This is a genomic window from Streptomyces sp. NPDC002004, assembly GCF_053593975.1.
In genome coordinates, this window is the sequence record NZ_JBSFDP010000009.1 from 113,130 (window position 1) to 227,388 (window position 114,259).

99 protein-coding genes, 1 tRNA gene and 1 pseudogene (2 of these 101 only partly in view) are annotated in these 114,259 nt (G+C 72.4%); 46 read left to right on the forward strand and 55 right to left on the reverse strand.

All coding sequences use genetic code 11. The features are described 5' to 3' along the window. The 3 genes from ACWCP6_RS16655 to ACWCP6_RS16665 all read left to right on the forward strand — a co-directional run. Positions 1-184, forward strand: the 3' portion of a protein-coding gene (locus tag ACWCP6_RS16655) for a GlsB/YeaQ/YmgE family stress response membrane protein (protein WP_450933162.1). 98 nt of this gene lie to the left of the window's left edge; only the last 184 of its 282 coding nucleotides appear in the window; its start codon lies beyond the left edge, outside the window; the stop codon is at positions 182-184. 152 nt (positions 185-336) lie between these two features. Beyond that, positions 337-1,242: a pseudouridine-5'-phosphate glycosidase gene (locus ACWCP6_RS16660; RefSeq protein WP_450933163.1), complete on the forward strand. Its 906-nt coding sequence runs from the start codon at positions 337-339 to the stop codon at positions 1,240-1,242. Beyond that, on the forward strand, positions 1,239-2,162 hold the full coding sequence (locus tag ACWCP6_RS16665; protein ID WP_450933164.1) for a carbohydrate kinase family protein: 924 nt from the start codon (positions 1,239-1,241) through the stop codon (positions 2,160-2,162). The genes ACWCP6_RS16660 and ACWCP6_RS16665 overlap by 4 nt, the downstream gene beginning before the upstream one ends. 58 nt (positions 2,163-2,220) lie before the next feature. Here the strand turns inward: ACWCP6_RS16665 and ACWCP6_RS16670 are convergent, their stop codons facing one another. Beyond that, entirely contained in the window at positions 2,221-3,015 is a 795-nt protein-coding gene (locus ACWCP6_RS16670) for a methyltransferase domain-containing protein (RefSeq protein WP_450933165.1), read from the reverse strand. A 179-nt stretch (positions 3,016-3,194) separates the two neighbouring features. On the opposite strand from ACWCP6_RS16670, the gene ACWCP6_RS16675 reads away from it, so the two are divergent. Then, on the forward strand, positions 3,195-4,322 hold the full coding sequence (locus tag ACWCP6_RS16675; protein WP_450933166.1) for a magnesium and cobalt transport protein CorA: 1,128 nt from the start codon (positions 3,195-3,197) through the stop codon (positions 4,320-4,322). A gap of 73 nt (positions 4,323-4,395) precedes the next feature. On the opposite strand, the gene ACWCP6_RS16680 is transcribed toward ACWCP6_RS16675, so the two are convergent. Together ACWCP6_RS16680 and ACWCP6_RS16685 are read right to left on the reverse strand one after the other, a co-directional pair. Beyond that, a complete protein-coding gene (locus ACWCP6_RS16680) occupies positions 4,396-4,815 on the reverse strand; it encodes a CBS domain-containing protein (protein WP_450933167.1) in 420 nt (139 codons plus the stop codon). 225 nt (positions 4,816-5,040) lie between these two features. Next, positions 5,041-5,682: a uridine kinase gene (locus ACWCP6_RS16685; RefSeq protein WP_450933168.1), complete on the reverse strand. Its 642-nt coding sequence runs from the start codon at positions 5,680-5,682 to the stop codon at positions 5,041-5,043. Positions 5,683-5,728: 46 nt separating this feature from the next. On the opposite strand from ACWCP6_RS16685, the gene ACWCP6_RS16690 reads away from it, so the two are divergent. The 3 genes from ACWCP6_RS16690 (at position 5,729) to ACWCP6_RS16700 (ending at position 8,981) form a co-directional block, all read left to right on the forward strand. Next, positions 5,729-6,424 carry a DUF2293 domain-containing protein gene (locus ACWCP6_RS16690; protein ID WP_450933169.1) on the forward strand — a complete coding sequence of 232 codons (696 nt, stop codon included), beginning with the start codon at positions 5,729-5,731 and terminating at the stop codon, positions 6,422-6,424. Between the two features lie 492 nt (positions 6,425-6,916). Further along, the gene (locus ACWCP6_RS16695; RefSeq protein ID WP_450933170.1) at positions 6,917-7,399 is read left to right on the forward strand and encodes an anthrone oxygenase family protein; all 483 of its coding nucleotides are present in this window, start codon (positions 6,917-6,919) and stop codon (positions 7,397-7,399) included. A gap of 94 nt (positions 7,400-7,493) precedes the next feature. Further along, the gene (locus tag ACWCP6_RS16700) at positions 7,494-8,981 is read left to right on the forward strand and encodes a glutamate synthase subunit beta (protein WP_450933171.1); all 1,488 of its coding nucleotides are present in this window, start codon (positions 7,494-7,496) and stop codon (positions 8,979-8,981) included. A gap of 348 nt (positions 8,982-9,329) precedes the next feature. Here the strand turns inward: ACWCP6_RS16700 and ACWCP6_RS16705 are convergent, their stop codons facing one another. After that, complete coding sequence (locus ACWCP6_RS16705; protein WP_450933172.1) at positions 9,330-9,878, reverse strand: carboxymuconolactone decarboxylase family protein; 549 nt, start codon at positions 9,876-9,878, stop codon at positions 9,330-9,332. Between the two features lie 41 nt (positions 9,879-9,919). Between ACWCP6_RS16705 and pdxR the strand changes: the two genes are divergently transcribed. Continuing rightward, positions 9,920-11,335, forward strand: coding sequence for a MocR-like pyridoxine biosynthesis transcription factor PdxR (gene pdxR, locus ACWCP6_RS16710; RefSeq protein ID WP_450933173.1), 1,416 nt, complete (start codon positions 9,920-9,922; stop codon positions 11,333-11,335). Between the two features lie 68 nt (positions 11,336-11,403). On the opposite strand, the gene ACWCP6_RS16715 is transcribed toward pdxR, so the two are convergent. Together ACWCP6_RS16715 and ACWCP6_RS16720 are read right to left on the reverse strand one after the other, a co-directional pair. Further along, positions 11,404-11,670: a DUF397 domain-containing protein gene (locus ACWCP6_RS16715; RefSeq protein WP_450933174.1), complete on the reverse strand. Its 267-nt coding sequence runs from the start codon at positions 11,668-11,670 to the stop codon at positions 11,404-11,406. Beyond that, positions 11,671-12,531 (reverse strand): helix-turn-helix domain-containing protein, encoded by an 861-nt coding sequence (locus tag ACWCP6_RS16720; protein ID WP_450933175.1) that lies wholly within the window; start codon positions 12,529-12,531, stop codon positions 11,671-11,673. 182 nt (positions 12,532-12,713) lie between these two features. Here ACWCP6_RS16720 and ACWCP6_RS16725 point away from each other — a divergent pair, with 182 nt between their 5' ends. After that, positions 12,714-13,298 (forward strand): ATP-binding protein, encoded by a 585-nt coding sequence (locus ACWCP6_RS16725; RefSeq protein ID WP_450933176.1) that lies wholly within the window; start codon positions 12,714-12,716, stop codon positions 13,296-13,298. Beyond that, positions 13,286-13,726 carry a hypothetical protein gene (locus ACWCP6_RS16730; protein ID WP_450933285.1) on the forward strand — a complete coding sequence of 147 codons (441 nt, stop codon included), beginning with the start codon at positions 13,286-13,288 and terminating at the stop codon, positions 13,724-13,726. Before ACWCP6_RS16725 ends, ACWCP6_RS16730 begins: the two co-directional genes overlap by 13 nt. 36 nt (positions 13,727-13,762) lie before the next feature. Here the strand turns inward: ACWCP6_RS16730 and ACWCP6_RS16735 are convergent, their stop codons facing one another. Beyond that, positions 13,763-14,527: a DUF899 domain-containing protein gene (locus tag ACWCP6_RS16735; protein ID WP_450933177.1), complete on the reverse strand. Its 765-nt coding sequence runs from the start codon at positions 14,525-14,527 to the stop codon at positions 13,763-13,765. A 413-nt stretch (positions 14,528-14,940) separates the two neighbouring features. Between ACWCP6_RS16735 and ACWCP6_RS16740 the strand changes: the two genes are divergently transcribed. After that, positions 14,941-15,840, forward strand: a complete 900-nt coding sequence (locus ACWCP6_RS16740; protein ID WP_450933178.1) for a S1 family peptidase — start codon at positions 14,941-14,943, stop codon at positions 15,838-15,840. A 266-nt stretch (positions 15,841-16,106) separates the two neighbouring features. On the opposite strand, the gene ACWCP6_RS16745 is transcribed toward ACWCP6_RS16740, so the two are convergent. Both ACWCP6_RS16745 and ACWCP6_RS16750 read right to left on the reverse strand, forming a co-directional pair. Next, on the reverse strand, positions 16,107-16,895 hold the full coding sequence (locus tag ACWCP6_RS16745; protein ID WP_450933179.1) for a nucleotidyltransferase domain-containing protein: 789 nt from the start codon (positions 16,893-16,895) through the stop codon (positions 16,107-16,109). A 235-nt stretch (positions 16,896-17,130) separates the two neighbouring features. Further along, the gene (locus tag ACWCP6_RS16750; protein ID WP_450933180.1) at positions 17,131-17,592 is read right to left on the reverse strand and encodes a hypothetical protein; all 462 of its coding nucleotides are present in this window, start codon (positions 17,590-17,592) and stop codon (positions 17,131-17,133) included. Positions 17,593-17,779: 187 nt separating this feature from the next. Between ACWCP6_RS16750 and ACWCP6_RS16755 the strand changes: the two genes are divergently transcribed. Continuing rightward, positions 17,780-18,253: a RidA family protein gene (locus ACWCP6_RS16755; RefSeq protein ID WP_450933181.1), complete on the forward strand. Its 474-nt coding sequence runs from the start codon at positions 17,780-17,782 to the stop codon at positions 18,251-18,253. A 110-nt stretch (positions 18,254-18,363) separates the two neighbouring features. Beyond that, the gene (locus ACWCP6_RS16760) at positions 18,364-18,822 is read left to right on the forward strand and encodes a GNAT family N-acetyltransferase (RefSeq protein WP_450933286.1); all 459 of its coding nucleotides are present in this window, start codon (positions 18,364-18,366) and stop codon (positions 18,820-18,822) included. Between the two features lie 36 nt (positions 18,823-18,858). On the opposite strand, the gene ACWCP6_RS16765 is transcribed toward ACWCP6_RS16760, so the two are convergent. The 4 genes from ACWCP6_RS16765 to ACWCP6_RS16780 form a co-directional block, all read right to left on the reverse strand. Next, on the reverse strand, positions 18,859-19,506 hold the full coding sequence (locus ACWCP6_RS16765) for a DinB family protein (protein ID WP_450933182.1): 648 nt from the start codon (positions 19,504-19,506) through the stop codon (positions 18,859-18,861). A gap of 31 nt (positions 19,507-19,537) precedes the next feature. Beyond that, on the reverse strand, positions 19,538-20,533 hold the full coding sequence (pip, locus tag ACWCP6_RS16770; RefSeq protein WP_450933183.1) for a prolyl aminopeptidase: 996 nt from the start codon (positions 20,531-20,533) through the stop codon (positions 19,538-19,540). 9 nt (positions 20,534-20,542) lie between these two features. Beyond that, positions 20,543-21,274, reverse strand: coding sequence for a uracil-DNA glycosylase (locus ACWCP6_RS16775; RefSeq protein ID WP_450933184.1), 732 nt, complete (start codon positions 21,272-21,274; stop codon positions 20,543-20,545). Positions 21,275-21,386: 112 nt separating this feature from the next. Next, positions 21,387-22,736 carry a M20/M25/M40 family metallo-hydrolase gene (locus ACWCP6_RS16780; protein WP_450933185.1) on the reverse strand — a complete coding sequence of 450 codons (1,350 nt, stop codon included), beginning with the start codon at positions 22,734-22,736 and terminating at the stop codon, positions 21,387-21,389. 385 nt (positions 22,737-23,121) lie between these two features. On the opposite strand from ACWCP6_RS16780, the gene ACWCP6_RS16785 reads away from it, so the two are divergent. Continuing rightward, positions 23,122-23,769, forward strand: coding sequence for an RNA-binding S4 domain-containing protein (locus ACWCP6_RS16785; protein WP_450933186.1), 648 nt, complete (start codon positions 23,122-23,124; stop codon positions 23,767-23,769). Positions 23,770-23,796: 27 nt separating this feature from the next. Here the strand turns inward: ACWCP6_RS16785 and ACWCP6_RS16790 are convergent, their stop codons facing one another. Continuing rightward, on the reverse strand, positions 23,797-24,489 hold the full coding sequence (locus ACWCP6_RS16790; protein WP_450933187.1) for a class I SAM-dependent methyltransferase: 693 nt from the start codon (positions 24,487-24,489) through the stop codon (positions 23,797-23,799). Between the two features lie 160 nt (positions 24,490-24,649). Between ACWCP6_RS16790 and ACWCP6_RS16795 the strand changes: the two genes are divergently transcribed. Next, a complete protein-coding gene (locus tag ACWCP6_RS16795) occupies positions 24,650-24,910 on the forward strand; it encodes a DUF6343 family protein (RefSeq protein ID WP_450933188.1) in 261 nt (86 codons plus the stop codon). 103 nt (positions 24,911-25,013) lie between these two features. Here the strand turns inward: ACWCP6_RS16795 and ACWCP6_RS16800 are convergent, their stop codons facing one another. The 4 genes from ACWCP6_RS16800 to rpsA form a co-directional block, all read right to left on the reverse strand. Continuing rightward, a complete protein-coding gene (locus ACWCP6_RS16800; protein WP_450933189.1) occupies positions 25,014-25,394 on the reverse strand; it encodes a tetratricopeptide repeat protein in 381 nt (126 codons plus the stop codon). A gap of 209 nt (positions 25,395-25,603) precedes the next feature. Next, positions 25,604-26,212 carry a dephospho-CoA kinase gene (gene coaE, locus ACWCP6_RS16805; RefSeq protein ID WP_450933190.1) on the reverse strand — a complete coding sequence of 203 codons (609 nt, stop codon included), beginning with the start codon at positions 26,210-26,212 and terminating at the stop codon, positions 25,604-25,606. A gap of 133 nt (positions 26,213-26,345) precedes the next feature. Then, entirely contained in the window at positions 26,346-27,287 is a 942-nt protein-coding gene (locus tag ACWCP6_RS16810; protein WP_450933191.1) for a PAC2 family protein, read from the reverse strand. A 793-nt stretch (positions 27,288-28,080) separates the two neighbouring features. Continuing rightward, positions 28,081-29,571: a 30S ribosomal protein S1 gene (gene rpsA, locus ACWCP6_RS16815; protein ID WP_450933192.1), complete on the reverse strand. Its 1,491-nt coding sequence runs from the start codon at positions 29,569-29,571 to the stop codon at positions 28,081-28,083. Between the two features lie 402 nt (positions 29,572-29,973). Between rpsA and ACWCP6_RS16820 the strand changes: the two genes are divergently transcribed. Next, positions 29,974-30,801: a class I SAM-dependent methyltransferase gene (locus ACWCP6_RS16820; protein ID WP_450933193.1), complete on the forward strand. Its 828-nt coding sequence runs from the start codon at positions 29,974-29,976 to the stop codon at positions 30,799-30,801. A gap of 101 nt (positions 30,802-30,902) precedes the next feature. Continuing rightward, positions 30,903-33,446 (forward strand): ATP-dependent helicase HrpB, encoded by a 2,544-nt coding sequence (hrpB, locus tag ACWCP6_RS16825; RefSeq protein ID WP_450933194.1) that lies wholly within the window; start codon positions 30,903-30,905, stop codon positions 33,444-33,446. Here the strand turns inward: hrpB and ACWCP6_RS16830 are convergent. From ACWCP6_RS16830 to polA, 5 genes are all read right to left on the reverse strand, one after another. Further along, a complete protein-coding gene (locus ACWCP6_RS16830) occupies positions 33,436-34,434 on the reverse strand; it encodes a DUF3068 domain-containing protein (protein WP_450933195.1) in 999 nt (332 codons plus the stop codon). The genes hrpB and ACWCP6_RS16830 overlap by 11 nt on opposite strands. A 23-nt stretch (positions 34,435-34,457) precedes the next feature. Next, positions 34,458-34,592, reverse strand: a complete 135-nt coding sequence (locus ACWCP6_RS16835; RefSeq protein ID WP_450933196.1) for an SPW_0924 family protein — start codon at positions 34,590-34,592, stop codon at positions 34,458-34,460. 203 nt (positions 34,593-34,795) lie between these two features. Beyond that, positions 34,796-36,568: a lytic transglycosylase domain-containing protein gene (locus ACWCP6_RS16840; RefSeq protein ID WP_450933197.1), complete on the reverse strand. Its 1,773-nt coding sequence runs from the start codon at positions 36,566-36,568 to the stop codon at positions 34,796-34,798. A 1,354-nt stretch (positions 36,569-37,922) separates the two neighbouring features. Further along, positions 37,923-38,306 (reverse strand): hypothetical protein, encoded by a 384-nt coding sequence (locus ACWCP6_RS16845; RefSeq protein WP_450933198.1) that lies wholly within the window; start codon positions 38,304-38,306, stop codon positions 37,923-37,925. A 317-nt stretch (positions 38,307-38,623) separates the two neighbouring features. Next, positions 38,624-41,356 (reverse strand): DNA polymerase I, encoded by a 2,733-nt coding sequence (polA, locus tag ACWCP6_RS16850; protein WP_450933199.1) that lies wholly within the window; start codon positions 41,354-41,356, stop codon positions 38,624-38,626. Positions 41,357-41,499: 143 nt separating this feature from the next. Here polA and ACWCP6_RS16855 point away from each other — a divergent pair, with 143 nt between their 5' ends. The 7 genes from ACWCP6_RS16855 (at position 41,500) to ACWCP6_RS16885 (ending at position 51,036) form a co-directional block, all read left to right on the forward strand. Continuing rightward, positions 41,500-43,779 (forward strand): FdhF/YdeP family oxidoreductase, encoded by a 2,280-nt coding sequence (locus ACWCP6_RS16855; protein WP_450933200.1) that lies wholly within the window; start codon positions 41,500-41,502, stop codon positions 43,777-43,779. Between the two features lie 85 nt (positions 43,780-43,864). Continuing rightward, positions 43,865-44,341 (forward strand): PaaI family thioesterase, encoded by a 477-nt coding sequence (locus tag ACWCP6_RS16860; RefSeq protein ID WP_450933201.1) that lies wholly within the window; start codon positions 43,865-43,867, stop codon positions 44,339-44,341. Between the two features lie 854 nt (positions 44,342-45,195). After that, on the forward strand, positions 45,196-46,407 hold the full coding sequence (locus tag ACWCP6_RS16865; protein WP_450933287.1) for a branched-chain amino acid ABC transporter substrate-binding protein: 1,212 nt from the start codon (positions 45,196-45,198) through the stop codon (positions 46,405-46,407). Positions 46,408-46,512: 105 nt separating this feature from the next. Further along, positions 46,513-47,442, forward strand: a complete 930-nt coding sequence (locus tag ACWCP6_RS16870; protein ID WP_450933202.1) for a branched-chain amino acid ABC transporter permease — start codon at positions 46,513-46,515, stop codon at positions 47,440-47,442. Positions 47,443-47,447: 5 nt separating this feature from the next. After that, positions 47,448-49,247, forward strand: coding sequence for a branched-chain amino acid ABC transporter permease (locus tag ACWCP6_RS16875; RefSeq protein WP_450933288.1), 1,800 nt, complete (start codon positions 47,448-47,450; stop codon positions 49,245-49,247). 5 nt (positions 49,248-49,252) lie between these two features. Next, a complete protein-coding gene (locus tag ACWCP6_RS16880; RefSeq protein ID WP_450933203.1) occupies positions 49,253-50,323 on the forward strand; it encodes an ABC transporter ATP-binding protein in 1,071 nt (356 codons plus the stop codon). Next, positions 50,320-51,036 carry an ABC transporter ATP-binding protein gene (locus ACWCP6_RS16885; protein ID WP_450933204.1) on the forward strand — a complete coding sequence of 239 codons (717 nt, stop codon included), beginning with the start codon at positions 50,320-50,322 and terminating at the stop codon, positions 51,034-51,036. The genes ACWCP6_RS16880 and ACWCP6_RS16885 overlap by 4 nt, the downstream gene beginning before the upstream one ends. A gap of 96 nt (positions 51,037-51,132) precedes the next feature. Here ACWCP6_RS16885 and ACWCP6_RS16890 read toward each other — a convergent pair whose 3' ends face one another. Continuing rightward, positions 51,133-51,789, reverse strand: a complete 657-nt coding sequence (locus ACWCP6_RS16890; protein ID WP_450933205.1) for an ANTAR domain-containing response regulator — start codon at positions 51,787-51,789, stop codon at positions 51,133-51,135. A gap of 101 nt (positions 51,790-51,890) precedes the next feature. Here ACWCP6_RS16890 and ACWCP6_RS16895 point away from each other — a divergent pair. Beyond that, positions 51,891-51,965 (forward strand) — tRNA-Leu (locus ACWCP6_RS16895). 106 nt (positions 51,966-52,071) lie between these two features. Then, complete coding sequence (locus ACWCP6_RS16900) at positions 52,072-52,854, forward strand: helix-turn-helix domain-containing protein (RefSeq protein ID WP_450933206.1); 783 nt, start codon at positions 52,072-52,074, stop codon at positions 52,852-52,854. A gap of 7 nt (positions 52,855-52,861) precedes the next feature. Here ACWCP6_RS16900 and pyk read toward each other — a convergent pair whose 3' ends face one another. The 7 genes from pyk to ACWCP6_RS16935 form a co-directional block, all read right to left on the reverse strand. Then, on the reverse strand, positions 52,862-54,301 hold the full coding sequence (pyk, locus tag ACWCP6_RS16905; protein ID WP_450933207.1) for a pyruvate kinase: 1,440 nt from the start codon (positions 54,299-54,301) through the stop codon (positions 52,862-52,864). 157 nt (positions 54,302-54,458) lie between these two features. Then, positions 54,459-55,238, reverse strand: a complete 780-nt coding sequence (locus ACWCP6_RS16910) for an SIMPL domain-containing protein (RefSeq protein ID WP_450933208.1) — start codon at positions 55,236-55,238, stop codon at positions 54,459-54,461. Positions 55,239-55,266: 28 nt separating this feature from the next. Continuing rightward, on the reverse strand, positions 55,267-56,679 hold the full coding sequence (locus tag ACWCP6_RS16915; protein ID WP_450933209.1) for a lysine N(6)-hydroxylase/L-ornithine N(5)-oxygenase family protein: 1,413 nt from the start codon (positions 56,677-56,679) through the stop codon (positions 55,267-55,269). After that, a complete protein-coding gene (locus ACWCP6_RS16920) occupies positions 56,676-58,082 on the reverse strand; it encodes a pyridoxal phosphate-dependent decarboxylase family protein (protein WP_450933210.1) in 1,407 nt (468 codons plus the stop codon). Before ACWCP6_RS16920 ends, ACWCP6_RS16915 begins: the two co-directional genes overlap by 4 nt. A 184-nt stretch (positions 58,083-58,266) precedes the next feature. After that, positions 58,267-60,771 (reverse strand): aminopeptidase N, encoded by a 2,505-nt coding sequence (gene pepN / locus ACWCP6_RS16925; RefSeq protein WP_450933211.1) that lies wholly within the window; start codon positions 60,769-60,771, stop codon positions 58,267-58,269. 78 nt (positions 60,772-60,849) lie between these two features. After that, positions 60,850-61,152 carry a chorismate mutase gene (locus ACWCP6_RS16930; RefSeq protein WP_450933212.1) on the reverse strand — a complete coding sequence of 101 codons (303 nt, stop codon included), beginning with the start codon at positions 61,150-61,152 and terminating at the stop codon, positions 60,850-60,852. An 11-nt stretch (positions 61,153-61,163) separates the two neighbouring features. Further along, positions 61,164-62,051 (reverse strand): helix-turn-helix domain-containing protein, encoded by an 888-nt coding sequence (locus ACWCP6_RS16935; protein ID WP_450933213.1) that lies wholly within the window; start codon positions 62,049-62,051, stop codon positions 61,164-61,166. 220 nt (positions 62,052-62,271) lie between these two features. On the opposite strand from ACWCP6_RS16935, the gene ACWCP6_RS16940 reads away from it, so the two are divergent. Next, entirely contained in the window at positions 62,272-64,020 is a 1,749-nt protein-coding gene (locus ACWCP6_RS16940) for a glycoside hydrolase family 35 protein (RefSeq protein ID WP_450933214.1), read from the forward strand. Between the two features lie 109 nt (positions 64,021-64,129). Here ACWCP6_RS16940 and ACWCP6_RS16945 read toward each other — a convergent pair whose 3' ends face one another. Beyond that, positions 64,130-65,287 (reverse strand): sensor histidine kinase, encoded by a 1,158-nt coding sequence (locus tag ACWCP6_RS16945; protein ID WP_450933215.1) that lies wholly within the window; start codon positions 65,285-65,287, stop codon positions 64,130-64,132. Then, positions 65,284-65,940 (reverse strand): response regulator, encoded by a 657-nt coding sequence (locus ACWCP6_RS16950; protein ID WP_450933216.1) that lies wholly within the window; start codon positions 65,938-65,940, stop codon positions 65,284-65,286. Before ACWCP6_RS16950 ends, ACWCP6_RS16945 begins: the two co-directional genes overlap by 4 nt. A gap of 143 nt (positions 65,941-66,083) precedes the next feature. Here ACWCP6_RS16950 and ACWCP6_RS16955 point away from each other — a divergent pair, with 143 nt between their 5' ends. Further along, entirely contained in the window at positions 66,084-67,001 is a 918-nt protein-coding gene (locus ACWCP6_RS16955; protein WP_450933217.1) for a hypothetical protein, read from the forward strand. A gap of 199 nt (positions 67,002-67,200) precedes the next feature. Here ACWCP6_RS16955 and ACWCP6_RS16960 read toward each other — a convergent pair whose 3' ends face one another. Next, the gene (locus ACWCP6_RS16960) at positions 67,201-68,643 is read right to left on the reverse strand and encodes an MFS transporter (protein WP_450933218.1); all 1,443 of its coding nucleotides are present in this window, start codon (positions 68,641-68,643) and stop codon (positions 67,201-67,203) included. Positions 68,644-68,763: 120 nt separating this feature from the next. Between ACWCP6_RS16960 and ACWCP6_RS16965 the strand changes: the two genes are divergently transcribed. Further along, positions 68,764-69,237, forward strand: a complete 474-nt coding sequence (locus ACWCP6_RS16965) for a MarR family winged helix-turn-helix transcriptional regulator (protein WP_450933219.1) — start codon at positions 68,764-68,766, stop codon at positions 69,235-69,237. A gap of 271 nt (positions 69,238-69,508) precedes the next feature. Here ACWCP6_RS16965 and ACWCP6_RS16970 read toward each other — a convergent pair whose 3' ends face one another. Together ACWCP6_RS16970 and ACWCP6_RS16975 are read right to left on the reverse strand one after the other, a co-directional pair. Then, on the reverse strand, positions 69,509-70,444 hold the full coding sequence (locus ACWCP6_RS16970) for an SDR family oxidoreductase (RefSeq protein WP_450933220.1): 936 nt from the start codon (positions 70,442-70,444) through the stop codon (positions 69,509-69,511). Position 70,445: 1 nt separating this feature from the next. Next, positions 70,446-71,237 (reverse strand): SDR family oxidoreductase, encoded by a 792-nt coding sequence (locus ACWCP6_RS16975; RefSeq protein ID WP_450933221.1) that lies wholly within the window; start codon positions 71,235-71,237, stop codon positions 70,446-70,448. A gap of 55 nt (positions 71,238-71,292) precedes the next feature. On the opposite strand from ACWCP6_RS16975, the gene ACWCP6_RS16980 reads away from it, so the two are divergent. From ACWCP6_RS16980 to ACWCP6_RS16995, 4 genes are read left to right on the forward strand one after another with little or no spacing between them, the layout of a single operon-like run. Next, positions 71,293-72,051 (forward strand): enoyl-CoA hydratase family protein, encoded by a 759-nt coding sequence (locus ACWCP6_RS16980; protein WP_450933222.1) that lies wholly within the window; start codon positions 71,293-71,295, stop codon positions 72,049-72,051. After that, positions 72,048-72,908 carry a CoA transferase subunit A gene (locus ACWCP6_RS16985; protein WP_450933223.1) on the forward strand — a complete coding sequence of 287 codons (861 nt, stop codon included), beginning with the start codon at positions 72,048-72,050 and terminating at the stop codon, positions 72,906-72,908. The genes ACWCP6_RS16980 and ACWCP6_RS16985 overlap by 4 nt, the downstream gene beginning before the upstream one ends. Further along, positions 72,905-73,672: a CoA-transferase subunit beta gene (locus ACWCP6_RS16990; protein ID WP_450933224.1), complete on the forward strand. Its 768-nt coding sequence runs from the start codon at positions 72,905-72,907 to the stop codon at positions 73,670-73,672. Before ACWCP6_RS16985 ends, ACWCP6_RS16990 begins: the two co-directional genes overlap by 4 nt. Beyond that, positions 73,672-74,718, forward strand: coding sequence for an NAD(P)H-dependent flavin oxidoreductase (locus tag ACWCP6_RS16995; protein WP_450933225.1), 1,047 nt, complete (start codon positions 73,672-73,674; stop codon positions 74,716-74,718). The genes ACWCP6_RS16990 and ACWCP6_RS16995 overlap by 1 nt, the downstream gene beginning before the upstream one ends. A gap of 129 nt (positions 74,719-74,847) precedes the next feature. Here ACWCP6_RS16995 and ACWCP6_RS17000 read toward each other — a convergent pair whose 3' ends face one another. The 5 genes from ACWCP6_RS17000 to ACWCP6_RS17020 form a co-directional block, all read right to left on the reverse strand. Next, on the reverse strand, positions 74,848-76,344 hold the full coding sequence (locus ACWCP6_RS17000) for a DEAD/DEAH box helicase (RefSeq protein WP_450933226.1): 1,497 nt from the start codon (positions 76,342-76,344) through the stop codon (positions 74,848-74,850). A gap of 244 nt (positions 76,345-76,588) precedes the next feature. Continuing rightward, positions 76,589-76,792, reverse strand: coding sequence for a cold-shock protein (locus tag ACWCP6_RS17005; RefSeq protein WP_450933227.1), 204 nt, complete (start codon positions 76,790-76,792; stop codon positions 76,589-76,591). Positions 76,793-76,986: 194 nt separating this feature from the next. Further along, the gene (locus ACWCP6_RS17010) at positions 76,987-78,144 is read right to left on the reverse strand and encodes an acetyl-CoA C-acetyltransferase (RefSeq protein WP_450933228.1); all 1,158 of its coding nucleotides are present in this window, start codon (positions 78,142-78,144) and stop codon (positions 76,987-76,989) included. After that, a complete protein-coding gene (locus tag ACWCP6_RS17015) occupies positions 78,126-78,782 on the reverse strand; it encodes a TetR/AcrR family transcriptional regulator (RefSeq protein ID WP_450933229.1) in 657 nt (218 codons plus the stop codon). Before ACWCP6_RS17015 ends, ACWCP6_RS17010 begins: the two co-directional genes overlap by 19 nt. Before the next feature lie 51 nt (positions 78,783-78,833). Further along, the gene (locus ACWCP6_RS17020) at positions 78,834-79,616 is read right to left on the reverse strand and encodes an SDR family oxidoreductase (protein WP_450933230.1); all 783 of its coding nucleotides are present in this window, start codon (positions 79,614-79,616) and stop codon (positions 78,834-78,836) included. A 162-nt stretch (positions 79,617-79,778) separates the two neighbouring features. Between ACWCP6_RS17020 and ACWCP6_RS17025 the strand changes: the two genes are divergently transcribed. Then, entirely contained in the window at positions 79,779-80,924 is a 1,146-nt protein-coding gene (locus tag ACWCP6_RS17025) for an acyl-CoA dehydrogenase family protein (protein ID WP_450933231.1), read from the forward strand. Then, entirely contained in the window at positions 80,924-81,874 is a 951-nt protein-coding gene (locus ACWCP6_RS17030; RefSeq protein WP_450933232.1) for an acyl-CoA dehydrogenase family protein, read from the forward strand. Before ACWCP6_RS17025 ends, ACWCP6_RS17030 begins: the two co-directional genes overlap by 1 nt. Positions 81,875-81,882: 8 nt before the next feature. Here ACWCP6_RS17030 and ACWCP6_RS17035 read toward each other — a convergent pair whose 3' ends face one another. Together ACWCP6_RS17035 and ACWCP6_RS17040 are read right to left on the reverse strand one after the other, a co-directional pair. Beyond that, on the reverse strand, positions 81,883-83,220 hold the full coding sequence (locus ACWCP6_RS17035; RefSeq protein ID WP_450933233.1) for a cytochrome P450: 1,338 nt from the start codon (positions 83,218-83,220) through the stop codon (positions 81,883-81,885). Between the two features lie 75 nt (positions 83,221-83,295). Beyond that, entirely contained in the window at positions 83,296-84,042 is a 747-nt protein-coding gene (locus ACWCP6_RS17040; RefSeq protein WP_450933234.1) for a vWA domain-containing protein, read from the reverse strand. 161 nt (positions 84,043-84,203) lie between these two features. Between ACWCP6_RS17040 and ACWCP6_RS17045 the strand changes: the two are divergent. The 3 genes and pseudogenes from ACWCP6_RS17045 (at position 84,204) to ACWCP6_RS17055 (ending at position 89,669) form a co-directional block, all read left to right on the forward strand. Continuing rightward, positions 84,204-84,928 (forward strand): annotated as a pseudogene (locus tag ACWCP6_RS17045) (SDR family NAD(P)-dependent oxidoreductase). Positions 84,929-85,169: 241 nt separating this feature from the next. Beyond that, positions 85,170-86,081 carry a rhomboid family intramembrane serine protease gene (locus tag ACWCP6_RS17050; RefSeq protein WP_450933235.1) on the forward strand — a complete coding sequence of 304 codons (912 nt, stop codon included), beginning with the start codon at positions 85,170-85,172 and terminating at the stop codon, positions 86,079-86,081. Positions 86,082-86,216: 135 nt separating this feature from the next. Then, a complete protein-coding gene (locus tag ACWCP6_RS17055) occupies positions 86,217-89,669 on the forward strand; it encodes an NACHT domain-containing protein (RefSeq protein WP_450933236.1) in 3,453 nt (1,150 codons plus the stop codon). Positions 89,670-89,802: 133 nt separating this feature from the next. Here the strand turns inward: ACWCP6_RS17055 and ACWCP6_RS17060 are convergent, their stop codons facing one another. The 3 genes from ACWCP6_RS17060 to ACWCP6_RS17070 all read right to left on the reverse strand — a co-directional run bounded on the left by ACWCP6_RS17060 (position 89,803) and on the right by ACWCP6_RS17070 (position 97,020). Further along, on the reverse strand, positions 89,803-91,266 hold the full coding sequence (locus ACWCP6_RS17060; protein ID WP_450933237.1) for a glutamate synthase subunit beta: 1,464 nt from the start codon (positions 91,264-91,266) through the stop codon (positions 89,803-89,805). Then, complete coding sequence (gene gltB / locus ACWCP6_RS17065; protein ID WP_450933238.1) at positions 91,259-95,851, reverse strand: glutamate synthase large subunit; 4,593 nt, start codon at positions 95,849-95,851, stop codon at positions 91,259-91,261. Before gltB ends, ACWCP6_RS17060 begins: the two co-directional genes overlap by 8 nt. 437 nt (positions 95,852-96,288) lie before the next feature. After that, positions 96,289-97,020, reverse strand: coding sequence for a VIT1/CCC1 transporter family protein (locus ACWCP6_RS17070; RefSeq protein WP_450933239.1), 732 nt, complete (start codon positions 97,018-97,020; stop codon positions 96,289-96,291). Between the two features lie 329 nt (positions 97,021-97,349). Between ACWCP6_RS17070 and ACWCP6_RS17075 the strand changes: the two genes are divergently transcribed. The 7 genes from ACWCP6_RS17075 (at position 97,350) to ACWCP6_RS17105 (ending at position 106,162) form a co-directional block, all read left to right on the forward strand. Continuing rightward, entirely contained in the window at positions 97,350-98,585 is a 1,236-nt protein-coding gene (locus ACWCP6_RS17075; RefSeq protein ID WP_450933240.1) for an ADP-ribosylglycohydrolase family protein, read from the forward strand. Positions 98,586-98,782: 197 nt separating this feature from the next. Next, entirely contained in the window at positions 98,783-100,006 is a 1,224-nt protein-coding gene (locus ACWCP6_RS17080) for an ADP-ribosylglycohydrolase family protein (RefSeq protein ID WP_450933289.1), read from the forward strand. Positions 100,007-100,052: 46 nt separating this feature from the next. Continuing rightward, positions 100,053-101,333: an ADP-ribosylglycohydrolase family protein gene (locus tag ACWCP6_RS17085; RefSeq protein WP_450933241.1), complete on the forward strand. Its 1,281-nt coding sequence runs from the start codon at positions 100,053-100,055 to the stop codon at positions 101,331-101,333. Positions 101,334-101,554: 221 nt separating this feature from the next. Beyond that, positions 101,555-103,042 carry an ADP-ribosylglycohydrolase family protein gene (locus ACWCP6_RS17090; RefSeq protein ID WP_450933290.1) on the forward strand — a complete coding sequence of 496 codons (1,488 nt, stop codon included), beginning with the start codon at positions 101,555-101,557 and terminating at the stop codon, positions 103,040-103,042. Then, entirely contained in the window at positions 103,039-103,977 is a 939-nt protein-coding gene (locus ACWCP6_RS17095; protein ID WP_450933242.1) for a ribokinase, read from the forward strand. The genes ACWCP6_RS17090 and ACWCP6_RS17095 overlap by 4 nt, the downstream gene beginning before the upstream one ends. Continuing rightward, the gene (locus ACWCP6_RS17100) at positions 103,974-105,272 is read left to right on the forward strand and encodes a CaiB/BaiF CoA transferase family protein (protein WP_450933243.1); all 1,299 of its coding nucleotides are present in this window, start codon (positions 103,974-103,976) and stop codon (positions 105,270-105,272) included. Before ACWCP6_RS17095 ends, ACWCP6_RS17100 begins: the two co-directional genes overlap by 4 nt. Beyond that, complete coding sequence (locus ACWCP6_RS17105) at positions 105,269-106,162, forward strand: HpcH/HpaI aldolase/citrate lyase family protein (RefSeq protein WP_450933244.1); 894 nt, start codon at positions 105,269-105,271, stop codon at positions 106,160-106,162. Before ACWCP6_RS17100 ends, ACWCP6_RS17105 begins: the two co-directional genes overlap by 4 nt. 157 nt (positions 106,163-106,319) lie before the next feature. Here ACWCP6_RS17105 and lgt read toward each other — a convergent pair whose 3' ends face one another. The 9 genes from lgt to ACWCP6_RS17150 all read right to left on the reverse strand — a co-directional run bounded on the left by lgt (position 106,320) and on the right by ACWCP6_RS17150 (position 113,556). Then, positions 106,320-107,324: a prolipoprotein diacylglyceryl transferase gene (gene lgt, locus ACWCP6_RS17110; protein WP_450933245.1), complete on the reverse strand. Its 1,005-nt coding sequence runs from the start codon at positions 107,322-107,324 to the stop codon at positions 106,320-106,322. 74 nt (positions 107,325-107,398) lie between these two features. Then, entirely contained in the window at positions 107,399-108,163 is a 765-nt protein-coding gene (locus tag ACWCP6_RS17115) for a DsbA family protein (RefSeq protein WP_450933246.1), read from the reverse strand. A gap of 63 nt (positions 108,164-108,226) precedes the next feature. Continuing rightward, a complete protein-coding gene (gene trpA / locus ACWCP6_RS17120; RefSeq protein WP_450933247.1) occupies positions 108,227-109,042 on the reverse strand; it encodes a tryptophan synthase subunit alpha in 816 nt (271 codons plus the stop codon). Then, positions 109,039-110,325 (reverse strand): tryptophan synthase subunit beta, encoded by a 1,287-nt coding sequence (trpB, locus tag ACWCP6_RS17125; RefSeq protein ID WP_450933248.1) that lies wholly within the window; start codon positions 110,323-110,325, stop codon positions 109,039-109,041. Before trpB ends, trpA begins: the two co-directional genes overlap by 4 nt. 433 nt (positions 110,326-110,758) lie before the next feature. Then, the gene (gene trpM, locus ACWCP6_RS17130; RefSeq protein ID WP_450933249.1) at positions 110,759-110,902 is read right to left on the reverse strand and encodes a tryptophan biosynthesis modulator TrpM; all 144 of its coding nucleotides are present in this window, start codon (positions 110,900-110,902) and stop codon (positions 110,759-110,761) included. An 8-nt stretch (positions 110,903-110,910) separates the two neighbouring features. After that, positions 110,911-111,720, reverse strand: coding sequence for an indole-3-glycerol phosphate synthase TrpC (trpC, locus tag ACWCP6_RS17135; protein ID WP_450933250.1), 810 nt, complete (start codon positions 111,718-111,720; stop codon positions 110,911-110,913). Positions 111,721-111,875: 155 nt separating this feature from the next. Further along, on the reverse strand, positions 111,876-112,334 hold the full coding sequence (locus ACWCP6_RS17140; protein ID WP_450933251.1) for a DUF2752 domain-containing protein: 459 nt from the start codon (positions 112,332-112,334) through the stop codon (positions 111,876-111,878). A gap of 169 nt (positions 112,335-112,503) precedes the next feature. Continuing rightward, a complete protein-coding gene (locus ACWCP6_RS17145) occupies positions 112,504-112,749 on the reverse strand; it encodes an HGxxPAAW family protein (protein ID WP_450933252.1) in 246 nt (81 codons plus the stop codon). 132 nt (positions 112,750-112,881) lie between these two features. Further along, positions 112,882-113,556 (reverse strand): TIGR02234 family membrane protein, encoded by a 675-nt coding sequence (locus tag ACWCP6_RS17150; protein WP_450933291.1) that lies wholly within the window; start codon positions 113,554-113,556, stop codon positions 112,882-112,884. Between the two features lie 311 nt (positions 113,557-113,867). On the opposite strand from ACWCP6_RS17150, the gene ACWCP6_RS17155 reads away from it, so the two are divergent. After that, positions 113,868-114,259 carry the 5' portion of a S53 family peptidase gene (locus ACWCP6_RS17155; RefSeq protein WP_450933292.1) on the forward strand. 793 nt of this gene lie beyond the right edge of the window, so the window shows 392 of its 1,185 coding nt (coding positions 1-392); it begins with the start codon at positions 113,868-113,870; its stop codon lies beyond the right edge, outside the window.

Genomic DNA, 114,259 nt, shown 5'->3' on the forward strand with positions numbered 1-114,259 from the left:
GACGACGATCCTCGTCGGCATCGTGGCCGCCCTGCTGGGCTCCGCCGTCGCCGCGGGCCTCGGGGTCGCCGACACCAAGGGCGTCGACTGGATCGAATGGCTCATCCAGATCGGTCTGGCGGCCCTCGGAATCGCCTTGCTGGACCGCGGGGCGCAGGGACGGAGGTGGGGCGTCCGCCGCTGAGCGGGACGCCGTCTCACGTGCCCGTGGGGTGCGTGTCGGGCGGGTTGGGGGCGGCGGAAGCCTCGCGACGACGGATTCCACCGCCTTCCGGGGTTTGACCGGCAACCCCGCTCGCCAGGGATGAGGAGAGGATCATCGGGCGGGAGGCATCTGTGTTGATCGTGTCGGACGAGGTGCAGGAGGCGCTCGCAGCGCGACGGCCGGTCGTGGCGCTGGAGTCCACGATCATCGCGCACGGGCTGCCGCGCCCGCGCAACCTCCAGGTGGCGACGGAGCTGGAGGACGCGGTGCGCGCGGAGGGCGCGGTCCCGGCGACGATCGCCGTACTGGACGGGCGTCCCCGCGTGGGCCTGGACAAGGAGCAGCTGGAGCGGATCGCGAACGAGGACGGCATCCGCAAGCTCGGCCACCGTGACCTGCCCCTCGCCGTCGCCTCGGGGGCGAGCGGGGCGACGACGGTGTCCGCGACGGCCTTCCTGGCCGCCCGCGCGGGGGTACGCGTGTTCGCCACCGGAGGCCTCGGCGGCGTCCACCGGCAGTGGGCCGAGACGCAGGACGAGTCGGCCGACCTGGGACTGCTGGCGCGCACCCGGATCACCGTGGTGTGCGCGGGCGTGAAGTCGATCCTGGACGTTCCGGCCACGCTGCAGCGGCTGGAGACGCTGGGCGTCCCGGTCGCGGGCTACCGCACGGCGCGCTTCCCCGGCTTCTATCTGGCGGACTCCGGCCACCCCGTGGACTGGACGCTGGACGGCCCCGAGGAGGTCGCCGAAGTGATGCGGGCTCAGGACGCCATCGGCGGGCCCGAGTCGGCACTGATCCTGGCCAACCCTGTTCCGGTGGCCGAGCAGCTCGATCCCGCGCTGCATGCGCGCGTACTGGCCGACGCGCTCCGGGAGTGCGCCGAGCAGCAGGTCACGGGACAGGCCGTCACCCCCTTCCTGCTGGACTATCTGGTGCGGCACACCGACGGGGCGTCGCTCAGCGCCAATCTGGCGGCGGTGCGCGGCAATGTACGGCTGGCCGCCCGCGTCGCCGGCGCGTGGGCCCGCGTGTGACCGGGGGCGCGGACGCCCCGGCGGGACTGCTGGTGGCCGGCGATGTCGTCACGGACATCGTCGTGCGGCACCGGGGCCCGGTCGCACGCGGCACCGACACGGCGGCCGCGATCCGGGCCGTGCCGGGTGGCGCGGGAGCCAATGTGGCCTGCTGGGCGGCGCATTGGGGCTGGCCGGACGTACGCGTGCTGGGCCGGGTCGGTGGTGAGTCCGCGGCATGGCACGAGCGCGCCCTGGCGGACGCGGGCGTACGCCCCCTGCTCGTCGTCGATCCGGAGGCGGCCACGGGCAGCGTGGTGTGCCTGGTGGACACGGGCGACGGGGGCGAGCGGACGTTCCTGACGGACAGCGGCGCCTCGCTGCGGCTCTCTCCCGGCGACTGGTCGCCCTCACTGCTGGACGGCGTGAGCCGGCTGCATCTGTCCGGCTACCTGTTCTTCTCCGCGCCGGGCCGGGAGTTCGTGGGCGCGGCGGTATCGGCGGCCCGGGTGCGTGGGGTGCCGGTGAGCGTCGATCCGGCGTCGGCCGGATTCCTCGAGGAGCTCGGCGCGGACCGCTTCCTGGCACTCGCGGAGGGCGCGGAGGTACTGCTGCCCAGCCTGGACGAGGCGCGTCTGCTGACCGGGCTGGCGGATCCGGCGGACGCGGCGGCCCTGTTGAGCCGCGCCTTCTCCCTGGTGGTGGTGAAGCGGGGCGCGGAGGGCGCGCTCGTCGCACGGGCCGGTGAGGTGGTGGCCCGTGTCCCGGCCGTGCCCGCCCGCGCGCGGGACGCGACAGGCGCGGGCGACGCCTTCACCGGCGCGTTCCTCGCGTCGCTGCTCAAGGGCCGCGAGGCCGTGGACGCGGCGGCGGAGGGCTGCCGTGCGGGCGCTCGGGCGGTCGAACGCCTCGGCGGGCGGCCGGAGAGCGAGCGCCGGTAGGCGGGGCGGGCCCCGTGGGTCCGGTGGCCCTCCGCCACCGCGTGCGACGGCCGCGCCGTTACTCCTTCCGCCCCCAGGCGGAGATCAGCGGTGCGGTCGCGAGGTCCATGTCTCCGCGCGCGACGTTCTCCAGGTGCCGGTCGATCTCGTCGTCCGTCGCGACGCCCGCGGTGACGAGCTGTCCCCGGATGTGGCGTACGGTCGCCGTCTCCAGCTCGGCACAGGCCTGCGAGGTGAGGGGGAAGTACGCGTCGGCCTCGACGCGGCGCAGACCGGCGGTGCGCAGCAGGCGGGGCAGTGTGCGGCCGTATGCGAGGTCGGCGCCGCGTCCGGCGAGGAGTGTACGGAAGCCCTGGCGCAGATGGTTGGCGAGCTGCTCCGCCGGCCCGTGCTCGTCCGGGCAGGTCAGCGGCTGGAGCGCGGGGTCCGCGTCCTCGACGAGCAGCCTCCCGCCGGGTCGCAGCGCCTTCACCAAGGACGCGAGCGCCTTCTCGCGGTCGGGTACGTGAACGAGTACCAGCCGGGCGTGCACGAGGTCGAACCCCTCGGCGGGCGGCGCGTCCGTGGCCACGTCGTGCCGGCACACCTCGACGGGGGCCCGGGCGACCGAGGACAGCCAGGACGTGTCGATGTCGGTGGCGAGCACGCGCCCCGTGGGGCCGACCCGTTTGGCGAGCCAGGACACGACGGACGTGCCGCCTGCGCCGACCTCCCAGCAACGCCAGCCGGGCCCGATGCCGAGCTGCTCCATGTGCCGGAAGGTCGTGGGGTCGAAGAGGGTGGCGAAGGCGTCGAAGCGCTGTCCGGCCTCGGCCCGCCGGTTGTCGAGGAGGTACCCATCGGATTGATTCATACCGAGATCATCCCAGTCGTCGGAGTTGTCCGGGATCGACGACGCTCACATCGCGGGCCGCCACACGGGCGTTGGCGCTCACCACCGGAGCGGAACACTCCGTTCCCACAGGCTTTCACTCCCGAATCCGATCACTGGCAGACTGGCGCGGCAGGCAGCAGTCCAGCGAGGAGGCCCTCATGTCGATGGCAGGCAATCTGCGGAAGGTCGGCAGTCTCCGGAAGGTCGGGACCCTCCGGAGCGTTGCACGCCTGACGCGTAGGCACGCCCGCGTCGATCTGAGCCACCCGGCCCGTTCACCCCTGGGGTCGGCGGTGGTGAAGTGCGTGACGTACCGGAACGGCGTACGGCAGACGGGCGGGCACGACCTGGTCGAAGCGGTCGAGCGCGTCCGCAAGACGGGCGACGGCTTCGTGTGGCTGGGGCTGCATGAACCGACGGAGCTCGAATTCGCCGGTGTGGCCGAGCTCTTCGACCTGCATCCGCTGGCGGTGGAGGACGCGATCGACGCCCATCAGCGCCCGAAGGTGGAGCGGTACGGAGAGACGCTGTTCGCCGTGCTGAAGACCGTGTGCTACGTCGAGCACGCCGAGCTGACCGCGACCAGCGAAGTGGTCGACACGGGCGAGATCATGGTCTTCGTCGGCAAGGACTTCGTCATCACGGTCAGGCACGGCCGGCACGGTTCGCTGGGTCCGGTCCGTGAGGCCCTGGAGGCGGAGCCCGAGCAGCTGGCCAAGGGGCCGGCGGCGGTGCTGCACGCGATCGCGGACCATGTCGTCGACGACTACCTGATCGTCACGGACGCCGTGCAGAGCGACATCGACCTGGTCGAGACGGCGGTGTTCGCCGAGGGCGGCGCACGCACCGACCCCGGCCGCGTCTACCAGCTGAAGCGGGAACTGCTGGAACTGAAGCGGGCCGTGGTCCCGCTCGGCCGGCCGGTGGAGGTGCTCGCGACCCAGTCGATCCGGGTGATCGCCCCGGAGATACAGGCGTACTTCCGCGATGTCGCCGACCATCTGCTGCGGGTCATCGACCAGATAGCCGCCTTCGACGACCTGCTGAACTCCATTCTGCAGGCGCATCTGGCGCAGGTGACGGTCGCTCAGAACGAGGACATGCGGAAGATCACCGCCTGGGCCGCCGTCATCGCGGTGCCCACGATGGTGTGCGGCGTCTACGGCATGAACTTCGACTACATGCCGGAGTTGCACTCACCGTACGGCTATCCGGCGGTGATCACGCTGATAGCCGTGGCGTGCCTGGCACTGCACCGGGGGTTCCGGCGCAACGGCTGGTTGTGAGCGGGGCGGCCGCTCACGGTCGGTCGTCACCGCCGCCTCGGGGGCACCACGGCGGCGCCCCCGTGCGCAAGGGTCAGCGCGTGGCGTAGACGGACTCGACGAAGGACGCGATCTGATCGTCGTTCAGGTGCGCGGCGAGGTCGGCCTCACTGATCATGCCGACGAGGCGCTTGTTCTCGATCACCGGCAGTCGGCGGATCTGGTGGGACTGCATCTCCTGGAGCACTTCGCTGACGTCGGCGTTCGCGTCGATCCAGCGAGGAGTGCCCTTGGCGAGTTCACCTGCGGTGACCCGGGAGGGGTCGTGGCCCATGGCGACGCAGCCGATCACGATGTCGCGGTCGGTGAGAATGCCGCACAGGCGCTCGTTCTCGTCGCTGATGGGCAGCGCGCCCACATGGAGTTCACGCATGAGCTGCGCGGCGCGGTCCAGGGTCTCGTGGGCGGGGATCCACTGGGCGCCCGGGTGCATGATGTCTCCGGCGGTGGTCATGGAGTACCTCCCCGTGACGGGCGGCCGGCGCGGCGCGGGCGCACCGCGGGTCCCGGCGCACTTCATTGTCTCCACCCCCGGGGAGGCTCGCCAACTCGGGCCGGGAGGCCGACGGTCTTCCCGGACACGGCGCCGGCGGTCACCCCGGCGTCGCCATTCGCCCGGGCGGGCACGCCGCGACGCCGAGGCGCACCCGCAGTCGCCCTGGGCACCGCCTGCCGTGGGTCAGCCGTTCCATGCGGGGTGGCGGGGGTCATCGGCCCGTACCAGGACGTCGGCCGCCGTCGCGGGGTCGGTCTCGTTCTCATAGCGCTCGAAGGCGGGCAGTGTCCAGTGCTCCTCGTCGGGCGTGCGCCGGCGCAGGGCACCCGGTGAGAGACGCACGTGGACGGCGAGGTCGAAGGGGAACCAATGGTTGAGGAGGAGCGGACCATGCATCAAGAGCACCGCACCGGGGGGTAGTTGGACTCGGGGACTGCGGGTGGCGCGGTCGGCCGCCGGGTCCCAGAGGTCGGGCAGCACCCGGCCGTCGCCGCCCGGTTCCAGAGGCCCGAACACCTCGCGCCACAGCGCCCCGGTGTCGTACCAGCCCGCGTAGTACGCGTCCGGGTCGTGGCGGCCGTACTCGAAGCGGAGCGACGCGGGACGCAGGAAGCCCTCCGTACCGACGACGAGCGAGGCGCGACCCCGCACCCGCAGAGCGTCGGCGACGAGCCGGGCCAGGTCGCCGGGGTGTGCGGCCGGTGCCCCGTCGAAGGCGACCCGTGGCCAGGGGCTGCCGTCGTCCGGTTCCAGGTCGAGCAGACGGTCGGCGAGGGTGTCGCCGAGCCGTTCCCAGGTGATCGCTTCAAGTCGCACACGGCCCATGATGCCTCCCGGCGACACAGGGCTCCGGAGGGGGAAGGAAAGGCGTATGACGGTCGGTACAACTCCCCCGGTGCGCCCGGGGATTCTGGTGATCCAGCCAATCGGCCGGCGGCACTGCGCGAGGTGCCGGACCGGTCCGCTGCGGATGCTGGTGATGGAGGACGGTGCGCCCCGCTGTCTGCGCTGCGCGGATCTGGGGCACCTGGTGTATCTGCCGCGCGGGGACACGGCGCTGACCCGGCGGGCCCGGGAGGAGAGCGGGCTGTCGGCGGTGGTCGTGCGGTTCCACCGGCGGCGGGGACGCTACGAGCGGCAGGGCGTTCTCGTGGAGGAGGCGGGCCTCGCCCGGGCGGAGGCGAGGTGCCTGGCGGACGCGGAGGCACGGGCCCGACGCCGGGCGCGGGACGCACGCAGGCGGGCCGCCGAGGACGTGCGGTTCACGGCGGCTTTCGCGGCGGAGATACGGCGTCTGTTCCCCGGGTGCCCGGCGGAGCGGGCCCAGGCCATCGCGGCGCACGCCTCGGTGCGCGGCAGCGGTCGCGTCGGGCGCAGCGCCGCGGGTCGCGCCCTCACCGGGACCGCGGTGTCGGCCGCCGTCCGGGCGGCGGTGCGGCACACGGAGACGCCGTACGACGAGCTGCTGATGAGCGGCGTCCCCCGTCTCGAGGCACGCCGCCGCATCGCCCCCGCCGCGGAGGCGGTGCTGCGGGCGTGGCGCGGGGAGGAGCAAGCAGTGGGCTGAGAGGCGGGTGGGGTGGGGCGGAGTGTGGAGGGAGGGGGCGGGGGCGGGGGCGGGGAACTGCGATGCGCAAGGCGCCGCACGCGACGCCGTTCCCGGGACCGGGGCCCAGCCGCGGGCACCGCCGACCGCAGGACCACGGACGGATCCGGACGCGAGGCCGTGAGCGGAGCCGGAGGCGGAGGCGAGGCAGTCGACGCCGCCGGGCCCGGAACCGGTGAGCGGAGCCGACCCCAAGCCTTCGGCCGGTCCGGACTCCAAGCCTTCGGCCGGTCCGGACTCCAAGCCTTCGGCCGGTCCGGACCCCCCGGCCCGGACCCGGGGCCATGTACCGCGCCGGAGCGTGAGAATGCGCGAAAAACGGGGCACTGGTCACGGGCGTATGCGCAACGAGCGCAGACTGTCGTACCGGCACCACCTGAACGCACCAGGAGCACCACCGCACGCCCCAGGCACGTCCGTCACACCAACCACAGTGGACCCGTGGGAGTTGTCATGATCGAGGGACCGTACTTCGTGCTCATCCTGGCGGGTGCGCTGGCCTGCGGGGTTGCGGCGGGGGTGTTCTGCGCGTTCTCGACGTTCGTGATGCGGGGGCTCTCCGCCCTGCCGCCCGCCCAGGGCATCGCGGCGATGCAGGCGATCAACGTAGCGGCGGTGAACCCGGCCTTCATGGTCGTGTTCCTGGGAACGGCGGTGCTGTGCGCCGTGCTCGCCGTGGTGACGTTCGTGCTGTGGCCCGAGCAGGAGACGCTGGAGCTGCTCCTCGGCTGCGCGGTGTATCTGATCGGTTCATTCGGGGTCACCGTCACCGCGAACATACCCCGCAACGACGCCCTGTCCAGGCTGGACCCCGACGCTCCCGAGAGCGCCGAGCACTGGCGGGTCTACGTGGGCGAGTGGACGATGTGGAACCACGTCAGGGGGGTCTCCGCGGCCGTCGCCTCCGCGTCGTTCGTGCTGGCGCTGACCGGCTGAGCAGGGCGCTCCGTACCGTCGTATGGTGGCGGAAAGACGCCGGTCCGGGCCGTACGGCCAGGGGTCGCACGGGCCGTACGCGAGGGAGACGGCCATGGCCGACCCCAAGGGTTTTCTCACCACGCCCCGCCAGGAGTGGCCGCGCCGCCCCGTCGAGGAGCGGGTCCGCGACTGGGACGAGGTGTACGTCCCCGGGGCCCTGCTGCCGATCATCCAGCCGCAGGCCGACCGTTGCATGGACTGTGGGATTCCGTTCTGCCACGACGCCTGCCCGCTCGGCAATCTGATTCCGGAGTGGAACGATCTGGTCGCCCGTGACGACTGGCGGGCGGCGAGCGACCGGCTGCACGCCACGAACAACTTCCCCGAGTTCACCGGCCTGCTCTGCCCCGCCCCGTGCGAGGCGGGCTGTGTGCTGGCGATCAACCAGCCCGCCGTCACGATCAAGAACGTCGAGGCGGCCATCGCCGAGCGGGCCTGGGAGGCGGGGTACACGCCGCCACGGCCGCCGGACCGGCTGACCGGCCGTACCGTCGCGGTTGTCGGGTCGGGTCCCACGGGGCTGGCCGCGGCCCAGCAGCTGACGCGGGCCGGGCACACGGTCGCGGTGTTCGAACGGGACGACCGGTTGGGAGGGCTGCTGAGATACGGCATCCCCTCGTTCAAGATGGAGAAGCACCACCTGGAACGGCGGCTGGAGCAGATGCAGGCCGAGGGGACCAAGTTCCGCGAGTCGACGGCCGTCGGGCGGGACATCGGCGGTCAGGAGCTGCGGACGCGCTACGACGCGGTGGTGCTCGCCGTAGGTGCCACGGCCTGGCGTGAACTTCCGGTCCCGGGCAGGGAGTTGGAGGGCATCCACCAGGCGATGGTGTATCTGCCGCTGGCCAATCGGGTGTGCGAGGGCGATCTGGAGGTCTCGCCGCTGTCGGCGGAGGGCAGGCATGTCGTGATCGTCGGCGGCGGGGACACCGGGGCGGACTGTCTGGGGACGGCGGTGCGGGAGAGGGCTGCGTCGGTGACGCAGCTGGACATCTATCCGCTGGCGGAGGCGGAGCGGGACGAGGACGTCGATCCGTGGCCCACCTATCCGAAGGTGTACCGGATGTCGCCGGCGCACGAGGAGGCCCGGGATCTGCGCACCGCTCCGACCGCGGACGCCGACGCGCGGCTCTTCGCCGCGTCCACGCTCCGTTTCGACGGCGATGCGAGCGGACACGTCCGGTCGCTGCACCTCGTCGAGGTGGACGCCGAGCGCCGGCCCCTGCCCGGGACCGAGCGCACGCTGCCCGTGGACATGGTGCTCATCGCGCTCGGCTTCTCCGGTCCGGATCTGGGCGACGGGATCGCGGACCAGCTGGGGATCGCCCTCGACGAGCGCGGGACGTACGCGCGGGACGCCGGGTTCGCGACCAACGTCCCCGGTGTCTTCGCGGCCGGGGACGCCGCGCGCGGGCAGTCGCTGGTCGTCTGGGCGATCGCCGAGGGGCGGGCCGTGGCGGCGGCGGTGGACCGGTACCTCACGGGCAGGACCACGATGCCGGCCCCGATAGGGCCCTACGACCGGCCGATGCGGGCGTAGGGCCTCGGCCACTGCGGGCGGACCGGCCGTTGCCCGCGTCGGGACCCGCCATTGCGGACGCAGGGGCCGGTCGTTGCAGGCATAGGGCGCCCGATGGCCGAGGACCTCGCGCACACCGGGCTCGGCGGGCCGAGGCGGACGCGGCCGGAAATGAAGTGGAGCCGGCCGTCCCCATGACATCGGGAGGGAGCCATGGGGCCGCGGCATCCGGACGGACCCGACCGGCCCCGTGGCATCCGGACGGATCCATGAGGCCCCAAGGCGTCCGGATGGAGCGTGGGGCCTCATGGCATCCGTGCGGAGCGGGGAGGCCTCCTCGCACCGGGTGACGGAGACGGCGGGACGCGTTCAGCGCTCGTCCGTCCCGGCCACCTTCCCGGTCGACAGGGCGATGCGGTTCCAGGTGTTGATCGTGAAGATCAGAGCCAGTACCTGGGCCAGCTCCTCGTCGTCGAACTGGGCGGACGCCTCCGCATAGACCTCGTCGGGGACGCCGGCGTCGGCGATGAGGGTGACGGCGTCGGTGAGGGCGAGGGCGGCCTGCTCCTTCGGCGTGAAGAAGTGCCGGGCCTCGCGCCAGACGGAGACCATGTGGAGCCGGTCCTCGCTCTCGCCCGCCCTGCGGGCGTCGTTGGTGTGCATGTGCAGGCAGTACGCGCAGTGGTTGAGGACCGAGGACCGGATCTGGATCAGTTCGACGAGGGCAGGGTCGAGGTTCTCGCGGGCGGCGGCGTCGAACCCGATCAGCGCGCGGAAGGCCTTGGGCGCCGCCTTCGCGAAGGCGAGGCGGGGGGCGGGGGCAGAGGTGGAGGTGGAGGCGGCTGAACGGCCGTTCTGCGGAGCGGTGTTCGCGGTCGTGTTCGCCGTCGTGTGCGTCGTCGTGTTCGTCATGACCATGAATCTATGGCAGTGAAAGACCGGCTGTAGGGTGCATTTCCGTGGCAGAAACATGGGTCAATTCAGCAGAGCGCATCGGGTCCGATCTGCATCTGGAGATGTCCGGGGCGGGCAGCCGCCGCGCCGCCCTCATCTCCGCGTTGCGGGACTCCGTCCGCTCCGGGCGGCTCGCCCCGGGTACCCGGCTGCCCCCGTACCGTTCGCTCGCCGCCGACCTCGGCGTGGCTCGCAACACGGTGGCCGACGCCTACGCCGAGCTGGTCGCGGAGGGCTGGCTGACCGCGCGTCAGGGCTCCGGGACCAGGGTCGCCGAGCGCACCGAACCACTCGGCGGCCCCATCCGCGTACCCAGGAAGGCGCCGCCGCCCGCCCGGGGCCCGCGCCACGATCTGCGTCAGGGCACCCCGGACGCGTCGTCCTTTCCGCGCGGGGCGTGGCTCGCGTCGTACCGGAGGGCGATGAACGCCGCGCCCAACGAGGTGTTCGGGCCGGGCGATCCGCGGGGCCGCATCGAGCTGCGGACCGCGCTGACCACGTATCTGGCACGGGCCCGGGGGGTCCGTACGGAGCCGGGGCGCATCGTGATCTGCTCGGGCTTCGCGCATGCGCTGCGCCTGCTCTTCGAGGGCGGTGTGCTGCGCGGCCCCCTCGGGGTCGAGTCCTACGGGCTCGGTTTCCACCGCGCGCTGCTGGCCGCCGCCTCGGTGCGTACGGTGCCGCTGCCGCTGGACGAGCACGGCGCCCGGGTCGAGCGGCTGGGCAGGGAGCGGGCGGTGCTGCTGACGCCCGCTCACCAGTTCCCGACCGGCGGGCCGCTGCATCCGGAGCGACGCGCGGCCGTCGTCGACTGGGCCCGGGCACGGGGCGCGGTGGTGCTGGAGGACGACTACGACGGAGAGTTCCGCTACGACCGCAGGCCCGTCGGTGCGCTCCAGGGGCTGGATCCGGAGCGGGTGGTGCACATCGGTTCGGTCAGCAAGAGTCTGTCGCCGGCGCTGCGGCTGGGCTGGATGGTGCTGCCGGAGCCGCTGGTCGGCGGGGTGCTCGCGGTCAAGGGCGAGCGTGAGGGGTGGGCGAGCGTGCTGGACCAGTTGGCGCTCGCCGACTTCATCGAGTCGGGGGCGTACGACCGTCATGTGCGGCGGATGCGGCAGCGTTACCGGAGGCGGCGCGATCAGTTGGTGGCGGCGCTGGCGGAGCGGGCGCCGCAGGTGGAGGTCACCGGGATCGCGGCGGGGTTGCACGCGGTGCTGCGGTTGCCGGGCGGGACGGAGGCGACGGTGGTCAAGGCCGCGGCGTGGGAGGGCGTCGCCCTGAACGGGCTCTCCGAGTTCCGGCACCCCGAGGCTCCGGCTGCGGGCGCGCCGGACGGGGTGGTCGTCGGGTATGCGACGCCTGCGGAACACGCCTACGGCGCGGCGCTCGATGCGCTGTGCACGGTGCTGCCGCCCGGGTGAGCCGGCCGTTGCGCCGGGTCACCGCGGTTCCAGAACTGGAGTTCGGGCAAAAAGGTGACGGCGGTGCGTCATGACAGCAGGAAGTCGGCTTCGCCGGCCTTGGCTCCCTGGATGAACGCGGTGATCTCACCGGGCGTGTAGATCAGCGCGGGGCCGTCCGGGTCGGCGGACTGCCGGACGGCGACCCTTCCGTCGGCCAGTTTCATGGCCTCGACGCAGTTGCCGCCGTTGCCGCCGCTCCAGGGCTTGTGCCATCCCTCGGTGCCGAGGTCGCGGGCGGGCATGCCGTTGTAGATCCGGATGCCGTCGCGTATGCGGTCCTTGCTCCGGTCCATTCACCACTCCTTGCGGAGACTCTTGAGGATCTCCCGTGTGCGATATGCCGTCGCGGCCTGGGCCGCCATGCGGTCCATGACCTCCAGATGGGTGGCCACTTCGGCACGCGCATCGAGGTAGACGGCCCCGGTCAGGTACTCGCTGTAGACCATGTCCGGCAGTTCCGGCACAGCGAAGCGGAACAGCACGAACGGGCCGAAGGTGCCCGGGTGCGGCCCGGTCGCGAACTCGGCGATCTGGAGCGTCACATGCGGCAGCTTCATGACCTGCAGCAGCTTGTCGATCTGGGCGCGCATCACCTCCGGACCGCCGACGGGGCGGCGCAGCGCGGTCTCGTCCATCACCATCCACAGCCGCGGGGCGTCCTCGCGGGTGAGCAGCGCCTGCCGCTGCATGCGCAGCGCGACGTGCCGCTCGGTGTCCTCGGGGCTGGTCTGGCCGATCGCGCCGGAGCGCATGACCGCGCGGGCGTATTCCTCGGTCTGCAGCAGCCCGGGCACGAAGTGCGGTTCGTACGAACGGATGAGGCTCGCCGCACCCTCCAGGCTGACGTACATCGAGAACCAGCCGGGCAGGATGTCGTGGAACCGCTGCCACCAGCCCGGCTTGTTCGCTTCCTCCGCCAGGGTGATGAACGCGTCTGCCTCGTCGTCCGGGACGCCGTACGACTTCAGCAGCAGATGGAGGTACGGAATCTTGAGCGCGACCTCGGCCATCTCCATGCGGCGGACCGTGGCCGGGGCCACGCGCAGCACGCGCGCGGCCTCCTCGCGCTTGAGGCCGGCGCGTTCGCGCAGGTCCTGGAGGCGACGACCGAGGACGACCTGCCCGACCGTCGGCGCGGACCGCGGTTCGCTCACGCCCGAAACCTCCCACTGGTCCGATGGCCCGAAAAAAGCCCCGGTGCGATGCGTCAAGGCTTCACCCAACTGGGGCGGTGTGGCGAGCCGTTGCGAGCAGTGTGCCACGGGCATCGACGAAGGAACACTGCACTCTGCACATTTCAGAGTGCCACTTGCCAAGTGTTCACGGCGGGGAGATAGTGGCAAGCGTGACTCCGTCCGCGCCGTTAGGAACAGACGCCATCGAAGCCGCACCCGGGTCCATCGAAGGGGCGCGCACCGGCGATTCCGCCGAGCGCCGCTTCCGCTTCGAGCTGGCCGCGCACCCCAGCTCCGCGGCACAGGCCCGGCGCGTGACACGCGCCCGGCTGAGCGGCTGGGAGGTCTGCGAGGACACCTGCGCAGCGGCCGATCTGGTCGTGACCGAGCTGGTCACCAACGCGATCGTGCACACGGCGTCACGGCAGATCGTCTGCGAGCTGCACGACGAGGACGAGCTGGTGCGGATAGCGGTACGTGACGAAGGGTGCGCTCCTGGTGAGCCGCACCCTTCGCCGCAGCGGCCGGAGGAGGAGCACGGGAGGGGGTTGCTCCTCGTCGCGGCCGTCTCCAGCGCGTGGGGCGCTCACGAGACCGGCCCTGGGCTGCTGGTCTGGGCGGAGCTCCCACGCGACGGAGGCAATGGGCACGGGGGAATGCCGGGGGGCGCTGCAGGCGCGCCCCGCGGCGCGGCGGGGGCCGAGGCGGACGGAATCCATGGGACAGGGGCTGACTGGGCGTGCTGACACCGCACGCCCTGAGCCTCGGCACGCTGGCGGGCCTCGCCGCCCACCGGCGCCGCACCCACGGTGTCCCGTGCGCCCGGCTCCCGCTGCCGCCCGGCATGAGTGACCCGCTCGGCCGTGACGCGGTCGCGGTGCCCGCGGCATACGGGCCGGCCCTGCTGGCACGGCTGCCGCACGCGGGGTGCGTGTACTCCGACGGGGTGCACTGGTGGTGGATCGTGCCGGCCGACTCGGACGTGGCGCTCCCATGGCCTGCGCCCGCGCACTATGCGACGGGGGCGGTCGTCGCCGACGGGGACCGGCAGCCCCGTCTGATCCATCGGCCGGGCGGCGGCACCATGCCGTACACACCGCCGATTCCGCTGTACCTGGCGCTGTGCCGTATGACGGGGACGACGCCGGCCTGGTCGCGGCCGGTCAGCGCGTGACGCGTCGCGCCGCGTGGTGTCCGCGCGGGTGAACGGTCAGTCCTCGTACTCGTCGTGGTACCGCACCCGCGGGCTGCCCGCCGGGGCGCCCGGACCGCTCGCGCGGCCCTCCGGTTCCTCCCATTCCTCCTGCCGGCCGAGCGCGGTGAGGTCGAGGAGGGTGGTGGTGGAGCCGATCCCCTCGAGGCCGCGCCCGAAGGCCGAGTACGTGTGGAAGACGCGCTCGCCGTCGCGCAGGAAGCAGCTGAGGCCCGGCAGTTCGAACGGCTGGTCGCCGTCGATGCAGTAGCCCGTGCCGGCCAGCCGGTGTTCCTCCTTGGTCCGGTAGTTGTACTCGACGGGCGCGACGGACTCGTCGAAGGAGACGTGGAAGTCGTAGTTGAAGTCGCTGCCGTACGAGGAGTACCAGGGCACCGTCCAGCCCATGCGCGCCTTGAACGGCAGGATCCTGGTGAACGGCGCACGGGAGACCGCGGCGAACGCGGTGCCCCGGGCGCGCAGATGGGCCAGGTGTCCGATCTGGTCCAGGAACGCCGAGCAGCTGCGGCAGCCGGCGTCCCACGACGGGTCGAACATGAAGTGGTGGACGATCAGTTGGGCCCGCCCCTCGAAGAGGTCCGGAAGTGCCACCTTGCCGTCGGGGCCCTCGAAGATGTACGGCCGGTCGATCTCGACCATGGGAAGCCTGCGCCGCTCGGCGTTCAGCGCGTCCCGCGCGCGGGTCGCGGCCTTCTCCTTGGCGAGCAGCTCCTTGCGGGCGGCGAGCCATTCGCCGCGGCCGACGATCTCCGGGAGCGACATGGTTCCTCCTGCGGACGGTACGGGTTCCTCTCCTGGTGGACCTCCCGGAGATACGGAACTCATCGGCCGCCGGCTCAGAAGCTGCCGTGGGAGCGAGTGTTTCGCGCCGCTCTGGGCCGGCGACACGGAGGATTTCCCGCCCCGCGGGGTCGGCGTCGAAGTGGTCCGCCGGCCCCGCGGGGCGGGAAGTCCCACGGCCGTTCCGTGGCGTGAACCGCCCTGCCGCTCCGTGCCGTGAATCCACCGGCCGGCCCGGCCGCCGGGCCGGCCCGGGCCCGGCCCCTCGTCCGAAAACTCCCGAACTCGGCTGCGCGGCGCCCCTGTTCGACATGCGATCGCTCTTGTCCGCTGACGCCGTCGCCATCACAATGCGCATGACAATGACACCTCCTGTTCGGGAGAGGACCCCCCACATGAAGAGATCCCTCGTCGGTGCGCTGTTAGCGTTCGCGCTCGCCGGAACCGGTCTGGCCGGGGCCGGCGCCGCGCCGGCATTCGCGGCGGACCACGACTCCGCCGGCGTCACGGCCGCGGGCGTCAAGGCCGCCACGAGCCACAGCGCCCCGACCGTCAAGGCCGTCACCTTTGCGGGAACCGTCGCGCTCAGCAACTGCTCCGGGTCGGTCGTGCGGATGCCCGCATCGCAGCCCACGGACCCGGCCATCGTGATGACGAACGGCCACTGCCTGGAGACCGGATTCCCGGAGCCGGGCGAGGTCATCGTGGACCAGCCGTCCAGCCGTTCGTTCAGCCTGCTGGGCGCATCCGGCAACAAGGTGGGCACGCTGCGCGCCAGCAAGGTCGCGTACTCCACGATGACGGACACCGACGTCACGCTGTACCAACTCACGCGTACCTACCAGCAGATCGAGAGCACCTACGGCATCAAGGCCCTGGAGCTCACGGACCAGCACCCGGTGCAGGGCACGTCGATCAAGGTGGTGTCCGGCTACTGGAAGCGGACGTACAGCTGCTCGGTCGACGGGTTCGTCTACCGGCTGAAGGAGGGCGACTGGACCTGGAAGGACTCGGTCCGCTACACCTCCGCCTGCAACACGATCGGCGGCACATCGGGCTCGCCCGTGATCGACACGGCCAGCGGCAAGGTGGTCGCGGTCAACAACACGGGTAACGAGGACGGCGAGCGCTGCACCGTCAACAACCCGTGCGAGGTCGACCAGAACGGTGCCGTCACCGTCCGGCAGGGCATCAACTACGCCGAGGAGACCTACGGCATTCCCGCCTGCTTCGGCGTCGGCAACAAGCTCGACCTGAACGCCCCCGGCTGCGCACTGCCCAAGGCAGCCGGTTAGCGCGAGCGGTGCGGCGGACTGCCCGGGCGGCGCGGCGTGGCGGCCGCCCGGGCGGTCCACGCGTCGCGTCGGACGGTCACACTCCGCCCTGCGGACCCCGCTCGCTCCGGCACCGTCCCGGGACGAGCGGGGTCCGTCCCGGGGCCCGTGAGATCCGTCCCGGGACGAGCGGGGTCCGTCCCGGGGCGCGTCCCCTGCCCGGCGGGCGAGGCTGCCCGCGGTCCTCCGGGCGAGCGGGGTTCCTGCGCGGACCCCGGGCCCTCGGGCTACGCGGGGGCCGCCGCCGAAGCGAACAGCGCCTCGGTCGCCGCGACCGCCCCCACCAGGACCTCGGGTTCCGGCGTCAGCGACGCGAGGATGTCGTCGACGCCCCGCAGCCCGGCGCGGCCCAGCAGCCGCTTCTCGTTGGTGACCCACTCGCCCCGCTCGGCCAGGATCGCATGGGCGGTCTCCATCGCCGCCGTGGCGACGCAGCCCGCGACCTCGGTGAGGCGGCCGCGCGGCGCGTGATGGGCCTTTGCGTAGGCGAGAGTGGCCGTGGCCGTGCCGCGCCACTGGCCGGGGGCCGTGCGGCGCAACGGCTCGGGATAGTCCGGGCGCGGAAGCTCGCCGCGCAGCACACGGTTGACGGCCAGTTCGGCGACGATCAGATAGCTGGGGATGCCGGCGAGATGGAACATCAGCGGCTCCCGGTGGAAGCGTCCTTCCCGTGCCTCGGCCAGCTCGTGCTCGACGACGTCGAGGTCCCGGTAGTGCACGTCGACGCGACGCCCTTCGACCGTCAGCCAGGCGCCGCCGTTGAAGACGCCGCCTCCCCAGCCGCCGATCTCGGAGACCTCCCCCTCCCAGCCGAGGGAGCGCAGGGCACGCAGGTCGGCGGGATCGAAGTCGCCCCGGTAGTAGACGCCGACGTCCCAGTCGCTGTCCGGACGCTGGACGCCCTGGGCCCGTGACCCGCCGAGCGTCACGGCCCGTACGGTGGGGAGCGCGGCGAGGCTGTCGGCGACCCGGTCCAGGAATCCCTCGTCGGGCGGAACTGACGTGCGGTGGTCCACAGCGGTGCCTCTCCTCGATCCACGGGGCGACGGCCGGCCCGCCCCGGCCCCGCGGCGGCGCGGGCCACGTCCGCCGCCCCGCTCCCCCGGCTCCCGGTCGGCCGACTCCGGCCGCCGGCTCCTGGCGCCGGCTCGTGTCGTCTCCGGGTCCGGAGCCGCTCAGCCCGGACCTGTCGACTCGGAAACCGCAGCGTAGGCCTCCTCGGCTCAGGAACCGCAGCGTAGGACCCGCGGCTCAGGAACCGCCACGGGATTCCCCGAAGTTGAGGTCACGCATGGTGTGGGCCTGCACCACGGCGTGCTGCACACCTCCGCTGATCACATTGCTCACGGCACCGCCGTCCCTGCCCCGGTCCGGTTGGTCGCCCGCCAGCTCGTCCAGCAGCGCACGCAGTTCCTCGGCGGCGGCAGGGTCGGCCCGCAGAGCCCGCCGCAGCCGGCTGCGCCACTCCCTCTCGAGGTCCTCGGCGGTCGCCGCGTCGTCGGCGTCACGAGCGGCGACCAGTTCGTCCCGCGCAACGTCCAGCTCGCCGCGCGCGGTCTCCAGTTCGCCCTGCGCGGCCTCCTCGTCACCCCCACGGCGACGCACGAAGAACGCGGCCACGCGGTCGCGCACCGCCGTCCATCCGTCCCCCACCATCCGCTCCACGAGCGCCGTCGCCCCGGCCGTCGCCAGTGCCGTCAACTCCGCGTCCACCGAACCCCCTTGGTCAGCATGTGCCGGACGCTCCACCGTAGCCCGCCGCCGCGCACCGGTGTCCCGGTCGGCCGGAATCGAGGGCCGGGCGCGGCACGGCCCCGGTCCGATAATCGGGTGCGCGCCCGCCTCGTCCCGGTGCAGGCTCGGCAGATCGGTCGTCGATCGGTCGTTCCCAGGAGGCCCCGTGATCCGCCGCACCACCGTGCCCACGCTGTTCCCGCCGCCCACCTATGCGCATGTGTCGGTCGTGGAGGCCGGGACACGGCTCGCCTTCCTCGCCGGGGCCGTGCCGCTGGACGCGGAGGGGAACCTGGTCGGGCCGGGCGATCCCGTGCGCCAGGCCGAGCAGGTCGTCGCCAATCTCGAGGAACAGCTGCGCGCCGTCGGCAGCGACCTGGCACGCGTGCTGTCCACCGAGGTGTACGTGGTGGCGAGCGAACCGAGCGTGCTGTCGGCGGTATGGGACGTCGTGGAGCGTTCGGGGCTGAGCGCGGGGCCGCACTCCTCGACGTTGCTCGGAGTCGCCTGCCTCGGGTACACGGGGCAACTCGTCGAGATCACGGCGGTCGCGGTCGCCGGCGGAGACAGCGACGGCGAGCCTCCTGCGTGCGGCCCCGCCGATCCCGGCGAGGACTCCTCCGGCGACAGCGGCCGCTGAGTCCGCCGGGGTCCGCGGGTACCGCGGGCGACTGCCTCCCCGGGGGGCGTGCCCCGAAATCCGTGTGCGCCGTGGCCCGTTCCTCTGAGAACGTCCGTCCCGTGGACACGATCGAATTCCCTGTCGAACTCCGTCCGGCGACTGTGGCCGATGCCGCCGCCGTCGCCGACGTCTGGCTGCGCTCCTTCGCCGCCGCCCTGCCGACCGTCCGGCGGGCTCATTCCGACGACGCGGTACGCGCGTACTTCCGGGAGGTGGTCGTCCCTGCGGGCGGGACCTGGGTGGCGGACGCCGCCGGCGATGTCGTCGGCATGATGGTGCTGGAGGAGGACGAGCTGGCGCAGCTCTACATGGATCCGGCGTGGCGGGGCCGGGGCGTCGGCGACCGCTTCGTCGCCCTGGCCAAGGAGCGCAGCCCCGGACGGCTCGCGCTGTGGACCTTCCAGGTCAACACGCCCGCCCACCGTTTCTACGAGCGCCACGGTTTCGTCGCGGTGGAGCGCACGGACGGCAGCGGCAACGAGGAGCAGGAGCCGGACGTGCGGTACGAGTGGCGTCCGCGCGCCTGAGCGGGGCCGGCCGGGCCCGGTCGGCCGCCCGGCTCCCTAGGGAGCGTCGTGCCGGTCACGCGGTGCCCCGTACCAGCGCCATGAGGTGCGCCGGGCGTGGCCGGGCAGTTCGCCGCGCCCGGTGGCCCACAGCAGCGTGGGCCAGGGGGCGGTGTCGGCGGGAGCGTCCGGGAAGAGACGGTGGAGCACCCGCGCGCAGAGCCCGGCGGGCGGCGACCAGGACAGTCGGAGGCCTTCGGCCAGGTCATGGGTGTGCACCAGCGTCTCCACGACGCCCATCGCGGCGAAGCCCTCCGGGTCCGACGCCCCGGAGCCATGGTGGGCGCGGACCTCCTCCGGTGTCGTGCGCACCATCGCGACCAGCAGCGCGCCGCTCGCCTCCAGCACCTGCAGCAGTCCCGCGGGCCCGGCGTCTCGGTTCGCGTGAATGGCGTTCGCGGGTCCGCCGGGCCTGCGGCTCTCCCATACGAAGGGCACCTCGCGCTCCAGCGGCGGTGTGCGCAGGCCCAGTTGGGCGGCGTAGGCGAACAGGTCGTCGCTCAGGTGCTCGACGGTTTCCCAGCAGTTCCACTCCAGGCCCCCCGCCTTGCCGTCCCAGGCGTCCGGGGGTGCGGCGCGGAGGGCGGCCACGGCGAGCCGGACGGCCTGGTCGAGGTCGTCGGCGGTGACAGGGTCAGTGATCATGGCGGGACGCTACCGCACGTGCCGCGAGCCGTCAGTGGCTCGAGCGGCGGGACGGTTCGCGGGGCCGACGGGGCCCGGCGCCCGCGTACTTGTCCGTCGCCGCCACCAGCGCCTCCGCCACGCCGGGTGCGCCCGCGTCGTGACCCACGTCGTCCACGGTGATCAACTCGCTGTCCGGCCACGCGTGATGGAGCCGCCACACGATGCCGAGCAGATTGCCGACGTCGAGGCTGCCCTGCACCAGCGTTCCCGGGATACCCTTCAGGAGCGGCGCCTCGCGCAGGATCACTCCGTCCTCCCCGAGGAAGTGGTCGCCCGCGAAGTAGTGCGTGACGATCCGCGCGAACGCCGCCCGGAACTCGGGGTCCTCGTAGCGCGGCACGGAACGGGGCGGCGCGGGCACGATGGCCGTCTCCCAGTCGGTCCAGGCCCTCGCCGCGGCGGCCCGCACCGCGGCGTCCGGCGACTCCAGGAGCCGGTTGTAGGCGGCCGCCTGCCCGCCGGTCCGCTCACCCTGCGGCACATGCCCGTGGAAGCGTGCCCACGCCTCCGGGAAGAACCGCCCCAGTCCGCGTGTCAGCAGCTCCACTTCGGCCCGGGTGCCGGTGGCGACACCGGTGAGGACCAGTTCCGAGACGCTGCCGGGATGTGTCTGGGCGTAGCGCAGCCCCAGCACGGAACCCCATGAGCCGCCCCAGACCAGCCAGCGCTCGATACCGAGCCGACGGCGCAGCAGCTCCAGGTCGGCGATCAGCCGCGGGGTCGTGTTGACGCTCATGTCCGTGTCGTATGCACTGGCGTGCGGCCGCGACCGCCCGCAGCCGCGCTGGTCGAGCAGGATCACGCGGTACGCGTCCGGGTCGAAGTAGCGGCGGAAGCCGGGGGTGCAGCCGGAGCCCGGTCCGCCGTGCAGGACCACGGCGGGCTTGCCGCGGGGATTGCCGCACGCCTCCCAGTACACGTGGTTGCCGTCGCCGACGTCGAGCATGCCCCGCTCGTACGGTTCGATGTCCGGGTAAAGGGCCATCGCGGCAGCCTATCCGGGCTCGGGATCCGGGAGCAGGCCTGCGGTCCGGGCGGCGACGGCGAGCGCGGTGCGCAGCATGTCGGGGGTGAGCCGCCCGGTGAAGGTGTTGCGCTGGCTCACGTGGAAGCAGCCGAACAGGTCGAGGGGGGAGCCGCCGGGTTCGGCCGGTGCGAGCGTCACGTGCGCGCCGTGCGCGAACACCGGCCGGGGGCGCGGTACCCGCCAGCCCGCCTCGGCGAATGCGGGCAGCGCCGCCTGCCAGCCGAAGGCTCCGAGCGCCACGACCGCGCGGAGACCGGGGCGCAGCAGGCCGAGTTCGTCGACCAGCCAGTGCCGGCAGGTGTCGCGTTCCTGCGGGGTCGGCCGGTTCGCCGGCGGCGCGCAGTGCACGGGCGATGTGACGCGGACGCCGCTCAGGGTGAGGCCGTCGTCGGCGGACACCGAGGTCCTGCGCGACGCCAGACCCAGGTCGTACAGGGCGGCGAAGAGCGCGTCGCCCGAGCGGTCCCCGGTGAACATACGGCCGGTGCGGTTGCCGCCGTGCGCGGCTGGGGCCAGGCCGACGATCAGCAGGCGCGCGTCCTGCGGGCCGAAGCCGGGGACCGGCCGGCCCCAGTAGGTCTCGTCGGCGTGGGCGGGGCGTCTGGTGCGCGCGACCTCCTCCCGCCAGGCGACCAGACGGGGGCAGGCCCGGCATTCGGTGATCCGTGCGTCCAGCCGGGACAGCGGGGTGGTGCCCATGCCGTCCACCGTACGGGGCCGCGAGCGCGGGTCGTGGGCGTACGGGTACGGGGCCGCGTCCGCGGACGGCGGTCATGGTCACGCGGGCCCGTGGGGGGGCCGTCCCGGGCCCTCAGCTCCGTCCGTCGTCAGGGCCGGACGCGTAGTCGCGGACGAAGGCCGCCAGCGCGACGACGGTGTTGCGCAGCTCCGAGACGAGGACGCGTTCGTTCGGGGCGTGCAGATTGCACAGGTTGTCCTGGGCGCCGAACAGCAGCACCTCGGCGTCGGGGGCCGCCTGCGCCAGACCGTTGACCAGCGGAATCGAGCCACCGGTGGCCACGTACGAGACGTCCTCGCCCCAGGCCTCGCGCAGGGCGGAACGGGCGGAACGGTAGGCGGGGCCGTCCGTGGCCGCCTCGTAGCCGGGGCCGGTGTCGCCGGGGCTGACGACGAGGGGAACGCCGAAGGGGCGCAGTGACAGCAGATGACGCACGAGCGCGGACTGCGCCTCGGCCGGGTCCTGTTTCGGGTGGACCCGGAGATTGAGTTTGGCCCGCGCATAGGGGACGACGGCGGACGCGGCGCCCGCGACGCTCGGTGCGTCGAGGCCGATGACCGTGAGCGCCGGCCCGCTCCACAGCCGCTCGCCGAGGCTTCCGGTCCCCATGAGCGGCAGACCCTCCAGAACGCCGGCGAGGTCCCGGAACTCGTCCTCGGTGTAGCCGCTGCCCGTCCACTCCGTACGGCGCAGCCCGGGGACGGCGACGTCTCCGTGCACGTCGTGCAGGGTCGACAGGGCCTTGACCAGGACGAGGAGGGCGTCGGGGGCGGCACCGCCGAACTCCCCGCTGTGCCGGGGCTCGTGGAGGGTACGGGCTTCCACGATCACGTCGCAGGTACCGCGCAGCGCGGTGGTGAGCGTGGGTGTTCCCGGGCGCAGATTGCCGAGGTCGGCGATGACCATGGCGTCGCACGCGAACCGCTCGGGATCACTCGGCGGATAGGCGTCGAACGAGCTCCCGTACTCCTCCTGCCCCTCGATCACGATCTTGACGCCGACGGGCGGTCGGCCGTCGTAGACGCGGAGCATGCCGAGGTGCGCGACGACGTTCGCCTTGTCGTCGGCGATGCCCCGGGCGCGCAGACCGCCCTCGACGGGCGTGGGCGCGAACGGCGGCGAGTGCCACAGCCCCTCGTCGCCCGGCGGCTGTACGTCGTAGTGCGCGTACAGGAGGACAGTCGGTGCGTCGGGGGTCGGCGGTGGGATCTCGCCGTAGATCACGGGGGCGGTGTCGGGGAGGTCCAGGGTCTCGACGCGGGGCACTCCGGCGTCGCGCAGAAGCTCCACCACGAGGTCGTGCGCCTGCCGTACCGGTTCCTGCGGAAAGCCCGGGAAGGCCACCGAGGGAATGACGGCGAGCCGCTCCAAATCGTCCAGGAGGCCGTCCATCAGCGTGTCGACCTTGGCCTCGACCTGCATGTTCGCTGTGCCTCCCGTGTCCGGATGCATCCCAGCTTGGCGGGGCGGGCGGTCCCCCGCATCCGGGGAGCTCCGGGTGGACGCGGTCCGCGGGCTCCGGGGGCGGGGGCGGGCGCGGGAAGGGAAGCCGTGCGGGGCACCCGACCGGGAGCCGGACCCCGCGGCATCAGGGGGCGGCAACCGGACGACGGCGGCATCGCCACCCACCGGGCACGACCGGCGGGCCGGACAGCACTCGGGGCGCGGGTCACGGGGCCCGGGCGGCATGGGGCACCGGGAGGGCCGCATGGAGCAGAGGAGAGACGGCGTGGGGCACCGGAGAGACGGCCACGGGGCACCGGAAAATGGGTCCGGGCCCGGGCCGTGCGAGGACTAAGGTCGAGGCATGGCTTCTGGGACGACGGACGGCGGGACGGACACCGCGAAGGGCGGGGCCGGCAGCGGCAACGGCGGTACGGACACCGCGAACGGCGGCACCGTGCGCGTCGACAGCTGGATCTGGTCGGTGCGCCTGGTCAAGACCCGTTCCACGGGTGCGGCGGCCTGTCGCGGCGGACATGTGCGGGTCAACGGCGAGCGTGTGAAGCCCGCGCACGGCGTCCGCGTCGGTGACGAGGTCCGGCTGCGGCACGCGGGCCGCGAGCGGATCGTCGTCGTGAAGCGTGTGATCCGCAAGCGGGTGGGTGCCCCCGTCGCGGTCGAGTGCTACGTCGACAACAGTCCGCCGCCCCCGCCCCGCGAGGCCGTGGCCCCTGCGGGCGTGCGCGACCGCGGCGCGGGCCGTCCCACGAAGCGGGACCGCCGCGAACTCGAACGCCTGCGGGATCTGGGCGGGCTGGGCTTCGGCCCCGGCGTGGGGGCGCCCGGGTTCGGGACGCCACCCGCCGCCGGCCCGCGCAGCGGGCGCGCCAAAGGCTCCGGCTCAGGCTCAGGCTCCGGCTCCGGCTCCGGCTCCGGCTCCGGCTCCGGCTCCGGCTCCGGCTCCGGCTCCGGCTCCGGCTCCGGCTCCGGCTCCGGCTCCGGCTCAGAGTGAGGCTCGGCCGCGCGGCTCAGTCTCTCGTCACGCCACCGGCAGGGCCCGGACCCATGTCCGGTCGTCGGTGAGGTAGCGGTCGACCTTCAGCCCGGCGTCACCCAGCGCCGCCTCGAAGGCCTCCTGGGTGAGGGGCCGGGCCAGGAACGTCTGCGTCCAGACGGCGTCGGGGAAGACGTACTCGGCACGCACCGAGTTCACCCCGTCGCCCACCGGCTCCGACGACACGATCCGTACCGTGAAGCCGCTGGGGTCGATCCTCTCCCGCGGTACGTTCGTGTGGTAGCCCTCGCCCTCCCGCTGGATCAACACGCAGCCGTCGTGGGCAACATGGCGCCGACAGGTGTCCAACAGACCCTGACGCACCCTCACATCACCGGCGTGCACAAGGAACGACGCGAGCATCACCACGTCGAACGTCTCGCCGAGGTCGAGCTTCTCGATCGGGCCGCATATCGTGCGCGCACCCCGGACCCGGTCCAGCATCTCCTGGGACTCGTCCACGGCCGTGACCGCGAATCCGCGCTCCAGCAGGGGGTGCGTCATCCGGCCCACTCCGCTGCCCAGTTCGAGGATGTGCGCCCCCGGCGGGACCGCCGCCGCGATGACGTCCGCCTCTCCCCCGGCGGGCAGGCGGGAGTACAGGTCCACCGCGCATCCGTCCGGCGTGATGGCGCCGGGTCCCGTCCCCGCGTATCCCTTGCGCATCTCCGGGCTCATACCAGGTCTCCCCTCGTCGCATCCGGCTTCGCTCCCGTCCGGTGAACGCACCGCGGGCGCCCTGAGTGCCCGCCCGTCTCACTCCGTGCGGGGTTTTCGTTTCGCAGGGTGCTCGCAGGACACTGGAAGGAGCACTCCTCCCGGGAGGAGAGGGATCACGATGCGTACGGGCAGTGAACCGGTGACCGCGCGCAGTCCGCTGCGCATGCGCTTCTGGCTGAGTGTCTGGGGGTTCATCTGGACGGCGGCCGGCACGAGCGCATTCGCGCTGGTCGGACGGCCGGGCTGGGCGGCGGCATGCGGCGTGCTGTGGCTGATCATCACGATCGACATGGCGATGGTGGTCCGGCACATCCGGCAGGGCCCGCACTTCCAGCCGGGCCGGGACGTTCCGCCGTATCAGCCGCCGTCGAGCCGTTGAGAGCCGGTCCGGCGGGGGCCGTCGGGGCACGGCGGCCGTAGACGGGCCGGTCGGGGCGCAGGGGGGTGCGGGCGTGGGACGGTGGGTCCTGGTCCGCGGGGCCTCAGGTCTCGAAGCGGGCTGCCGCCACGTAATCCGGCTGGGGGTCGAGTGCCGCGGCGAGGCGGAAGTGCCGCAGGGCCCGGTCCGGCTGGTTGGCGCGTTCGTAGGTGCGCGCCAGGGCGAAGTGGGCGTAGGCGTTGTCCGGCTCGTGCTCGACGATGTGCTGGAACTCCCGCTCGGCCGACCTCAGCTGGGCCGACGCGAAGTACGCGCGGGCCCGCAGCAGCCGGGCGGCGCGGCTCTCGGGGTGGGCCTCGATCAAGGGATCGAGCAGCTTGATGGCACCGCGCGGGTCGCGCGCGTCCAGCAGCTTCTCGGCGGCGCGGAAGGCGATCACATGCGTCTCCGGAGTAGGTCCGGTGGGTCCGCTGCTCTCGGGCACGATTCAGTCCTTCCCTCGCTGCACTGAATCAACGCCCGGCTCCGGGAGCGTATTCCGGTCCCCGCGCCCGACGGATGCTCCGTTCACCCCGCCGCGGCCGTACGAGGACCGCCTCACGGACATCCGGGGCGGCACCACCCGGCGGTCACGCGCCGGACGCCCCCTCCCCCGGCCCCGGGTGCGCTCTCGGCCGGCGGTTCCCGGGCTTCTCAGCCGACGGGCTCCCGGGCCCGGCGCTCCAGGTCGGTCCATACGGCCCGGACCCGTCGTCCGAGTTCGTCCAGCGGCACATCGTTGTCGATCACGACATCGGCGATCTCCAGGCGCTTGTCCCGGGTCGCCTGTGCGGCCATCCGGGCCCGTGCGTCCTCCTCGGTCATGCCGCGCAGCCGCACGAGCCGGTCCAGCTGGGTCTGCGGGCTCGCGTCGACGACGATCACGACGTCGTACAGCGGCGCAAGGCCGTTCTCCGCGAGCAGCGGCACGTCGTGGACGACCACCGCGTCGTCGGCGGCCGCCTCCTGCAGCTCGGCGGAACGCGCACCCACCAGCGGGTGCACGATGCCGTTCAGCGTGGCCAGCTTCCCGGGGTCGGAGAAGACGATGCTGCCCAGCCTGGCGCGGTCAAGGGACCCGTCCGGCGCGAGCACCTCGTCGCCGAAGGCCTCAACGACGGCGGCAAGTCCGGGGGTTCCGGGCTCCACGACCTCGCGGGCGATCCTGTCGGCGTCGATGAGCACCGCGCCGCACTCGACGAGCCGTCGCGACACCTCGCTCTTGCCGGCACCGATGCCGCCGGTCAGCCCCACGGACAGCACGCCTGCGCCTCCACCAGATACGCCCCGTCTGCGCGGGGACACGTTCCGACTCCCGTTACCGCGGTCGGACCCGCCTGGTCCGTCCCGCGACGGCGGGCAGGGGCGGGGCGCGGTCACCGCGCAGCCTAGCGGATCATCCTCCGTCGCCCTCGCGCTCGGCGAGGAACCGCTCGAACTCCTGCCCGATCTCGTCCGCGGACGGGATGTCGACGGGTTCGGCGAGCATGTTGCCGCGGCTCTCGGCGCCGGCCGCCGCGTCGTACTGGTGCTCGAGGCCCTGGATGAGCGCCACGAGTTCCTCGTCGCCCTCCTGGATCTGCCGGTCGATCTCGGTCTGGGTGCGGTGGGCCTCGGTGCGCAGCGCGTGCGCGACGCCGGGCACGACCAGTCCGGTGGCGGCGGTGATGGCTTCCAGGACGGTGAGCGCCGCGTCCGGATAGGCGGAGCGGGCGATGTAGTGCGGCACGTGCGCGGCGACGCCGAGCACGTCGTGGCCGGCCTCCAGGAGCCGGTATTCGACGAGCGATGCGGCGCTGCCGGGAACCTGCGCCTCGTCGAACGGGGAGCGGTGGCCCGGGACCAGGTCGGACCGGTTGCCGTGCGGAGTGAGACCGACGGGGCGGGTGTGCGGTACCCCCATGGGGATGCCGTGGAAGTTCACGGACAGGCGCACACCGAGCCGCTCGATGATCTGCTGCACGGCGGCCGCGAAACGCTCCCACTCGACGTCGGGCTCGGGCCCGGACAGCAGGAGGAAGGGAGCGCCGGTCGCGTCCTGGACGAGCCGTACGTCGAGCGTGGGCTCCTCGTAGGAGGTCCAGCGGTCGCGGCGGAAGGTCAGCATCGGCCGGCGGGCGCGGTAGTCCACGAGCCGGTCGTGGTCGAAGCGCGCCACGACCTGGTGGGGCAGTGAGTCGAGGAGCCGGTCGACTATCTGGTCGCCGGTCTCACCCGCGTCGATGTAGCCGTCGAAGTGGTAGAGCATGACCAGCCCGGCCGACTCCTGGGCGAGCGCCATGTCGACGACTGCCAGGCCTTTCGGCTCCCATGCGTACAAACCCTGCGGATCAAGCACAGTGACCGCTCCTCCTCGTGTTCGTACAGCAGAACGCGCCCCGGGGCGCGGGCATTCCCGCCCGCGCTCCTTCACAGCCGATTCCCCGGACTTCGCCGTGGATACCCGGAGACCCCTTCGGCGGCCGCTGCGGGCGCACGGATGCCCGCCCGCGCCGCACCGTGGCCACGAGGAGGCACGCCTGCGGGCAGGACGACGGTCCGGAGGGCGGTGGCGCGCCGGCTCCCGGCCTCGCCGGTCAACTGCGCGTCGGGAGCGCCTTGTCGAGGGACCTGACGGGCCATGCGATGGGCACGGCGTCGACCGGTCCGCGCCTCTGGACGTCCCGCTTCCTCGGGCAAGTTCGTCTCTCGGCACGGAGGTTGTCCGGGCCGCACGACTCTTCCCGTCGCACAGGGGCTCGTTCCGGTCCGGACCTCGACACGGGTATGGCCCCTCTTGCGGTCACGGGGCAACAGGCGTTCATGAACACGCCCAGCATTCATCCACGTAGAGGCCCTTCGCAAACGGGGAGGTCCCCGCCCCTCTCGCCCGGACGCGGCTTGTCCCCCCGCACTCCCCACCGTCGCGGCGCTCACCGATACGGGAGCTCCGACGGCACTCGCGTGCCCCGCACGGCGCGAGGCCGCCGAGAGTGGCAGGCGGTACGGGCGGCGCGGCACCGGCCCACTCGGCGCCGGCTCCGCGCCGGCGCGGCACCGAGCACCCGTACCCGAGCGGCAAACGCACCGGGACCCGCACCCCTGAGGGTGCGGGTCCCGGTGTTCAGCGGCTAGCGCCTAGTGGCAGGCGTTCAGCTCTGGCCGCCGGCCAGCTTCTCGCGGAGCGCGGCCAGGGCCTCGTCCGAGGCGAGCGCGCCGGAGTTGTCGGCCGACTCCGAGGAGTACGAACCGCCGGACGCGGCCGGAGCAGCGGCCTCGCCACCCTCGGCAGCGGCCTGGGCGTCCGCCTCGCGGGACTTGATGACCTGCGCCTGGTGCTGCTCGAAGCGAGCCTGCGCCTCGGCGTACTGGCGCTCCCACTCCTCGCGCTGCTTCTCGTAGCCCGGCAGCCAGTCGTTGGTCTCCGGGTCGAAGCCCTCGGGGTAGATGTAGTTGCCCTGGTCGTCGTACGACGCGGCCATGCCGTACAGGGTCGGGTCGAACTCGACCGCCGACGGGTCGGCACCGAAGGACTCGTTGGCCTGCTTCAGCGAGAGGCTGATGCGACGACGCTCGAGGTCGATGTCGATGACCTTGACGAAGATCTCGTCGTTGACCTGGACGACCTGCTCCGGGATCTCGACGTGGCGCTCGGCCAGCTCGGAGATGTGGACCAGACCCTCGATGCCCTCGTCCACGCGGACGAACGCACCGAACGGCACCAGCTTGGTGACCTTACCCGGGACGACCTGACCGATCTGGTGGGTCCGGGCGAACTGCTGCCACGGGTCCTCCTGCGTCGCCTTCAGCGACAGGGAGACACGCTCGCGGTCCATGTCGACGTCGAGAACCTCGACGGTGACCTCCTGGCCGACCTCGACAACCTCGGACGGGTGGTCGATGTGCTTCCAGGACAGCTCGGAGACGTGAACCAGACCGTCGACGCCACCCAGGTCCACGAAGGCACCGAAGTTGACGATCGAGGAGACCACACCGGAACGGACCTGACCCTTCTGCAGGGTCGTGAGGAACGTCTGGCGGACCTCGGACTGGGTCTGCTCCAGCCAGGCACGGCGGGACAGGACCACGTTGTTGCGGTTCTTGTCCAGCTCGATGATCTTCGCCTCGAGCTCCTTGCCCACGTAGGGCTGGAGGTCGCGGACACGGCGCATCTCGACCAGGGAGGCCGGGAGGAAGCCGCGGAGGCCGATGTCGAGGATGAGACCACCCTTGACGACCTCGATGACGGTACCGGTGACGATGCCGTCCTCTTCCTTGATCTTCTCGATGGTGCCCCAGGCACGCTCGTACTGGGCGCGCTTCTTCGAGAGGATCAGGCGGCCTTCCTTGTCCTCCTTCTGAAGGACAAGGGCCTCGATCTCGTCGCCGACGGCGACGACCTCGTTCGGGTCGACGTCGTGCTTGATCGAGAGCTCGCGGCTCGGGATGACACCTTCGGTCTTGTAACCGATGTCGAGCAGGACCTCGTCCCGGTCGACCTTCACGATGACGCCGTCGACGATGTCGCCGTCGTTGAAGTACTTGATCGTCTCGTCGATCGCGGCGAGGAAGGCTTCCTCGTTACCGATGTCGTTGACCGCAACCTGCGGGGTGGTGGCGGTGGTCTCGGTGCTGCTCGTCATGTGGGAAAGGGCTCCGGTACGGACATGAAGTCGTAGGTACTGCTACGCCGGGAGCCCGTTTCGCTCTGCAGAAGCCGGACAGCCTAGGAGGCGCGTCGTCCGAGTTCCTCCGGAAACCCGGAGAACACGGGGAGCACCTCGACAACCGAGGGGACATACATACAGATGCGAGCGCAGCCTGCTCTGTCTGAGGCGCGCAGGCCCGCAGCGCAACTTGTAGCATACGGGCGCGGCCGGGCATGGTCAATGCGCGAAGCCGCCCACCCGGGACGGATCGCCCCATACCCGGCACACATCATGTCGTGCCAGGCCACACGCGCCGCATCGCACCGATACCTCCGGCGCGTCGCGCGCCGGAGCCGACCGGTCCGCCGCGCACCCGGTCGACGGGAGAATACGACGATGGAGCCGATCATCCAAGAGTCCGAACTGCCCGAGCCCGAAGCGACCCGCCGGGCCGCCGGCGCCGCGGAGAGCAGCCACGCCAATCGCGGCTGGTGGGACCGCAACGCCGACGAGTACCAGCGCGACCACGGTTCCTTCCTGGGCGACGACCGCTTCGTCTGGGGGCCGGAGGGGCTGGACGAGGCCGACGCCGGGCTGCTCGGGCCGGCCGCCGAGCTGAAGGGCAGGGACGTCCTGGAGATCGGGGCCGGCGCGGCGCAGTGCTCGCGGTGGCTCGCCGCACAGGGAGCCCGTGCGGTGGCCCTGGACCTTTCGCACCGCCAGCTCCAGCACGCGCTGCGTCTCGGCGGCGACGGCGTGTCGCTGGTCGAGGCCGACGCGGGTGCGCTGCCCTTCGCGGACGGTTCCTTCGACCTGGCCTGCTCGGCGTACGGCGCGCTGCCCTTCGTGGCCGATCCCGTGGCGGTGCTGCGCGAGGTACGCCGGGTGCTGCGCCCGGGAGGCCGCTTCGTCTTCTCCGTCACCCACCCCCTCCGCTGGGCGTTCCCGGACGAGCCCGGCCCCGAGGGCCTGTCCGTCTCCGCCTCCTACTTCGACCGCACGCCCTACGTCGAGCAGGACGAGGACGGCAGCGCCGTATATGTGGAGCACCACCGCACCATCGGCGACCGGGTCCGTGACGTCGTGGCCGGCGGCTTCCACCTGGTGGACCTCGTCGAGCCGGAGTGGCCCGCCTGGAACACCCAGGAGTGGGGCGGCTGGTCGCCCCTGCGCGGGCATCTGATCCCGGGCACGGCGATCTTCGTCTGCGTCCGCGCGGACTGAGACGCGCGACGGTCGGCCCGGGCATGGTGGCCCGGGATGGGGGTGATCTCGGGGTCGGACCCCGAGGACGTTCCGCGGGCCGGTCCGGGAGACTTGTGGGCGTGATCCGCACCGATGCCATCGAACGGCTTCCCGTCGCGTCCGCCGTGCCCGCGCTGCGCGGCGCCCTGGACGAGCGGGGCGCCGCCGTGCTGTGCGCGCCGCCGGGCACCGGCAAGACGACGCTCGTACCGCTGGCGCTGGCGGGACTGCTCGGTGACGGGCCCGTCCGGCGGGTCGTCGTCGCCGAACCCCGGCGCATCGCGGCGCGTGCGGCGGCACGGCGGATGGCGTGGCTGCTGGGTGAGCGGGTCGGCGACAGCGTCGGGTACACGGTGCGCGGCGAGCGGGTCGTGGGGCGGCAGTCGCGCGTGGAGGTGGTCACGACCGGTGTGCTCCTCCAGAGGCTCCAGCGGGACCAGGAGCTGACCGGCGTCGATGTGGTGATCCTCGACGAGTGCCACGAGCGGCATCTCGACGCGGACACGGTCGCGGCATTCGTCCTGGACGTGCGCGAGGCGCTGCGGCCGGAGCTTCAGCTCGTCGCCGCGTCGGCCACGACCGACGCCGAGGGCTGGGCACGGCTGCTGGGCGGTGCGCCCGTCGTCGAGGCCGAGGGCACGTCCTATCCCGTGGACGTGGTGTGGGCGCCGCCCGCCCGTCCGGTGCGTCCGCCGCACGGGATGCGGGTGGATCCGGCGCTGCTCGGCCATGTCGCCTCGGTCGTACGGCGCGCGCTGGCCGAGCACGACGGTGACGTGCTCTGCTTTCTGCCGGGCGTCGGCGAGATCGCCCGTGTCGCCGGCCGGCTCGGGGACCTGCCGGACGTCGAGGTGCTGCAGGTACATGGGCGGGCCCCGGCGGCGGTGCAGGACGCGGTGCTCGCCGGCGGCCCCGGGCGCCGGGTCGTGCTCGCCACGGCCGTGGCGGAGTCGAGCCTGACCGTGCCGGGGGTGCGGGTCGTGGTCGACGCGGGGCTTGCGCGGGAGCCGCGGGTGGACCATGCGCGGGGCCTCAGCGCGCTGACCACGGTGCGGGCCTCCCAGGCCGCGGGCCGGCAGCGGGCCGGGCGTGCGGGCCGTGAGGCGCCGGGGGCCGTGTACCGGTGCTGGGCCGAGGCGGAGCACGGGCGGCTGCCGCGGTATCCGTCGCCGGAGATCAAGGTCGCCGACCTGACCGCGTTCGCTCTTCAGGTGGCCTGCTGGGGCGACCCGGACGCCTCGGGGCTCGCGCTGCTGGACGCACCGCCCGCGGGCGCCATGGCGGCGGCCCGGGAGGTCCTCACGGCGATCGGTGCGGTGGACGCCGCCGGGCGGGGTGACAGGGTGCCCGGGGCCGCGGGCTCGGGCAGGGTCACCGAGCGCGGCGTCCGGATGGCCCGGCTGGGCGTGCACCCCCGGCTGGCGCGTGCCCTCGTCGACGGGGCGGCCGAGATCGGCGCGCGCCGGGCCGCGGAGGTCGTGGCGCTGCTGTCGGAGGAACCGCCCCGGGAGTACGGGGACGACCTGGCGGCGGCCCTGCGCAGTGCGCGGCGCGGAGGCGACGCCTACGGCTCACGGTGGCGGGCCGAGGTCGAGCGACTGTCGTCGGCGGTGGCGGTTCCGGAGCCCGGGGCCCCGGGGCTGTCGGACGAGCAGGTTGCCGGACTGGTCGCCGCGCTCGCGTTCCCCGAGCGGGTCGCCCGGATACGCGGGGAGGGCGCGTATCTGATGGTGTCCGGTACCGGGGCCGAGCTGGCTACCGGGTCGGCGCTGTGGGGGGCGCCGTGGCTGGCCGTCGCCGTCGCGGACCGGCCGGTGGGGGCCGGCCATGCACGGGTGCGCCTGGGAGCGGTCGTCGACGAGGAGGTCGCGCTGCGGGCCGCCGGGGCGCTGCGGGCCGAGGGCGACGAGGTCGCCTGGGCCGACGGGGACCTGGTGGCGCGGCGGGTCGCCCGGCTCGGCGCGGTCGAGCTGGTGGCGCGGCCGCTCCACCGGGACGCCGATCCCCGGCTCGTACGGGAGGCACTGCTGGAGGGGCTGCGGCGGGACGGCCTCGGGCTGCTGCGCTGGACCCGGGAGACACAGGGGCTCCGGCAGCGGCTGGCCTTTCTGCACCGGCACCTGGGCGAGCCCTGGCCCGAGGTGTCGGACGAGGCGCTGCTGGGGCGCGCCGGGGAGTGGCTGGAGCCGGAGCTGGGCCGTGCGCGGCGCCGCGCCGATCTGGAGCGCATCGACGCCGGACAGGCGCTGACGCGGCTGCTGCCGTGGGCGACCGGTGAGGCGGCACGGCTCGACGAACTGGCGCCGGAGCGCATCGAGGTGCCCAGCGGCTCGCGCATACGCCTCGACTACACGGAGGCCGAGCGGCCCGTGCTCGCCGTGAAGCTTCAGGAGATGTTCGGGCTTGCGGCGACACCCGTGGTGGCGGGGGTGCCGGTGCTGGTGCATCTGCTGTCGCCCGCCGGGCGCCCGGCGGCGGTGACCGCGGACCTGGCGTCGTTCTGGCAGGACGGCTACCGGTCGGTGCGGGCGGAGCTGCGGGGCCGGTATCCGAAGCATCCGTGGCCGGAGGACCCGGCGAAGGCGGAGCCGACCCGGCACACGAACGCGCGGCTCAGGCGCTGACGGGTTCGGGGTCCGGTGACGGGCGCCCCTCGGGCGCCGGGTCGCCGGGGCGTCTGCTGCGGGCCTCCAGCACCAGGGACAGGGTGAGGAGCGCTGTGCCGAGGCCGAGGAGGCCCCACGGCAGATAGGAGGTCATCAACAGGACCAGCACCCGCTGGGACTTCACCAGATGCACCGTGTAGGCGATGTAGTCGTCGCGCATCTTCACGTGCCCGGAGAAGGCGGTGACCTTGTCGCGGCCGCCGAGGAGGGTGCCGCCGCGCAGTTCCTCCTTGTGGATCTCCTCGCCGTAGACGGGCGCGCCGGTGACCGGCTCCACCCAGAACCTGCGGACGGTCGTGTACCAGCGCGTGGTGCCGGTCCTGGCGACCGATTCGGGCGTGATGCCCTTGACCGGCATCGTCCTGGGCATGGGGACCTTGGTCCAGGGGACGGTCTGCTCGAAGTAGTAGACCTTGACGCCGCGGAAGTCCCGGGTGCCCTTGTAGTGGATGGGGGCGGTGATGCGGGCCTGGGCGTCGAAGTACTCGTAGTCCCGTTTCTCGGTGAGGAAGGGCCATTTGAACTCGATGCCCTCGCGCTTCACCGGGTCGCCGTCGACCATCTCGCCGGTGGCGTGGACGGGTTCCTGGCTGTGTGCGTCGAAGATGTACCGCTCGGGGATCTCGGAGACCATCTTGCCGTCCGGCCCCTGGACGTAGGAGAGGGAGTCCCAGACGACGACGTCACGTCCGGCGCTCGCGCCGATCTTGCCGGCCTCCTCCACATTGCCCTTGAGGGTCTGCACGACGGTGACCTTGTCGACCTTCTTGGCCTGCATGGTGCCGTAGTCGAGGAGGATGGCGGGCTTCGCCTCCAGGACCATGTCCTGGTACTGGCCGGGCGGGATCTTCGCCAGCCGGGGGAAGGCGTACCAGCGCAGTAGGGGCGACAGCGCCGTGCAGAACACGGCGAGGGCGAGCAGGATCAGGCTGGCCTTGCGGCGCATCGACGGCACTCCCTCCGGGTCGCTTACGGGTGCTTGGGGACGGTGGTGAGCAGCGGCTTCGGCGAGGTCGTGCCGGGCGGCGCGCCGACGGCCGTGACGGTGAGGACCAGGGCGAGGGCGGCGGCGAGGCCGATCGCGGCGGCGATGAGGGCACGCATCCGGGCCTCCCGTTGCGATGCATCTGATGCAGCGTCAGGACGTTGGGGCTGGGGCACCGTAGCAATGGCGGGGCGAGATGAGAACACGTTGCACAACGGCGACGGCGCCGCCCTCCCCCGGGTGGGGCGGGCGGCGCCGTCGCGCCGTGCGGGTGGCCGTGCCGGCCGGGGCGAGCCGCCGTGGCCGTCGAGCGAAGGCCGGGTCACTGGGCGGGGGGCGCGGCCTCCACCTTCAGCTCGACGGTGAGGGTGGCGCCGCCGGTGGTGTCGATGCGGAGCAGGAAGGTGCCGGTGGCGTCGTCGGCGTACAGCTTGGGGAGCTTCAGGAGGCCGTTCTCGTCCGTCTCGAGGTCCTTGAGCGTGCGGATCGGCTTGCCGTCGCCGTCCTTGAAGTAGGGACCCTTGTCGTTCTCTACCGGGTCATTCCTGCTCGGGTCGTCGCCCTTGCTCGCGTCGTTCGCGCTCGGGTCGTCCTCGGTCTTGATGAGGGTGGCGGTGGCCGCGACACCCTTGGCGACGGCTCCCTTGTAGGTGGCCTTGACCTCCACGGCGTCGGCGAACTCGCCGCCCGGCGTGCAGGTCAGCTCCTTGTCGCTGGTCCGGGCGAGGGCGTCGGCCTGCCGGGCTGTGACCTTCGCGATGTGGTCCAGGCCGGGCAGGGAGCGGCCGACGACGGTGGCGCGGACGGTGAAGTCACCTGTCTTCTCACCCGCTTGGAGCGTGGGTGCGGTGGCGGTACCGGCGCTGTCGGTGACGGTCGTGGCGACGTCCTCGCCGCCGGTGAAGGTGGCGTCGGTGTCCCCGACGATGGTGAAGCGGACCCTCACCTTCGCCACGGGCCTGCTCTTGGCCGTCTCGGTGCGGACCTTCACGTGCCGGGCGAACGCGTCGCCCGCGGTGGCGCCGAGATCGCCCGTACCGGCGTCCGCGAGACGCGCGACGGTGTCGGTGGGCGTCTGCGGCGGAGTGGGCTTGGGGGTGTCGTGGCCGCCGGGCTTGGGGTCGGGGTCGGGGCTCGGCGTCGGGTGGGAGCCGCCCGGCTTCGACGGCTTGTGGTGCTTCCCGGGCCTGGGTGTTTTCGGCTCGCTGGGCGAGTGGCCGGGCTTGGACCTGTGGCCGCGACCGTGGTCGCTGCGCTCGCCGGGCAGGCTGCCGGTGCCGTCCGGGACCTCGTGGGTACCCCTGCGGTAGAACTCGAACCAGGACAGGACCGTGTTGAGGTACTCCTGGGAGTGGTTGTAGCCGAGGATCGCCCGGTGCAGATGGGCGTCGACCGACAGGTCTCGTCCGCCGGCGCAGAGGTAGCGGCCGGCGGCAAGAGCGGCGTCGTACACATTGTTGGGATCCTTCAGCCCGTCGCCGTTGCCGTCGGCGCCCCAGCCCTGGTGGCCGGGGCCGCCCTGGGACCACGTCGAGGGGATGAACTGCATGGGGCCGACGGCGCGGTCGTGCGTGGTGTCGCCGTCGTAGCGGCCGCCGTCGGTGTCCTTGATGCTGGCGAAGCCGTTGCCGTCGAGGACGGGGCCCAGGATCGGGCTGAGCGTGGTGCCGTTCGCGTCGACGCGGCCGCCACGGGCCTGGCCGGACTCGACCTTGCCGATCGCCGCGAGGAGTTGCCAGGGCAGGCGGCACCCGGGGTTGCTCTCGGCGAGTGCGGCTTCGGCCTTCTTGTACGCGTCGAGCACGGTGGCGGGTATGCCGGCCTGCGCCTCACCGGCGCCGACGGGCGTGTCACCGGTGACGGGCGGGGTCGCGGTGGGACTGTGCAGCGGCGGAAGATCCGTGAAGTAGGGGGAGTTGCCGGTGACGGGGGTTTCGCCGCCGGGCGGCTCGGTCGCTTCGGCGGCGGACTGGCCCGTGTGGGCGTCGTTGGTGACGCCGGGCGCCTGCGACGCGGACAGCGCCGCGACCGCGGCGGCGGCCACGGCGGTGGTCGCTGCCCCCTTTGCGATCCTCCTGCCGAAATGCGCCGCCATCCCGTGTACCCCTCCCACTGACGACCAGTCCGATCCGCCGACATTCCCACATCGGCAGCCCATGTGACCCTACGACAACTTCCGCCGCCCACACACCTGTTCGCGCCCGTTTTTCACCGATTGGCCATGTGGTGGCCATCCATCCCGGCACCGATACACGGGCACGAACCAGGCCCGCGTGCCTGGAGAGTGCGGAGGCGCACCACGAGTCGGTCCGAGCGGGCCGGGAGGGCCTGCCTCGATGCGGGCCGGGGTGCGGATGGGTGCGGGGCAGGTACGGACGGGTGCGGGCCGGCGCCTGGCCGGGTGCGGGCCGGCGCCTGGCCGAAGCCCTGGGGGCGACAAGGTCCAGCGGGGGTGCGGGGCAGCTGACTGCGGGGGCAGCCCAGGGCTGGTGCGGCTGGGCGGGGCCGGGGCCTGGACGGGGCGGGCCCGGGGCAGGGCAGGCCCTGCCCTACGGGTGGGCCCCGAGTCCGGGTGGCGGTGCGAGATTGCGCTCGGGTGGCCGGGGCCGGACCTGGAACGGATGGGAGCCCACGGAGGGAAGCGTCCGGCCGGTGCGTGGAGACACTGGTTCCCCGGCTCGCCGGGCATGGCCGGGCCGGGCGGGCGTCCTGGTGCCGACGCAGGCGGGGCGGTTCCCTGGGTCGCGGTGCTGCGACGGGGCACGGCCGGGGCCAGTGGCCAGGTCCGGGCAGGACCGGTGACCGCACGGGGCCGCGCACAAGGTCGGGACGGTCGGACCATGTGGAACGACACCGAGGCGGGTGACCAGTACGGCAGAGCAGACCCCGTGGCCGAGTCCGCTGGTCAGCACCGAGGTGAATGGCCGGATCCGCCAGAAGGACCGAGGCCTGTGATCAGGCTCGCTGTGCGCCGCCGGTGGCCACGCGGGACGGGGGCGGGCCGGGTCGCGGGTCAGTCGGGCAGGGCCGGGTGCGGCAGGTGGCGTCGGGGCGCGGCGTGTCAGTTTGAAGGCAGATGCGGGCGGCGACGAGGCGCAGCGTGTCAGGCGAGAGCCCAGTCGCAGCGCCGGTCACTCGTCGGGACCGGGGCGGCAGAGGCGGGCACGGCGAGCTGGGGCGGCGACCGGCGACAGAGGCGAGCGGGGGCGGCGACCGGCGGCAGAGGCGGACGGCGACGGCGACGGCGACGGCGACGCAGCACGTCAGGCGAGAGCCCAGTCGCAGCGCCGGTCACTCGTCGGGACCGAGGCGGGTGAAGCGGGCACGGCGAGCTGGGGCGGCGACCGGCGACAGAGGCGAGCTGGGGCGGCGACCGGCGGCAGAGGCGAGCGGAAGCGGCGACCGGCGGCGGGGCCAAGCGGGCGGCGACCAGCGGTGGCGGTGCGGTGTCAGCGGTCCTCGTCCGGATCCTGGGCGTTCCATGTCCAGTACCAGCCCCAGGGGTCCCGGTGGGGCAGATCCGGTGCGGTACCCGCCGGCGGCGCATCCTCGGGGGGCTCGTCCAGCTCGCCCTGCTGGGTGCGGGTGCGGCCCGGCGGGGCGCAGGTCCGGGCCGGGTCGCCGTCGTAGACGGTGATCGACACATTGATGCGCCGGAACGACAGCACCGCCCGGACGGCGTGCAGCACCCGGGCGGCGCGGTGGAGGTCTCGACGGGGTGCGGGGCGCCTTACGGAGCTGGCGTCCACCGCGATGGCCCGTATCGGTCGCCGCAGCGCCGACACGAGCGCCGCGGCGACCGCGGTCCGGCGTCGGCGCAGGTTGAGGCCCATGCCACGCATCCTTGCGGGGCGCGGGGCGGGCGTCACGGAGGCGGGGTCCAAGCGGGTGAGCCCCCGAAAGGGCTCCCCGTCCATGGCCGGCCCCGCTCCGGCACGCAGCAGCACGCGACACCAGGCACCCCGCTCGCGGCTCGCGGCTCGCGGCTCGCGGCTCGCGGCTCGCGACACCCGACACCCGACACCCGACACCCCGCTCGCGACACCCGGCGCACCGGGAAGGTCCCCGCTCTGCCCCCTCGGCAGCACCGCGGCCCCTGCGGGAGCCATCCGCGCAGGGGCCGTGGTGCGGCCGAGGGCCGAGGCGGGCGTCAGTGGGCCGCGGACTCCCAGTCCGGTCCCGAGCCCACCGAGACGTCGAGGGGGGCGCGGAGCTGCACCGCGCCCGCCATCTCGCGGCGGACCAGCTCCTCGGTCGCGGCGCGCTCGCCGGGGGCGATCTCCAGGACGATTTCGTCGTGGACCTGGAGAAGCATGCGGGACTTCAGACCGGCCTCCGCCAGGGCGCGGTCGACGTTCAGCATGGCGATCTTGACGATGTCCGCTGCGGTGCCCTGGATCGGTGCGTTCAGTGCCATGCGCTCGGCCATCTCACGGCGCTGGCGGTTGTCGCTGTTGAGGTCGGGGAGGTAGCGGCGGCGGCCGAACAGCGTCTCCGTGTAGCCGGTGGCGCGGGCCTCGTCGACGACGCGGCGCAGATAGTCGCGGACGCCGCCGAAGCGCTCGAAGTAGGTGTCCATCAGCGCCCGGGCCTCGGCGGCCTCGATGTTCAGCTGCTGCGAGAGGCCGAAGGCCGACAGTCCGTACGCAAGGCCGTACGACATCGCCTTGATCTTCCGGCGCATCTCCGCGTCGACTCCGGAGCGGTCCACACCGAAGACCTGCGAGGCGACCGTCGTATGGAGGTCCTCACCGGAGGTGAACGCCTCGATCAGGCCCTCGTCCTCCGACAGGTGCGCCATCACGCGCAGCTCGATCTGGCTGTAGTCCGCCGTCATCAGGGATTCGAAGCCCTCGCCGACGACGAAGCCCCGGCGGATCGCGCGGCCCTCGTCGGTGCGGACCGGGATGTTCTGGAGATTCGGGTCGGTGGAGGACAGACGGCCCGTCGCCGCCACCGTCTGGTTGAAGGTGGTGTGGATGCGGCCGTCGGCGGCGACGGTCTTGATCAGGCCCTCGACGGTGACCCTCAGCTTCGCCTGCTCACGGTGGCGGAGCATGATCACCGGCAGCTCGTGGTCGGTCTGGGCGGCCAGCCAGGCCAGCGCGTCCGCGTCGGTCGTGTACCCGGTCTTCGTCTTCTTCGTCCTGGGCAGCGCCAGCTCGCCGAAGAGGACCTCCTGGAGCTGCTTGGGCGAGCCCAGGTTGAACTCGTGGCCCACGGACGCGTGGGCCTCCTTCACGGCCTGCTGCACCGCACCCGCGAACGTCTGCTCCATCGCCTCGAGGTGGGCGCGGTCCGCGGCGATGCCGTGCCGCTCCATGCGCGCCAGCAGCACGGACGTCGGAAGTTCCACGTCCCGCAGCAGATCGGCGGCGCCGACCTCCTGCAGCCGGTCACCGAAGGCCGCCCCGAGATCGAGGACCGCCCGGGCCTGCACCATCAGCGCATCCGCCTCGGCCTGCTCGTCCGTGCCGAACGCGAGCTGGCCGTCGGCCGCCCCGGCGGGCGCCAGCTCCCGGCCCAGGTACTCCAGGGACAGCGCGTCCAGCGCGAAGGAGCGGCGGCCGGGCTTGACCAGGTAGGCGGCGAGCGCCGTGTCCATGGTGACGCCCTCGACGCTCCAGCCGTGCTCGGCGAAGACCCGCATCACCGCCTTGGCGTTGTGCAGCACCTTGGGCTTGGCGGGGTCGGCGAGCCAGCTCGCGAACGCCTTCTCGTCGGCCTCGTCCACCTGCGTGGGGTCGAACCAGGCTGCGGCCCCGCCTGCGGCGGCCAGGGCCACCTCGGCGACCGCGCCGGCACCGAGCTGCCACGAGTCGACCGTGGCCATGCCGAGGACCGCCTTGCCGTGCTCGGCCAGCCACGGCGCCAGCTCGCCGGCACCGAGCACCGCGCCGTCCAGCTCGACGCCGGGGGCCGGAGCCGTCCGCTCCTCCGTCTCGGCGCCGGGGTCGACCGCGAAGAGCCGCTCCCGCAGGGACGGGTTACGGATCTCCAGGGTGTCCAGGACGAGGGTGACCGTCTTGCGGTCGTACGCGGCGCGCTCCAGCTCCTCGACCGTCCTCGGCAGCTCCACGTCGCGCACCAGCTCGGTCAGCCGGCGGTTCAGCCGCACCGACTCCAGGTGGTCGCGGAGATTCTGCCCGGCCTTGCCCTTGACCTCGTCGGCCCGCTCGCACAGCTCCGCGAACGACCCGAACTGGTTGATCCACTTCGTGGCGGTCTTCTCGCCGACACCGGGGATGCCCGGGAGGTTGTCGGACGGGTCGCCGCGCAGCGCCGCGAAGTCGGGGTACTGCGCCGGCGTCAGACCGTACTTCTCCTGGACCTTCTCCGGGGTGAAGCGGGTCAGCTCGGAGACGCCCTTCGTGGGGTACAGCACAGTGGTGTGCTCGCTCACCAGCTGGAACGAGTCACGGTCACCTGTGACGATCAGCACCTCGAAGCCAGCGGCCTCGGCCTGCGTGGCGAGCGTGGCGATCACGTCGTCCGCCTCGAAGCCCTCGACCGCGAACCGCGGCGCGTGCATCGCGTCCAGCAGCTCGCCGATCAGCTCGACCTGGCCCTTGAACTCGTCCGGGGTTTTCGATCGGTTCGCCTTGTACTCCGTGAACTCCTGCGACCGCCAGGTCTTGCGGGACACGTCGAAGGCGACCGCGAAGTGCGTGGGCGCCTCGTCGCGGAGCGTGTTCGCCAGCATCGACGCGAAGCCGTAGATCGCGTTCGTCGGCTGGCCCGTCGCGGTCGTGAAGTTCTCCGCGGGCAGCGCGAAGAACGCGCGGTACGCCAGTGAATGCCCGTCCATGAGCATCAGGCGCGGCCGCGCCCCCGCGGTCGTCTCCGCCGGACTGTCGGTCTTCTTCGATGCTGTCTCTGCCACGCCCCCGATCCTGCCACGCCCCACCGACAATCCCGTCCGCCCGTCACCCGGCGACCGGCGGGGCTCACCGTCGGCACTCCGTGGCAGGATCCCCGGAGTCAGCTTTCATGTGCCGTCAGCACTGCCGCTCGAGGGGACGCACCATGGCCACCAAGCCTCCCGCAGGTGATCCGATACAGGACGCGCCGCAGGTCGCGGCCCCGAAACACGCCGCAGCGGGCCTCACCGCCATCGGCCACTCGCTGAAGATCGCGCAGCAGCAGATGGGCGTGCGCCGCACCGCCCTCACCCTGCTCCGCGTCAACCAGAAGAACGGCTTCGACTGTCCGGGCTGCGCCTGGCCCGAGCCGGAGCACCGACACCGGGCGGAGTTCTGCGAGAACGGCGCGAAGGCGGTCGCCGAGGAGGCGACGCTGCGCCGTGTCACCCCCGACTTCTTCGCCTCCCACTCCGTCGCCGACCTGGCCACCCGCAGCGGGTACTGGCTGGGCCAGCAGGGCCGGCTCACCCACCCCATGTACCTGGCGGAGGGCGCGGACCACTACGAGCCGGTGTCCTGGGAGCGGGCCTTCGACATCGTCGCCGAGGAGCTGACCGCCCTCGGCTCCCCCGACGAGGCCCTCTTCTACACCTCGGGGCGCACCAGCAACGAGGCCGCGTTCCTGTACCAGCTGTTCGCCCGCGAGTTCGGCACGAACAACCTGCCCGACTGCTCCAACATGTGCCACGAGTCGTCCGGCTCCGCGCTGACGGAGACCCTGGGCGTCGGCAAGGGCAGCGTCCTCCTGGACGACCTCTACAAGGCGGACCTGATCATCGTCGCCGGGCAGAACCCGGGTACGAACCACCCCCGGATGCTCTCGGCCCTCGAGAAGGCGAAGGCCGGCGGCGCGAGGATCATCACCGTGAACCCGCTGCCCGAGGCGGGCATGGAACGCTTCAAGAACCCGCAGACCCCCAAGGGCCTCACCACGGGTGCCGCGCTCACCGACCTCTTCCTCCAGATCCGCATCGGCGGCGACCAGGCCCTCTTCCGCCTCCTCAACAAGCTCGTCCTCGAGACCGACGGCGCGGTCGACCGGGAGTTCATCGACACGCACACCCACGGATTCGAGGAGTTCGCGGCGGCAGCGCGCGCCGCCGACTGGGACGAGACGCTCACCGCGACCGGCCTGAGCCGGGACGAGATCGACGAGGCGCTGCGCATGGTCCTCGCCTCGCAGCGCACCATCGTGTGCTGGGCGATGGGTCTGACCCAGCACAAGCACGCCGTTCCCACGATCCGGGAGGTCGTCAACTTCCTGCTGCTGCGCGGCAACGTGGGCCGTCCGGGTGCCGGTGTCTGCCCGGTGCGCGGTCACTCGAACGTGCAGGGCGACCGCACCATGGGCATCTTCGAACGGCCCGCCCCCGCGTTCCTGGACGCTCTGGAGAAGGAGTTCGGCTTCGCGCCGCCCAGGGAACACGGCTACGACGTCGTACGGGCCATCCGCGCCCTGCGCGACGGCGACGCGAAGGTCTTCTTCGCCATGGGCGGCAACTTCGTCGCGGCGTCCCCGGACACGGAGGTGACGGAGGCGGCGATGCGCCGCGCCCGGCTCACCGTGCACGTGTCGACGAAGCTGAACCGCAGCCATGTCGTCACCGGCGCCCGCGCCCTGATCCTGCCCACCCTGGGCCGGACGGAGCGCGATGTGCAGGACGGCGGCGAGCAGTTCGTGACCGTCGAGGACTCCATGGGCATGGTGCACGCCTCCCGCGGACGGCTGGAGCCCGCGAGCGCCGAGCTGCTCTCCGAGCCGGCGATCGTGTGCCGGATGGCGCGCCGCGTCCTCGGCTCCGAAAGCCGCACGCCGTGGGAGGAGTTCGAGAAGGACTACGCGACGGTCCGCGACCGCATCGCCCGTGTCGTGCCGGGCTTCCAGGACTTCAACGCCCGCGTGGCGCACCCGGGAGGGTTCGCGCTGCCGCACGCCCCGCGCGACGAGCGCCGCTTCCCCACCGCCACCGGCAAGGCCAACTTCACGGCCGCGCCCGTCACGTACCCCGAGCTCCCCGAGGGCCGGCTGCTGCTGCAGACGCTGCGCTCGCACGACCAGTACAACACCACGATCTACGGCCTGGACGACCGCTACCGCGGCATCAGCAACGGCCGCCGGGTCGTCCTGGTGCACCCCGACGACGCCCGCGAGCTCGGCCTCGCGGACGGGGCGTACGCCGATCTGGTCAGCGAGTGGAAGGACGGCGTGGAACGGCGAGCGCCGGGCTTCCGCGTGGTGCACTACCCGACCGCGCGCGGCTGCGCCGCCGCGTACTACCCGGAGACCAATGTGCTGGTCCCGCTGGACGCGACCGCCGACACCAGTAACACCCCCGCCAGCAAGTCCGTCGTCGTGCGCCTGGAACAATCGGCCTCGGCCTAAGCGTTTGCTCAGGCAGCCATCAGGCGACAAGATCCGACCAGTACCGCAGATCCAGCCGCCGAAGACGACGAACGGAGCCGGGCCCATGGGCGAAGAGCAGAACACCGTGAAGTTCCCGCAGGAGGTCATCGACGAGTACGCCGCACTCGGCGTCGACCTGCCTGCGCTGTTCTCCGCCGGCACCCTGGGCACCCGCATGGGCGTCGTGATCAAGGAGGCCTCCGCCGAGCGTGTGGTCGGCACGATGCCCGTCGAGGGCAACCAGCAGCCCTACGGCCTGCTGCACGGCGGCGCGTCCGCCGTGCTCGCCGAGACCCTCGGCTCGGTCGGCTCGATGCTGCACGGCGGCGCCCACAAGATCGCCGTCGGCGTCGACCTCAACTGCACGCACCACCGCGGCGTCCGCTCCGGGCTCGTCACGGGCGTCGCCACGCCCGTGCACCGCGGCCGGTCCACGGCGACGTACGAGATCGTGATCAGCGACGAGCAGGGCCGGCGTGTGTGCAGCGCACGCCTGACCTGCCTGCTGCGCGAGGGAAACGCGCTCGGCACGTCCGGCTGAGACCCACGGCAACGCAGACGAGGGGCGCCCCCGGCGGGGGCGCCCCTCTCGCTTTCCCTCCCGCCGAGGCGTGCGCTCCCCACGGGAAGCGCCCGCCCCCCATCACTCCGAAGCGCCCGCTCCCCCACCCCGAAGCGCCCGGCGCCCCCTCTCCGAAGCGCCCGCCCCCTCGCCGTGAAGCGTCCGCCGCCTCCCTCGGAAGCCTCCGCCGCCCCGCTCCGAGGCACCCCCGACGCCCCTCAAGTGCCGTCCGGAGCAAGGCCGTCGGGTGTCCATCGAACTCCCATCGGATCACCACGGAACGTCCCCGTGACCAGCACACCGCCGCCCTCGCGCCATCGCCGAACACCCCTGTTTCCGCAGCGGATTCCCGTCATGCCGGTGCCGGACTACAGCCGATATTCCGGGACTTGACCTCGCGACAGCAGCAAAATGCATTTCACGCCTGAATAGAGATCTTGCCTTTCCCTATGTAACGCAGCGTTACGCGCGCGCAATACAGGAACAGCCCGTCCAAGTCCATCCCGATGATCTTTCCGACCCCGCTGCACCCACGCCGAACGCGCTCCGCAACGCCTTGGCCCACCCCTAAGGGGAAGTGCGGATTCTCAGAATGCGGACGCTGCGGAAATTCCGCCAAACCGGCCGAGAGTCACCTTTGCGGAAGGTGGGGTTCCGGCCCGTCATAACAAGAAAGTCACAGCATTGCCTGGCCACTGCCAGCCAGAACTCCGCAGGCCTAGAGTCACGGCCAGTCACCGCCTCCATCGGGAGTTCGGTACCGGCGCGGCGCGGGTCCCTCAACAGAAGGACACCTCAGCCAGCGGAAAGGACTGATTGTGCGACAGCGTTCTTTGGTGATCCTTACCTCCGTGCTCACCACCGGAGCTCTGACCCTCACCGCTTGCGGCTCCCGAGACAACAGCAACAAGGACAGCGGCAAGGGCGGCACCGTCATCACGATCGGTGTCGACGCCCCGCTCACCGGCCAGAACTCGGCCACCGGTCTCGGTATCCAGTACGGCGCGCAGATCGCCGTGGACGACGCCAACAAGAACAAGACGGTTCCCGGCGTCACCTTCAAGATCAAGGCCCTGGACGACAAGGCCCTGCCGGCCACCGGCCAGCAGAACGCCACCCAGCTCGTCGCCGACAAGACCGTCGTCGGCGTCGTCGGCCCCCTGAACTCCGGCGTGGCCACGCAGATGCAGCAGGTCTTCGACACCGCCAACCTCGTCGAGATCTCGCCCTCCAACACCGCCCCCGAGCTCACCCAGGGCAAGAACTGGCAGACCAAGAAGGAACGTCCCTACAAGACGTACTTCCGCACCGCCACCACCGACGCCCTCCAGGGCGGCTTCGCGGCCGACTACGCCCACAACAACCTCAAGAAGAAGAAGGTCTTCGTCGTCGACGACAAGCAGACCTACGGCGCCGGCCTCGCCAAGCTCTTCGCCAAGGGCTTCAAGGGCGCGGGCGGCAAGGTCGTCGGCACCGACCACGTCAACGTCGGCGACCGTGACTTCGCCACCCTCGTCACCAAGATCAAGAACTCCGGCGCCGACCTGCTCTACTACGGCGGCCAGTACGACGAGGCGCAGATCCTCACCAAGCAGCTCAAGGACGCCGGCGCCAAGATCCCGCTCTTCGGCGGCGACGGCATGTTCACCCCCACCTACATCAAGACCGCCGGCAAGGCCGCCGAAGGCGACCTCGTCACCTCCATCGGCGTCCCCGTCGACACCCTGCCCGCCGCCAAGGACTTCGTCGCCACCTACAAGGCCAAGAAGTACCCCGGTGACTACGGCACCTACGGCAGCTACTCCTACGACGCCGCCACCGCCATCATCAAGGCCGTCGGCCAGGTCGTGAAGGACGGCAAGCTGCCCGCCGACGGCCGCGCCCAGATCACCGCCGCCGTCCAGAAGACGTCCTTCGACGGCATCTCCGGAAAGATCTCCTTCGACCAGTACGGCGACACCACCAACAAGCAGCTGACCGTGTACCAGGTCACCAAGGGTGAGTGGAAGTCCGTCAAGAGCGGCACCTTCGAGCCCAAGAAGTAACCGCACCACACCGCACAACACAGGGCCGCGCGGCACAGACCACCGTCACCGCGCGGCCCGCCTTCTACCCACCCCTGCACACTCCCACCACATGGAGGCCATGCGGTGAACACCCTGCCGCAGCAGCTGGCCAACGGGCTGTTCCTCGGCTCGATGTACGGCCTGATCGCCATCGGCTACACGATGGTGTACGGGATCGTCCAGCTCATCAACTTCGCCCATGGCGAGATCTTCATGACCGGAGGCTTCGGCGCCCTCACGGTCTACCTCGCCCTGCCGAGCGGCATATCCATGTGGATAGCCCTTCCGGCGATGCTCATCGGCGGCGCACTCGTCGCCGTCCTCATCGCCGTCGGCGCCGAACGCTTCGCCTACCGACCCCTGCGCGGAGCACCACGCCTGGCGCCACTCATCACCGCCATCGGCCTCTCCCTCGCACTCCAGCAGGCCGTCTTCAACTGGTACCCCGACGCCAAGTCCGCCCGCGTCTTCCCCCAACTCCCCTTCGGGCCCTTCCACCTCGGCTCCGTCAACATCCAGAGCGGCGACGTCTTCCTCATCATCGCCGCCCCCGTGTGCATGGCAGCCCTCGCGTTCTTCGTCCGCCTCTCCCGCACCGGCCGCGCCATGCAGGCCACCGCCCAGGACCCGGACACCGCACAGCTCATGGGCATCGACACCAACCGCATCATCGTCGTCGCCTTCGCCATCGGCGGCTTCTTCGCCGCCGTCGCCGGCGTCGCCTACGGCGTCAAGTACGGCTCCGTCGAATACAGCATGGGCTTCATCGCCGGCCTCAAGGCCTTCACCGCAGCCGTCCTCGGCGGCATCGGCAACATCTACGGCGCCATGCTCGGCGGCGTCGTCCTCGGCCTCGCCGAAGCCCTCGCCACCGCCTACATCGCCGACATCCCCGGCATGCAGCAGTTCGGCGGACAGGGCTGGGCAGCCGTCTGGGCCTTCGTCCTCCTCATCCTCGTACTCCTCTTCAGACCACAGGGCCTGCTGGGCGAACGCGTCGCGGACAGGGCGTGACCACCATGACCAACACCACCACCGCACCCACCGCTGCCGAACGCGGACCCGTCCCGCTCCCCCCGGCCGCCGCCCGCATCCTCATCACCCTCGGCGCCGTCGGAACCATCGCCAGCACCTTCCTGTCCTGGACCTGGACCCCCGACTTCCCCGGCGACCTCACCGTCTACGGCTACCCGGCCGGACTCCAGACCCTCGCCCTCGTCGCCGGCGCCCTCACCCTCCTCTTCGCCCTCAGCCTGTGGAACGTACGAGGACTCGCCCGGCTCAACCCCGCAGACAGCGCCTCCCCCGTGCTGATGGCGGCCCTCTCCGCCTTCGCCGTCTGCTGGTTCACCGCCATCGCCATCACCGTCGACCTCGGCGGCCTCGTCAACCTCGAACCCGGCGCCATCGTCGCGGCCATCGCCTCCGCGCTCCCCGTCATCGGCGCCCTCGCACTGCCCCACCCCGCCCCCGGCACCGGCATCCGCGGCTACCTCACCAAGCCCGACCAGCCCCGCCACGGCACACTCAACCCCCTCGCCGAACGTGCCATCATCACCCTCGGCACCGCGCTCGGCCTCACCGCCTTCACCTACGGCATCGGCATCAACGACGACGAGAGCGAGACCTTCCTCGGCTTCCTCCTCCTCGTCGTCTTCGGCGCCTGGAGCCTCATCCACGCCGGACTCCTCGACCGCTACTCGACGATCAGCACCCGGCACAAAGGATTCAGCGCCACCCTCGCCTTCGTCGCCGCCGCCGTCTTCCCCTTCACCCAGAGCGACGACCACAACGCCAACCTCGGCGTCAGCATCCTCATCTTCGCCACCGTCGCCCTCGGCCTGAACATCGTCGTCGGCCTCACCGGACTCCTCGACCTCGGATACGTCGCCTTCCTCGGCGTCGGCGCCTACGCCGCCGCCCTCGTCTCCGGCTCCGAGTTCTCCCGGTTCTCCGGCGTCGAGTTCCCCTTCTGGGCCGCCGCCCTCACCGGCATGGCCGCCTCACTCGTCTTCGGCGTCCTGATCGGCGCACCCACCCTGCGCCTGCGCGGCGACTACCTCGCCATCGTCACCCTCGGCTTCGGAGAGATCTTCCGCATCGCCGTCAACAACCTCGACGGCGACTCCGGACCCAACATCACCAACGGGCCCAACGGAATCTCCCGCATCCCCGACCTCCAGATCTTCGGATTCAACCTCGGCGACGCCCACGACGTCGGCGGCTTCACCCTCGGCCGGTTCGCCAACTACCTCTTCCTGATGCTCTTCATCACGGCCATCGTCGTACTCGTCTTCACCCGCGCCGCCGACTCCCGCATCGGCCGCTCCTGGATCGCCATCCGCGAGGACGAGACCGCCGCCACAGCCATGGGCATCAACGGCTTCCGCGTCAAGCTCATCGCCTTCGCCCTCGGCGCCAGCCTCGCCGGCCTCGCCGGCACCGTCATGGCGCACGTCAACTACAGCGTCAACCCCCAGCCCTACCAGTTCGCCGGCGCCGCCCCGCCCAACTCCGCCTTCCTCCTCGCCGCCGTCGTCCTTGGCGGCATGGGCACCGTCAGCGGCCCCCTCCTCGGCGCCAGCGTCCTCTACCTCATCCCCGAGAAGCTCCAGTTCCTCAAGAACTACGAACTCCTCGCCTTCGGCATCGCCCTCGTCCTCCTCATGCGCTTCCGCCCCGAGGGCATCATCGCCAACCGCCGCCGCCAGCTCGAATTCCACGAAACCGGGCAGCTGGACGTACCCGAACAACGACTCGGCGACGAAGACCAGCCCGGCGACGACCAGACCGTCAGCGTCACCAAGGCGGGTGCGTGAACACCATGACCACCACAACCACCGAGACCACCACCGGCACCCCCGTGCTCCAGGCAACCGGCGTCACCATGCGCTTCGGCGGACTCACCGCCGTACGCTCCGTCGACTTCACCGTCAACAGCGGAGAGATCGTCGGCCTCATCGGCCCCAACGGCGCCGGCAAGACGACCTTCTTCAACTGCCTGACCGGTCTCTACGTCCCCACCGAAGGCACCGTCTCCTACAAGGGCAAGATCCTCCCGCCCAAGCCCCACCTCGTCACCCAGGCCGGCATCGCCCGCACCTTCCAGAACATCAGGCTCTTCGCCAACATGACCGTTCTGGAGAACGTCCTCGTCGGCCGCCACACGCGGACGAAGGAAGGCCTGTGGTCGGCCCTCCTGCGCGGCCCCGGCTTCCGCAAAGCCGAAAAGGCCTCCGAGGAACGCGCCATGGAACTCCTTGAGTTCGTCGGCCTCGCCCACAAGCGCGACCACCTCTCCCGCAACCTCCCCTACGGCGAGCAGCGCAAGCTCGAAATCGCCCGAGCACTCGCGAGCGACCCGGGACTGCTGCTCCTCGACGAGCCAACGGCCGGCATGAACCCCCAGGAGACCCGCGCCACCGAAGAGCTCGTCTTCGCCATCCGGGACAAGGGCGTCGCCGTACTCCTCATCGAGCACGACATGCGCTTCGTCTTCAACCTCAGCGACCGCGTCGCCTGCCTCGTCCAGGGCGAAAAGCTCGTCGAAGGCACCAGCGACGTCGTCCAGAGCGACGAGCGGGTCATCGCCGCCTACCTCGGCACCCCCTTCGAGGGCGCACCCGAGGACAGCGCCCTCGAAGAGGTCCAGGCAGCCGAAGCCGCGGCGGAAGCCTCCGCCGAAGCCGAGGCCGAGGCCTCCGCCGAGGCCGAGGCCGAGACCACGGAGGCCGACGAGGAAACCGGCACCACCACGCCCCCGGCGAACACCACCACCGAGACCGCCGCGGACACCTCCACGGAGACCGAGACCCCCTCGGACACCGACGACGCCGACGACGCCGACAGCGACGGGGAAGCACAGAGCACCACCACTGAAGGAGACACCAAGTGACCGCACTCCTCGAGGTCAAAGACCTCAAGGTCGCCTACGGCAAGATCCAAGCCGTCAAGGGCATCTCCTTCACCGTCGAAGCCGGCCAGATCGTCACCCTCATCGGCACCAACGGCGCCGGCAAGACCACAACCCTGCGCACCCTCAGCGGCCTCCTCAAGCCACTGAGCGGCAGCATCACCTTCGACGGGAAGCCCCTCGACGGCGTCCCCGCCCACAAGATCGTCGCCCTGGGCCTCGCCCACTCCCCCGAAGGCCGACACATCTTCCCCCGCCTCACCATCGCGGAGAACCTCCAACTCGGAGCCTTCCTCCGCAAGGACAGCGCAGGCATCGAACGGGACATCCAACGCGCCTACGACCTCTTCCCCATCCTCGGGGAACGCCGCAAGCAGGCAGCAGGCACGCTCTCCGGCGGTGAGCAGCAGATGCTCGCCATGGGCCGCGCCCTGATGTCCCAGCCCAAGCTGCTGATGCTCGACGAGCCCTCCATGGGCCTGTCGCCGATCATGATGCAGAAGATCATGTCGACGATCGCCGAGCTCAAGGCCCAGGGCACCACCATCCTGCTCGTCGAGCAGAACGCGCAGGCCGCGCTCTCCCTCGCCGACCAGGGCCACGTCATGGAGATCGGCAACATCGTCCTCTCCGGCTCCGGACAGGACCTCCTCCACGACGAATCGGTGCGCAAGGCCTACCTCGGCGAGGACTGACACCGGCACACCCAGCACACGACTGAGGCCCGCTCCCTCGGGGGGAGCGGGCCTCAGCGCTGTCGTCCCGGCCGGAACGGCGCGACACGGGCAGGCCTACTGGCCGCCCTTCGCCGCCTTCTTCTCCTCGGCGTCCTCGATGACCGCCTCCGCCACCTGCTGCATCGACAGACGCCGGTCCATCGACGTCTTCTGGATCCAGCGGAACGCCGCCGGCTCCGTCAGCCCGTACTCCGTCTGCAGAATCGACTTCGCACGGTCCACGAGCTTCCGCGTCTCCAGTCGCAGCGTGAGGTCCTCGACCTCCTTCTCCAGCGCCCGCAGCTCCGTGAAGCGGGACACGGCCATCTCGATGGCCGGCACCACATCGCTCTTGCTGAACGGCTTCACCAGATACGCCATGGCACCCGCGTCACGAGCACGTTCGACGAGGTCGCGCTGCGAGAACGCGGTCAGCATCAGCACCGGCGCGATGGACTCCTCGGCGATCTTCTCGGCCGCCGAGATACCGTCCAGCTTCGGCATCTTCACATCGAGGATCACCAGATCCGGACGGTGCTCACGGGCGAGCTCGACGGCCCGCTCGCCGTCACCGGCCTCACCGACGACGCTGTACCCCTCCTCCTCGAGCATCTCTTTGAGGTCCAGACGGATGAGCGCCTCGTCCTCGGCGATGACGACACGGGTCGTCAACGGAGGCACGTGCGACTTGTCGTCATCGGCGACGGGCTGGGGCGACTCGGGGGCGGTCACGGATGCTCCTTGATCAATGGCAGGTTCAACTGCTCCCAAGAGCCTACCGAGCTGCGGTAAGGTGGTGGGCCGAGGGGTCGCGCTTCCCCTTCCTTTCTTAGGCCCCAGTACTCCAACTGGTTAGAGAGGCCGCTCTCAAACAGCGGACAGTGTGGGTTCGAATCCCACCTGGGGCACTTTTCCTTGAATTTCAAGGTCGCGCCCTTTAAGCGGATGTCCACGTTCTCGTGAACATCCGCTTTTCGCTGCCAGCTACGATGCCCACTCACTCAGAGTGGCCACATGCATGACATCCACACACGCCAGCGAGCACTGTCCCTGCTTCGCGGTGGCTCACGCAACTCCGACGTAGCTCGCGAGCTGGCTGTTCCACAGGGGACGATCAGTTACTGGAAGCACATGGCCCGGGCCAACCGGGGAGAGTGCCGGCGCAAGCACGAGCCAAAGTGCCCCAGATGTGACGGGCGAGCGCTGGAAGCTGCCGCGTATGTCTACTTACTCGGGCTCTACCTCGGCGACGGACATATCAGCCACTACTCCGGGCATCGCACTCCCAGCCTCGTGATCACATGCACAGAGTCCTGGCCCGGACTTATGGATGAGTGTGAGCGAGCCATGCGCACCGTCTTCCCGGACAATTCGGTGTGCCGCGTGCGCAGGAAAGGCTGCCGCAACGTGAAGGTCTATTCAATGCACATCCACTGCTTGTTCCCCCAACACGGGCCCGGCAAGAAACACGAGCGCCGGATTGCCCTCGAGCCCTGGCAGCGGACGCTCGTTGCCGCGCACCCCTGGATGTTCATCCGGGGCTTGATCCACTCGGACGGCTGTCGCATCACCAACTGGACTACCCGCCTCGTCGCTGGTGAGCGTAAGCGCTATGAGTACCCGCGCTACTTCTTCAGCAACAAGTCGGACGACATCCGGCGACTCTTCACCGACACACTCGACCATGTCGGTGTTGAATGGACCACGCTCGCGCGCGGCAGCGACCCGTTCAACATCTCCGTAGCCCGCAAAGCCTCCGTAGCCCTCATGGATCTGCACATAGGCCCGAAATACTGACCGACCCCTACTCCTTCGGGGCGTCGTCCTCGCCGATGTGGTGGACGCGGACCAGGTTGGTGGAGCCGGGGACGCCGGGCGGGGAGCCTGCGGTGATGACCACGGTGTCGCCCTTCTTGCAGCGGCCGATCTTGAGGAGTTCCTCGTCGACCTGGTCGACCATGGCGTCGGTGGATTCGACGTGGGGGCCGAGGAAGGTTTCGACGCCCCAGGTCAGGGTGAGCTGGGAGCGGGTGGCCGGGTCGGGTGTGAAGGCGAGGAGGGGGATGGGCGAGCGGTAGCGGGAGAGACGGCGGACGGTGTCGCCGGACTGGGTGAAGGCGACCAGGAACCTGGCGCCGAGGAAGTCGCCGATTTCGGCGGCGGCCCGGGCGACGGCTCCGCCCTGGGTGCGGGGCTTGCTCCGCTCGGTGAGGGGCGGCAGCCCCTTGGCGAGGATGTCCTCCTCGGCGGCCGCGACGATGCGGGACATCGTGCGGACCGTTTCCACGGGGTACTTGCCCACGCTGGTCTCGCCGGAGAGCATCACCGCGTCCGTGCCGTCGATCACCGCGTTCGCGACGTCCGACGCTTCCGCCCTGGTCGGGCGGGAGCTGTCGATCATGGAGTCGAGCATCTGGGTGGCGACGATGACGGGTTTGGCGTTGCGCTTGGCCAGTTTGACGGCGCGCTTCTGGACGATGGGGACCTGTTCCAGGGGCATTTCGACGCCGAGGTCGCCGCGGGCGACCATGATGCCGTCGAAGGCGGCGACGATGTCGTCGATGTTGTCGACGGCCTGGGGCTTTTCGATCTTCGCGATGACGGGGAGGCGCCGGCCCTCCTCGTCCATGATCCGGTGGACGTCCTCGATGTCGTGTCCGCTGCGGACGAAGGAGAGGGCGATGACATCGAATCCGGTGCGCAGGGCCCAGCGGAGGTCGGCTTCGTCCTTGTCGGAGAGTGCGGGGACGGAGACGGCGACGCCGGGGAGGTTGAGGCCCTTGTGGTCGGAGACCATGCCGCCTTCGACGACGGTGGTGTGGACGCGGGGGCCGTCGACGGAGGCGACTTCGAGGGTCACCTTGCCGTCGTCGACGAGGATGCGTTCGCCGGGGGTGACGTCGTCGGCGAGGCCTGCGTAGGTGGTGCCGCAGGTGTGGCGGTCGCCCTGGACTCCGTGTTCGACGGTGATGGTGAAGGTGTCTCCGCGTTCAAGGAGTACGGGGCCTTCGCTGAATCGGCCGAGGCGGATCTTCGGGCCTTGAAGGTCGGCGAGGATGCCCACGCTGCGTCGGGTCTCGTCGGAGGCCTTGCGCACGCGCTCGTAGCGTTCTTCGTGGTCGGCGTAGGTGCCGTGGCTGAGGTTGAAGCGGGCGACGTCCATTCCGGCTTCGACCAGTGCCTTGATCTGGTCGTACGAGTCGGTGGCGGGACCCAAGGTACAAACGATCTTTGCTCGGCGCATGGTTCGAGCCTAGGCCTTACCGGTGGGTAGAGAATTGGTCCGGCGTGACTACTCAACAACCTTTGCATGAAGGTCTATTGACAAGTGTTGAATTGTGCGTGGGGTTGCTCTGATGAGCATGTCGGGCCGGGGGAATCCGTGTGCCGGGCGTGTGTGGTCAGAGCTGTGGTGGCCGCATCGTGAATCTGGCGTTGACCTGGGCGTGGACGTGCTGTCGCTGGGGTTCGAGGTCGAGGGGTGCGGCCTCTTCGGCGGCGCCGGTGTAGGCGGCGGTGCGCATACGGGGGGTGCCGGGCTGGGTGCCGTAGGGGGTGGGTTGTTCGGCGCCGATGTCGGCGAGTTCGACGAGGGCGTCGAGGGTGGTGCCGAGTGCGTCGGCGTATTCGCGGGCGCGCTGGACGGCTTCGCGGACGGCTTGTCGGCGGGCGGCGCGGTGGGCGGGTGAGTCGGGGCGCAGGTGCCATGAGGGGCCGTCGACGTGGGTGAGGTCGAGGTCGGCGAGGCGGGTGGTGAGTTCGCCGAGGGCGGTGAAGTCGGTGAGTTCGGCGGTGATGCGGACAGCGCCGTGGTAGCTGCGGATGCGTTCGCCGCGGCCGTGTCTGGTGAGTTCGGGGGTGATGGAGAAGGCGCCGGTCTCGACTCGTTCGACGGCGTCGGCGTAGCTCTTGACGAGGTCGAGGGCGGTGGTGTTGCGGCGGGTGAGGTCGGCGAGGGCTTCGCGGCGGTCGGTGCCGCGGGCGGTGACGGTGATGCCGATGCGGGCGATGTCGGGGTCGGCTTCGATGTGTGCTTCGCCGCGGACGGCGATGCGGGGTGCGTCGGGGGTGCCGTAGGGGAGGTGGGGTCGTGGCCCGTGGGTGGGGTCCTGTGGGTTGCTGTCGGGGGTGGTGTCGTGGGTGGGTGCGGTGCCTGGTTGCTGGGTGGGTTCCTGGGTCATGTCCCCACTGTGGCATCGGTGGGGGTGCTCAGCGGGGTTCTTTGAGGGGTGTGAGGGTGTGGGGTGGTGGGGTGGGCCGGGTGGGCCGGTGCAGGCCGAAGGTGGTGAAGGCGGTGCGCTCGGGGAGTGGGTAGGGGTTTTTGCCGGTGATGCTGTTGACGATGGTGGCGCTGCGCCAGGCGGCGAGGCCGAGGTCGGGGGCGCCGACGCCGTGGGTGTGGCGTTCGGCGTTCTGGACGTAGAGGTGGCAGCCGGTGGCGGTGATGGCGGGGTCGAGCTGGAGCCGGTAGTGCTCGTCGATGCGGGGGCGGTCGGCGGTGTCGCGGCGGATGTGGGGGTCGAGTGCGGCGATGAGGTGGCCGAGGGGGCGTTCGCGGTAGCCGGTGGCGAGGACGACGGCGTTGGTGGTGAGGGTCGAGCGGGTGGCTTGTCGGGTGTGTTCGAGGTGGAGTTCGACCTGGGTGGTGCCGACGCGTCCGGCGGTGCGGACGGTGACGCCGGGGGTGAGGACGGCGTCGGGCCATCCGCCGTGGAGGGTGCGCTGGTAGAGCTCGTCGTGGATGGCGGCGATGGTGTCGGTGTCGATGCCTTTGTGGAGCTGCCACTGGTGGGGGACGAGGTGGTCGCGCACGGGTTCGGGGAGGGCGTGGAAGTAGCGGGTGTAGTCGGGGGTGAAGTGTTCGAGTCCGAGTTTGGAGTACTCCATGGGGGCGAACGCTTCGGTGCGGGCGAGCCAGTGCAGTTTTTCGCGTCCGGGGGGCCGGTGTCGCAGGAGGTCGAGGAAGACCTCGGCGCCGGACTGTCCTGAGCCGATGACGGTGATGTGGTCGGCGGCGAGGAGCCGGTCGCGGTTCTGGAGGTAGTCGGCGGAGTGGATGACGGGGACGGCGGGGGCGTCGGCGAGCGGTCTGAGGGGTTCGGGGATGTGTGGGGCGGTGCCCACTCCGAGGACCACGTTCCTGGTGTAGGTGCGGCCGAGGGCTTCGGCTTCGCCGTCGTTGCCGAGTTGGGTGAAGTCGACTTCGAAGAGGGCGCGTTCGGGGTTCCAGCGGATGGCGTCGACCTGGTGGCCGTAGTGGAGTGCGGGGAGGTTGTCGCTGACCCAGCGGCAGTAGGCGTCGTATTCGGCGCGGTGGATGTGGAAGCGCTCGGCGAAGTAGAAGGGGAAGAGTCGTTCGCGGGCGCGCAGGTAGGCGAGGAACGACCAGGGGTTGGCGGGGTCGGCGAGGGTGACGAGGTCGGCGAGGAAGGGGACTTGGAGGGTGGCGCCGTCGATGAGGAGGCCGGGGTGCCAGTGGAAGGACTGCTGCTGTTCGTAGAAGGCGGTGTCGAGTTCTGCGAGGGGCTGGGCGAGTGCGGCGAGGGAGAGGTTGAAGGGGCCGATGCCGATGCCGACGAGGTCGCGGGTTCCTTCGGGCTCGTGGTGTGGAGCGTGGGTCATCGGGGGGTGTGTCCTTCCACGAGTTTGAGGAGTGCGGCGAGGTCTCCGGGGCGTGTGTGGGGGTTGAGGAGGGTGGCTTTGAGCCAGAGGTGCCCGTCGAGGTGTGCGCGGCCGAGTACGGCTCGTCCTTCGGTGAGGAGCCGGCGGCGTACGGAGGCGGTGTGGTCGTCGTCGGCTCCGGCGGGCCGGAAGAGGACGGTGCTGATGGCGGGCGGCCCGTGCAGTTCGAAGTGCGGGTGGTCGTCGATGAGCCGGGCGAACTCCTGGGCGTGGGTGCAGACCTGTTCGACGAGGGCGCCGAGTCCGGTCCTGCCGAGCGCTTTGAGGGTGACGGCGATCTTGAGGATGTCGGGGCGGCGGGTGGTGCGCAGGGAGCGGCCGAGGAGGTCGGGCAGGCCGGCTTCGGTGTCGTCGTCGGCGTTGAGGTAGTCGGCGTGGTGGGAGAGGGCGTCGAGGTCGCGGGGTTCGCGGACGGCGAGCAGTCCGGCGGCGACGGGTTGCCAGCCGAGTTTGTGCAGGTCGAGGGTGACGGTGTGGGCGCGGCGGATTCCGTCGAGGCGGTTTCGGAGGGTGTCGCTGAAGAGGAGTCCTCCGCCGTAGGCGGCGTCGATGTGCAGGCGGGCCCGGTGGGTGTCGCAGAGGTCGGCGATGCGGGGCAGGGGGTCGATGAGTCCGGCGTCGGTGGTCCCTGCGGTGGCGGCGACGAGGGTGGGCCGGTCGCTGTGGGCGAGGGCTTCGCCGAGTGCGGTGGTGTCGAGGGTGCCGTGGGGTGCGGGGAGGGTCTCGGGTTCGGGGAGTCCGAGGAGCCAGGCGGCGCGGTGGAGTGAGTGGTGGGCGTTCTGTCCGCAGAGGAGCCGGAGGGAGGTGCCGTGGCGTTCGCGGGCGAGGAGGAGGGCGAGCTGGTTGGCTTCGGTGCCGCCGGTGGTGACGAGGGTGCTGCCGGCGGGGGCGCCTTCTGTGGGGGTGCTGGGGCGGTCGGAGTGGAGGAGTGCGGAGATGGCTTCCGTCACGAGCGTTTCGATCTCGGAGGCGGCGGGGGCCTGGTCCCAGGAGTCCATGGAGGGGTTGAGGGCCGATACGGCGAGGTCGGCTGCGGCGGCGACGGCGAGGGGTGGGCAGTGCAGGTGGGCGGTGCAGAGGGGTTCGGCCGGGTCGGCGGCGCCTTCGGCGAGGGTGCGGACGAGGGTGTGCAGGGCGGTCTCGGCGCCGGTGCCTTGTTCGGGGAGTACGGGGAGTACGGCGTCGCGCACGTGGCGGGCGACGGTGGTGGGGCCTCCGGCGGGGAGGGGTCCGCCGCGGGCTTCGGCGCCTTCGCGGAGTGCGTCGAGGACGGTGCCGAGCAGCGGCCGTAGCGCGGTGGCTCCCTGGGCTCCCCCGGCCAGGGACTGCGGCGGTGTGCTCATGGCGGTGTCCTTCGGGTGCGCGCGTGCAGGGGGCACCAGCCTGGTCGTCCTTCGGCTGGTGCGCCCTGTCAGCTCATTTATCGGAACCCGAAAGTGGTACTGCTGTGCGGAGCGGGCGTGGCGGTGCGCCGCGGGATGCTACGGGGTGTCGTGCCGGGCTTGCGGGGCCCGGCTGCGGCTCCGGTTACCTGTCCCCTGCCGTGTGGAGTGCGCGTACGCGGAGTGCGCGCCGCAGGTCGTCGAGTTGGTCGACGAGTTTGCGGCGCAGTGCGGGTGTCGGCCGGGCGTCGGTGAGGCAGGCCTCGCCGAGGGTGAGGGTCTGTGTTTCGACGGCTTGGGCGGGGAAGGCGTGGCGGCCGGCGGCTTCGGCGATGGCGGGGCCGCGTCGCTCGGCGAGGGCGACGACGTCGGTGTAGTAGCGGGGGATGTAGTCGCGTACGAGGTCGGCCTGTTCGGGTTGCCAGAAGCCTTGGGCGGTGGCGGTGAACAGGTAGTTGGAGAGGTCGTCGGTGGTGAACATGGCCTCCCAGGCGGTGCGCTTGGCGTCGGGGTCGGGGAGGGCGGCGCGGCAGCGGGCGGCGCCCTGCTGTCCGGTGGCGCTGGGGTCGCGGTGGAGTTCGGCGGCGATGGCGGTGTCGTCGACGGCGCCGAGTGCGGCGAGGCGGCCGAGGATGCGCCAGCGCAGTTCGGGGTCGAGTTCGGGTCCGCCGGGGACGGTGCCGTCGTGGAGCCAGGCGGCGATGGTGTCGGGTTGTTGGGCGGTGTCGATGTGGTGGCGTACGGCGGTGAGGCGCAGGCCGGGGTTGTCGCCGTCCTCGGTGCGGCGGATGAGGGCGCGGCAGAGGTCGGTGAGGGTGGTCAGGCCGGCGGGCCGTGCGGCGGGGTCGAGGTAGCGGTCGGTGAGGTGGGCGGCGAAGGCGAGGACGCCCTGGACGACGGCGAGGTCGGTTTCCTCGGGGAGGTGGGCGAGGGCGGTCTCCAGGTAGGCGGCGGGTTCGAGGTCGCCGTCGCGGACCATGTCGCGGAGGGTGTTCCACAGGACGGCGCGGGCGAGGGCGTCGGGGACGCCGGAGAGGCTGCGCAGTGCGGTTTCGGTGGATTCCTCGTCGAGGCGGATCTTGGTGTAGGTGAGGTCGTGGTCGTTGGGGATGATGAGGGCGGGGCGGGTGCCGGGGCGGGTGATGGGTGCGTCGTCGTGGGGGACGTCGGTTTCGTGGCGTTCGCGCAGGACGAGGGTGCGGCCGTCGGCGGGGTCGTGGTCGTAGGCGGCGACGGTGATGCGGTGGGGTCGGCTGCCGTCGCGGTGGAGGGTGAGGGTCCAGGTGCCGGGCCCTGGGGTGGTGGATGCGGTGAGGGTGTCGACTCCGGTGGTGCGCAGCCAGGCCTCGGCCCAGGCGTGGACGTCGCGTTCGGTGGCGGTGGCGAGGGAGTCGATGAAGTCGGCGAGGGTGGCGTTGGCGAATTTGTGCCGGGCGAAGTGGGTGTTGATGCCGGCGAGGAAGTCCTTTTCGCCGAGCCATGCGACGAGTTGCCGTAGTGCGGAGGCGCCCTTGGCGTAGGAGATGCCGTCGAAGTTGAGGAGGGCGGTGGCGGTGTCGTGGATGGCTTCGGGGGCGACGGGGTGGGTGGAGGGGCGCTGGTCGGCGTCGTAGCCCCAGGCTTTGCGGGTGACGGCGAAGTCGGTCCAGGTTCCGGTGTAGCGGGTGGCTTCGGTGAGGGTCTGGTAGCCCATGTATTCGGCGAATGATTCGTTGAGCCAGATGTCGTCCCACCATTGGAGGGTGACGAGGTCGCCGAACCACATGTGGGCCATCTCGTGGGCGATGACCATGGCGCGGGTCTGGCGTTCGGTGTCGGTGACGGCCGAGCGGTAGACGAATTCGTCGCGGAAGGTGACGAGGCCGGGGTTTTCCATGGCGCCGGCGTTGAATTCGGGGACGAATGCCTGGTCGTAGGAGTCGAAGGGGTAGGGCTCGTCGAATTTCTCGTGGTAGCGGTCGTAGCAGGCGCGGGTGATGTCGAGGATTTCGTCGGCGTCGAGGTGGGGGGCGAGGGAGCGCCGGCAGTGCAGGCCGAAGGGCAGGCCGCGGTGTTCGGTGCGGATGGAGTGCCAGGGGCCTGCGGCGACGGCGACGAGGTAGGTGGAGATGAGGGGGGTGGGGGCGGCTTTCCAGGTGCCGTTGCCGAGGTGTTCGGTGCGGCCGTTGGCGAGGACGCTCCAGCTGTCGGGGGCGGTGACGGTGAGGTCGAAGACGGCTTTGAGGTCGGGTTGGTCGAAGGCGGCGAAGACGCGCTGGATGTCTTCCATGAACAGCTGGGTGTAGACGTAGGTCTCGCCGTCGGTGGGGTCGGTGAAGCGGTGCATGCCTTCGCCGGTGCGGGAGTAGTGCATGGCGGCGTCGATGCGGAGTTCGTGTTCGCCGGGGGTGAGTCCGGTGAGGGGGAGCCGGTTCTCGGTGAGGGTGGCGGGGTCGAGGGGGTGTCCGTCGAGGGTGGCGGTGCGCAGGGTGGCGGGTCTGAGTTCGACGAAGGTGTCTCCGGTGCTGCGGGTGGTGAACCGGATGACGGTGCGGGAGTCGAATGTGTCGTCGCCGCGGGTGAGGTCGAGGTGGACGGTGTATCGCTCGACGTCGAGGAGGTCGGCTCGGGTCTGCGCTTCGTCGCGCGTCAGTACGGACATGTTGCCCATGCTGCCGGATGGGGGTGCCGTGGGACAGGGGTTCCGGGGGTGGGCCCGGGCGGGGCCCGGTGGGGTGGGCGGTGCGGGTTACTGGCCGTCCGCGATCTGTTCGTGGTGGCGGATGACCTCGGCGATGATGAAGTTCAGGAACTTCTCGGCGAACGCCGGGTCGAGTTTGGCGCTTTCGGCGAGGCGGCGCAGCCGGGCGATCTGTTCGGCTTCGCGGTTCGGGTCGGCCGGGGGCAGCTGGTGGGCGGCCTTGAGGTGGCCGACCTGCTGGGTGCATTTGAAGCGTTCGGCGAGCATGTGGACGACCGCCGCGTCGATGTTGTCGATGCTGTCGCGGAGGCGGGTGAGTTCCGCCTGGACGGCGGGGTCGATCGTGGTCATGGTCGGTGAGCTTACGTGGCGTTGCGGGTGATGGTGGGCGGGTGGTCGGGGTCGGGGACCTGGTTGCTCCAGCCGCCGGGCACGGCGCGTCCCTGTTGTTCGCGGAAGCGTACGGGGGCCATGCCGACGCGTCGGGTGAAGAGGCGGGAGAAGTAGGCGGGGTCGTCGTATCCGATGCGTCGGGCGATGGCGGCGACGGGCAGTTCGGTGGCGGCGAGGAGTTCCTTGGCGCGTCCGAGGCGGATACCGAGGAGGTAGTCCTTGGGGCTGCATCCGGCGCCGCGGCGGACGGCGGTGCGCAGTTCGGCGGGGGTCATGCCGTGCCGGGCTGCGTGTTCGGCGACGGACAGGGGCTGGAAGGCGTCGCGGGCGAGGGCCTGCAGGACGGGGTCGCCGTCGGGTGCCAGGTCGGCGCGGGCGCGGCGCAGGGCGACGAGGAGTTCGTGGACGGCGGCGGCGGTCTCGACTTCGAGGAGGGGGTTGCCGCGGCGGGCGGCGCGGGCGATGCGGGCGACGACGGTGCGGGCGGCCGCGGCGTCGGAGAGGGGGACGACGGGCCGGTCGGGTTCGATGCAGCCGAGTTCGGTGTAGGTGGTGGTGGCGGGTCCGGTGAAGTCGACGAAGCATTCGTCCCAGCCGGTGGCGGGGTCGGGTGCGTAGTGGTGGGGGACGCCGGGGGTGAGCCAGAGCAGGGCGGGGGCGGTGACGGTGGTGCGACGGCCGTCGGCGCCGCGGTACCAGCCGCTGCCGGCGCTGATCACGACGGCGACGTGGTGGTCGAGGGTGCGGGGGCCGACGGTGGGCAGCGTGCCGTGCTGGAGTCCGACGCCGAGGCAGACCAGGCCGAGGCGGTGGTGGACCGGGCTGGGGGTGAAGTAGCGCATCCAGGTGTGGTACATCCGCCGGAGTCCCTTCCGTCCTGGTCGTCCCGTCCTGCTCGTCCGTGGTGCTCGTCGTGCGGTGCTCGTCGGGGTGGTCGTCCTGTCGTGGTCGTCCTGTGTGGTGGCCCGAACCGGCCGTCGCCTGCGAGGTCCGTCCAATCAGGCCCGATCTTTGTCCATGGACCGTGCTGCCCGCCAGAGGTGATCGTGGCGGCAGCAGGTGAGCGGGAGGGACACGATGGCCGAGTTCAGGGTGGGCGAGGACGACTTCGAGCTGGACGGGCGGCCGGTGCGGCTGCTGTCCGGGGCGCTGCACTACTTCCGGGTGCACGAGGCGCAGTGGGGGCACCGGCTGGCCATGCTGCGGGCGCTGGGGCTGAACTGTGTGGAGACGTACGTCCCGTGGAATCTGCACGAGCCGGACCCCGGGCGGTTCCGGGATGTGGCGGCGCTGGGGCGTTTTCTGGACGCGGCGGCGGGGACGGGGCTGTGGGCGATCGTGCGGCCGGGTCCGTACATCTGCGCGGAGTGGGAGAACGGCGGGTTGCCGCACTGGCTGACGGGCCGGGTGGGGGCGCGGGTGCGGACACGTGACGAGGGGTATCTCGGCGAGGTGCGGCGCTGGTTCGGGCGGCTGCTGCCGGAGATCGTGTCCCGGCAGATCGACCGGGGCGGTCCGGTGGTCATGGTGCAGGTCGAGAACGAGTACGGGTCGTACGGCTCCGACGGGGTGTATCTGCGGGAGCTGGAGCGGATCTTGCGCGCGGGCGGTGTGACGGTGCCGCTGTTCACGTCCGACGGTCCGGAGGACCACATGCTCACCGGCGGCTCGCTTCCGGGGGTGCTGGCCACGGTCAATTTCGGTTCGCAGGCGCGGGCGGGGTTCGGGTCGCTGCGGCGGCACCGGCCCAAGGGCCCGCTGATGTGCATGGAGTTCTGGTGCGGCTGGTTCGACCACTGGGGTGCCGGGCATGTCGTGCGGGATCCGGCGGATGCGGCGGGGGTGTTGCGGGAGATCCTCGAGTGCGGGGCGTCGGTCAATCTGTACATGGCGCACGGGGGGACGAGCTTCGCCGGCTGGGCGGGGGCGAACCGCTCCGGTGAGCGGCACGACGGGCCGTTGGAGCCGGACGTCACCTCCTACGACTACGGTGCGCCGGTCGACGAGTTCGGGCGGCCGACGGAGAAGTTCCGGCTGATGCGGGAGGTGCTGGCCGAGTACGCGCAGGATCCGCTGCCGGATCCGCCCGCTCCGCTTCCGGTGCTGGCGTCGCCGGTCACGGCCGGTGTGCCGCAGTGGGTTCCGCTGGACGACGTACTGGAGGTGCTGGGCACGGCGGAGTGCGAGTCCGCGGTGCCGCCGACCTTCGAGGAGCTCGGTGTGGACCGGGGGCTCGTCCGGTACACGGTCGACGTGCCGGGGCCGCGGAAGCCGTATCCGTTGCGGGTGCGGGGGCTGCGGGACCGGGCCGTGGTGTACGTGGACGGGGTGCGGGCCGGGGTGGTGACGGAGGACGACCCGGTGCTGGCACGGCCCGTGGCGGGGCCTGCGCAGGTGGAGCTGTGGGTGGAGTCGCTGGGCCGGGTCAACTACGGGCCGCTGCTCGGGGAGACGAAGGGCGTCACGGGGGGTGTGCTGCACGAGCGGCAGTACCTGCACGGGGTACGGGGGCGGGGGCTGCGGCTCGATGCGTTCGACGACGCGGGGCGGGTGGCGGCCCTGCCGTTCCGGGCCGCGCCGGACGAGGGGGGTGCGCCCGGGGTGTACCGGGGGGTGTTCGAGGTGCGCGGCGCCGGGGATGCGGTGGTGGAACTCCCCGGGTGGACGCGGGGATTCGTCTGGGTGAACGGGTTCAATTTGGGCCGGTACTGGGCCGTGGGCCCGCAGGAGTCGCTGTACGTGCCGGGGCCCGTGGTGCGGGAGGGGCCGAACGAGGTGTGGGTGCTGGAGCTGGAGCGGGCGGGTGGTGCGCTGCGGTTCGGCTGAGGGTTTCCCGGGTCGCGCCGGTTTGCGGGGTCCGGGCCGTCCGGCGTTCGACGGCGAGGCGTTCGGTCCGGCGCGGGGGTGCGGGGGCCGAGTTCTGTGCACCGGCCGGTCAGCTCGTGTCGTACGGGAGTACCGCCCGTACCTCCCACCCGCCCTCGGCGGGCCGCCCTGCCGTGAGGTGTCCGCCGAGGGCGGTGGCCCGCTCGGTGAGGCCGGCCAGGCCGAAGCCGCCGTCCCCGGCGTCGGCGCCGTCCGACGCGGGCGCGCTGCCGTCGTCGGTGACGCGGATTTCGAGTCCGCCGGGGACGGTACGGAGCCCGATCCGTACGGCGGTGGCCTCGGCGGCGTGCTTGCGGACGTTGGTGAGGGACTCGCGGACGATGCGGTGCGCTGCCGCGGCGAGGTCGGCGGGCAGGTGCTCCTGGAGGCCGGGGTCGATGTGCACGAGGGCGGGCGGCCCGGTGCGGGAGAAGGTCTCGGCGAGCTCGTGGATCTCCGCGATCCCCGCGGTGGGCGCCCTTTCGGGCTCGCCCTCGCGCAGGACACGGACCAGGCGCCGCATCGCGCCGAGCGCTTCGTCGCCCGCGGCCTCGATGCGGGCGAAGGTGGCGGCGGCGTGCTCGGCGTCGACGCCGGCGAAGCGGGCGGCGCGGGCCTGCACGACGATCCCGGTGACGTGGTGGGCGACGAGGTCGTGGAGTTCCCGGGAGAGTTCGAGGCGTTCGGCGGTGCGTACGGCCTGCAGGTCGCGGATGCGCTGGGAGTTCTTGGCCCGCAGGAGCAGCGCGACGGTGGTGACCATGACGGTCAGGACGGCGAACGCCAGTGTGAAGCGGCCGGGGGTGGCGTCGCGGACGGGTGCGGCCATCGTGGCGAGGGCGAGCAGGGGGCCGAGGACGGCGGCGCTGCGGGCGGGGGCGTGCACGAGGACGCCGTGCAGGAGGACGAGGAGGGCGATGGCCTCCCCCACACCCCAGACCACTTGGGGGCGGTTGCTGGTGAAGAGGTAGATCGTGGTGAGCCAGGAGACGGTCGCGGCGGTCCGGGCGCGGGGCAGCAGGGGGATGCGCGCCCAGGGGACGGCGCACAGGCAGACGACGATGCCGGAGGCCCAGGCGACGGCGTGGGGTCCGGACGGCTGGCGGGCCAGTGCGACGCCTTCGACGGTGACGAGGAGGACCAGGGCGGCGGCGAGGAGGAGCTTGGCGGCGGGCAGGACGGCCGGGTGGCGGGTGAGCCGGCGCAGGGTGGTGGCGGTGCCGTTCACGGCGTGGGCTCGGCCAGGCCGCTCTCCCAGGCCCAGGCGGCGATCTCGACGCGGTTGCGGACGTCGAGCTTGGCCTGGACGTGGGCCAGATGGGTCTTGACCGTGGAGAGGGAGACGGACAGGGTCCGGGCGATCTCGGCGTTGGTGAGGCCACGGGCGAGGGCGCGTACGACGTCCTGTTCGCGGCCGGTGAGGGGGTCCCGGGGGGTGCGGGCGCCGGATGCGGCGGCGGGCGACACATGGCGCAGCAGCCGTACGGTGACGGCGGGCGAGACGAGGGCGTCGCCGACGGCGGCGGCGCGGACGGCCTCGACGAGCATCGCGGGGCTGGCGTCCTTGAGGAGGAAGCCGCTGGCCCCGCCGCGGAGTGCTTCGTACACGTACTCGTCGAGGTCGAAGGTGGTGACGATGACGATACGGGGGCGTTCGCGGCCCGCGTCGGCCAGCCGGCGGGTGACGGCGAGGCCGTCGAGGCGGGGCATGCGGATGTCGAGGAGCAGCACGTCGGGGTCGAGGCGCTCGACGGCGTCGAGTGCGGCCTCGCCGTCGACGACGTCCGCGACGACGTCGATGTCGGGCTGGCTCTCCAGGATCATGCGGAAGCCGGTGCGGACCATCTCCTGGTCGTCCGCGATGACCACCGTGATCGCCATGCCTTCCATGGGACCGGGACCGGCGGGGGCCCGCAACCGCGCGGGGTCCGGGCCGGGGCGGTGCGGCGGGGGCGCGTCTACAGTGGAATCCGGTTCAGTGGGCTCCGCGAGCCCGGGTTCCGGCGTCTTCAGGGGGTGCGGGCGTGGCGAACGGCGGGCCGGTCGAGCACGGTTTCCCGCATCTGGGGACGGTGCGGCAGGCGATCACGGCGTTGTACCGGCGGCTGTCGTACGACACGGTGCGGATGTTCGACACGAGTGTGGCGCCCGCGGACGTGGCGTTCTGCGATCAGGACGATCTGCACCTGGGTGCGCAGCGGGTGGCGCGTGAGCTGGTGGGGCACTTCCGGCTGCCGGAGGCGCGCATGGTCGTCGGTTTCCGGGAGATGACGCATGCGGCGAACGTGGAACTCGCGGCGGGGCCTGAGTATTTCATCGAGTTGAACGACCGTTTCCGTACGCATCGCCAGGACATCGGGGCGGCGCTGGCGCACGAGGTGATGCATGTGTATCTGCATCGCCTGGGCCTGTCGTTCCCGGGCACCCGCGAGAACGAGATCCTGACGGACACGGCGACGACGTATCTGGGCGCCGGCTGGCTGCTGCTGGACGCCTTCCGTGAGGACGGGGTCTCGTCGCAGAAGCTGGGCTATCTGACGCCGGAGGAGTTCGGCTACGTCCTGGCCAAGCGTGCGCTGGCCTTCGGGGAGGACCCGTCGCCGTGGTTCACGAGCCCGCAGGCGTACCCGGCGTACACGCGCGGGCTGGCGCTGGCCCGCCGTGACGGCTCGCAGCCGCCGTTGACGGCTGCCGGGTGGGCCGGGCGGCGGCGGTATGCGCGGGAGCGGCGTCTGGCTCAGCTGCACGGGGCATCGGGGCGCGGTGGGTCCGGGCGCGGCGCGGTGGGGCCGCACGGGGAGGAGTACGCGTTCGACGGGGGTGCGCAGTTGCGTGTGTCGTTTCCCTGTCCGACCTGCCACCAGCGGATCCGGGTTCCGGTGCGCGGGCGGGTGCGGGCGCGGTGTGCACTGTGCAGGACGGTTCTGGAGTGCGACACGTGACGGTCGTCGCGCGGTGGGCCGCGGCGGTCCGGGCGAGGCCGGGTACCGGGTCCTGCTGAGCCGTGTCCGGCGCGCAAAGCGGCAGGTCCACGGGGGGTGACCGCGAGGGGCGCGACCCGGGACCCGGCGACGCGAGGGAGCCGGGATCCACGGGGACGCCCCGGGGATCCCGGCTCCGGGAGAGGGCGGCTCGGGGACCCTAGTCCTCCTCCCCCGCCACGGCGGTCCTGGGCAGTGCCGTGCACAGGCAGGCGCAGAGGACGAAGCCGGCCGTCACCCAGGGCATCGCCGTGGCGAGGGCGTGGGTGGGGCCCCCGTCCAGGTTCTGGAAGTACACGGTTCCGATGATCGCCGCACCCAGGGCTCCGCCGAACTGCTGGGCGGTGGAGAAGATCCCGGACGCCCCGCCGGCGAGGGAGCCGGGCACGGCGGAGAGGACGACGTTCACCAGAGGGACGACCAGGAAGCCCAGCCCGGCACCGGCGACCAGCAGTCCCGGCACCAGCGGCCACGCCCCGGTGCGGACGGCGTCGGAGTGGTCGACGGCGTACCAGACACCGGCGAATCCGCCGGCCATGAGCAGCGCCCCCGCGGCGAGGACCACGCGCCCGAGCCGCACGGCGAGCCCGTCGGCGGCGGGCGCGGTCAGGAAGCCGCCCACGGAGAAGGCGACCGTGACCAGCCCGGCCTGCATCGGTGTGTAGCGCTCACCGCCCTGGAGCCAGAGCGCGAAGGCAAGGAAGAAGCCCTGCATGCCGACGGCGAACAGCAGTTGCACCAGCACCCCGAAGGAGAAGGCCGGGAGGCGGAAGGCGCGCGCGGGCAGCAGCGGCACGGTCCCCGTGCGGCGCCGGCGCGCCTCGACGACGCCGAGTCCGGCGACGGCCAGCACGCCGGCGGCGAGGCAGATCCAGCCCCACAGCGGCCAGCCGTTGGCGCGGCCCTGCACCAGCGGCAGCACGACGGCGACCAGGCCCCCGGCCAGGACGAGGCTGCCGAACAGGTCGGGGCGGCCGGCCGAGCGCTCCCTGGTGGACGGCACGACCACGGCCCCGGCCATGAGCGTGACGACCGCGACCGGCACGTTCACCAGGAACACGGAACGCCAGCCGAGGCCGAACAGATCGGCGTCGGTGAGCACTCCGCCGAGCAGCAGCCCGATCGCGGAGGCGAACCCGGCCACGGCCCCGTACAGCCCGAACGCCGCACCCCGCTCCTTGCCCTGGAAGAGCGTGCGGAACGAGCCGAGCACCTGGGGCATGAGCAGCGCCGCCATGACTCCCTGCACGGCGCGCGCCGCGACGAGCTGTCCCGGGGACTGGGCGATCCCGCAGCCGAGGCTCGCGAGTCCGAAGCCCGCCGTGCCGGCGAGGAAGAGGATCTTGCGGCCGTAGCGGTCGCCGAGGTGCCCCGAGACGATGAGCGTGGCGGCGAATCCCAGCAGATAGGCCGAGACGACCCACTGCAAGGCGCTTTCGGAGGCGTGCAGTTCGCGGCCGACGGACGGGATCGCGACGTTCACGATCGTCACGTCCAGCATGTCCATCAGGGCGGCGGTCATCATCACGGCGGCGGCCGCCCAGCGCCGTGGGTACGGCGCGGCCGTCGGCTGTGGTGTTGCGAGCGTCGGGGACGCGGACATGGGTTCTCCCGTTGGTCGGCTCCGATTTATTTCGTTCGGACTAACGAAAGACTTGCACGCCAACAGAGCCCCTCGCAAGTCCTTAGTTCGACCGAACTAAATATTTGGTAGCCTGGGATCATGACCGCGAACGACGACGGCGACCGGCGCGCCGAGGTGCTCGGACGACTCATGGCCGTGGGACGCGAACACAGCGGGGTCACCGTGATGTTCCACAGCACGGTCGCGGAGAAGCAGGGGCTCGGCGCGACCGAGACGAAGACGCTCGACCTGCTGGAGCGGTTCGGCCCGCTGACCGCGAAGGACCTCGCCGCACGCACCGGACTCGCCCCCGCCTCCGTGACCGGGCTGGTCGACCGGCTGGAGGGCAAGGGGTTCGTACGCCGCGTCAAACACCCGACGGACCGGCGGCGCGTGGTGGTCGAGCTGAACCGCGAGAAGATCGCGGAACTGGCGGAGTTCTTCGAGGACTGGGGCAACGAAGTCGTCGACTTCTGCCGGGAGTTCACCACCGAGGAACTGGAGACCGTGGTCCGCTTCCTGAGCGTCGCGTCCGACCGGCAGCGCAAGGCCGCCGCCCGCCTCTCCGGCTGACCGGGCGGGACGGCGGCGCCCCGCAGGCGGACGGCGGCGGCCACCCGCAACGGACCGCCCCGGCTACGGCTACGGCTACGGCTACGGCTACGGCTACGGCTACGGCTACGGCTACCCGCAACGGCCGGTGGCGTTCACCCGCACCGGTCGGCGACGGCTGCCCCACCGCGGGACGTACGGCGGACGCAGGACCGAAGGCGTGGCCGCGCCGAGCCCGAGGTGCTGCGCCCGGCTGGGCCTGAGGCGCTGCGCCGGGCCGGTTCCGGCGCCCCTACGCCCCGTACACCTGCCGCGGCACCTCCGCGGCCGCCAGCAGTCCGAGTGCCGCGTCGCCCGCCTCCGCGGGGCTCCACCGGGTGCCCTTGTCCGCCGTGGGACCCGGGCGCCAGCCCTCCATGACCGTGATGCGGCCCGCCTCCGCCTCGAAGACCCGTCCGGTCACGCCCTCGCTCGCAGGCGAGCCGAGCCACACCACCAGCGGCGAGACGTTCTCCGGGGCCATCGCGTCGAACCTCCCGGCCGCGGGCGCCGCCATGGTCTCGGCGAAGGTCCGCTCGGTCATCCGGGTGCGGGCGGCGGGGGCGACGGCGTTGACCTGGACGCCGTACCGGCCCAGTTCGGCGGCGGCGACGAGGGTCAGCCCGACGATTCCGGCCTTGGCGGCGCTGTAGTTGCCCTGCCCGACCGAGCCGAGGAGACCGGCGCCGGAACTGGTGTTGACGACCCGGGCGACGGGCCGGCGGCCGGCCTTCGCCTCGGCGCGCCAATGCGCCGCCGCGTGCTTCAACGGCAGGAAGTGGCCCTTGAGATGGACGCGTACGACGGCGTCCCAGTCGTCCTCCTCGAGGTTGACCAGCATCCGGTCGCGGAGGAAACCGGCGTTGTTCACAAGGGTGTCGAGCCGGCCGAACGCGTCGAGCGCGGTGGCGATCAGCGACGCCGCGCCGTCCGTCGTGGCGATGTCGCCGCCGTGGGCGACGGCCTCGCCGCCCAGGGCCGTGATCTCGTCGACGACCTGCGCGGCCGGACCGTCCTCGCGGGCCGGGGCCGACGGGCCGGGCGACCCGGCCGAACCGTCCAGGCCCACCCCCAGGTCGTTGACCACGACCCGGGCGCCCTCGGCGGCGTAGGCCAGCGCATGGGCGCGGCCCAGGCCCCGCCCCGCGCCGGTGACGGCGACGACGCGACCCTCGCAGATTCCCGGCATGTCAGTTCCCTTCGACTGGGCAGGCATCGGCCGCGGACGTGTTGACGGTGGCCGCGTCCAGGAAGGCGGGGCGTTCGCCGCCGCCGTGGACGAGCAGGCTGGCGCCGCTGATGTAGGCGGCCCGGTCCGAGGCGAGGAACACGGCGGCCTCACCGACGTCGGCGGGCTCGGCGAGCCGGCCGAGCGGCACGGTGCGGCCGACCGCCGCCACCCCTTCCTCGTCGCCGTAGTGCAGATGGGACAGTTCGGTGCGGACCATGCCGGGGACCAGGGTGTTCACGCGGACGTCGGGCGCCCACTCCACCGCCATGGACCGCGCCAGGTTCTCCAGGCCGGCCTTGGCAGCGCCGTAGGCGGCCGTTCCGGGCGACGGGCGGGTCCCGCTGACGCTGCCGATCATCACGACCGATCCGCGTGCGGCGCGCAGCAGGCCGTGGGCGGCGAGGGACGCCGTCAGCGGTGCGACGAGGTTCAGAGCGACGACGCGCGCATGCCGCACGGCGGTCCCCTCGCCCAGCAGCCGGTAGGGCGTGCCGCCCGCGTTGTTGACGAGCACGTCGAGTCGCCCGTGGTCCGCACCGACGGCCTCGAAGAAGTCCCCCACGGCAGCGGCGTCGCTCAGGTCGAGGGGGCTGAACGCGGCCGTGCGGCCGTTCGCTTCGATGGGCGCCTGCGGCGGCCTGCGGGCGCAGACGACGACCGTGGCACCGGCCGCCAGGAACGCGCGTGCGATGCCTGCCCCCACTCCCCTCGTTCCGCCCGTGACGACCGCGACCCTCCCGTCGAGTTCCATCCGATGCTACCTTCCTGCCTAACAAACGTTTGGTGGAAAGGTAGCTGATCCGCTCATGGGTGTCTCCACCTCGCGCCCCGAGAACGGGGTGTGCGTCGTCACGGTCGACTTTCCGCCGGTCAATGCGCTGCCGGTGCACGGGTGGTACGAGCTGGCCGATGCCGTACGGGCGGCAGGGCGGGATCCGGGGGTCCGCTGCGTGGTCCTCGCGGCCGCCGGGCGCGGTTTCAACGCGGGCGTCGACATCAAGGAGATGCAGCGGGACGGCGGCCATGAAGCGCTGCTCGGCGCCAACCGCGGCTGCGCCGAGGCGTTCGCCGCGGTGTACGAGTGCGAGGTGCCGGTCGTCGCGGCGGTCGGCGGGTTCTGTCTGGGCGGCGGCATCGGACTGGCCGGCAACGCCGACGCGATCGTCGCGTCCGACGACGCCGCCTTCGGGCTGCCCGAGCTGGACCGGGGCGCGCTCGGCGCGGCGACGCACCTGGCCCGCCTGGTGCCGCAGCACCTGATGCGCGCCCTGTACTACACCTCGCGCACCGCCACGGCCGCCGAACTCCACGCGCACGGCTCGGTGTGGAAGGTCGTCCCGCGCGCCGGGCTGCTGGACGCGGCCCTGGACCTGGCGCGCGAGATCGCGGCGAAGGACGGCTTCCTGATCCGGCTGGCGAAGGCCGCGATCAACGGCATCGACCCGGTCGACGTGCGCCGCAGCTACCGCTTCGAGCAGGGCTTCACCTTCGAGGCGAACCTGAGCGGTGTCGCGGACCGGGTCCGGAACACGTTCGGCGAGGACGGCAAGGAGGTCCGGCCATGACCGACAAGACGATGACGCCCGAGGACGTCGTCGCCCGGCTGTGCAGCGGCATGACCCTCGGCATCGGCGGCTGGGGCTCGCGCCGCAAGCCGATGGCGCTGGTCCGCGCGCTGCTGCGCTCCGACGTCACCGACCTGACCGTGATCTCGTACGGCGGCCCGGACGTCGGCCTGCTCGCGGCCGCCGGGAAGATCCGCAAGCTGGTCGCGGCGTTCGCGACGCTCGACTCGATCCCGCTGGAGCCGCACTTCCGCGCGGCACGCCAGCGCGGCGCCTTCGAGCTGATGGAGGTCGACGAGGCGATGTTCATGTGGGGGCTGCACGCCGCCGCGAACCGTCTGCCGTTCCTCCCGGTGCGCGCCGGCCTCGGTTCGGACGTCATGCGGGTCAATCCGTCGCTGCGCACCGTCACTTCGCCGTACGAGGACGGGGAGACGTTCGTCGCGATGCCGGCGCTGCGCATGGACGCGGCGCTGGTCCATCTGAACCGCGCCGACCGCCTGGGCAACGGCCAGTACCTGGGCCCGGACCCGTACTTCGACGACCTGTTCTGCGAAGCGGCCGACACGGCGTACGTCTCCTGCGAGCGCCTGGTCGACACCGGCGGGTTCGGGACCGCGGCCCCGCAGACGCTCCTGGTGCGGCGGCACGTGGTCACCGGTGTCGTGGAGACGCCGAACGGCGCGCACTTCACCTCCTGCGCCCCCGACTACGACCGCGACGAGGCCTTCCAGAAGGCATATGCGGCCGCGGCGGCCGACGCCGGGACGTGGGCCGCGTTCACCGAGCGGTTCCTGTCCGGCAAGGAAGACGCCTATCAGTCCGCCGTCCAGGCCTGGCGCGAGGAGCAGCAATGAGCACGGAGCAGGGACGGGCCACGGCGGCGCGCGCCGGCGTGACGCGCGCCGAGTACTGCGTGATCGCCTGCGCCGAGGTCTGGCGGGACGGCGGCGAGGTGCTGGCCAGCCCGATGGGTCTGATCCCCTCCGTCGGCGCCCGGCTCGCCAGGCGGACCTTCGCGCCCGATCTGCTGCTCACCGACGGTGAGGCGATGCTTGTCGGGCCCGACGGGACACCGGAGGGCTGGCTGCCCTACCGGATGCATCTGACCATGGTCACCGGCGGCCGGCGGCACGTGATGATGGGCGCGAGCCAGATCGACCGGTACGGCAACCAGAACATCTCCTGCATCGGCGACTGGGAGCGCCCGGCGCGTCAGCTCCTCGGGGTGCGCGGCGCCCCGGTCAACACCCTCAACAATCCGACGAGTTACTGGGTCCCACGGCATTCGAGGCGGGTCTTCGTGGAGAGGGTCGACATGGTCAGCGGGGTCGGCTACGACAACGCGGCCGCCGCCGGCCCGTCCGCGACCCGCTTCCACCGCATCGCGCGGGTGGTGAGCGATCTGGGGGTGTTCGACTTCGCGACGCCGGACCGCTCGATGCGGCTGGCGTCGCTGCACCCGGGTGTCACGGTCGAGGAGGTCCGGGAGGCGACGGGGTTCGCCCTGGCCGAACCGGACGCGGTGCCGTACACGCGGACGCCGACACCCGCCGAACTGCGCCTCGTCCGCGAGGTCATCGACCCGCAGGGGCTGCGCGAGCGCGAGGTCGCGGCCTGATGGAGACGGCCCTCACGGCACTCGTCGGCGTCCGGCACCCGATCGTGCAGACCGGTATGGGGTGGGTGGCGGGGCCCCGGCTCGTCTCCGCGACCGCGGAGGCGGGCGCGCTGGGCATCCTGGCCTCCGCGACGATGACCACCGGCCGGCTGCGCGAGGCGATACGCGAGGTCAGGGCCCGCACGGACGCACCGTTCGGGGTCAACCTGCGGGCGGACGCCGGCGATGCGCGCGAGCGGGTGCGGATCATCGTGGAGGAGGGGGTCCGGGTGGCGTCCTTCGCGCTCGCGCCCTCCCGGGAGCTGATCGCCGAGCTCAAGGACGCAGGAGTCGTCGTCGTTCCGTCCGTCGGGGCGCGCCGGCATGCGGAGAAGGTCGCCGCGTGGGGCGCCGACGCGGTGGTCGTGCAGGGGGGTGAGGGCGGCGGCCACACCGGCGAGGTGGCGACGTCCGTGCTGCTCCCCCAGGTCGTCGACGCCGTGGACATACCGGTGATCGCGGCGGGCGGCTTCCACGACGGGCGGGGCCTGGTCGCGGCGCTCGCCTACGGGGCGGCGGGCGTGGCGATGGGCACGCGCTTCCTGCTCACTTCCGACTCGACCGTCCCGGACGCCGTCAAGGCACGCTATCTGGCGGCGACCGTGAAGGACGTGACCGTGACGACGGCCGTCGACGGGCTGCCGCACCGCATGCTCCGTACGGAGCTGGTCGATGAGCTGGAGAAGGCGGGCCGCACCCGGGCGCTGGCCCGGGCGGTGCGCCGCGCCGCCGGCTTCCGGAAGCTGTCGGGCCTGAGCTGGTCGCAGATGGTCCGCGACGGCCTTGCCATGAAGCGCGGCAAGGACCTGACGTGGAGCCAGGTACTGCTGGCCGCGAACACGCCCATGCTGCTCAGGGCCTCCATGGTCGAGGGCCGCACCGACCTGGGCGTCATGGCGTCGGGCCAGGTCGCGGGCGTCATCGAGGATCTGCCGAGCTGCTCGGTGCTCGTCGACCGTGTGATGTCCGAGGCCGAGCACGTGCTGCGCACCCTGCGGTGTCGCTGAGGGCGGGCGGTGTGCGGCTGCCTCCTGCGCGGCGGACACCGGTCCGCACGGCGGACGACCGTGCCGCGGACGACCGTGCCGCGGACGACCGTGCCGGGCCACCGAGAGGGGCCCGGCACGGACTCCTGGCTACGAGGAGGCCGGGCGACGGCCGCCACGGCCCCGGCCGCGTCCGGAGCGCGACGGCTGCGTGCCGCCCTCGGCCGGCCGTTGCGGCTGCCGGGCCGTGCGGCTCCGCGAGCCGGACCGCGTCCCCGCCGGCTTCGGACGCCGCTGGGGCGCCGCCGGGGCCTGCGGGACCTCTATCGTGACGGCGACGCCGGACGGCTCACGCGCGCCCGTGATGCGGGCCAGCTCCTCGTCGGTCGACTTGACCCGAGCCGTCGTGGGAGTGATCCCGGCGTCCCGCATCAGCCGGGTCATGTCGCGCTTCTGGTCGGGCAGGACCAGCGTGACCACACTGCCGGACTCGCCCGCGCGGGCCGTGCGGCCGCCGCGGTGCAGATAGTCCTTGTGGTCGGTGGGCGGGTCGACGTTCACGACGAGGTCGAGGGCGTCCACATGGATGCCGCGCGCCGCGACGTTGGTCGCCACGAGTGCGGTGACCTGGCCGTTCTTGAACTGGTCGAGAGTGCGGTTGCGCTGCGGCTGGGTGCGTCCGCCGTGCAGGGCCGCCGCGCGTACCCCGCTGGCCAGCAGCCGCTTCGCGAAGCGGTCGGCTCCGCGCTTGGTGTCCACGAAGAGGATCACGCGGCCGTCCCGGGCCGCGATGCGCGTGGCGACCGCCTTCTTGTCGGTCTCGTCCATGAGATGCAGCACATGGTGCTCCATCGTGGCCACCGCGCCCGCGGACGGGTCGACGGAGTGCACCACGGGGTCGGCCAGGAAGCGGCGTACGAGCCGGTCCACGTTGCGGTCCAGGGTGGCCGAGAACAGCATCCGCTGGCCACCCTCCTCGACCTGCTCCAGGAGCGCGGTGACCTGCGGCAGGAACCCCATGTCGGCCATCTGGTCGGCCTCGTCGAGGACGGTCAGGCGCACCTGGGAGAGGTCGCAGTCACCGCGGTCGATGAGGTCCTTGAGCCGGCCGGGGGTGGCGACCATCACCTCGGCGCCGCGGCGCAGCGCACCCGCCTGCTTCGTGATCGACATGCCGCCGACCACGGTCGCGATACGCAGGTGCACGGCCGTCGCGTACGGCGTGAGCGCGTCCGTGACCTGCTGCGCGAGTTCGCGTGTGGGGACCAGCACCAGGGCGAGCGGCGCGCGGGGCGCGGCCCGCAGCCCGGCGGTCCGGGACAGCAGCGCCAGGCCGAAGGCGAGTGTCTTGCCGGATCCGGTCCGGCCGCGGCCGAGCACGTCGCGCCCGGCGAGCGAGTTCGGCAGCGTCGCCGCCTGGATGGGGAACGGCTCCGTCACACCCTGCGCGGTGAGCGTCTTCAGCAGCGCGGCCGGCATGTCCAGCTCGGCGAACGTCGCGACGGAGGGCAGCGCGGGGACGACGGGGTCCGGCACGGTGAAGTCCCGCGGCGGCACGGCCTTGCGGGCCGGGGCGCTGCGGCCCGCGGAGTTCCTGCCCGCGTCGCCCTTTCCTGCGGAATTCCTGGACGCGGCAGTCCTGCCCACGCCACGCTTCCCTGCGGAATTCCCGGACGCGGCAGTCCTGCCTGCGTCGCTCCTGCCTGCGGAATCGCCGGACGCGGCACTCCTGCCCACGCGGGCCTTCCGGGGTGCTCCGGCTCCGGCCGCGGAGCGGTCCGGGCGTGCAGTTCGTGCCACTCGGGGTTCCTTCCTGATCCTGGGGACAGCACGGAGCCGGGGCCCGCACCGTGCTGGTGCGGGCCCCGGCCGCGGAAAGTGTGTCCGGGCGTCAGGCCGGGACGATGTTCTCCGCCTGCGGGCCCTTCTGGCCCTGCACGACGTCGAACGAGACCTTCTGGCCCTCCTGGAGCTCACGGAAGCCCTGGGTGGCGATGTTCGAGTAGTGGGCGAAGACGTCGGCGCCGCCGCCGTCCTGCTCGATGAAGCCGAAGCCCTTTTCCGAGTTGAACCACTTCACGGTACCGGTGGCCATATTGTTCTCCTTTTACTGACGGGTGGTACGGACTTCCCCGAATTCGGAAAGCCCCGTCGCACCAATGAGCCCCATCCGGAGATGGCGTGAACCGGCCGGAAAACAATAGTGCGCCTGCGGAGCATTCCCGTCAGGCGCACATAAAGTTCATGGGTACCAAAACTGCAACGTAAACACTGTAGCACGCCCGGCGGTCAGATCCGCTCGACGATCGTCACGTTGGCCTGCCCGCCGCCCTCGCACATGGTCTGCAGGCCGTACCGTCCGCCCGTGCGCTCGAGTTCGTGCAGCAGCGTGGTCATCAGCTTGACACCGGTCGCCCCGAGGGGGTGTCCGAGGGCGATGGCCCCACCGTTGACGTTGACCTTGTCGGGGTCCGTGCCCGTCTCCTTGAGCCATGCCAGCACCACCGGCGCGAACGCCTCGTTGATCTCGACGAGGTCGATGTCGTCCATCGTGAGCCCCGCCTTCTTCAGCGCGTACGCGGTCGCCGGGATCGGCGCCGACAGCATCCGGATCGGGTCCTCGCCACGCACCGACAGATGGTGGACGCGGGCCCGCGGTGTCAGCCCGTGCTCGCGCACCGCCCGCTCGGAGGCGAGCAGCATCGCCGCAGCGCCGTCGGAGACCTGCGAGGAGCAGGCAGCGGTGATCGTGCCGCCCGGCAGCACCGGGTCCAGTCCGGCCATCTTCTCCAGGCTGGTGTCGCGCCGCGGCCCTTCGTCCACGGTCACGTCGCCGTACGGCACCGTCTCCCGGGCGAAGCGCCCCTCGTCGATCGCGCGGGCGGCCCTGCGGTGGGAGCGCAGGGCCCACTCCTCCTGGTCACGCCGCGAGATGCCCCATTTCGCGGCGATGAGCTCGGCGCCGTGGAACTGGTTCACGGGCTGGTCCCCGTACCGGGCGCGCCAGCCCTCGCTGCCGGCGAACGGGCCTTCCGTCAGCCCCAGCGGCTCGGCGGCCTGCCGCGACGCGAACGCGATCGGGATCATCGACATGTTCTGTGTGCCGCCGGCGACGACCAGGTCCTGGGTTCCGGAGAGCACGCCCTGTGCGGCGAAGTGCACGGCCTGCTGCGAGGAGCCGCACTGCCGGTCGACCGTCACGCCGGGCACCTCCTCCGGCAGCCCGGCGGCCAGCCAGCAGGTGCGGGCGATGTCGCCGGCCTGCGGCCCGACGGTGTCCAGGCAGCCGAAGACGACGTCCTCGACGGCGGCGGGGTCGATCCCGGTGCGCCGCACGAGTTCCCCGAGGACGTGCGCGCCGAGGTCGGCGGGGTGCACGGCCGAGAGGCCTCCCCTGCGGCGCCCGACGGGTGTGCGGACCGCTTCGACTATGTAGGCCTCGGCCATGGCTGCTCCTCGGACGGGTGAGTCGGCTGTCTGCGTACGGCGATGCCGTCCAGCACCATCGACAGGTACTGGCGGGCGATCTCCTCGGGGCTGTGCTGTCCGCCCGGCCGGTACCAGGAGGCGGCGACCCAGACGGTGTCGCGCACGAACCGGTAGGTGAGCCGGATGTCGAGGTCGCTGCGGAAGACCTCGGCGGCCACGCCTCGCTCCAGCGTGCTGAGCCAGGCCTTCTCGAACTTGCGCTGGGACTCGGCGAGGAAGGCGAAGCGGTCCTGCACGGCGAGGTGCCGGGACTCCTTCTGGTAGATGGCCACGGCGGCCCGGTGCCGGTCGATCTCCCGGAAGGACTCGGTGACCAGGGCCTCCAGGGTTTCCCGGGGCCCGAGTTCGGCGCCGAGGACGGAGTCGTAGCCGTCCCAGAGCTCGTCGAGGAAGCTGCGCAGGATCTCCTCGAGCATCGACTCCTTGGAGTCGAAGTGGTAGTAGAGGCTGCCCGCCAGCATGCCCGCCTCGTCCGCGATCCTGCGGACGGTGGTGGCGTTGTAGCCCTGGGCGGCGAATACCTCGGCCGCGGTGTCCAGGAGTTCGCGGCGCCGCACGGGCGAGGCGGTCACCTGGGGCTTCTTCTTCGTAGGCACGGCTCCATTGTCGTACCGCCCCACCGTGTCCCCGGCACATCGGCGGCCGCCCTACGCATGCTGGCTGCTGACCGACACGGTTTCGCCGGTCATGTACGAGGAGTACTCGGACGCCAGGAAGACGATGACGTTGGCCACCTCCCACGGCTCCGCGTACCGCCCGAAGGCCTCGCGGGCGGTCAGTTCCCCGAGGAGTTCGGCGGAGGTGACCTTGGCCAGATGGGGGTGCATGGCGAGGCTCGGCGATACGGCGTTGACCCGGACTCCGTAGGCGGCGGCCTCGACGGCGGCGCACCGGGTGAGCGCCATGACGCCGGCCTTGGCCGCGGCGTAGTGCGCCTGGCCGGCCTGGGCGCGCCAGCCGACGACGGAGGCGTTGTTGACGACGACGCCGCCGCGCCCGGTGTCCCGGAAGGCGCGCAGCGCGGCCCTGGTACAGCGGAAGGTGCCGTTCAGGGTGACGTCCAGGACGCGGCTCCACTGCTCGTCGCTCATGTCGACGAGGGCGGCCGTGCCGCCGAGTCCGGCGTTGTTGACGACGATGTCCGGTCCGCCGTGCAGGGACCGGACGTACGCGAAGAGCGCGCCGACCTGTTCCTCGTCCGTGACGTCGCAGGGCAGCGAGGCGAGGCTCCCCGCGCCGAACTCCTTCGCGAGCGCCTCCTCGGTCTCCTTCAGCCGCCGGGCGTGGGCGTCGCTGATGACGACGCGGGCACCCTCCTGGAGGAACTTGCGGGCGGTGGCCCCGCCGATCCCGGCGCCGGCGGCGGCGGTGACGACGGCGGTGCGCCCGTCGAGCAGTCCGTGCCCGGGCACGTACGGCGGAGGTGTCATCCGCGCACCTCCCGCGCTCCGGCCGACCGCTCGCACAGCAGGGCGGGTCGGGGGCGTGACGGCCCCTTCGGTGCGGTGCGGCATCCCTCGACGCTGCTCATGGACGTACGTTAACCTACCAAACACTTGTTAGGGAAGTGGGACGAGGGAGGGGACCGCACGATGGACCTGGACTTCTCTGCCGACGAGGAGGCCTTCCGCGCCGAGGCCCGCGCCTGGCTGACCGCGAACGCCCCGGAGGAGCCCCTGCCGTCCCTGGAGACCGAGGAGGGCTTCGCGGCGCACCGCACCTGGGAGGCGGCCCTCCATGCCGACCGCTGGTCGGTCGTGTCGTGGCCCCGGGAGTACGGCGGCCGGGGCGTCGACATCGTCAAGTGGCTGATCTTCGAGGAGGAGTACTACGCGGCGGGCGCCCCCGGCCGGGTCGGGCAGAACGGCATCAGCCTGCTCGCGCCCACCCTGTTCGACCACGGCACCGCGGAGCAGCGCGCCCGGGTGCTGCCGCCGATGGCGAGCGGCGAGGTGGTCTGGGCGCAGGCCTGGTCGGAGCCGGAGGCGGGCTCGGACCTCGCCTCCCTGTCCTCCCGGGCGGTGCGCACCGAGGGCGGATGGCTGCTGTCGGGGCAGAAGACGTGGTCGTCCCGGGCCGCCTTCGCCGACCGGGCCTTCGGCATCTTCCGCACCGATCCCCGGGCGCCGAAGCCCCACCAGGGCCTGACCTACCTGATGTTCGACCTTCGGGCGCCCGGTGTGACGGTCCGCCCGATCGGACGTCTCGACGGCAAGCCCGCGTTCGCGGAGCTGTTCCTGGACGACGTCTTCGTACCCGACGAGGACGTTATCGGCGAGCCGGGCCGGGGCTGGCACATCGCCATGGCGACGACGGGCAACGAACGCGGGCTCACGCTGCGTTCCCCGGGCCGCTTCCTCGCCGCGGCCGGCCGGCTCGTCGAGCTGTGGCGCGAGCGGGGCGAGCCCTCGGACACGGCCCTGCGGGACCGGGTGGCCGACGCCGTGATCGGCGCCCGCGCCTACCAGCTGTTCACGTACGCGGGCGCGTCCCGGTTCGCGGCGGGAGGGACGCTGGGCGCCGAGTCGAGCCTGAACAAGGTGTTCTGGTCGCAGTACGACATCGCGCTGCACGAGACGGCGCTCGATCTGCTCGGCACGGACGGCGAACTCGACGGCGGCGACTGGGCCGAGGGCTATGTCTTCTCGCTGGCCGGGCCCATCTATGCGGGCACCAACGAGATCCAGCGCGACATCATCGCCGAGCGGCTGCTCGGCCTGCCGAAGGGACGCCGCTGATGAGGTTCCTCCTGGAGGGCGAGCAGACCGAGTTCGGGCGGACGCTGGACCGCCTGCTGACGGCGGCGGACACACCGGCGGTGGTGCGGGCCTGGTCCTCGGGCGATCACGGCCCGGGGCGTGCGCTGTGGTCGCGGCTCGCGGAGGCGGGGGTGTTCGCCCTCGCGGTCCCCGAGGCGTACGAGGGTCTCGGGGACCTGCCGGTCGAACTGGCCGTCGCCTTCGTGGAGCTGGGCCGGCACGCCGTGCCGGGGCCGCTGGTGGAGACGGCCGCGGCGGCGGCCCTGCTGACGGAACTGCCCGCCGCGAAGGAATGGCTCCCGCGCATCGCCTCGGGTGATGCGATGGTGACACTGCTCGGGGGCTACGCCCTGGACGCGGACGCCGCCGACGCGGTGCTCGTCGTCGACGGCGACACCCTGCGCCTGGCCCCGGGCCACGGCCCGCTGCTGGCCTCCGCCGACCCGGCCCGCCGTCTGTACCGCCCGGCGGAGGGCGGCGAGGTCCTGGCGGCGGGGCCCACGGTGCGGGCGGCGGCGGCCCGCGCGGCGGACCGGGCGGCCCTGCTCACGGCGGCCCAGTGCCTGGGCGTCGGTCTGGCACTCCTCGGGCGCACCGTCGAACACGTCCGGCGACGCACCCAGTTCGGCATGCCGATCGGGGCGTTCCAGGCCGTGAAGCACCGGCTGGCGGACACCCTCATCGGCCTGGAGTTCGCCCGCCCGCTGGTGTTCGGCGCCGCGCTGACCCTGGCACCCGCCGATGTGGCCGCGGCGAAGGCGGCGGCGGGCGAGGCCGCGTACGCCGCCGCGCGCACGGCCCTCCAGCTGCACGGCGCCGTGGGCTACACACAGGAGCTGGACCTGTCCCTGTGGCTGCGCAAGGCGCGCCCCCTGCGGGACGCCTGGGGCACGCCCGCCCGGTGCCGGGCCCGGGTGCTCGGCGGATGACCGGCGGCTCAGCGAAGCCGCACGGGCAGCGCGTCGACGCCGAAGACCACCGAGTACCTGCGGAAGGACAGTTCCTCGGCCGGGACGGCGAGGCTCATGTCCGGGAAGCGGCGCAGCAGGGCCGGGTAGGCGGCGCGCAGCTCCATCTTGGCCAGTTCGGCGCCGATGCACCGGTGGATGCCGTGGCCGAAGGCCAGGTGCGAGGAGGCCGGCGGGCGGGTGGGATCGAAGTCGTCCATGTGCGGGCCGAGGGATTCGTCCCGGTCGGCGCCGCTGAGCGAGCACAGCACGATGTCGCCGGCGGCGATGTGCTGTCCGCCCACCTCCAGGTCCCGGCGCGCGAAGCGCGGGAAGGCGACCTGGACCACGGTGAGGTAGCGCAGGAGCTCCTCGACGAAGGGGTCGACGGCGGCGTCGTCGTCGCGGAGCGCGGCGAAGTGGTCCGGGTTCTGGAGCAGCACGAGGGTGCCGAGGGCGAGCATGCTGGCGGTGGTCTCCAGACCACCGGTCAGCACTCCGTCGGCGAGGCCGGCCAGTTCCTCGTCGGTGATGTCGTCGCCGTGCTCCTTCACGAGCATGCCGAGCAGCCCGTCACCCGGCGATCTGCGCTGCTTCTCGACGATGTCGCGCAGATAGGCCAGGGACTCGGATATGGCGCCGAAGGACGCGGCAGCGCCGGAGAACAGATCGAAGCGGGTGGTGCCGAGGCGCTGGAAGTCCTCGCGGTCCTCGTAGGGGACGCCGAGGAGTTCGCAGATGACGAGCGAGGGAATGGGCAGCGCGAAGGACTGCACGAGGTCGACGGGCCCGGCGGCGGCGGCCATCTCGTCCAGCCGCTCCTCGACGATCTCGTGGATCCGCGGCGTCAGCCGGTTCAGCCGGCGCATCGTGAACTCGGGGGTGAGCAGGCGGCGCAGCCGGGTGTGCACCGGCGGGTCGCTGAAGCCGAGGCCGCCGGGGTTCTGCGCGTCGGCGACGCCGTTGCCCATGAGGTGGGCGAAGTCGTTGCTGAAGTCGCCCGCGCCGCTGAGGACCTGCTTGGCCTCCTCGTACCCGGTGACCAGCCACACGTTCACGCCGAGCGGCACCGACAGCTTCGTCACGGGCGCGGCGCGCCGCATCGCGCCGAGGTCCGGCACGGGGTCGAGGCCGTCGCGGCGCAGCGGCATCAGCGTCGATTCGGGCAGCAGGGAGGTCGTGGACAGGTCGAAGCCCTGCTTGCGGATGCTCGCGAGATAGCGGCGCCCCAGCCAGGTACCGACGCGCGAGCGGAGCCGGTTGAGTGTGCGGACGGTGCGCGCGGCCCGCGGGGGTCCGGGGGTTCTCGGGGTCGTCAGATGTGTCATGGATGGCATTCCAGGAGTTCACTCGAGGGGACGCTGGGAGGAGAGGGGTCCGGCAGGGGTGGCATACGCGCCCGGTCAGCGCACGATGCCCCGTGCCCGTGCGGCCGTCAGCCACGCCGGGAGTTCGCCCACCAGCCGGTCGTACAGCTCGGCGTCGGACATCCGGCCCGGGTCCGTGCCGGCGTGGAAGAAGCCGGCGTTGTCGACCGGCCGCGTCCGCGGGACGGGCAGCTCGTCGAGCTTGCGCAGGAAGTCGAACTGCTTGCTGTCCGGATCACCGAACCCGATGAACTGCCAGAAAAGGGGCAGTCGGGCGGCCTTGCAGAGGTAGCGCTCCGCGGCGGGCCGGCTGATGGGCCCGCCGTCGGTCTGGAACACGACGAGCGCGGGTGCGGTCGCGCCGCTGTCGAGGTAGTGGTCGATGACCGCGTCCATCGCCAGGTGGTAGCTGGTCTTTCCCATGTGCCCGAGCCCGGCGACTATCGCCCCGATACGTCCCTGGTGGTCGTCCAGGCCGATGTCGGTGACCGTGTCGACGTCGGTGGAGAAGAAGACGACGGGGACGCGTCCGTCGTCGTCCAGGTGGGAGGAGAGCCCGAGCACGCGGTCGGCGAGCTCCTGGACACTGCCGTCCTTGTAGTACGGCTTCATGGAACCGGAGTAGTCGACGACCAGGTAGACCGCGACCCGCTCCCCGGTCAGTCCGTTCCGCTCCAGCGACGTGCCCGCACTCTTGTAGAGGTCGACGAGCGCGGGCGCTGTCCGTTGCACCTTGGTCAGGCTGATGGCCGGTCCTGCGGCGGGCGTGGAGGTGCCGGCCATGCGGTGCTCCGATCTTCCTACGAATACCTGGCGAGAGCCGAGGTTACGCCACGGAGGTCCGTCCGAGCGTCGTGCTACCGGCGCGTATGGCCGGGAACAGGCCGTGCCCCCGGCGGGTCCGGGACGCTCACGCCGCCGTACGGAGAAAAGGGAGGCCCGAGGTGATCTCCCTCGAGGGCAAGGCGGTTCTGATCACCGGCGCGGGGCGCGGTCAGGGGGCGGCGGAGGCCCGGCTGTTCGCCGGGGCCGGCGCACGGGTGGTGGTCACGGACGTGCGCGAGGAGGAGGGCCGCGAGGTCGCGGAGTCGCTGGGGGCGCAGGGGCTGTTCGTGCGCCACGACGTCACCGACGCGGCGAGCTGGGCATCCGCCGTGGCAGCGGGCCTCGCGGCTTCGGACGGCTCGACGGACTCGTCAACAACGCGGCGCTGTGGCGTACGGCGTCCGTGGAGGAGGAGACGTACGCCGGATTCGAGGCCCTGGTCCGGGTCAATCTGCTGGGTCCGTTCCTCGGTATCCAGGCGGTGCTGCCGGCGCTGAAGGAGGCGGGTGGCGGCTCGGTCGTGAACGTGTCGTCGACGGCGGGCCTGGTCGGTATCCCGGGCCATGCGGCCTACAGTTCCACGAAGTTCGGGCTGCGCGGTCTGACCCGGTCGTCGGCGCTGGACCTGGCGGGGTACGGGATCCGGGAGAACTCCGTCCACCCGGGCGCCATCGACACCCCGATGATCTCGGCGGTCTCCGCCAAGGACTGGTCCCACGTCCCCCTGTCCCGCATGGGCCGCCCCGAGGAGGTCGGCGAACTCGTCCTGTATCTGCTGTCGGACGCGTCGGCATATGTGACGGGGGCGGAGTTCACGGTGGACGGCGGGGTCACGGCGGGGTGAGCGGGCCCGGGAGGACGGGGCCCGCACCGGGGCGGGTGTGAGAAGGCGGGGACGAAGCGGAACACTCCGGCCGGGACCGAGAGGAGCAGGCCGGGGGGCGGGGCGCGAGCGCCGCCCGCGGGCGACGGGGCCCGGGCCGGGGTGGGACGGGGGTGTGCGGCAAGCGCATGCCATCGCTATTTTGTTCGCCGCCGTCCCCACCGGCTTTCGCCCCCACCCCCCGACACACGAGGAGCCGGCCGTGGACGCCGCCGTCACCACCTGCTACCGCCATCCCGCGGTGGAGTCGTATGTGCGCTGCACCCGCTGCGACCGGTACATCTGCCCGGACTGCATGCGGGTGGCGGCCGTCGGCCACCAGTGCGTGGAGTGCGTGAAGGAGGGGGCGCGCTCGGTCCGCGCCGCCCGTACCGTCGTGGGCGGCCGCATATCGGCGGTGCCCGTCGTGACGTACGTCCTCATCGGCCTCAATGTGCTGGCGTACGTCGCCGAACTGCTGCGTCCCGAGGTGGTGGCACGGTTCGCGATGCTGGGGGCGGGACTGCGCGGACCGGACGGCGCGCACTACGTCTACCAGTCCGCGTATCCGCACGGCTTCCACGCCGAGGGGATCGTCGACGGCGAGTGGTACCGGCTGATCACGGGCGCCTTCCTGCATCTGTCGCCCACCGGCGGATCGTTCGGCATCCTGCACATCGTGATGAACATGGCGTCCCTGTGGAACCTCGGCCGCCTGATGGAGGCCCAGCTGGGCCGCGTCCGCTATCTCGCGCTGTATCTGCTGTCCGCGCTGGGCGGTTCGGTGCTGGTGCTGGTGCTCGCCCCGGACACGGCCACGGTGGGCGCCTCGGGCGCGATCTTCGGTCTCGGCGCCGCCTACTACGTGCTGTGCCGCCGGATCGGCGCGGACATGCAGGCCGCGGGCCGCTTCCTGACCGGGCTGCTGCTGTGGATGGTGCTCTCCGCCGCCCTCACCTCCTGGCAGGGCCACCTCGGCGGGCTGCTGACCGGCGGCGCACTGATGCTCGCCTTCGCCTACGCGCCGCGGGAGCGCCGCACGCTGGTGCAGGCGGGCGCGGCGGCCACGCTGCTCGTCGTCCTGGTGGCGGTGGCGCTGGTGACGGCACAGGGCATCGCGCACACACCGGCCTGACCGGCCGGACCCCGCCGCCGCCCGGTCGCCGGTGCGGCCGGCTCCCCGGGGACGCACGGCGCACCACGCCCGGTCACCTGAACGCGCGTCGGCCCAACTCCGGTCGCATCAGGCACAGTTCAGTACGCTGGACAGGTGGGGGACAACCGGATCTACGGCGGCCGGTTCGGGCAGGTCGTGCAGGCCGACCGCATCGACAGCGTGCACTTCCATGTCCAGGAGCCCCGGACGCGGGCGCCGGCATGGCGGCTGCGGGTCGTCGCGGCCGGACTCGCCTGCGGGGGCGCCGCCCTGTACCTGCTGGGGCCGCGGCACCTCGCCGTCGCCTCGGCCGACGCGGTGCGCCTGACGGGGCTGGTGTGCCTGGCGGTCGCGCTCTGCACCGCGTCGGCGGCGCTGTGGGAGCTGCGTGCCGGCCGCCGGCCGGTGTACCGGCCGTCCGCGCAGGAGCTCGACCGGGCCGTCGAGGAGCTCGCCCGGGTGCTGCGGGCTCAGTACGAGCGGGACGAGCGGCTGTCCCGCATCCACGACCCCTCCCCCATCCCGGTGCGCTGGACGGCGGCGGACCCGCTGCTCACCGACCACTGGCGCAACATCCGCAGGGCGGCGCGCGGGCCGGAGGACGACGCCTCCGCCGCGGACCGGCCCGTGGACGTGACCGGTGCCTTCGACGAGATCGCCGGCTTCTTCACCTCACTCCCGGCGCAGCGGCTCGTCGTGCTCGGCGGTCCGGGGGCCGGGAAGTCGGTGCTGGCGCTGCACCTGGCCCATGACCTCGTGGCAGCGCGCGGACCCGCCTCCGCGGCCCCCGTTCCGGTGGTGTTCCCGCTCGCGTCCTGGGATCCGAAGCGCCGGGGGCTGTGGAACTGGGCGGCCGCCCGTCTCACGGCGGACCACCCCACGGTGCTGGCCGCACCGGGCGACGCGACCCACGCGCTCGCCCTGGAGCTGATCGTGTCGGGCCGCGTGCTGCCGGTGCTCGACGGCTTCGACGAACTGCCCCCTGCCGCCCAGGCGGACGCCCTGCGGGAGTTGCGGGCCAGTCTCTCGGGACCCGCCCGCTTCCTGGTGACGAGCAGGACCGAGGAGTACGCCGCGGCCGTCGAGGCGGGCAACACGGTGCTCCCGTCGGCCGTCGTCGTCGAACTGCAGCCGCTGTCCGCCGACGAGGTCGCCTCGTACCTGCCCCGCACGGCCCGCAGGACGAGCCGTGACAACGGCTCCCGTACCGCCTGGGAACCGGTCCTGCGGCGGCTGGACGACCCGGCCGACCGGAGCCGGGAAGTGCGGGTGCTGCGGGCCGTCCTCAGCACACCGCTGATGATCGCGCTCGCCCGGGTCGCCTACAGCGACGGGGACGCGGGCGCCGACCCGGCCGAGCTGCTGTCCGCGGGCCGCTTCACCACCCGGGGCGCCGTGGAACGGCACCTCTTCGACACCTTCGTCTCGGCGGCCTACGGCGGAAGCCTCGACGACCGTGTCGCACGGCCTGGTTGGGGCGCCGACGACGCCCGGCGCTGGGCGGGCTTCCTCGCCCGGCATCTGCGCGGCTCGGGGGCACAGGACTTCGAGTGGTGGCGCCTCGACGAGGCGGTGCCGCGCGCGGTGCGGAGCCTGGCGACCGTGCCGGCGCTCGTGCTGATCGTCCTGACCTTCCACGAGGCGGGTTTCGGCGCGCCGTGGTGGCAGAAGGCGGTGGGGCTGCCGATGGGCGCCGCGGCGGCCGTCGTCGCCGCGATCGTGCTGGTCGGCGACTGGGCCGTCGTCGAACCGGGGAGCCTGCCCGGCCCCCACCGGATCGACCGGCCGTCCGGGGCGCGGCTGCGGGCGGCCTTCCTCACCCGGCAGGGCATGGCCAAGGCGGCGTTCGTCCTGCTCGGGCTCGCCGTCGGCTCGGCGGCCGCGACGATGCTCTCCTCCGGCTTCACCCGCACGCTGGTCGTCCTGGTCACCGCCTGGCTCGCGCTGCACTGGGCGGCCCGCGCGGTCAACTCGCTGCGCCGACCGGCAGATCCCGCCGAGGCGACGGAACCGTCGGTGCTGCTGATCGCCGACCGCAAGGCGTCGATGGTGCTGGGGGCGTTCGAGAAGTTCCGTCCGGGGACTCGGCTGGAGCAGCACGAGATGCTGTTCGGCGCCCCGGTGTTCAGTGCCGCCGTGTGGCTGCTGATCGAGGGCGGCGAGGTCATCGGCCCGGATCAGGGGGTCCGCGCGGGGGCCGGACTCGTGTCGGCCGCGGCGCTCTACGGCATGGCGGTCTCGGCGTGGGGCCGCTACACCGTCGCGCGGCTCTGGCTGGCCCTGACCGGGAGGCTGCCCTGGCGGCTCATGGCCTTCCTGCGGGACGCGCACGCGCGTGGGGTCCTGCGGCAGGTGGGCGGTCTCTACCGGTTCCGCCATATCGAGCTCCGCAACCGGCTGGCCCGGACGTCCGGACCGGACCCGGAACCCGCGCGCGCTCCCCGGTTCCGCCTGCTGCGACCGGCCCTCGCAGGCCTGTCAGGGGTGGCGCTGGCGGGAGTGCTGGTTCTGGGGTCCGGCGCACTCAACATGGTCCCGCCCGTCCCCTACGAGGCCGTGCCCCGGGCCTGCTCGCTCCTGGACGACCGGCTGCTCTCCGGGGTGATGTCCGACCCGCTGAAGGTCGCGCACGGCCGTGCAAGCTGTTCGGCCGGAGAACAGTCGCCCTTCCACCGCGACGTCAGCATCGGCCTGAACACCTTCGTGACCCGGGGACAGGCCGGTCCCGGCATGAAGTACCTGCCGGCCACCCGGGAGCTGCGTCGCACTCCGGGTTACTCCCGGACCCTGCTGGGCCTCGGCGACGAGGCGGTCGAAGGGTTCCAGCTCACTTTCCCTACGCACATGGAGGGCCCCCAGCACATGGCGGTGCTGAGCGCCCGGGTCGCCAACGTGGTCCTGAAGCTCACCTACACCGAGGAGTTCGCCAAGGAGCCCCGGGCCCGGGACGTGGCCCGCATCCTCATGCGGGCGGCGCTGCGGCACGCGCACCTCACCCCGACGCGGCACCAGTCCGGGCGGCGTTCCCTCGCCGACGTGCCGCGCGCCGGGCTCCCCGAGATCAGCCGGCTCACCCTCTACGACCCCGAGCGGCACGGCGCTCTTGCCGGTGCCCGCTGGGGGAAGGACGAGCGGTCCCACCTCTGGATCAAGCGCGGCTACCCCTTCGTCCTGCGTGCCCCGAAGTACATCGCGTGCAAGCAGTCCGGCAGGGACAACGCACTCACCTGTACGTCCGACCCGCCCAAGGGCCTGCACGTGCCCCGGCTCCGGCTGACACTCGCCGACCTGGACTGCCCCCGACGCTGCAGCGACAACGAGATCAAGGAGTTCTTCGGCCGCCGCCCGCGCTTCGCCACCACACCGTGGAAGCGCGTCGACCGCACCCTCTGGTACGCCGAGGACACCGGCGAGGCGGGTACGTACCGCATGCTGCTGGCCCGCACCCTGTCCTACGGGAGCAGGGGCCAGGGCCTGATCTGGGCCGAGGCCGAAGTCGCCACCCGGGACCGGGCGCTGGCCCAGAAGATCATCAACGACATCTACGCGCAGACCGGCGCCCGGTGAGGCACCGCGGCGCGGTCCCCGCCGGGACACCGGGCCCGGACGCGCCGCGGCGCCCGCCAGGGTCCGGTCGGGGACGAGGCGGGCGCCGCGCTCAGTTCCGTACGCCGTTGTACGGGACGTGTGAGGGGTGCCGTCAGACCGCGAGCGCGCGGTCCGTCGGGCGGATCGGGGCCGGGAGCTCGCTCGCACCGGTGAGGTAGCGGTCGACGCCGCGGGCGGCCGAGCGGCCCTCCGCGATGGCCCAGACGATGAGGGACTGGCCGCGGCCGGCGTCACCGGCGACGAACACGCCGGGGACGTTCGTCTGGAAGTCGGCGTCGCGGGCGACGTTCCCGCGCTCGTCGAGCTCCAGGCCGAACTGCGAGACCAGGCCGTTGGACTGGTCGGTGCCGGTGAAGCCCATCGCCAGCGTGACCAGCTGCGCGGGGATCTTCCGCTCGGTGCCGGGCTTCTGCTCCAGCTTGCCGTCCTTGAACTCCACCTCGGCGAGGTGCAGCCACTGCACGTTGCCGTCCTCGTCGCCCTCGAAGTGCGTGGTCGAGACGGAGTAGACCCGCTCGCCGCCCTCCTCGTGCGCGGAGGTGACCTTGTAGAGCATGGGGAAGGTCGGCCAGGGCTGGGACACCGGGTTCCGGTCCTCGCCGGGGCGCGGCATGATCTCCAGCTGCGTGACGGAGGCCGCGCCCTGGCGGTGGGCGGTGCCCACGCAGTCCGCGCCCGTGTCGCCGCCGCCGATGACCACCACGTGCTTGCCCTCGGCTGTGATCGGCGGGGCCACGAAGTCGCCTTCCTGGACCTTGTTCGACAGCGGCAGGTACTCCATCGCGAAGTGGATGCCGTTCAGGTCACGGCCGGGGACCGGGAGGTCACGGGAGATCGTGGAGCCGGCCGCGACGACCACGGCGTCGTACCGCTTGCGCAGCTTGGCCGCGTCGATGTCGCGGCCGATCTCCACACCGGTGCGGAACTTGGTGCCCTCCGCGCGCATCTGCTCGATGCGCCGGTTGATGTGGCGCTTCTCCATCTTGAACTCGGGGATGCCGTAGCGGAGCAGACCGCCGATGCGGTCGGCACGCTCGTACACGGCGACCGTGTGGCCCGCCCGGGTGAGCTGCTGGGCGGCGGCCAGGCCGGCCGGGCCCGAGCCGACCACGGCGACCGTCTTGCCGGAGAGGCGCTCGGGCGCCTGCGGCGCGACGTCGCCGGTCTCCCACGCCTTGTCGATGATGGAGACCTCGACGTTCTTGATGGTCACCGGGGTCTGGTTGATGCCGAGCACACACGCCGATTCGCACGGGGCGGGGCACAGGCGGCCCGTGAACTCCGGGAAGTTGTTCGTGGCGTGCAGCCGCTCGGAGGCGGCTCCCCAGTCCTCGCGGTAGGCGTAGTCGTTCCACTCGGGGATGAGGTTCCCGAGCGGGCAGCCGTTGTGGCAGAACGGGATGCCGCAGTCCATGCAGCGCGAGGCCTGCTTGGAGATGATCGGCAGCAGCGAGCCCGGAACGTAGACCTCGTTCCAGTCCTTGACGCGCTCGGCGACCGGGCGACTGCGCGCGACCTCACGGCCGTGGTTCAGAAAGCCCTTGGGATCAGCCATTGGTCGCCGCCTCCATCATCTTCTCGGTGATCTCGGACTCGGAGAGTCCGGCTCGCTCGGCGGCGTCCTTGGCGGCGAGCACTGCCTTGTAGGTGCTGGGGATGATCTTGCTGAAGCGGGCCACGGCGGTGTCCCACTCGGCGAGCAGCTTCTCGGCGACGGTCGAGCCCGTCTCCTCCTGGTGGCGGCGCACCACGTCGTGCAGCCACTGCTTGTCGGCGTCGTCGAGGGCCTCGACCGCGCCGTGGTTGCCGGAGTTGACGTTGTCGTGGTCCAGGTCGACGACGTACGCGACGCCGCCGGACATGCCGGCCGCGAAGTTGCGTCCCGTCTCGCCGAGGACGACGGCCCGGCCACCGGTCATGTACTCGCAGCCGTGGTCGCCCACGCCCTCGGACACCACCGTCGCGCCGGAGTTGCGGACGCAGAACCGCTCGCCGACCTTGCCGCGCAGGAACATCTCGCCGCCGGTCGCGCCGTAGCCGAGGGTGTTGCCCGCGATGACGCTGTACTCGGCGAGGTGGTCGGCGCCGCGGTCCGGGCGGACCACGATGCGGCCGCCGGACAGGCCCTTGCCGACGTAGTCGTTGGCGTCGCCCTCCAGGCGCAGCGTCACACCGCGCGGCACGAAGGCGCCGAAGGACTGGCCGGCCGATCCCGTGAAGGTGATGTCGACGGTGTCCTCGGGCAGGCCCGCGCCACCGAACTTCTTCGTCACCTCGTGACCCAGCATGGTGCCGACCGTGCGGTTGATGTTGCGGATGGCGACCTGGGCGCGGACCGGCTGTGCGTCCGTCGCGCTCGAGGCGGCCAGCGCGTCGGCGGCCAGCTTGATCAGCTCGTTGTCGAGGGCCTTCTCCAGGCCGTGGTCCTGGGCGACCAGCTGGTGGCGCACCGCGCCCTCGGCCAGTTCCGGCACGTGGAACAGCGGCTCCAGGTCCAGGCCCTGTGCCTTCCAGTGGTCGAGGGCCTGCGTGGTGTCGAGCAGTTCGGCGTGGCCGACGGCCTCCTCGAGCGTGCGGAAGCCGAGCTCGGCCAGCAGCTCGCGGACCTCCTCGGCGATGAACTCGAAGAAGTTGACGACGAACTCGGCCTTGCCGGTGAACCGCTCGCGCAGCACGGGGTTCTGCGTGGCGATGCCGACCGGACAGGTGTCCAGGTGGCAGACGCGCATCATGATGCAGCCGGAGACGACGAGCGGCGCCGTCGCGAAGCCGTACTCCTCGGCGCCGAGGAGCGCGGCGACGACCACGTCGCGGCCGGTCTTCAGCTGGCCGTCGGTCTGCACCACGATCCGGTCGCGCAGACCGTTGAGCAGCAGGGTCTGCTGGGTCTCGGCGAGGCCGAGCTCCCAGGGGCCGCCCGCGTGCTTCAGCGAGGTGAGCGGCGATGCGCCGGTTCCGCCGTCGTGGCCGGAGATGAGGACGACGTCCGCGTGCGCCTTGGAGACGCCCGCGGCGACCGTGCCGACACCGACCTCGGACACCAGCTTCACGTGGATGCGTGCGGCCGGGTTGGCGTTCTTGAGGTCGTGGATCAGCTGAGCCAGGTCCTCGATGGAGTAGATGTCGTGGTGCGGCGGCGGGGAGATCAGGCCCACGCCGGGCGTCGAGTGACGCGTCCTGGCGACCCACGGGTACACCTTGTGGCCGGGCAGCTGGCCGCCCTCGCCGGGCTTGGCGCCCTGCGCCATCTTGATCTGGATGTCGTCCGCGTTGACCAGGTACTCGGACGTGACGCCGAAGCGGCCGGAGGCCACCTGCTTGATCGACGACCGGCGTGCCGGGTCGTACAGGCGGTCCGGGTCCTCGCCGCCCTCACCGGTGTTGGACTTGCCGCCCAGCTGGTTCATGGCGATGGCGAGGGTCTCGTGCGCCTCCTTGGAGATGGAGCCGTACGACATGGCGCCGGTGGAGAAGCGCTTGACGATCTCGCTGACCGGCTCGACCTCGTCGATCGGGATCGACGGGCGGTCGCTCTTGAAGCCGAACATGCCACGGAGCGTCATCAGGCGCTCGGACTGCTCGTTCACGCGGTCGGTGTACTTCTTGAAGATGTCGTAGCGGCGCTGGCGCGTCGCGTGCTGGAGGCGGAAGACCGTCTCCGGGTCGAACAGGTGCGGCTCGCCCTCGCGGCGCCACTGGTACTCGCCGCCGATCTCCAGGGCGCGGTGCGCCGGGGCGATGCCGGAGGCGGGGTAGGCCTTGGCGTGACGGGCGGCGACCTCGTCGGCGATGACGTCGATGCCGACACCGCCGATCTTCGTCGCGGTGCCGTCGAAGTACCTCTCGACGAAGGCCTCGTCCAGGCCGACGGCCTCGAAGACCTGGGCGCCGCGGTAGGAGGCGACGGTCGAGATGCCCATCTTGGACATGACCTTCAGGACGCCCTTGCCGAGGGCGTAGATCAGGTTGCGGATGGCCTGCTCGGGCTCGGCGTCCTCCAGGAACGTACCTGCACGGACCAGGTCCTCGACGGACTCCATCGCCAGGTAGGGGTTGACCGCCGCGGCGCCGAAGCCGATGAGGAGGGCCACGTGGTGGACCTCGCGGACGTCACCGGCCTCGACCAGCAGCCCCACCTGGGTGCGCTGCTTGGTGCGGATGAGGTGGTGGTGGACCGCCGCGGTGAGCAGCAGCGACGGGATCGGGGCGTGCTCGGCGTCGGAGTGCCGGTCCGAGAGGACGATCAGGCGGGCGCCGTGCTCGATGGCGGCGTCGGCCTCGGCGCAGATCTCGTCGAGGCGGGCGGCCAGCGCCTCGCCGCGGCCGGAGACCCGGTACAGGCCGGAGAGCGTCGCGGCCTTCATACCGGGCATGTCGCCGTCGGCGTTGATGTGGATGAGCTTGGCCAGCTCGTCGTTGTCGATCACCGGGAAGGGCAGGGTGACCGAGCGGCAGGAGGCCGCGGTCGGCTCCAGGAGGTTGCCCTCCGGGCCGAGCGAGCTGTACAGCGAGGTGACGAGCTCCTCGCGGATGGCGTCCAGCGGCGGGTTGGTGACCTGCGCGAACAGCTGGGTGAAGTAGTCGAAGAGCAGCCGCGGACGCTCGGACAGGGCCGCGATCGGGGTGTCGGTGCCCATGGAGCCGATCGGCTCGGCGCCCGCCTTGGCCATCGGCGCGAGGATGATGCGGAGCTCTTCCTCGGTGTAGCCGAAGGTCTGCTGGCGGCGGGTGACCGAGGCGTGCGTGTGCACGATGTGCTCGCGCTCGGGCAGGTCGCCCAGCTCCATGATGCCGGCCTCGAGCCACTCCTCGTAGGGCTGCTCGGCGGCGAGCTTGGCCTTGATCTCGTCGTCCTCGATGATGCGGTGCTCGACGGTGTCGACGAGGAACATCCGGCCGGGCTGGAGCCGGCCCTTGCGGACGACCTTGGCCGGGTCGATGTCGAGGACGCCGACCTCGGAGCCGAGGACGACGAGGCCGTCGTCGGTGACCCAGTAGCGGCCGGGGCGCAGACCGTTGCGGTCGAGCACGGCGCCGACCTGGGTGCCGTCGGTGAAGGTGACGCAGGCCGGGCCGTCCCAGGGCTCCATCATCGTGGAGTGGTACTGGTAGAAGGCGCGCCGCGCCGGGTCCATGGAGGCGTGGTTCTCCCAGGCCTCCGGGATCATCATCAGGACCGAGTGCGGCAGCGAGCGGCCGCCGAGGTGGAGCAGCTCCAGGACCTCGTCGAAGGAGGCCGAGTCGGAGGCGTCCGGCGTGCACACCGGGAACATCCGGTCGAGGGCGCCGTCGCCGAAGAGACCGGACTCGAGCTGCGACTCACGCGCCCGCATCCAGTTGCGGTTGCCCTTGACCGTGTTGATCTCGCCGTTGTGCGCGACGAAGCGGTACGGGTGGGCGAGCGGCCAGCTCGGGAAGGTGTTCGTGGAGAACCGGGAGTGCACGAGCGCGATCGCAGAGGCGAAGCGGCGGTCGGACAGGTCCGGGAAGAAGGGCTCCAGCTGTCCGGTGGTCAGCATGCCCTTGTAGACGATCGTGCGGGCCGACAGCGACGGGAAGTACGTGCCCGTCTCGCGCTCGGCGCGCTTGCGCAGCACGAACGCCTTGCGGTCCAGCGCGATGCCCTCGCTGCCACCGTCGGCAACGAAGACCTGACGGAAGGCGGGCATGGTGGAGCGGGCGGTCGCGCCCAGCAGCTCGGGGGCGACGGGCACCTCGCGCCAGCCGAGGACGTTCAGTCCCTCCTCGGCGGCGATGGCCTCGATCTTCGCGACGGTCTCGGCCGTGGCGTCCTCGGGCAGGAAGGCGATGCCGACGGCGTACGCACCCGCGGCGGGCAGCTCGAAATCGACGACCTCGCGCAGGAAGGCGTCCGGGACCTGGCAGAGGATGCCCGCACCGTCGCCGGAGTCGGGCTCGGAGCCGGTGGCGCCGCGGTGCTCCAGGTTCCGCAGAACCGTGAGCCCCTGTTCGACCAGCGTGTGCGTCGCCTCGCCGGTGAGGGTGGCCACGAAGCCGACGCCGCAGGCGTCGTGCTCGTTGCGCGGGTCGTACATCCCCTGGGCTGCGGGGCGAGCATCCATGTGCGACCAGTTCTGGGCGCTCTTGGAGTGCTGGGACGGCTGGCGCGAGGTGCGCATCGGCTCTCCCGTCGTCGTCGTGGCATGTGCAGTGCCGAGGGACGACGTTGGCCCTCTGCGAGATGATCGAAATTTCGTGCAGGTTACATGATGGAACGGATCCCGGAAACCGGATAGTTGCGTTCCACCATACGGACACTGCCGGGGTCGGCCGAATGACCGTCGCTGGTGGGAGACGGTGTGCTGACCTGCGGTGACGGTGGGTGCCACGAGTGGCAGGGGATGCCGCTGATGGCGGCGCGGGGACTGCTCCAGGCGGGTGGCTGCACCGGTGGGTGGCGGCGCAGGGGCGACCGGAACGGCGTCTTCGGGGACTCACTTGGTGCGAGCAGGCCTCATTGCCCACAGCGCTTATCGGCTCATGCCCCGCACCCAAGGAATCGAAACCGCCGTGTTACGGCAATTTATGCAGCTGGTTGCATACGTGCGAAGCACGTTCATCCTACGGCGGTTCCGAAGAGACTGCCCAGGGCGTACGTCACACCGGCCGCCGCGCCGCCCAGCGCCAGCTGACGGAGCCCGCTGAACCACCAGGACCGCGCGGTCACCTTCGCCACCACGGCACCGCAGGCGAAGAGACCGACGAGCGCGAGGAGCACCGCGGGCCACAGCACGGTCGCGCCGAGCAGGTACGGCAGCACCGGGAGCAGGGCGCCCAGCGCGAAGGAGCCGAAGGAGGACACGGCCGCGACGGCGGGCGACGGCAGGTCGCCCGGGTCGATGCCGAGCTCTTCCCTGGCGTGGATCTCCAGCGCCTGCTCGGGGTCGCGGGACAGCTGCCTGGCCACCTCGCGGGCCAGCTCGGGCTCGACGCCGCGCGACTCGTACAGCGCGGCGAGCTCCTGCTCCTCGTCCTTGGGGTGCTTGCGCAGCTCCCTGCGCTCGACATCGAGTTCGGCCTCGACGAGCTCGCGCTGCGAGGCGACGGAGGTGTACTCGCCCGCCGCCATCGAGAAGGCACCGGCGGCGAGCCCGGCCAGGCCGGTGATGACGACGGTCTGCTGCGAGACGGCGCCGCCTGCCACACCGGTCATCAGCGCCAGATTGGAGACGAGCCCGTCCATCGCGCCGAAGACCGCCGGACGCAGCCATCCGCCGTTCACATCCCGGTGGGTGTGGTTGTCGCGGTGCGCCTCGTGCAGCGTGGCTTCGGTCTCGATGATCGCCATCTCGCCCGTCTCTCCTCTCGTACGGAGGCGGGCTCCCGCGCATGGGCCGCGGGTCCGTCTCCCCCCTCAACGTCCTCGAAACTACGCACGAAAATCGACTCCCGCCAGCAAGGAAGGCCGTACTTACCTGCGCAAACACGCCACGGGAGGGGCAGTCGCCCGGGGCTGCCGAGGCTCGTCCCACGGCACCCCGCCCCATGCGAAGGGGTGACGCTGGGGGGCCGGGGGCTCACGTGGCGCCGTCGGCGTGGCAGAGATGCAGATATGCGACACGGAGCAGGCGGAGAAACGTTTCTGCTCCAGCAGTACGGCAGAGAGGCGGCACGCGCATGGCGTCGATCGTCTGCATTCCCCCGGTCTCGGCGCACGGCGGCGACGATCCCCTGGGCCCGCACGAACGGGCCCGCGGTGCGCTGCTGGGCCTCGCGGTCGGCGACGCGCTGGGGGCACCCGCCGAGAATCTGAAGCCGTCCGAGATCCGACGGCGCTGGGGCCGTATCACCGGGTACGTCGCCGAACACCCGGCCGGTACGGACGACACGGAGTACGCGATCTTCTCCGGTCTGCTCCTCGCCCGGCACGGCGCGGGGCTCACCGTGACCCATGTGGAGCAGGCCTGGCATGCATGGATCGCGGACGGGGACGAGGGTCCGTTCCGCGGCGCGGGCTTCTCCGAGCGCGGAACCCTGGAGAACCTCCGCAGGGGACTCGCGGCGCCGGTGTCGGCGCAGCACCGGCACGCCTGGAGCGACGGTCTTGCGATGAGGGCCGCGCCTTTCGGGGTCTTCGCTGCGGGCCGCCCGGCGGAGGCGGCCCGCCTGGTGGCGATCGACGGCTCGGTCAGCCATGAGGGCGAGGGCATCTACGGGGGCCAGGCGGTGGCCGCGGCGGTGGCGGCGGCGATGGCGGGCGCCCCCGTCCCCTCGGTCGTGGCCTGTGCCCTCTCGGTCATCCCGGGCGACTCCTGGACGGCGCGCTCGCTGCGCAGGGCGGTCGCCGCCGCCCACCTCGGCGAGAGCGCGGTCCGCTCGGCGGTCGTCATCGACGGCTATCCGTGGACCGACCTCGCCCCCGAGGCGGTCGCCCTCGCCTTCGGCGCGTACGCGGCCGCCGACGGCGACTTCCCCGAGGCCGTCCTGACGGCGGTCAACATGGGCCGCGACGCCGACACCACGGCCGCGGTCACCGGCGCCCTCGCCGGCGCCACCCGTGGCGCCGGCGCGATCCCCGCCGCCTGGGCCGACGCCATCGGCCCGGCCCGGGGCACCTGTCTGCCTGCCATGCGGGGGCACCACGTGCTGGAGGTGGCGGACCTGCTGCTGACGGCCGCGTCGAGCCCGGCGCACCGCCCGACCCCCGCCGCGGTGCCCGAACCTCCCGGGGACGCCCACCGCCCCGATGAAACACCGCCCCCTCCCCCGCTCCGGCACGGCGACGGCCGCGCCCCGGCCACGCCCCACGGTGCTCCCGGCACCCCGGTCCCCGGCGACGACTGCGCCGACGCGGCACAACTCGGGGACGGCGGCCTTCCGCCCCGGCCGGTGCACGACGGGGTGACGGTATGAGGCCGGCGTACGTCGCGGGGGCGGAAGGCGAGGAACGCTCCGGCGGGGACGGGCTCCCGGAGGAGGCGGCCGAGGGGCACGGCGAGGAGGCGAGGGGGGACGGGCGCTCCGCGGAAAGGAGCGTCCACGGGATCCGTACTCGCGAGCCACGGCAGGGTGCAGGGGGCGCGGGACTCGGCACCCGGCAGGGCCCGCAGGTGGTGGAGCCGGGGACCGGACTCCCCGGGGCGGGGCGGGGCTCCGTCGTTTTGCGGGGGCCGTCCGCCGTGGGACGGGCCGGATCCGCGGCCGAGGCGGTCGGATGCCGCGCGCGTCGCGTCGAGGGACTGCTGCTCGGGCTCGCTGCCGGGGACGCGGCCGGGTGGCCGTCGGGGCGGCACCGGGCGGGGCGGCTGCCGGAGTGGACCCGGCGGCTGCGGCGCGAGCTGGACGCCTTCGCGGAGCAGAACGCCACCACGACGCTGCCCGTACCGATCGCGCTCAACCAGCCGCCGGAGCCGCTGCGGCTCGGGCCGTCCGACGACGCCGAGTGGGCGGCGTTCACGGCCGAGGCCGTGCTGCGGGCCGCGGCCGGCGAGGCGCTGGGCGATCCGGGGCTCGGGCGGCGGGTCCGGGCGTCCCTCGACCTGTCGTGGCAGTGTCTCGCCGGAGAGATGGTCACGGCGGCCGACCGCGCCCCCGACGGCGAGGCCGCCGTCCTCCCGCTGCGGGCCCGCATCTCGGTGCAGGCCGGGCTCGGCAATCTCGCCACGGGGCTGCGGCCGCCCGCGACCGGTCACGACAATCCGCACTACTTCGACGACGCCGCCTGCGTCCGCGCCTGTGTGCTGGCCGTGGTCCACCCCGGCGACCCCGGCGCGGCGGCGGACCTAGCCGAGTACGACGCCCGTTACACCCAGGACGGCGACGGCGTGCACGGCGCCCGCGCCATGGCGGCGGCGCTCGCCGCGGCGCTGGGCGACGCGGACGTCGACAGCTGCGTCGCCGCCGCGCTCGCCCAGCTCCCCGAGCACACGGAGATCCGCCGCAACGCGCTCGACGCCGTACGCCTCGCCCACGCATGCGACGGCGCGTTCGGCGTCGTACCGCTGTTGGAGCATCAGATCGTGGACCACGTCTACAGCTACGGCATCGCGGCCGCCGAGACGGTCCCGGTCGCCCTCGCTCTGGCCACCGCGGCCCGCGGCCGAATCGCCGAGGCCGTGCCCGCCGCGGCCTGCCTGTCACGGGTCGCCGACTCGGCCCCCGCACTCGCGGGCGCCCTGACCGGTGCGCTGTGCGGCGGCGGCGCCCTGCCCGCCGCATGGCGCGAGGCCTGTCGCATCCTCCCCGGCTGCACCCTGCCGCGGTTCGCGGGTACGGATCTCGTGGAACTCGCCGAACACCTCGCACACACGGAACCGGCCGCACCGGAGGGATGATTCGGACATGACGGTCACAGGTTCAGGGGTTACGGATACGGGGGCCATGGGTTCGGGAGCGTTGGGGACCGCGGGTTCGAGCGCCGCCGGTACGGGTGCCGCGGATGCGGGAGCCGCGAATACGGGAGTCGCGGACACGGGGGCGCACACCGCCGGACCGCGGGGCGCGGCGGGCGCGGCCGGAGCGCGGCCGGGGCTCGACGAGCGCATCACCGCGAGTCTCGTCGGGGCGGCCGTCGGGGACGCGCTCGGCGGCCCCGTCGAGGGGTACAGCCCCGAGCAGATCGTCGCCCGGCACGGCGGCCGCGTCCAAGGGGTCGTGGGCCCCTGGAACGGCGACGACTGGCGTACCGCCCGCCCCATCGCGCCGTACCACAAGGGTGACGGGCACGTCACCGACGACACCCTCATGACCCACGCGCTGGTCCGCGTGTACGCCGCCGTGCGCGACCATCTGGACGCGTATGCCGTCGCCGGGCACCTGGTCCCCGATCTGATGACGACACCTCGCTGGATCCCCGAGCTGGAGGCGGAGGCGCTGCCCCTGCAGCGGATCTTCCTCGCCGAGAAGTGGCTCGTGGCACGGCTCCACTACGGCCACGTCGACCCTCGCGAGGCAGGCTCCGGGAACATCGTCAACTGCGGCGCCGCGATGTACATGGCGCCGGTCGGCCTGGTCAACGCGGCGCATCCGGCGGGCGCGTACGCCGAGGCGGTGGACCTCGCGGGCGCCCACCAGTCGTCGTACGGGCGGGAGGCCGCCGGGGTCCTCGCGGCGGCGGTCGCAGCCGCGTGCACACCGGGCGCGACCGCGTCCACCGTCGTCGACACCTGTCTGCGCCTCGCGAAGGACGGGACGCGGGACGCGATCGAGGCAGTGTGCGACGTGGCGTCCCGCCATGAGGAGTTCGAGCCGGCGCTCGGGCCGCTGCGGGAGGCGGTCGCGCCCTACGACACGGTGGGTCCCGACTACCGGGCCCCGTCGCTCGGCGCCCGCAGACCCTCGCGGCTGCACGCCGTCGAGGAGCTGCCGATCGCCCTCGGCATGCTGCTGATCGCCTCCGGCGACTACCGACGCGCGGTCCTGGGCGCCGTCAACTACGGCCGCGACTGCGACTCCATCGCGACGATGGCGGGCGCGATCGCCGGTGCCCTCGGCTCCGCACCGCCCACGGAGTGGTCCGCCCGGGTCTCCGAGTCCAGCCGCCTCGATCTGCACGCCCCGGCGGCCACCCTCGCGGAGGTCACCCGCGAGATCTTCGCCAGGGACACCGAACGCCGCCGCGCCCACGAGGCGGCGTTCACAAGCCTGGCGGGCCCCCGTTGACCACCTCGCCCCCCGGGGGCCGACCGGTGCCCGTGGCACCCGGCCCGCCCGCGGCGGACGGCCGGGTGCGGAGCGCGCAGCACGCGGGCGGCGGCCCCGGGGGTCCGGCCGGTCCGGGGGCCCGCGAGCGGGGGCCCGACGGGTCCGTTCGCGGCAGCCGGGTCTGCGGGAGCAGCCGTCCACCCACCGCTCGTGACGTCGCCCCCGACGGCGTCGGCCGTCTGCGGCTCACCTGGGTCCAGCCGGAGGACCTGGTGGGGCACGAACTCCGGCAGGCGCATGAGGACGGGCGGGACGCAGACGCGGTCGCCCGGCGGTGGCGCGCGGCCGGAGGGTGTGCCGCGCCGCCCCGCGCGGGGGCCTCCCCGGAGCCCGTGACACCGCTGCTGCGCGAGCTCGCCGTCGAACTCCTCGACGAACTGGCCGCGTTGCCCTCGCCGCTCGCCGGAGACGAACCCACCGGGCTCGTGGCGATCAAGGCGGCCTGCCCCGACTGGCCCACCGTCCCCGCGCCCCCGCCCGGAGCCCCGGCGCCCGCGTGCACCGCCCCGCCCGCGATCCGACGCACCGTCACCCGCGACGCCCTGCACGCGGCGTGGCTGGGCCGGGCGGCGGGCTGCCTGCTCGGGAAGCCCGTCGAGAAGCTGCCCCTGGACGGCATCCGCGACCTCGCCCGCGCCACCGGCAACTGGCCCCTGCGCACCTGGTTCACGGCACGCGGCCTGCCCGACGGCCTGGCCCGCGCCCACCCCTGGAACCGCCGGTCCGCCGCCACCTCGCTCGCGGAGAACATCGACGGCATGCCGGAGGACGACGACCTCGATCATCCGCTGCTCACCCTGCTGCTCTACGAGCGGTACGGGGACGGCTTCCGCACCGCCGACCTGGCCCGGCTGTGGCTCGACGAACTCCCCGCAGGACGCGTCTTCACCGCCGAGCGCGTCGCGTATCGCAATCTCCTCGACGGCGTCGAACCGCCGCGCACGGCCCGCCTCCGCAATCCGTTCCGGGAGTGGATCGGCGCCGTCATCCGCGCCGATGTCCACGGCTGGGCCCACCCCGGCGACCCGGGCACCGCCGCCGAGCGGGCGCACCGCGACGCGACGCTCACGCACACCGGCAACGGCGTGTACGGCGCGATGTTCGTGGCGGCGGCGATCGCGTGCGCGGCGGGCGGCGACGGCGACGGCGACGGCGACGTGCAGGCCTGTCTGCATACGGGGCTGACCGTCGTACCGCCCCGGTCCCGTCTCGCCGGAGCCGTCCGCCACGGTATGAGTCTGGCGGCGGAGGAAGCGGACTTCGAGTCCGTCGTCGACCGGCTGCACGCACGGTACGGAGGCCCCGACGGCTACCACTGGGTGCATGTGGTGCCCAACGCGGCCCTGGTCGCCGCCGCCCTCAGCCACGCCGACGGCGACTTCGCCGGATCCATCTGCCGCGCCGTGTCCGGCGGTTGGGACACGGACTCGAACGGCGCCACGGCCGGCTCCGTCGCCGGGCTGCTCGCGGGCCGCCCCGAGGCGCTCCCGGCACACTGGACCACGCCCCTGCGGAACCGTCTCGCCACGTCCGTCGCCGGATGCGACGGCATCGGCTTCGACACGCTCGCGGCCCGCACGCACGCGGTGGCCCGTCGGCTCGCGCAGGTGCCCGCCGGCGACGACCGCACCCGAACCGCCACCCCCCTGGAGGTACCGCCCGCATGACAGACATCACCGTGTTCGGCAGCGCCAACATGGATCTCGTCGCCTATGTGGCGAAGGCGCCGCAGCGCGGGGAGACCGTGACGGGACGGGAGTTCCGTACGGTCCCCGGCGGCAAGGGCGCCAACCAGGCCGTGGCGGCGGCCCGCGCGGGGGGCAGCGTGACGATGATCGGCGCGGTCGGCGCCGACTCCTTCGGCACCCAGCTGCGGGACACGCTCGACCACTCGGGTGTCGACACCGACCTGCTGCGCACCGTCGAGGGGCCGAGCGGCACCGCGCACATCGTCGTCGACGAGGAGGGCGGCAACGCCATCGTCGTCATCCCCGCCGCCAACGGCACGCTCACCTCGCTCGGGCCCGGCGACGAGACCGTCATCGGCGCCGCCGATCTGCTGCTGCTCCAGCTGGAGGTGCCGCTGGAGGGTGTGCTCGCCGCGGCATCGGCGGCGCGCCGGCACGGCGTGCGCACCGTGCTGACGCCCTCCCCCGTGCCGTCCCCGAGCGCCCGGCCGCGTGCGAGCGGGGCAGGCCCCCTGCCGCCGGGTCTGCTCGCCGCGACCGACCTGCTGGTGGCCAACCAGCACGAGGCCGTCGCACTGACCGGACTGACCGACCCGCACCGTGCGGCCGACGCGCTGCTCGACCGGGTGTCGGAGGTGGTGATCACGCTGGGGGCGGCGGGAAGCCTGTACGCCGGGCGGGGCGCCGAGACGATCACGGTGTCCGCGCCCCGTGTCACCGCCGTGGACTCCACCGGCGCCGGCGACACCTTCGTCGGCGCCCTGGCCGTCGCCCTAGGCGAGGGGCGCCCCGTGCGGGACGCCCTCACCTGGGCCTCGGCTGCGGCGGCGCTCTCCGTGCAGCGGCCGGGGGCGTCGTCGGCGATGCCCTACCGGCCGGAGATCGACAAGGCCGTGAAGCGGGCGGCGCCATGACCGTTCCCCCCGACGCCGCCACCGGGCATCCCGGCGCCGCGCCCGATGCGACCACGCCCGGGACGCCGGTCACCGCGCCCGCGCCCGGAACACCGGCCCCCGCTCCCACGGCGCCGCCCCTGACCGGGTTGCGCGTCCTCGATCTCGCGACGCTCTTCGCCGGGCCGCTCGCCGCGACCATGCTGGGCGACTTCGGGGCCGAGGTGATCAAGGTGGAGCACCCACGGCGCCCGGACCCCTCGCGCGGGCACGGGCCCGCCAAGGGCGGGGTCGGGCTGTGGTGGAAACTGCTGGGCCGCAACAAGCGCACCGTGACCGCCGATCTGTCGACGGACGGCGGCCGGGAGGTGCTGCTCCGTCTCGTGGCCGGCGCCGATGTCGTCGTCGAGAACTTCCGGCCCGGAACGCTGGAGCGCTGGCACCTGGGCTGGCCCGAGCTGTCCGCGGCCAATCCCCGGCTCGTCCTCGCTCGGGTCACCGGCTTCGGTCAGGCGGGCCCATACGCCCGCCGCCCCGGGTTCGGCACGCTCGCCGAGGCGATGAGCGGCTTCGCGGCGATCACCGGCGAACCGGACGGGCCGCCGACGCTGCCGCCGTTCGGCCTCGCCGACACGATCGCCGGAATCACCACGGCGTACGCCGTGATGACGGCGCTGGCCGGGCGCGAGCGCACCGGCCGGGGGCAGGTCGTGGACATGGCGATCATCGAGCCGATCCTGACGGCGATCGGGCCGCAGCCGCTCTGGTACGACCAGCTGGGCCACGTCCAGCCCCGCACCGGCAACCGCTCCACGAACAACGCGCCCCGCAACACCTATCGCACCTCCGACGGTGCCTGGGTCGCCGTCTCCACCTCCGCCCAGTCCGTGGCGGAGCGCGTGATGCGTCTGGTGGGCCGGCCCGAGCTCACCGCCGAGCCGTGGTTCGCCACGGGCGTGGAGCGGGCCGGGCACGCGGACGTGCTCGACAAGGCGGTCGGCGACTGGATCGCCCGGCACAGCAGGGCCGAGGTCGTCGAGGCTTTCGAGAAGGCGGAGGCGGCGGTGGCGCCGGTCCAGGACGTGCGCGACATCATGACCGACCCCCAGTACGCGGCCCTCGGCTCGATCACCACGCTCGACGACCCTGAGCTCGGGCCCCTGCGCATGCAGAACATCCTCTTCCGGCTCTCCGAGACACCCGGCGCGATCCGCTGGGCGGGCCGGCCGCACGGCGCGGACACCGACGCCGTCCTGGCCGGAGCGGGGTTCACGCACGAGGAGATCGCACGACTGCGGGCGGCGGGTGCCGTATGAGTGCGCCGCCCGGCCGCCGGCCCGGTCCGCTCCCCGGGCCCGCGCCGCTGACCTGGCTGTACGTCCCCGGGGACCGCCCCGAGGTGGTGGTGAAGGCGCTGGCCATGGGCGCCGACGTGGTGGTCGTCGACCTGGAGGACGCGGTGGCCCCGGCGCGCAAGGAGTACGCCCGCAAGGCCACGGCGGAGCTGCTGTCCGATGTGCCTCCCGTGCCGGTGCACGTGCGCGTGAACGCACCGGACGGGCCGCTGGGCGACGCCGATGTGCACGCGGTCGCCGGGCTCCCGGGGCTCTCCGGCCTGCGACTGCCCAAGGTGACGGCCCCCGCGCAGGTGGTCCGAGTCGCCGAGGCGTGCGCCCGTGTCGACGGCTCGCCGTCCCGGGGGGCGGGGCGCCGGGGGCTCCCCCTGTACGCCCTGCTCGAATCCGCCCTCGGCGTGGAGCACGCCTTCGCGGTCGCCCGTGCGCACCCCTCACTGCGCAGCATCGGTCTCGGCGAGGCCGATCTGCGGGCGGATCTCGGGGTGCGGGACGAGGTGGGGCTGGACTACGCGCGCGGCCGCGTGGTGCTGGCCGCGCGGGCGGCCGGCCTGGAGCCGCCCGCCCAGTCGGTCTACCCGCACGTCCGGGACCTGGCGGGGCTCGCCGCCTCGTGCGCACGGGGGCGCGCCCTCGGCTTCCTCGGCCGGATGGCGGTGCATCCGCGGCAGCTGCCCATCATCGAGTCGGCGTACCTCCCGAGCCGGGAGGAGGTGGCCGACGCCGAGGAGGTGGTGACCGCCGCCGCCACCTCCCCCGGCGCGCAGGCGCTCCCCGACGGCCGCTTCGTCGACCTGGCGATCGTCGAGGCCGCCCGCCGCACACTGGCGCTGGCGGCCCGGGCGCCGTAGCCGGGGTCGGGGGCGGGGGCGGGGGGAAGGTTCCGGCCCCTCCGGAGCCCGGAGGCGGTGCCCCCGGAGGCCCGGCCGGGGTGCGCGGAACACTCCGGAACACGACGACGGGGCCCTGGACTCTTCGTCCGGGGCCCCGTCGGGGTGTACGTACGGGTCAGCCCTTCTTGGTGCCCGAGGAGGCACCGTCCTTCTCGGACTGCGACTCGGACTCGGACGCGGTGTCGTCGTCGGGTTCCGCCGCGGGGGCGGACCCGTCCGGGGACGTCGTGTCCTCGGCGTCCGAGGGCTCCTGGTCGGCCGGGGCGCCCTCGGCGCCCTCGCCGGGGGCCGCGCTCTCGCCGGCGGGCAGTGGCTCCACGACCTCCTCGCGGCCCGGGTGGCGCCGCGCCGAGAGCACGAAGTAGACCACGGCGAGGAGGAACACGCCCAGGGCGGTCCAGTCGTTCAGGCGCAGGCCGAGCACATGGTGGGCGTCGTCGACGCGCATGTACTCGATCCAGCCTCGGCCCACGCAGTACGCGGCGACGTACAGCGCGAACGCCCGCCCGTGCCCCAGCTTGAAGCGCCGGTCCGCCCACAGGACGAGCAGCGCGACACCGACGCACCACAGCGACTCGTACAGGAACGTCGGGTGGTAGTAGCCCGGCACCCGGCCGTCCGCGGAGGAGGTGATGTGCAGGGCCCAGGGCACATGGGTCTCGCGCCCGTAGAGCTCCTGGTTGAACCAGTTGCCCCAGCGTCCGATGGCCTGGGCGAAGGCGATGCCGGGCGCGACCGCGTCGGCGTACGCGGGCAGCGGGATGCCGCGTCGGCGGCAGCCGATCCACGCGCCGAGCGCGCCGAGCGCGACGGCACCCCAGATGCCGAGGCCGCCCTGCCAGATCTTGAAGGCGTCGACCCAGTTGCGGCCCGGGCTGAAGTAGAGCTCGTAGTCCGTGATGACGTGGTAGAGCCGCCCGCCGACGAGGCCGAAGGGCACCGCCCAGACCGCGATGTCGGCGACGGTGCCGGACTGCCCGCCGCGGGCGATCCAGCGCTTGTTGCCGAGCCAGACGGCCACGAAGACGCCGATGATGATGCAGAACGCGTAGCCGCGCAGCGGAATGGGGCCGAGATACAGCACCCCGCGCGACGGGCTGGGAATATAGGCAAGGTCCATGGCAAGGTCGACGCTACCGTGCCGGATGGGGGACGCGGCAACCCACCCGGCTACGGGTCCATAACAGGGAAGGATCACCCCTGGGCCGCCGCCTCGGCCGTCTGCTTCAGCTTCTGGGGCGTGAGCGTGCGGTACGCGTCCTTGCCGTTGAGCAGAACCGTCGGGGTGCCTTCGAAGTTTCCCTTGCGGAATGCGTCCTCGGACTTGGCGACCCAGTTGTCGTGCGTGCCGTCCTGGACGCACTTCTTGAAGGCGTCCGTGCTGAGCCCTCCCACCTTGCCGGCGAGGTCGATCAGCTTGGCGTTGTCCCCGTAGCCGTCCGTGGTCTCCGGGGGCTGGTTCTCGTACAGCACGTCGTGGTAGTCGCGGAACTTCCCGGCCTCCTGGGCGCAGGCCGCGGCGTTCGCCGCGCGCAGGGAGCCGGAGCCGCCGAGGTTTCCGTCGATGAGCGTGGCGAAGTGGTACTCGACCTTCAGCAGGCCCTTGTCGACCAGCTCGTGGACCGTCGGGCGGTAGGCGCTCTCGAACTGTTTGCAGACCGGGCAGCGGAAGTCCTCCCAGATGGTGAGGGTGGTCTTGGCGCTGTTCCGTCCGACGGGGATGACGAGGCTGTCCTTGCCCGTGGCTCCGCTGGGCGCGACGACGGAGCCGGAGGCACTGCCCTTCTTTCCCGCGTTGGCGGCGATGACGCCGATCACGGCGGCCAGGGCGAGGACGCCGACGACGGCCCCGCCCACGATCAGGCCGCGGCGGCGCTTCTCCTTGGCCCTGGAACGCTCTCGCTCGGCGGCAAGCCGGTCGCGGGCCGAGCGGTTTCCCTCACGATTGTTCTCGTTCACACCCCGCCAACGAACCGGGGAGGCACCCGCGTGCCTCCCCGGTCCCAGGTCCACCCGTTCGGACTACGCCTGCGCGCGCACGCCCTTCGCCAGCTCGCCCGCGAGCGCCCGGACGGCGTCGAGGCCCGCCGCGTCGTCGGGGGCGTCCAGCATCCGCTTCACGAACGCGGAGCCGACGATCACTCCGTCGGCGAAGCCGGCGACCTCGGCGGCCTGGGTGGCGTTGGAGACACCGAGGCCGACGCAGACCGGCAGGTCGGTGGTGGCGCGGGTGCGCCGGACCAGGTCCTGGGCCTGTGCGCCCACCGATTCGCGCGTGCCGGTGACGCCCATCAGCGACGCCGCGTAGACGAAGCCGGACCCCGCGGCGGTGATCTCCGCGAGCCGCTCGTCCTTGCTGCTCGGCGCGACGACGAAGACCGTGGCGAGGCCGTGCTTCTCGGCGTGCTCCCGCCAGGTCGCGGACTCCTGGACCGGCAGGTCGGGCAGGATGCAGCCCGCGCCTCCGGCCTCCGCGAGCTCGGCGGTGAACCGCTCGATGCCGTAGCGGTCGATCGGGTTCCAGTACGTCATGACGAGCACCGGCTTGCCCGTCGCCTCGTGGGCCTCGCGGACCGTGCGCATCACGTCCGCGATCCTGACGCCGCCGCGCAGCGCGATGTCGTCGGCGGTCTGGATGACCGGCCCGTCGAGGACCGGGTCGCTGTGCGGGAGCCCGACCTCGACGATGTCGGCGCCGCCGTCGAAGACGGCCCTGACCGCGGCGATGCCGCCGTCCACGGTCGGGAATCCGGCCGGGAGGTAGGCGATGAGCGCGGAGCGGCCCTCGGCCCGGGCCGCGGCCAGGGTGTCGCCCAACAGCTTGACGTTGCCGCTCACTTGGCGTCCCCCCGGATCTCGGCGATGCCGCCGTTCGCGTCCGCCTCGACGGCCGCGTCGGTGTCGTACAGCCCGAACCAGCGGGCCGCGGTGTCCATGTCCTTGTCGCCGCGCCCGGAGAGGTTGACGACGATCAGCCCGTCCTTGCCGAGCTCCTTGCCGACCTCCAGGGCCCCGGCCAGCGCATGGGCGCTCTCGATGGCCGGGATGATGCCCTCGGTGCGCGACAGCAGGCGCAGGGCCTGCATGGCCGCATCATCGGTGACGGCACGGTACTCGCCGCGGCCGCTGTCCTTGAGGTAGGCGTGCTCGGGCCCGATGCCGGGGTAGTCCAGACCCGCCGAGATCGAGTACGGCTCGGTGATCTGGCCTTCCTCGTCCTGGAGGACGTACGAGCGGGAGCCGTGCAGGATCCCGGGCTCGCCCGCGGTCAGGGTGGCCGCGTGCTCGCCGGTCTCGATGCCGTGGCCCGCCGGCTCGCAGCCGATGAGGCGGACGCCGGTGTCGGGGATGAAGGCGTGGAAGAGCCCGATGGCGTTCGAGCCGCCGCCGACGCAGGCGACGGCGGCGTCGGGGAGCCGCCCGGCACGCTCCAGGATCTGCCGCCGCGCCTCGACGCCGATGACCCGGTGGAAGTCGCGCACCATGGCCGGGAACGGGTGCGGCCCGGCGACGGTGCCGAAGAGGTAGTGGGTGCGGTCGACGTTGGCGACCCAGTCCCGGAAGGCCTCGTTGATGGCGTCCTTGAGGGTCCGGGAGCCGGACTTCACGGCCACGACCTCGGCGCCGAGCATGCGCATGCGGGCGACGTTCAGGGCCTGGCGCTGGGTGTCGATCTCACCCATGTAGATGGTGCACTCGAGTCCGAAGAGGGCGCAGGCGGTCGCGGTCGCGACGCCGTGCTGACCGGCGCCGGTCTCCGCGATCACCCGGGTCTTGCCCATCCTCCTGGTGAGGAGGGCCTGCCCGAGCACGTTGTTGATCTTGTGGGAGCCGGTGTGGTTCAGGTCCTCGCGCTTGAGGAAGACGCGCGCGCCGCCGGCGTGTTCGGCGAACCGGGGCACCTCGGTGAGGGCGCTCGGCCGTCCGGTGTAGTGGACGAGCAGGTCGTCGAGTTCGCGTGCGAACTCGGGGTCGGCCTTCGCCTTGTCGTATTCGACGGCGACCTCGTCCACGGCGGCGACCAGCGCCTCCGGGATGAACTTGCCGCCGAACGCGCCGAAGTAGCCCTCGGCGCTGGGAACCCGACCCTCCGGGTCAGGGATGAAGTAGTCGCTGCACATGCGAACCTCGCGTGGGGCTCTCGCCCCGTGTCCGGGTCTGACGGTGGTCACGGTATCTGCGCGCATGCCCTGTGCCGTGGCATCCCGCGGTGCGGCGCTCGGCCGTCCGCCGGCGGGGTGCCGGTCGCCGCCGCGCGGCGGAGCCCGGCCCCGCGTCCCCGGCTGCGGAGCATCCGGTGTCACGGGGCGGTGACGGCCTCCCGGGGCGGCGCCCGGCCGTGAGGGCGGGCGCCCTCCACCGGGGAGAGCTTCGGTGCCGCACCGACGGCGCTCCGGCGACGGGCGTTCCCGCCCCCGGCGCACCGGGGAGGGGTCGGGGGCGGGGCCCCCGGCTCGGGTCCGGGTGGGGACGGGCCGCGGTCGCCACCGGAGGAACCGGCGGTGCCACATGGGCGGTGCCCCGCCCGGCGACCGGGCGGAGCTCACATGCGCGCTAGCGGCGACGCCATCGCATGCCGTTGACCTGGCCCGGCTCGTCGCCGATGACGTACCGCACACGGCGGCCGTGGACACGGCGCGCCGGCGCGCGGCAGCCGCGTGGGCGGCAGCCGCGGGCGAGGCGGGACGAGATCGGCATGGCGGCTGTCAGCTCCTGCCGTGCCGGATGGCCGGGTGGGCGCCCGCGGCGACGAGGTCGGAGACCGCCGTCCTCGGGTCCTTGCCGGTGACCAGGGACTCGCCCACGAGAACCGCGTCGGCGCCCGCGTTGGCGTACGCGATCAGGTCGTGCGGGCCACGGACGCCGGACTCGGCGACCTTGACGATGCTCCCGGGGATCTCGGGTGCGACCCGCTCGAAGGTGTCGCGGTCGACCTTGAGGGTCTTCAGGTTGCGGGCGTTGACGCCGATGACCTTGGCGCCGGCGGCCACGGCCCGCTCGACCTCGTCCTCGTCGTGCACCTCGACGAGCGGCGTGAGGCCGATGGACTCGGCACGCTCGACGAGGGACTCCAGGGCGGGCTGGTCGAGGGCGGCGACGATGAGCAGCGCGAGGTCCGCGCCGTACGCACGGGCCTCCCACAGCTGGTACGACGTGACGATGAAGTCCTTGCGCAGCACGGGGATGTCGACCCGGGCCCGGACGGCCTCCAGGTCGGCGAGCGATCCGCCGAAGCGGCGCTCCTCGGTCAGGACGGAAATGACGGCGGCGCCGCCCGCCTCGTAGTCGGCGGCGAGGCCGGCCGGGTCGGCGATGGCCGCCAGGGCGCCCTTCGACGGGCTGGAGCGCTTGACCTCGCAGATCACCTTGACGCTGTCGCCGCGGAGCGCCGCGACGCCGTCCTTGGCCTGCGGAGCCTTCGCCGCGCGCTCCTTGAGCTCGTCGAGGCTGACGCGCGCCTGCCGCTCCGCGAGGTCGGCACGGACTCCGTCGATGATCTCGTCGAGCACACTCACGCGAGCGGCCCCCTTCCCTGACGGTTGACGGTTGACGGTGTTGCCTCGGAGCACCTGTGAAAGTGTTCCGGGGGTCACATCGATGGTATCCGCAGGAGGGCGTGGGTCTCGCATCCGGTTGACGTCGGTCCCACTACCTGGACTTTCCCTGCGGATCAAGGATGGAGCCAGCCGCCGAAGGGCAGGTTCCGGACGACGGTGAAGGCCGTGATCACGAATCCGGTGCCCCAGAGGAGGACCGGGCTCGGATCGAGGCGCAGGGGCCGCCCGCGGGCCGCCCTGACCGCCCAGAGGGTCCACAGCACGGCGAACGCGGCGTATCCCGCCACGGCGAGCGCGTTGTCGGCGAGGGCCGCGGTGAGATCGCCGTGGACGAAGGCGTGCGCGCTGCGCAGACCGCCGCAGCCGGGGCAGTACAGGCCGGTGAACCGGTACAGCGGGCAGACGGGGTAGTGGCCCGGTTCGTTCGGGTCGACGGCACCGACGTAGGTGAAGGCGGCCGCGACGGCGGCCAGCACCCCGGCGGGCACGGCCAGGCGCCGCAGCACCGCCCGGGCGGGCTCCGCGGGCGCGGCGGACGCAGCAGACGCGGCGCTGTCAGGATCGGCGATCACTCGGGCATTCTGCCCCGTGACCGCGCCGGCCGCCCGCGGGGTGCCCCCTCCGGGGCCTCGGCGGGCGTCTCCGTGTCTGCGGCGGACGCGCCGGCGGTGCGAGCACATACGAAGGGCGGAACCGGTTCACGACCGGTTCCGCCCCCTGGAGCACCGTGGTGCGCGCGGGTCAGGCCTCCGAGTGCGCGGCCTGCGGCTGCGGGCGGGACTGGCGCTTCGGCGTCTGACCCAGGCCGGCGGCGCGCATGAGGCCGCCCACGACGGCACCGAGGCCGATGAGGACCATGCCGGCCCAGAAGCCCACCGGGTTCAGCGTGACCGTGAAGGCACCCGCGACGCAGAAACCGATGAAGGAGATGATGACACCGGTCCAAGCGGCCGGGGTGTGTCCGTGGCCGTGGCTGCTGCCCGACATGACGTGCTCCTCGTTGCAGTAGGCGTGTGGTGAGCCGGACGCTCTCCCTCATTGTCCCGTATGCGCCCGGGTGCTCGGAGGTGGGGTGGGCCACAGTGCCCGCGGGTCCGGGCGGGCCCCCGGGGCGGCTTCTCAGCCGGTGGGGTCCTCGCCCCGGTCGAGGGCCTTCCACAGCTCCTCGGGGCGCTCCGGGTCGACCGCGCGGGCCTTGCGGGGCCGGGGACTGCCGTCGCGCTCGTAGCGTCCCGACATGGCGGGCCAGACGCTGCCGTAGCGCAGGGCGAGCAGGCCGGAGAACAGGATGAGCGCGCCGCCCGCGGCGGCGACGTACGGCCAGACGGTGTGGCTGAGCGCCTGCACGGTCGCGGCGGCGTCGCCGGACACCTGGGCGGCCTTCTCGTCGAGTGCGGAGCCGTCGGATGCGCCGAGCACGGCGGCGGCGATCGTTCCTGCGCCGCTCAGGGCGAGCAGCGCGGAGACCAGGACGCGTCCGGCGCGGCGCACGGCGAAGACGGCGACGAGGGCGGCGAGCCCCACGATCGCGAGGGCCGCGGGCACACCGGTGACGTCGCTGCCCCTGGCGGTCAGCGGGAAGCCCCCGCCGGCCACGGACGCGGTGCCGTGGGCCCAGCCCTGCCGGGAGGCGAGCAGCGCCACGGCCGCGCCGACGGCGCCGAGGAACAGCGCGGCGGCGAGGCTGCGGCGGCCTCCCCCGCGCCCTCGGCTCGTCTCGGACAGCGAGGACCCCCGTCGCGCGGGCGCGGCGGCTTCGGAGCGCGGGTTCGGTACGGCAGTCACGTACTCCACTATCGCCTGCCGCGGCGCCCCGGCGACAACCGGGGGCCGTCCGGGCGGCGTCAACCCATGATCGGGCAAGCGTTCGCCCATGGGTCACCCTTGATCGACCCAAGCGGAACCCTCAATTCCCAAACAGAGATACAGAGTTCAACGATTCCGTTGTTGGCATGCCACGGACAGTCCTAGGTTCTGCGCGGCCGGTGACGTGCACCACATGTCACGGCCCGCACCGCGCACCCCAGCACCTCTCCGGTTCACCGACCTCTCGGAGGATTACGTTGCGCAGAACCCCCACGCTCTCCGTCGCCGCCGTTGCCTCGATGGCCGCGGCCGCGCTCGCCTTCGCCGCACCGGCGGGACAGGCGGCGCCCCTCGCGACGGCAGCCGGGCACGGCGTCAGGGCCGCCCGTGCCTGTGCCCTGCCCACCGGCAAGGACGTCATGGCCTGCAATGCGCTCAAGGTCACCGCGGGCACCCCGAAGTCCGCGCACGCCGAACGCGATCTGACGGCCGCCGCGGCGCCCTCCGGGTACGGCCCGGCGTCGCTCCAGGCCGCGTACAACCTGCCGTCGTCGACGGCAGGTTCGGGCCGGACCGTGGCGATCGTCGACGCCTACGACGACCCGAACGCCGAGTCCGACCTGGCCGCCTACCGCTCCCAGTACGGGCTGCCCGCCTGCACCACCGCCGGCGGCTGCTTCAAGAAGGTCGG

Coding starts and splice junctions, on each gene's coding strand:
- pepN (WP_450933211.1), bottom strand. CDS start 60,771: ATGGGCAACATGTCCGTACTGACGCGCGACGAAGCGCAGACCCGAGCC.
- ACWCP6_RS17105 (WP_450933244.1), top strand. CDS start 105,269: ATGAGTGCGCCGCCCGGCCGCCGGCCCGGTCCGCTCCCCGGGCCCGCG.
- ACWCP6_RS17020 (WP_450933230.1), bottom strand. CDS start 79,616: ATGACACCTCCGCCGTACGTGCCCGGGCACGGACTGCTCGACGGGCGC.
- ACWCP6_RS16940 (WP_450933214.1), top strand. CDS start 62,272: ATGGCCGAGTTCAGGGTGGGCGAGGACGACTTCGAGCTGGACGGGCGG.
- ACWCP6_RS16690 (WP_450933169.1), top strand. CDS start 5,729: ATGACGGTCGGTACAACTCCCCCGGTGCGCCCGGGGATTCTGGTGATC.
- ACWCP6_RS16900 (WP_450933206.1), top strand. CDS start 52,072: ATGCATGACATCCACACACGCCAGCGAGCACTGTCCCTGCTTCGCGGT.
- lgt (WP_450933245.1), bottom strand. CDS start 107,324: ATGGACCTTGCCTATATTCCCAGCCCGTCGCGCGGGGTGCTGTATCTC.
- rpsA (WP_450933192.1), bottom strand. CDS start 29,571: ATGACGAGCAGCACCGAGACCACCGCCACCACCCCGCAGGTTGCGGTC.
- trpM (WP_450933249.1), bottom strand. CDS start 110,902: ATGCCGATCTCGTCCCGCCTCGCCCGCGGCTGCCGCCCACGCGGCTGC.
- ACWCP6_RS16735 (WP_450933177.1), bottom strand. CDS start 14,527: ATGTCGCTCCCGGAGATCGTCGGCCGCGGCGAATGGCTCGCCGCCCGC.
- ACWCP6_RS16790 (WP_450933187.1), bottom strand. CDS start 24,489: ATGAGCCCGGAGATGCGCAAGGGATACGCGGGGACGGGACCCGGCGCC.
- ACWCP6_RS16935 (WP_450933213.1), bottom strand. CDS start 62,051: ATGTACCACACCTGGATGCGCTACTTCACCCCCAGCCCGGTCCACCAC.
- gltB (WP_450933238.1), bottom strand. CDS start 95,851: ATGCGCACCTCGCGCCAGCCGTCCCAGCACTCCAAGAGCGCCCAGAAC.
- ACWCP6_RS16700 (WP_450933171.1), top strand. CDS start 7,494: ATGGCCGACCCCAAGGGTTTTCTCACCACGCCCCGCCAGGAGTGGCCG.
- ACWCP6_RS17025 (WP_450933231.1), top strand. CDS start 79,779: ATGGACCTGGACTTCTCTGCCGACGAGGAGGCCTTCCGCGCCGAGGCC.
- ACWCP6_RS16715 (WP_450933174.1), bottom strand. CDS start 11,670: ATGGACCGGAGCAAGGACCGCATACGCGACGGCATCCGGATCTACAAC.
- ACWCP6_RS16670 (WP_450933165.1), bottom strand. CDS start 3,015: ATGAATCAATCCGATGGGTACCTCCTCGACAACCGGCGGGCCGAGGCC.
- ACWCP6_RS16990 (WP_450933224.1), top strand. CDS start 72,905: ATGAGCACGGAGCAGGGACGGGCCACGGCGGCGCGCGCCGGCGTGACG.
- ACWCP6_RS17060 (WP_450933237.1), bottom strand. CDS start 91,266: ATGGCTGATCCCAAGGGCTTTCTGAACCACGGCCGTGAGGTCGCGCGC.
- ACWCP6_RS16740 (WP_450933178.1), top strand. CDS start 14,941: ATGAAGAGATCCCTCGTCGGTGCGCTGTTAGCGTTCGCGCTCGCCGGA.
- ACWCP6_RS17035 (WP_450933233.1), bottom strand. CDS start 83,220: ATGACACATCTGACGACCCCGAGAACCCCCGGACCCCCGCGGGCCGCG.
- trpB (WP_450933248.1), bottom strand. CDS start 110,325: ATGTGCAGCGACTACTTCATCCCTGACCCGGAGGGTCGGGTTCCCAGC.
- ACWCP6_RS17005 (WP_450933227.1), bottom strand. CDS start 76,792: ATGGCCACCGGTACCGTGAAGTGGTTCAACTCGGAAAAGGGCTTCGGC.
- ACWCP6_RS16915 (WP_450933209.1), bottom strand. CDS start 56,679: ATGACCCACGCTCCACACCACGAGCCCGAAGGAACCCGCGACCTCGTC.
- ACWCP6_RS16795 (WP_450933188.1), top strand. CDS start 24,650: ATGCGTACGGGCAGTGAACCGGTGACCGCGCGCAGTCCGCTGCGCATG.
- ACWCP6_RS16835 (WP_450933196.1), bottom strand. CDS start 34,592: ATGCGTGCCCTCATCGCCGCCGCGATCGGCCTCGCCGCCGCCCTCGCC.
- ACWCP6_RS17085 (WP_450933241.1), top strand. CDS start 100,053: ATGGGTTCGGGAGCGTTGGGGACCGCGGGTTCGAGCGCCGCCGGTACG.
- ACWCP6_RS16695 (WP_450933170.1), top strand. CDS start 6,917: ATGATCGAGGGACCGTACTTCGTGCTCATCCTGGCGGGTGCGCTGGCC.
- ACWCP6_RS16820 (WP_450933193.1), top strand. CDS start 29,974: ATGGAGCCGATCATCCAAGAGTCCGAACTGCCCGAGCCCGAAGCGACC.
- ACWCP6_RS16980 (WP_450933222.1), top strand. CDS start 71,293: ATGGGTGTCTCCACCTCGCGCCCCGAGAACGGGGTGTGCGTCGTCACG.
- ACWCP6_RS16780 (WP_450933185.1), bottom strand. CDS start 22,736: ATGCAGGTCGAGGCCAAGGTCGACACGCTGATGGACGGCCTCCTGGAC.
- ACWCP6_RS17095 (WP_450933242.1), top strand. CDS start 103,039: ATGACAGACATCACCGTGTTCGGCAGCGCCAACATGGATCTCGTCGCC.
- ACWCP6_RS16970 (WP_450933220.1), bottom strand. CDS start 70,444: ATGCCGGGAATCTGCGAGGGTCGCGTCGTCGCCGTCACCGGCGCGGGG.
- ACWCP6_RS16875 (WP_450933288.1), top strand. CDS start 47,448: ATGACCAACACCACCACCGCACCCACCGCTGCCGAACGCGGACCCGTC.
- ACWCP6_RS16680 (WP_450933167.1), bottom strand. CDS start 4,815: ATGACCACCGCCGGAGACATCATGCACCCGGGCGCCCAGTGGATCCCC.
- ACWCP6_RS16930 (WP_450933212.1), bottom strand. CDS start 61,152: ATGACCACGATCGACCCCGCCGTCCAGGCGGAACTCACCCGCCTCCGC.
- ACWCP6_RS16910 (WP_450933208.1), bottom strand. CDS start 55,238: ATGACCCAGGAACCCACCCAGCAACCAGGCACCGCACCCACCCACGAC.
- ACWCP6_RS16860 (WP_450933201.1), top strand. CDS start 43,865: ATGGGCGAAGAGCAGAACACCGTGAAGTTCCCGCAGGAGGTCATCGAC.
- ACWCP6_RS16985 (WP_450933223.1), top strand. CDS start 72,048: ATGACCGACAAGACGATGACGCCCGAGGACGTCGTCGCCCGGCTGTGC.
- ACWCP6_RS16950 (WP_450933216.1), bottom strand. CDS start 65,940: ATGGCGATCACGGTGGTCATCGCGGACGACCAGGAGATGGTCCGCACC.
- ACWCP6_RS16830 (WP_450933195.1), bottom strand. CDS start 34,434: ATGCGCCGCAAGGCCAGCCTGATCCTGCTCGCCCTCGCCGTGTTCTGC.
- ACWCP6_RS16965 (WP_450933219.1), top strand. CDS start 68,764: ATGACCGCGAACGACGACGGCGACCGGCGCGCCGAGGTGCTCGGACGA.
- ACWCP6_RS17010 (WP_450933228.1), bottom strand. CDS start 78,144: ATGGCCGAGGCCTACATAGTCGAAGCGGTCCGCACACCCGTCGGGCGC.
- ACWCP6_RS16675 (WP_450933166.1), top strand. CDS start 3,195: ATGTCGATGGCAGGCAATCTGCGGAAGGTCGGCAGTCTCCGGAAGGTC.
- ACWCP6_RS16975 (WP_450933221.1), bottom strand. CDS start 71,237: ATGGAACTCGACGGGAGGGTCGCGGTCGTCACGGGCGGAACGAGGGGA.
- ACWCP6_RS17040 (WP_450933234.1), bottom strand. CDS start 84,042: ATGGCCGGCACCTCCACGCCCGCCGCAGGACCGGCCATCAGCCTGACC.
- ACWCP6_RS16705 (WP_450933172.1), bottom strand. CDS start 9,878: ATGGTCATGACGAACACGACGACGCACACGACGGCGAACACGACCGCG.
- ACWCP6_RS16685 (WP_450933168.1), bottom strand. CDS start 5,682: ATGGGCCGTGTGCGACTTGAAGCGATCACCTGGGAACGGCTCGGCGAC.
- ACWCP6_RS16995 (WP_450933225.1), top strand. CDS start 73,672: ATGGAGACGGCCCTCACGGCACTCGTCGGCGTCCGGCACCCGATCGTG.
- ACWCP6_RS17145 (WP_450933252.1), bottom strand. CDS start 112,749: ATGTCGGGCAGCAGCCACGGCCACGGACACACCCCGGCCGCTTGGACC.
- ACWCP6_RS16840 (WP_450933197.1), bottom strand. CDS start 36,568: ATGGCGGCGCATTTCGGCAGGAGGATCGCAAAGGGGGCAGCGACCACC.
- ACWCP6_RS16785 (WP_450933186.1), top strand. CDS start 23,122: ATGGCTTCTGGGACGACGGACGGCGGGACGGACACCGCGAAGGGCGGG.
- pip (WP_450933183.1), bottom strand. CDS start 20,533: ATGGCCCTTTACCCGGACATCGAACCGTACGAGCGGGGCATGCTCGAC.
- ACWCP6_RS16920 (WP_450933210.1), bottom strand. CDS start 58,082: ATGAGCACACCGCCGCAGTCCCTGGCCGGGGGAGCCCAGGGAGCCACC.
- ACWCP6_RS17075 (WP_450933240.1), top strand. CDS start 97,350: ATGGCGTCGATCGTCTGCATTCCCCCGGTCTCGGCGCACGGCGGCGAC.
- ACWCP6_RS17030 (WP_450933232.1), top strand. CDS start 80,924: ATGAGGTTCCTCCTGGAGGGCGAGCAGACCGAGTTCGGGCGGACGCTG.
- ACWCP6_RS17070 (WP_450933239.1), bottom strand. CDS start 97,020: ATGGCGATCATCGAGACCGAAGCCACGCTGCACGAGGCGCACCGCGAC.
- ACWCP6_RS16960 (WP_450933218.1), bottom strand. CDS start 68,643: ATGTCCGCGTCCCCGACGCTCGCAACACCACAGCCGACGGCCGCGCCG.
- pyk (WP_450933207.1), bottom strand. CDS start 54,301: ATGCGCCGAGCAAAGATCGTTTGTACCTTGGGTCCCGCCACCGACTCG.
- ACWCP6_RS16880 (WP_450933203.1), top strand. CDS start 49,253: ATGACCACCACAACCACCGAGACCACCACCGGCACCCCCGTGCTCCAG.
- ACWCP6_RS17100 (WP_450933243.1), top strand. CDS start 103,974: ATGACCGTTCCCCCCGACGCCGCCACCGGGCATCCCGGCGCCGCGCCC.
- ACWCP6_RS16855 (WP_450933200.1), top strand. CDS start 41,500: ATGGCCACCAAGCCTCCCGCAGGTGATCCGATACAGGACGCGCCGCAG.
- ACWCP6_RS16775 (WP_450933184.1), bottom strand. CDS start 21,274: ATGGGCACCACCCCGCTGTCCCGGCTGGACGCACGGATCACCGAATGC.
- ACWCP6_RS16765 (WP_450933182.1), bottom strand. CDS start 19,506: ATGATCACTGACCCTGTCACCGCCGACGACCTCGACCAGGCCGTCCGG.
- ACWCP6_RS16845 (WP_450933198.1), bottom strand. CDS start 38,306: ATGGGCCTCAACCTGCGCCGACGCCGGACCGCGGTCGCCGCGGCGCTC.